The organism is Pseudomonas rosaeacicularis (assembly GCF_057128745.1).
Window position 1 is genome coordinate 1 of sequence record NZ_JBSKHT010000022.1, and the last position, 111,838, is coordinate 111,838.

Here is a 111,838-nt window from a genome sequence, read left to right on the forward strand (position 1 = left end):
TTGATATTCAAGAAGTTTTCCGTTTCGTCTGCGCCGGAAGTGGGGCGAATTATAGACAGATCCTCAGGGCCGTCAACACTTAATTCGAACTTTCTTCGAAACCCAGTGTAATGCGCCCAAACGCCTTCTTTCCAGCCTGACATACATGGGTAGCGCCCTGCTTGAACACGAATCCGCGATCAACCACGTCACCATCTATACGCACACTGCCCGACGCCAGCAGATCACGCGCAACGGCAGAGTTCTTGACCAGCCCTGCCTTATTAAGCACTGCTGCTATAGGCATATCATCAAATGCAGTCAGAGATATCTCAGGCAAATCCTCTGGCAACTCGCCATCCTTCATACGATTACCGGCAGCGCGATGGGCAGAAGCCGCAGCTTCGTCGCCATGGAAACGAGCCACGATCTCTTCAGCCAGCTTGATTTTGATATCTCGCGGATTCGCGCCTGCCTCACAATCAGCCTTGAAGCCGGCGATCTCTTCCATGGAACGGAAGCTGAGCAATTCAAAGTATCGCCACATCAAGACATCAGGGATAGAGACCAACTTGCTGTACATGATGCCCGGCGCTTCCTGAATCCCGACGTAGTTGCCCAACGACTTGGACATCTTCTTCACGCCATCCAAGCCTTCCAGCAGAGGCATGGTCAATACGCACTGTGCTTCCTGACCGTAAGCACGCTGAAGCTCACGACCCATCAGCAGATTGAATTTCTGATCCGTACCGCCCAGCTCGACGTCCGCACGCAGAGCGACGGAGTCGTACCCCTGAACCAGAGGGTAAAGGAACTCATGGATCGCGATGGACTGGTTCGACTTGTAACGCTTGTCGAAGTCATCGCGCTCAAGCATGCGCGCCACTGTGTATTGGGAAGACAGACGAATAAAGTCGGCGGGACTGAGCTGATCCATCCAGGTAGAGTTAAATGCCACCTCGGTTTTGGCGGGGTCGAGAATCTTGAACACCTGGGCCTTGTAAGTCTCGGCGTAGTCCAGCACCTGCTCACGGGTTAACGGAGGGCGCGTTGCGCTCTTGCCGCTTGGATCACCGATCATGCCGGTGAAGTCACCAATCAGAAAGATGACTTGGTGCCCCAACTCCTGAAACTGCCGCAGCTTATTAATAAGCACGGTATGACCCAGATGAAGGTCGGGGGCCGTTGGATCGAACCCAGCCTTGATGCGCAGTGGCTGACCGCGCTTGAGCTTCGTGACCAATTCGGACTCGACAAGGAGTTCATCCGCGCCACGCTTGATCAGCGCTAGCTGTTCTTCAACCGACTTCATAAAAGCCCCGCAATGCCTTAATTCAAAGGGGAGCAACCATACAAGATCAGCACCCAATTACAAGATCTGCCCACAGAACCACAGCGAATCGGAAACTGATCCATTCGCAGGGTTGCCTCGAGCAGGTTTTGGTTATATTTTATACAGTTATTTCATCTTCATCATGTCATTCATCTTTTCCATTTCATCTCTTCATCTATTTAAAGTCAAAAATAACCTATGAACGACACCCCGCCTAAAGCGCCCCCGCTTTATCCGAAGACCCACCTGCTGGCTGCGAGCGGCATCGCAGCTTTGCTGAGCCTGGCTCTTCTGGTCTTTCCTTCCAGCGATGTGGAAGCGAAGCGAACGAACATCAACCTCGACCTCGAGACACCGGTCGATCAGTTCAACTCAGAACAAGACGCTCAAGAACAGCCCCAAGCCACAGAACCGCCGCAGGCTTCACCTTTCGCTGAGATTGAAGAAAGCACGAGCGAACCAGAAGCGACTGCTACCGCCCAATCCGAGAAACCGAAAACCACCCCCGCTGTCGTGCAAAAAGCAGTCAGTCATAAAGAAGTCGTCGTTTCTAAAGGCGATACGCTTTCAACCCTCTTCAGCAAAGTAGGTTTGCCAGCCACTGCCGTTCACGAGGTCATGACCAGCGACAGGCAGGCCAAACAATTCAGCCAACTGAAGAACGGGCAGATCCTGCAGTTTGAACTGTCGCCAGATGGCAACCTCAAGCAACTGCATAGCAAGCTCAACGACATGGAAAGCATCAGCCTTTCCCGCACGGACAAGGGCTACACCTTCACCCGTGACGTCAGCAAACCGAACGTGCGCACCGCCTATGTTCACGGCGTGATCAACAGCTCGTTATCGTTGTCTGCCCAACGTGCTGGCCTGTCCCACAGCATGACCATGGACATGGCGAAAATCTTCGGTTACGACGTCGACTTTGCTCAGGATATCCGCAAGGGCGATGAGTTCGACGTTATCTATGAACAGAAAGTCGTCAACGGTAAAACCGTCAGCACCGGCAATATCCTGTCAGCGCGCTTCACCAACCGTGGCAAAACCTACTCCGCCGTCCGCTACACCAACAAACAGGGCAACACCAATTACTACACCGCTGACGGCAACAGCATGCGTAAGGCATTCATTCGCACCCCCGTGGATTTCGCGCGCATCAGCTCGATGTTTTCGATGGGCCGCAAGCACCCGATCCTGAACAAGATCCGCGCCCACAAAGGCGTCGACTATGCAGCGCCGCGTGGCACGCCAATCAAAGCAACCGGGGATGGCAAAGTCCTGCTGGCGGGCCGTCGCGGTGGCTACGGTAATACAGTGATCATTCAGCACGGCGACACCTATCGCACGCTTTACGGGCACATGCAGGGTTTCGCCAAAGGCGTACAAACCGGAAGTAGCGTCCGACAAGGTCAAGTCATCGGCTATATTGGAACAACCGGTCTGTCGACAGGCCCTCATTTACATTACGAATTCCAGGTAAACGGCGTGCACGTTGACCCTCTAGGTCAGAAGCTGCCAATGGCAGATCCTATAGCCAAATCCGAAAAACAGCGGTTCATGCAAGAGAGCCAACCTTTGATGGCCCGCATGGACCAGGAAAAGGCCACCATGCTGGCCTCGAGTAAGCGCTGACCTATGACTCTATATGTAGGTGTTATGTCTGGAAGCAGCCTTGACGGGCTGGACTTCGCTCTCGTAGAGCAGGATGACCGACCGCGTTTGCTCGGCACCTACTACATTCCCATGCCCGACGATTTACGCGCAGAGCTGCTTGGCCTGTGTGCCAGCGGTCCCGATGAACTGGCGCGGGCTGGCATCGCCGAGCAGAAGTGGGTGCATCTGGCCGCGCAAGGCGTTCTGGCCTTGTTGGATCAACAGAATGTCTCCGCAGGCGAGATTCGCGCCATCGGCAGCCACGGGCAAACGATTCGTCATGAGCCTGCACGCGGCTTTACCGTGCAGATCGGCAATCCGGCACTGTTGGCAGAATTGACGGGCATTACCGTGGTGAGTGATTTCCGCAAGCGTGATATCGCGGCGGGCGGACAAGGCGCTCCGTTGGTGCCGGCGTTTCACGAGGCCCTGTTCGACGACAACAAGGATTACCGTGCCGTCCTGAACATTGGCGGCTTCAGTAATCTCAGCCTGATTGAAATCGACAAGCCTGTCTCCGGATTCGATTCCGGCCCAGGCAACGTTTTGCTCGACGCCTGGATTCAGGCCCAACGCGGGCACAGTTACGACAAAGATGGCGCTTGGGCAGCCAGCGGACAAGTTGATGCGGCTCTGCTGAAATCATTGCTCAGCGATCAGTTCTTCCAGACCCGCGGCCCTAAAAGCACGGGCCGTGAAGTATTTAACCTGAACTGGGTTCGCCACCACCTGTTCCAGCTACCGACGCTCAAGCCAGAAGATGTTCAAGCTACGCTGCTGGAAGTGACAGCGTTAAGCATCACTGAGTCGCTCCAGTCAGCTCAGGCACAGACCAAAGAACTCCTTGTCTGTGGTGGCGGCGCCCACAATAAGGCGTTGATGGATCGCTTGGCCGCGCTCCTGCCTCAGACCAAGGTCACCAGCACCGCTGAGTTTGGTGTCGATCCCGACTGGGTCGAGGCGATGGCGTTTGCCTGGCTGGCGCATTGCGCGCTTGAAGGCGTACCGGCCAATCGCCCGAGTGTGACGGGCGCCAAAGGCTTGCGGGTGTTGGGCGCCATCTTTCCGGCCTAAAAATCGCGTACAGCAAAACGCCGCGCAATAGCGCGGCGTTTTCGTTTGCAGCTTTCGACGGTCAGATCGAGAAAGACGACCCACAACCGCAAGTAGTGGCAGCATTCGGGTTCTTGATGACAAATCGCGAACCTTCCAGCCCTTCCTGATAATCCACCTCAGCGCCAGCAAGGTACTGGAAGCTCATTGGATCGACTACCAGACTCACGCCTTCGCGTTCGACAATGGTGTCGTCGTCGGCTACGTCTTCATCGAACGTGAAACCGTATTGGAAACCAGAACAGCCGCCGCCTGTCACGAACACACGTAACTTGAGGCGATCATTGCCCTCTTCATCAACCAGAGTTTTCACCTTGTGCGCGGCACCGTGGGTGAATTCCAAAGCGGTAGGCGTGAAAGATTCGACGCTCATGCTAAATTTCTCCCGGCGTTAAGCCGTCATAATGCGTAATGACGCGCATTATCCGCTTCTCCTAGAAAATTGGTCAACTATTCCGACGGCAGCCACAAGCTTCAAGCGATAAGCTGCAAGCTAACTGCATACTCATTTGGCTTATAGCTTGCAGCTTCAAGCTAAGGCGTTCAGCCGCCGTTACGGCAACATCCCCGCGTGAGCCAGGCCCAGACGCTCATTCAGCTCAAACATGATGTTCATGTTCTGCACTGCCTGACCCGACGCGCCCTTCACCAGATTGTCGATGACCGACAAAACCACCACCAAATCACCATCCTGAGGACGGTGCACGGCAATGCGGCACACGTTCGCACCGCGCACGCTGCGGGTTTCCGGGTGACTGCCGGCTGGCATCACATCGACAAACGGCTCGTTGGCATAACGTTTTTCGAACAAGGCCTGCAGATCAACTGACTTGTCGACAACGGTGGAATACAACGTGGCGTGAATGCCACGAATCATCGGCACCAGATGGGGAACGAACGTCAACCCGACATCGCCACCCGCTGCGCGACGCAAGCCCTGACTGATTTCCGGCAAATGACGGTGACCTTTGACGGCGTAGGCCTTGAAGCTTTCACTGGCTTCGGCGAACAACGAACCGACGTTCAAGCCACGACCGGCGCCGCTCACACCGGACTTGCAGTCCGCGATCAAGCGCGCTGGGTCAGCCAGACCCGCTTCGAGCAATGGCAAGAAGCCGAGTTGCGCGGCGGTTGGATAGCAACCTGGTACGGCAATCAGACGGGCGCCGCGGATTTTTTCCCGATTAACTTCCGGCAGCCCGTAGACCGCTTCGTTCAGCAAGTCCGGTGCGCCATGGGGCTGGTTGTACCACTTGGCCCATTCGATTGGGTCCTGCAATCGGAAGTCAGCTGACAAGTCGATGACCTTGGTGCCTGCATCCAGCAACTCGCCGGCCAGTGCGTGCGCCACACCGTGCGGGGTGGCGAAAAACACCACGTCGCAGGCGCCAAGGACTTTCACGTCCGGCACGCTGAATGCCAAACCGTCGTAGTGGCCTCGCAGGTTGGGATACATGTCAGCGACAGGCAAGCCTGCCTCGGAGCGCGAAGTGATTGCGACCACTTCTGCCTCTGGGTGCTGCGCAAGAAGACGCAGCAACTCGACGCCGGTGTAACCCGTGCCGCCGACGATACCGACCTTGACCATGACCTGCCCCTTTACGATCCAACTGGAAAGCGGTCGATAATATGGGCGTAGCGCCTTCGGGACAACCGCGAACGTGACGTACGGGCGCTCAAGCCACTACTATTTGGCTTACCGTGAACCTGGATAACCAAAAAATGCTCTATCTGTGGATTAAAGCGCTGCACATTGTCTCGATGGTCTGCTGGTTTGCAGCCCTCTTCTACCTCCCCCGCCTGTTCGTATATCACTCAATGAGCGAAGACGCCGTTAGCCGTGAACGGTTTTGCACCATGGAGCGCAAGCTGTATCGGGGCATCATGGGCCCGGCAATGATTGCGACACTCATCTTCGGCATATGGCTGGTGATTCTGGCTCCGGGGTTCATGTCACAAGGCTGGCTACACGCCAAACTGACGCTGGTCGTCTTGCTGATCGGCTATCACCATGTCTGCGGCGCCCAGGTCAAACGCTTCGCTCGCGGCGAAAATGGTCGCAGCCATGTGTTCTATCGCTGGTTCAACGAAGTACCTGTTTTGATATTGCTGGCTATCGTCATCTTGGTGGTGGTCAAGCCGTTCTGATGTCGAGCGCACACCAGCGTCGTTAATCCCAGACAAGGAAGCCGAGTATGGCGGAACACTTCAAGATCGTATTCGAGGGCAGCTTGCGCAACGGGGTCGAACTCCAGACCGCGAAGCTCAATCTTGCCCAGTTATTCAAATCCGATGTTGCTGCGATCGAACGGCTTTTCAGCGGCAGGCCTGTGACCGTCAAGCGCGGCCTGACCCACGACGACGCCGAGCGATATTTGAAAGCTTTGAACGACGCGGGAGTAGACGCGCGAATCGAGCTTGAAGCTCCCGTTGCACTGAGCCTGGAGGAAATAGAAGAGCCACACGCTCCACGCCCGGCCTTGGAGTCAGTCGCAACTTCGCCCTATGCACCGCCCCGCTCCGCCGTTGCTCAGAAGTGGCCGGACGTTGGCGAGCTGAAAGTGTTCACCGTGCAAGGACGCATCGGACGTCTGCGTTACCTGGCGTGGAGCATGGTGCTGATGTTCGTAGCGCTGATCATGTTCGCGGTGTGTATGACGCTCATGAGCATGTCGCTGATCACTGGCGGACTGTTCGGGACCGTGGCCTTCGTGGTGTTTCTGGTTGTCAGCATTCAGATAGGTGCGCAACGCCTGCATGACGCCGGCTGGTCGGCCTGGTTGCTGCTCCTCAATCTGGTGCCATTCGTGGGCAGCGTCTTTCCGTTTCTAATGATGGCAGTACCAGGCAATACCGGGCCCAACCAGTATGGCGCGCCCCAACCGCCGAACAGCAAAGGAGTAAAGATTCTCGCGGCACTGTGGGTGCCTGCGATGATCATTATTGCTGTCGGTGTGCTCATGGGTGGACTTCAGACGTTCAAAGATGAAGTCGAGATAACCACCAGCGAATATGAACAGACACTGCCGTACGATGACGACACCAACACCACGCAACCCGCAGATCCTTCAAGCTCCGCTGATTCTTCCGACGACGACGATCAATAACGCCTTGGCGGCAAGGAAGTCGCCTGAATACGCGCAATACCCGTTTTGGAGAAATGCATGACCCGTTACGCCCTGATCACAGGTGCTTCCAGCGGCATTGGCCTGGCAATGGCCGAAGCACTGGCACGCCGGGGTCGCAGTCTGATTCTGGTAGCCCGCCAGCGCGATTTGCTTGAAACCATCGCACTTGAATTCAATCAGCGCTTTGGCGTCGAGGTCCTGATTCGTGCCTGTGACCTCGGCGAGCCGTTACGGCTCTCCGGCTTCCTGCTGGAACTGGAAGATGGCGAGCGCAAGATTGATCTGCTGGTCAACTGCGCCGGGATTGGCAACAGCGGGCCTTTTCTTGCCCAGGAATGGGCTCAGGAACAAGACCTGCTTGATCTCAACGTTCTGGCACTTACGCGTCTTTGTCACACCGTGGGCAATTTGATGGCGGTTCAGGGCGGTGGCCAGATCCTCAATGTGGCGTCGACCATGGCGTTTCTGCCCGGCCCCTGGATGAGCGTGTATGCAGCCAGCAAAGCTTATGTGTTGCACTTTTCCGAAGGGCTGCGCGAAGAGCTGAAAAAGACCGGCGTGAAGATTTCCGTGCTGTGCCCCGGCCCGACGCGCACAGGTTTTTTCCGCACAGCGCAGCTTGAAACTGACAAATTCACCAGCGACAAGACCATGACCGCCGAAGAGGTCGCGCTTTACACCGTGCGCGCACTCGATAAAAACCGGGCGGTAATTATTCCCGGTTGGCGCAACAAGCTGATCACCAGCGCCCCCAAATTCGGCACGCGCTGGATGAGCCGCAAAATCTGGGGCTCACTGATCAAATCCAGAATCACGCCCTGAGCCGTCGAGAAACGACTGGGCGCACTCCGATGCGCTCAGTACACTCGGCCCATCACCCAATGAGAAGGGAGCAAAACACTGTGGAGACGCTGTTCACCAAGATCATTAACCGAGAGATTCCAGCGAAGATCATCTACGAAGATGACCAAGTGCTGGCCTTTCACGACATTGCTCCGCAAGCGCCGGTTCATTTTCTGGTCATCCCGAAAAAACCCATCCGCACGCTTAACGATGTCACTGAAGAAGATAAACCCCTGCTGGGTCATATCCTCTTCACAGCACAACGCCTCGCCAAAGAGCTGGGTTGCGAAGACGGTTTTCGTGTCGCCATGAACACCAACGAGAAAGGTGGCCAGACCGTTTATCACATTCACATGCACGTGCTGGGCAAACGTCAGATGACCTGGCCGCCGGGCTGAGTCGCGATTTCAATGACTTAACAGCCGACGACGCTCTACACCCGCTTCGTCTGGCTGACACCGCTCAAGCCCTGCCCCCGCGATTGCGTTAGACTGGCCCCAAGATTTTCCGGAGGTGCCCATGGCTACCGAACGTCACTATTCCCCTATCGACCGCTTTCTGCTGCAGGCCGACGCTGCGATGAAAACGCTGCTGCCGTCCAGCGCCCACGCTCATCGTCCATCGCCAGCCATCGTCCAGCCTGATACCAAAATGAGTGATGTCGACACTAAACATGTTGCAGGCCTCATGCGGATCAACCACACCGGCGAAGTCTGTGCGCAGGCGCTTTACCAGGGCCAGGCGCTAACCGCCAAGCTCCCTCAAGTGCGCAAGGCAATGGAGCATGCGGCCGAAGAGGAGATTGATCATCTGGTCTGGTGCGAACAACGCATTCACCAGTTAAACAGCCAAACCAGCGTGCTGAATCCGCTGTTTTACGGCATGTCGTTTGGCATCGGCGCCGTGGCTGGATTGATCAGCGACAAAGTCAGCCTGGGTTTCGTGGCGGCTACCGAACATCAAGTGTGCAAACATCTGAATGAGCACTTGGTTGAGTTGCCCATTGAAGACAAGAAGTCTCGCGCGATTCTAGAACAGATGCATGCCGACGAGGCACAGCATGCAGAAAGCGCTCTGGACGCGGGTGGTTTTCGCTTCCCCGCGCCGGTCCGGTTTGGAATGAGTATTTTGGCCAAGGTCATGACCAAGAGCACGTATCGGATTTGATCCTGATACGCAAAAAAAGGCGCCTGGATAGGCGCCTTTTTTCGTCTTGCCGATTAACCCAACTCTACGATTTCGTAGTCATGGGTGATTTCGACGCCGGCATTACCCAGCATGATCGACGCTGAGCAGTACTTTTCTGCTGACAACTCGATCGCACGCTTGACCTGCGGCTCTTTCAAACCACGGCCCTTGACCACGAAATGCAGGTGAATCTTGGTGAACACCTTCGGGTCTTCGGTTGCGCGCTCAGCTTCCAGAAACGCCTCACAGCTCTCGATGGGCTGACGGGCTTTCTTTAAAATGCTCACAACATCAAAGTTACTGCAGCCGCCCAGTCCGATCAGCACCATCTCCATCGGCCGTGCGCCCAGATTTCGACCGCCGCTTTCCGGCGCCCCGTCCATCACTACCACATGACCGCTGCCGGATTCGCCGAGAAACATGGCTTCACCCGCCCATTGGATGCGTGCCTTCATCGCCACCACTCCACTGTTTGAAAAATGGCGGCCAGCTTAGCACAGGGCCTTGCTGACACTGGATGCGACTGAAATGTCGGTTAGCGACAAAAATGTAGGAAATATCCGAAAAAAACTTCAAATGCCGCCCTAGAGCTGTGGTAAATCAGAAATACTGCCGATACCACTAAGAATGCCTCAGGGCGCAGTTTTTTACGGGATGCAGCCATGGTTGCCGTGAGCCTCACAGCTAAACCGAAAATAACCGATAAGCTTCTCCCCTACTCGCAAAAACGCCGATGCCCAGCAAAAAGCACCATCATTGCTGCCGGTGAACACTCCGAATCGCTTTACCTGATCATAAAAGGCTCGGTGACGATTCTGATCGAGGACAACGAAGGCCGCGAGATGATCGTTGCCTACCTCAATACCGGAGATTTCTTCGGGGAATTAGGACTGTTCCAGGCACCTAGCACCGATCCCCAGCGCAGCGCGTGGGTTCGAGCCAAGACCGAGTGCGAAATTGCCGAGATCAGCTACACCAAATTCCGCGAACTAAGCCTGCACGATCCGGAACTGATGTACGCCATCGGCGGGCAAATGGCCGAGCGCTTGCGCAATACCACACGCAAAGTCGGTGATCTGGCATTCCTCGATGTAACGGGGCGAGTCGCTCGCAGCTTGCTGGAGCTGTGCAAACAACCCGACGCGATGACCCACCCGGACGGCATGCAGATCAAGATCACCCGTCAGGAAATCGGGCGCATCGTGGGTTGTTCTCGGGAGATGGTAGGACGGGTTCTGAAATCGCTGCAGGAACAGAACCTGGTACACGTCAGGGGAAAGACGATGGTGGTATTCGGGACGCGTTGAACAACAGCGTTAAGTACTCGCTTACAGCGCACAAAGCAGACGACCGTAACTCTCGCTCAACCGAGTCAGAAACTCTGGCGCGTCAAACAGCTCATGCAAGGCGATATGGCTTTGCGCACGGCAACGCTGTTCCAAGTCGCACATTTCATTGAAGCGGTTGACGGCGTTGACCATCTCCAGACGCTCGTCATCCAGCAGCATTGCGCCATGAGCCAGGACCACAGGGCGTTTGCCGCCCTGGCTCTGGCGCCAGCGTTGCGCGGTGCCGACCATTTTGCGGCCATCAAGATTGACGTTGAAACGACCGTCGCAAAAAGCGCCTTCGACTTCTCCCAGTGAAGCGTTGCCCCCAAGCGCCGTCAGGGCATCAAGGATCGGCTGACACAAACGCAGGTAGGCTTTTTCGATCCGATCTTTGTCCAGATCAGACGAGGGCTGCACATAGACGAGCGCGATATTCACTGTGGAGGGCGATTGCGGCACCGGTTCGCCACCGCTTTCGCGCAGCAGCACCGGCCAACCAAGCTCGGACAACGTCTCACCGGCTTCGACAAAACCGTCGAGACGGCTCAGACGACGCGGCATCACCAAGGACCGGTCATTGGGACGCCAGAACAGCAGGCCGTAGTCGGCATCGCCCGCGCAGACCGAAGCCAGTAAGTCCTGCTCGGCTTTGAGGCCTGCTTCTGTGCAAATGTCGATGATCTGAGCGGACATGGTGATTCCCTTATGGGAGCACGTCTGTAGGAGCCAGCTTGTTAGCGAAGCGATTATAGATACGTACCCGCTAAACGCTTCGCGAACAAGTTCGCTCCTACAGAAGATCGCGGCTATTCAATCCAGTGGTTGGGATTTAACCGGTACGCCTTTCTCGGGGAAGAACAATCGCTGTAATTCCACGCCCGGATGCTCGGCACGCATGAACGTCTCGCCGACCAGAAACGCGTAGACATCGCTGATTTCCATCAATTCGACATCCGCACGATTCAAAATGCCACTCTCGGTGACCACCAAGCGATCACGGGGAATACGCGGCAGCAGGTCAAGCGTGTTTTCCAGGCTGACTTCGAAGGTGTGCAAATTACGGTTATTGACGCCGATCAGTGGCGTGTCCAAGGTTTTGAGCGCGCGTTCGAGCTCATCGCCATCGTGGACTTCAACCAATACATCCAAACCGACTTCTTTAGCCACCGAAGCCAGTTCGGCCATTTTCACGTCATCCAGAGCGGAAACGATCAGCAGGATGCAGTCGGCGCCCAGCGCGCGGGACTCGATGATCTGATAAGGATCGATCATGAAGTCCTTGCGGATCACCGGCAGCGAACACGCCGAGCGAGCTTCCTTCAAGTAAGCGTCAGCGCCCTGAAAGAAATCGATGTCCGTCAGCACGGATAAACAGGTCGCCCCGCCCGCTTCGTAGCTCTTGGCAATTTCAGCAGGCTGAAAATGCTCGCGAATCACGCCTTTGCTCGGTGATGCCTTTTTGATCTCGGCGATGACTGCTGGCTGCCTGCGCTTGGCCTGCTCGATCAACGCATTGGCAAACCCGCGCGGCGCATCGGCCATTGAGATCAGGCTTTGCAGATCAGCCACGCTGACCCGGGCCCGGCGCTCGGCGATTTCTTCTGCCTTGCGAGCCAGGATCTTTTCCAGAACCGTTGGGACACTCATCCTTCATTCTCCTGCTTGAATACCGCGGTAAAGGCACCCAATTCTTCCAGTTTTTCCCGAGCCAGGCCTGTGTGCAAAGCATCGTGCGCCAACGCCACGCCTTCTTTGAGCGTATACGCATGATCGGCCGCGTAAAGCGCAGCGCCCGCATTGAGCACGATCATCTCGGCGGCTTTCTGGCCGTTTTCGGTTTTGCGACGACCCAAGGCGTCACGAATCAATTCCAAGGACTGCGCCGGGCTGTCGACCACCAGACCAAACAAGCTCTGGCTCTTGATGCCCAAGTCCTCGGGTTGCACCCAATATTCGGTCACTTCGCCATTTTTCAGTTCGGCAACGAAGGTCGGTGCGGCCAGACTGAACTCGTCCAGACCATCCTGAGAATGCACGACCAATACGTGTTTGCTGCCCATGCGCAACAGGACTTCGGCCAACGGACGGCAAAGTGCCTGGCTGAACACGCCGACCACCTGATGTTTGACGCCTGCGGGATTGGTCAGCGGGCCGAGCATGTTGAACAGCGTGCGCAGGCCCAGCTCTTTGCGAGGGCCGGCCGCGTGTTTCATGGCACCGTGATGGGACTGCGCGAACATGAATCCGATGCCAACGCTGTCGATGCAGCGCGCCACTTGTACAGGGGTCAGGTTCAAATACACGCCCGCAGCTTCCAGCAAGTCAGCGCTGCCGCTTTTACCCGAAACTGCCCGGTTGCCGTGCTTGGCAACAGTGCAACCGGCGGCTGCAATGACGAATGCAGAGGCCGTCGAAACGTTGAAAATATTCGCGCCGTCGCCGCCGGTGCCGACGATGTCGACCACGCCGTCGAGGGTTTTCAGTTCAACCTTGTCAGCCAGCTCACGCATGACCGACACCGCACCGACGATTTCGTCGATGCTTTCGCTCTTCATTCGCATGCCCATCAGGAACGCGCCGATCTGCGCCTGGGTACATTGGCCGGTCATGATTTCGCGCATGACGTCGCTCATTTCTTCCGTGCTCAGATCCAGTTGATTTACAACCCGGCCCAGCGCGGTTTTGATATCGATAGCCATCTGCGTGTCCTTAACCCTGACGGGTGCCGCCGGTTTGCTTGAGGAAGTTGGCGAACAGCTCATGGCCCTGCTCGGAAAGAATCGACTCGGGGTGAAACTGCACACCCTCGACGTTCAGCGTCTTGTGACGCAAGCCCATGATCTCATCGACCGAGCCGTCTTCAAGCTGAGTCCAGGCGGTCATTTCCAGGCAGTCAGGAAGTGTTTCGCGCTTGACCACAAGCGAGTGATATCGCGTGACGGTCAATGGATGTTTCAGGCCTTCGAATACGCCTTGGTCTTCGTGGATCAGGTCACTGGTCTTGCCGTGCATTACCTGACGAGCCCGGACTACATCACCGCCGAAAGCCTGGCCGATGGACTGATGGCCGAGGCAGACGCCGAGCACCGGGAGTTTGCCGGCAAAATGCTTGATGACATCGAGCGAAACGCCAGCTTCGTTCGGGGTGCAAGGGCCGGGGGATACGACTATGCGCTCAGGGTTCAGCGCTTCGATTTCGGCGAGGGTCAATTCGTCATTGCGGATCACTTTTACGTCGGCGCCCAGTTCGCCCAGGTACTGCACGACGTTATAGGTAAAAGAGTCGTAGTTATCGATCATCAGCAGCATGTGTGCTCAACCTTTTGAATGTCTGACTTCAAACGTTGCCTTCCGCGTTTTGTGCTCGCAGATGTGCCCGCCATTGTGGTCGCCAGAGTTTAGGGCGAGGCGGTCAAACCGGAGATTTCAGAAGGCAAATCAATACAGGTCCGGCATGGCCGGCAGGGAAATAGTCAGGCGCGCCAACGCCAACGGGCGTGAGCCTTGATAACGCGCATCAAGAGTTTGCTGACAATAGACACAGGAGAGGTCTCATTCGTACGTTGCGGCACAGTAGCGTACCGACGCATACCGTGCAATATCGCAGTGCCCGGACGGCGGGCAACACAGGGCATTTGACTGAATTTCATCTCATATGCGTTGCAGTTCGGCGTCTTTTATACCGCTCACAAGCATGTTCGAAAGGACGGGGCGACTGGCGCCCCCGGAGGTGGCTGCTACCTTGTCGTACGGACTCATAAAAAAAAGAAAGGACTGCCCGATGCTCAAGCCCAACCTGTCATTGCCGTTCGCGGCCTGTTTGCTCACGCTTGCCTGTTCCTCCGCAGTGGCAGCCTCCTCCCCTTACTCAACCATGGTCGTATTCGGCGACAGCCTCGCCGACGCCGGGCAATTCCCTGATGCGGGCGGTCCGCAAGGCGCGACGCTTCGCTTCAGCAATCGGACCGGTCCTACGTATCAAAATGGAAGCGGTGAAATCTACGGCCTGAATTCATCCACATTGCTGGGCGGCATGCTCGGCGTTGCGCCTGGTGATCTGGCTGCCTCCACATCACCCGTTCGGCAGGCGCTCGGTTTGGCCGATGGCAACAATTGGGCAGTCGGTGGCGACAGGACTGATCAGATCCTTGAGGCCATAACTACTCAATCCCAGATTGCCAACACCGACATCACGACTGGCGTCGAAACTGTGTTCCGGGAAAAACCGGGTTATCTGGTTGCCAATAACCTGAAAGCCGACCCGAACGCCCTGTATTACCTGACTGGCGGGGGTAACGATTTTCTCCAGGGCCGGGTGCTCAGCCCAAGCCAGGCAGTGGCCGCCGCAAACAATCTGGCCAATGGCGCCCAGGTTCTGCAGCAAGCTGGAGCCCGTTACATCATGGTCTGGATGCTGCCCGACATCGGCCAGACGCCAGCTGTGTTCGGCACGCCGCTGCAGGTGCCGTCCACTTTGCTCAGCGGCGTGTTCAATCAGCAGCTTATTGCGCGACTTAGCCGGATCGACGCCGAGATCATCCCGCTTAACGTACCTGGCCTGATTCGCGATGTACTGGCTGAACCTGCGCGCTACGGTCTGGCAGCCGATCAAAACCTGGTGAGTACCTGTTTCAGCGGCAATAGTTGTAGGCAGAACCAAGCCTTCGGTATCGACAGCGCGACACCCGATCCTACAAAACTACTGTTCAACGACGGCGTTCACCCGACTGTCGCCGGCCAGCGACTGATCGCTGACTACGGTTATTCGATTCTGTCGGCGCCGTGGGAAATCACCCTGCTCCCGGAAATGGCCACCGGCACGTTGCGCGCTCAACAGGATGAGTTGCGCAGCCAGTGGCTGGCGGATTGGGGCAATTGGCAGAACGTTGGAGAGTGGCGCGCCATCGTCGCCGGCGGCGGTCAGAAACTGGATTTCGATACTCAGAGCAATTCCGCCAAAGCCGACGGTCATGGCTACAACGTCACAGTGGGTAGCAGCTATCGTTTCGCCGAAGACTGGCGCGCGGGCCTGGTGGCAGGAGCCTATCGGCAAGCATTGGAAGCCGGCCCCAAGGATTCGGACTACAAACTCAACAGCTACATCGCCACTGCCTTTGTCCAGTTTCAAGCCAATCATTGGTGGGCAGACCTGGCAGCGTCGGGCGGCAAACAGGACTACGACAATCTGAAGCGCAAGTTCGCGCTGGGCGTCAGCGAGGGCGCCGAGAAAGGTGATACCGATGGCAATCTCTGGGCGCTGAGTGGGCGGCTCGGATTTGATATCGCACAACTCAGTAGCCGCTGGCATTTGTCGCCGTTCATCAGCGCCGATTACGCCCACGTCGATGTGGACGGCTATTCGGAGAGAAGCACGCGTTCGACGGCGTTGTCATTCGATGATCAGACACGTCGCTCAAAACGACTGGGTGCGGGCCTGCAGGGCAAGTTCGACGTTACGCCGAGCACTCAGGTGTTCGGCGAGTTTGCCCATGAGCGTGAGTTCGATAACGATCAGCAGGACGTGACGATTGCGCTGAACAGCGTGCCTGGGATTGATTTCAATCTGGAAGGATATGAACCGCAGCGCAGTTTGAATCGCGCAAGCCTTGGAGTGAGTCAGCGGTTGATGCAGGATTTAACCCTGCGTGCGGGATACAACTGGCGCAAGAATGATGATGTGACACAGCAGGGGGTCAATCTGGCGGTGAGTCTGGATTTTTGAAATCTACGAATACTGTGGGAGGGAGCTTGCTCGCGAAGAGGCCTTACGTTCGCTAGAAATTTAGCGACTGTTAGTCAGTCATCGCGAGCAAGCTCCTTCCCACAGGAAAATCAAGAACAGGTCAGCCTTCCGGAGTCTGCTCGGCCAGCGCCACCGCACGGAACATCGCGCGGCGTTTGTTCAGGGTTTCTTCCCACTCAAGTGCAGGCACCGAATCAGCGACGATGCCGCCACCGGCCTGAACGTGCAGCTCGCCGTCCTTGATCACCGCAGTACGAATCGCAATCGCCGTGTCCATGTTGCCATTCCACGCCAGATAACCCACCGCCCCGCCGTAAATACCGCGCTTGACCGGCTCCAGTTCGTCGATGATTTCCATCGCGCGAATCTTAGGTGCGCCGGACAATGTGCCCGCCGGCAGAATCGCACGCAGCGCATCCATTGCCGTCAACCCGCTTTTCAGCTGGCCGGTGACGTTGGACACGATATGCATGACGTTGGAATAACGCTCGATGACCATCTTCTCAGTGAGCTTCACCGAACCGATTTCAGACACCCGACCAGTGTCGTTTCGGCCCAGGTCGATCAGCATCAGGTGCTCGGCGATTTCCTTGTCGTCCGACAGCAAATCCACTTCCAGCGCGTAGTCCGCTTCTTCAGTTGCGCCGCGCGGGCGAGTGCCGGCAATCGGGCGAACCGTGATCAGATTGTCCTCGACGCGTACCAATACCTCTGGCGAACTGCCGACGACGTGGAAATCCCCGAAGTTGAAGAAGTACATGTAAGGCGTCGGATTGAAGCAACGCAGGGCGCGGTACAGGTCGATCGGAGCGGCTTTGAAGTCGATGGACATTCGCTGCGACGGCACGACCTGCATGCAGTCGCCAGCGAGGATGTATTCCTTGATCGTGTCGACGGCTTTTTCGTAGTCGTTCTGCGTGAAGCTCGAACGGAAAACAGGATCAGCCGCTTGCGGGCGAGTAAGGTCCAGGCCACGACGGGGCGTGATTGGCTGACGCAGTTTCTCCATCAGCGCTTCAAGCCGCGCCAGGCCACCTTCGTAGGCATCGGTTTGCGCGGGATCGACCAACACAATCGCATGCATCTTGCCGGCGAGGTTGTCGAACACCACCACGGCATCGGACACCATCAGCAGGATGTCCGGCACGCCCAGCGGATCAGGGTTGGGGCAGGCGCCGAGGCGTTTTTCCACATAACGCACGCAGTCGTAACCGAAGTAACCGACCAGCCCGCCATTAAAACGCGGCAGGCCGGGAATGGTCGGGACGTTGTAACGCGCCTTGAATTCCTCGACGAAGGCCAGCGGGTCTTCGGATTCCAGGCTTTCGATTTCAACGCCGTCGTGGGTCACGCTGATGTGGTGTTCGTGAGCGCGCATCACCGTGCGGCACGGCAAGCCGATCATCGAGTAACGGCCCCACTTTTCGCCGCCTTGCACCGACTCCAGCAGGTAGGAATTTGGCTCGTCGGCGAGTTTCAGATAGATCGACAACGGGGTGTCGAAGTCCGCCAGGGTTTCGTAGGCAAGCGGAATGCGGTTGTAGCCTTCAGCGGCCAAACGCAGGAATTCTTCACGGATCATGAGCAGCCTCGTGGTGTGAGGGTAAAACGGTCAGGTGTGCAAGCGTGCCGAACGAGCGGCGGATTTGAGTCAGGCGCGCCAACGCCAGCGGGCCAGGGCCTTCATGACTTTCATCCAGAGCTTACGAGTGACTACCACGATGGATTCTCTAAAGGAGGGAGATTGAACGTGGGGCAACGTTATCTCAGCGCCCGGCGCTAAGCAACTGGCAGACCATCCAGGGATCAGCTTGCGCAAATCGTCAATCACCAGCGCCGGCATTTCTTCGTCAATCGGGCGGCCGTGGTTGTAGCCATAGCTCAGCGCCACACACGCTACACCAGCGGCTTTGGCCGCCAGCACATCGTTGCGCGAGTCGCCCACGAACAGCGATTGCGAGCCCGGCGCGTTGGCCATTTTCATCACGAAAAACAGTGCGGCTGGATCAGGCTTCTGCTGTGGCAGCGTGTCGCCGCCAACGATCCAGCGGAAGAATCGCCCCAGCTTCATTTCGTCCAACAGCGGCGCGACAAAGCGCTCCGGCTTGTTGGTGATCAGGGCCATTTCCACGCCCCGCTTTTGCAGCCATTTCAGGGTTTCGCGCACGCCGGGGTAAACCTTGGTCAGCGCGTGACTCTCGCTGTAGGCCTCCATGAAAATTGCCAGCGCCTCGTCCGTAGCCGCTTCATCGACGCCCGAGTGATCCAGATCATTAGCCAGCGCGCGTCGTACCAGCACGCGCACGCCGTTGCCGATCCAGTCACGTACCCGCTCAATGCCGGCGGGCGGACGACCGAGTTCGAGCAGGGTTTTATCCACAGCCGCCGCCAGATCAGGCACCGAGTCGACCAATGTGCCATCCAGATCGAACATGATCAGTTTGGGCAGGCGACCCGGGAACAGCTGCTCGAAGCCACTCATGCGCGGGATAACGCCAGTTCTGCTCGCATTTTATCAATGACCTCTTTGTAGTCGGGCGCATTGAAGATAGCTGAGCCCGCCACAAAGGTATCGGCGCCAGCGGCGGCGATTTCACGGATGTTGTTGACGTTCACGCCGCCGTCGATTTCCAGACGGATGTCGTACCCGGAGCCATCAATCAGCGCGCGGGCTTCGCGCAGCTTGTTGATTGTGCCGGGGATAAATTTCTGACCGCCAAAACCCGGGTTGACGCTCATGAGCAGGATCATGTCGACCTTGTCCATCACGTACTCGAGCAGGTTTAGCGGGGTCGCGGGGTTGAAGACCAGCCCTGCCTTGCAACCGCCTTCGCGGATCAGTTGCAGGGAGCGGTCGATGTGCTGGGTCGCTTCCGGGTGGAAGGTGATGTAGGTGGCGCCTGCTTCGATGAAGTCGCCGATGACGCGGTCAACCGGACTGACCATCAAATGCACGTCAATGGGTGCGGTGATGCCGTATTTACGCAACGCCGAACAGACCATCGGACCAATGGTGAGGTTAGGTACGTAGTGGTTGTCCATTACGTCGAAATGGACATTGTCTGCGCCTGCGGCGAGGACGTTGTCGACTTCCTGGCCCAGACGGGCGAAGTCAGCGGAAAGAATCGACGGAGCAATAACGAAGGGCTGCATGACGCACCTTTTTTGAGCGAAATCACGGTGGCGCGCATTGTACTCCAAGGGATTGGAATGGGGTTGAGTGGCGGATGAATGCGGTTTTTGATCCTGAACCATCCGGACGGTCCAAGCCCCCTTCGCGGGCAAGCGCGCTCCTACAACAGAACGCGCTCATCTGTAGGAGCGAATTTATTCGCGAGACGTAAAACCGGACACACCCTGTCGGACGCCACGCCAACGAGTTGGCTCCCACAGATCAATCAACCAACGCCTCTTCCTCCACCCGCTTGGCCTTGACCAACGGCTTGACATCGCCCGCCTTCAAATCCTTGCTGAACGTCCCGTCGTTCTCGCCCTTGAAGAAATTCTTGCCGTAGATCAGCAGGCACAGCACCACGCCGATCGCGAAGGCCCAGCTCGCGCCCTTGATCGCCAGCACTGCACCGATCACGCCCGCGATGCCGAGGTCGCGCTGGCTGCGCGCTTCGAGAATCCCCAGCCGCACGCTGACATAGCCCTGAATCAACAACGTCAGCGACAGCGCCACGCCCAGAATCGGTTGCACCAGTGTCACCACCGGCAGCAACAGCAAACCGGTATTGGTGCCCCAGCGGAATGAGCCGACGCCGCCGATGATCGACTTCATCGCCTTTGGCCCGCCTTTGAAGCGCTCAATCACCACCACCAGCATTGCGGCCCATTTCGGGCCGCACATGGCGACGTCCGGACCGAAGATGCTCATGAAGGCATTTCGCGCGCCGAAGATCAGATGCGCGCGGTCCGGGTTGTAATCAACCATTTCGTCGGTGCGGACTTTTTCCGCTTCATCCAGCAGCGATTTCGCGCTCAACACGTCGCCAAAGACGATGATGTACACCGCCAGCATGGTCGGCAGCGCCGAGATGAACATCGACAACGGCGGCATGCCGAGACCGAACACCGTGTAGTTGCTCCACAGCCCGGCGAAGTCCGGTTTGCTGATGCCCCACTGAATGGTTGGCCATGGCGCTTCGCCAAACAAGGGCGCAATAACCACCGCCAGCAGGATGATCGGGAGAATTCCCAACTTCGCAAAATTCCACCAGAAGCGATTGCGCTGTTTGAGCTCATTGAAGTGCTGCGAGAAGATCAGATAGAACGCCAGCCCCACTGCAATCGAGATGGTCCACGGCAGCACGTTGAACTTGCCGCCGACCTGAAACACCGCGATCACCGCGCTCAGTCCAGCGCCGACAATGATCCCGGACTTGATCGCTGGCGGCACGTATTCGACCACCTTCTTCGCCATGCCGGTCGCCCCTAGCGCAATCGAGAACACCCCGAGCATCAGCTGAAAGGCAATCAAGGCATGGACACGCTCCGGCCCCATCGGGAACTGCGCGCAATAGGCCATCAACAGCGGCACCGCTGGCGTGATCCAGCCCGGTACTGTCGGGTCGCCCAGCAGATGGTGCGTGAGATACAGCAGACCGTTGAGCATCACCACCGCCAGCGCGACTTCAAACGGCATGCCCAGCAGTTCGGTCATCAACGGAATGGCGGCCAGATCCACAGCACACATCAGCAGGCCCTGAAGGTAGTCCGGCATCTCGAATTTGTAATGAATAAAGGGCAGTCGCACCTTGAACGGGCCGACAGGGATGTACGGGCTTTCGCGCCCTGCTTGTGGGAGGTCGGACATTGAATGCACCTGTTTTATTGGTTTTGTAATGGCAAACGCCCGGCCTCATGGACCGGGCGGCGTGGCATGTGGAATAAGTAATCAGTAAGCGGCGCGGTAGATCTTCTCGATGTCGGCGGCAGTTAACTTGCGCGGGTTGTTGCGCATCAAGCGGTCGATTTTGCTCGCCTCTTCGGCCATGGCCGGGATCGCATCTTCTGGCACGTTGAAGCTGCGCATGCCGGAGGGGATGTCCACGGCGACGCACAGATCCGTCATCGCCTGAACCGCTTGATCGGCAGCATCCTTGTCGCTCAAATGAGCCGTCCGCACGCCCATCGCTTCGGCGATATCACGGAAGCGCTCGACGCAGGCCATCTTGTTCCACGCCATGACATACGGCAGCAACAAGGCATTGCTGACACCGTGAGCAATGTTGAAGCGGCCGCCCAGCGGGTACGCCAGCGCGTGCACGGCGCCGACGCCGGCGTTACCAAATGCCATGCCTGCCATGAGGCTGGCCGTGGCCATGTCTTCGCGGGCTTGCAGGTTCGACGGGTTGGCGTAGGCCTTGGGCAGCGCTTTGGCGATCAGCTTGATGGCGCCCAGGGCGATGGCGTCGGTGATCGGCGAGGCGTTGACCGACAAGTAGGATTCGATGGCGTGCACCAGCGCATCGACACCGCTGGCAGCCGTCACGCTGCGCGGGCAGGTCAGGGTCATGAGCGGGCTGACCAGCGCGACGTCCGGCAGCAGGTAATCGCTGACGATGCCTTTCTTTAACTGCGCTTGCTTGTCGGAAAAGATCGCGACGTTGGTCACTTCCGAACCGGTGCCAGCCGTGGTCGGAATCGCGATCAGCGCAGGGCCTTTGCGCTTGACCAGATCGACGCCGAACAGCTCCGTCAGCGGGCCTTCGTGATTGGCAAAGGCCGCAACGCCCTTGGCGATGTCGATGGCGCTGCCGCCGCCCAGACCGATCAAACCATCGTGACCGCCTTCGCGATAGGCACGGGTGCAGTCCTCGACGATGGAGATCTCAGGCTCGGGTTTGACCTGGTCGAAGATCCCGTAGCGCCGACCACCCAACTGCGCAAGCGCAAGGTCCACGGTGCCGGACTTCACCAGAATGGCGTCGGTGACGATCAAGGGGTTCTGTACGTTGAGGCGGGTCAGTTCAGCGGCCAGTTGCTCAATGGCGCCAGCGCCGGTAATCAATTTGTTGGCGATTTTGAAGGCACTGATTTTGGAAGCAGAGAGGCTCATCGGGCTCGTCCTGTATTCGTTGTTTTTAAGAAGACGTAGCAGATGAGATAGCGAAAGCTGTGCCAGAACGCGCAAAGCCCCGAATGGCGGGGCTTTGGCTAAAATACTGAAGCTGGAACCGCGAGTCTTGAACAGCTTTCTGATCGATTTACCGAGCGTTGATTGAAATCCTAATCAGAGCGTTCCCAGCGTTTCATCTTCTGCACCACCGTTGCCTGACTGACGCCCAACGCCTTGGCAGCCAGGCGTGTGGTTTTGTGCAGTTGTAGCGCGGCGCGAATCGCCGAGCGCTCGGCGTTCTCCAGCACCTTGCGCAGCGGCAGGCGGCTGTCGTCGGTGTTCTGCGCGTTGAGGTTGAGGATTTCTTCGGGCATGTCGAGCGCTTCGATGGTGCCACTCTGGTTAGTCACCACCAGCCGCTCGACGATGTTAATCAGCTCACGAATGTTGCCGGGCCAGGCGTATTCGCACATCAGGTCCAGCGCTTCGAGGCTCCATTGCACCTGGCGCTGGTAACGGGTGTTGAAGCTGTCGAGGTAGTAATGCAGCAGCGGCGGGATTTCTTCGCTGCGTTCGCGCAAGGCGGGGATGTTGATCGGCACGACGTTGAGGCGGTAGAACAGATCGGCGCGAAAGAGCCCTTCTGCCACCCGCTGTTTGAGGTCGTGGTGGGTGGCGCTGATGATACGCACGTCAACTTCTTTGAGCTCCAGGCCTCCGACCGGGATGAAGCGGTTTTCCTCGATGACCTTTAACAGCTTGACCTGCACCGCCAGCGGAAGATCACCGATTTCATCGAGAAACAACGTGCCGTGGTGCGCCAACTCAAGCAGGCCGCGTTTGCCTTTAGGCCCCGCGCCGGTGAAAGCGCCGGGGGCGTAGCCGAACAGTTCGGCTTCAATCAGGTTCTCCGGCAGCGCGCCACAATTGAGCGCGAGAAACGGCTCTTTGGCGCGAGGGCTGGCGTTATGAATGAACTGCGCAACGAGGGTTTTGCCGACTCCGGTTTCGCCTTGCAGCAGGACTTTCACCGAGCTGGCGGCGACCTGACGTGCGAGGGCGAACACACGGCCAGTGACTTCCTGATCAGCCATCAACGGTGAGTGCAGCAGATTGTCACGCTGGCCGGCGTGCAGTTTGGCAGTGCTGTTGCGCAGTTGTTTGAGCTGCTGAAGTTCGTCACGTTCGTGCTTCATGCGCAGCAGTTCGGTCATGTCGCGCACGGTGCTGACGACGTAGCGAATACGGCGCTGCTCATCGAGAATCGGCGTTGCGCTGACCAGCAGTTTCTTGCCTTGGCTGAGGCTCTGCATCACCGAAACCGGCTGGCCTTCCTGCAGGACGCGCAGTGAAGCGGACTGAGAGATGACACCTTCTTTAACCAGTTCCTGCATCGGCCGACCGATCAAGTCATTGCCGCTTAGCCCGGTCAGCCGCTCGTAGGCGTGATTGACCTTCAGCGTTTTGCCGTCGCCATCGGTAATGTAGACGCCATCGTGCAAGGCGTTGAGCAGCTCTTCGAAACTGGCATCGTTGACGTTCACCGCAGGCTCCATGCGTGGGAAGGGTCGCAAAGGAGTGGAGTTTAAACGGTGTAGCCGGCGTTGGACCTTAGAACGACACAAAACCTGTGGGAGTGAGCTTGCTCGCGATAGCGGCAGATCAGGCGAAACATCGGCGCAGACAGACCATCATCGCGAGCAGGCTCCCTGCCACAAAGTAAATCGATGTGTCACTCCACCGCTGTGCGCAATTTCTCGCTGCGTCCGCGCAGCCATTCCAGGGTCAGCAGCAATACCACCGAGAACAGGATCAACAACGTCGCCGCGGCTGCAATCGTCGGGCTTAGGTTTTCGCGGATGCCGCTGAACATTTGGCGCGGCAGGGTCGCTTGCTCGGGACCGGCCAGGAACAGCGTCACCACCACTTCGTCGAACGAGGTCGCAAACGCAAACAGCGCTCCGGAGATCACCCCCGGGGCAATCAACGGCAGCGTCACCCGGCGAAAGGCTGTGACAGGCGAAGCGCCCAGACTCGCCGCCGCGCGCACCAGGTTGTAATTGAAGCCCTGCAACGTGGCCGACACCGTGATGATCACGAACGGCACGCCCAATACCGCGTGGACGAGAATCAGCGAAATGTAGCTGTTACCCAAACCCAGCGGCGCAAAGAACAGGTAACTGGAAACGCCGACGATCACCACCGGCACTACCATCGGTGAAATCACCAGCGCCATCACCAAAGACTTGCCAGGAAAATTGCTTCGTGTCAGACCAATCGCCGCCAGCGTGCCAAAACCCATCGCCAGCACGGTGGCGGCAGGCGCTACGATCAGGCTGTTTTTCAGCGCACGCATCCACTCCGCCGAGCCGAAAAAGTCCTGATACCAATGCAGCGAAAAACCTTGCAGCGGATAGACCAGAAAACTCCCGGAGTTGAACGACAGCGGAATGATCACCAGCACCGGCAGCACCAGAAACAACAGCACCAGGCCACAGAGAATGCGCAGCGCGTAATACCAGACCCGCTCGATGGGCGAGGTGTAAGGACTCAACATGATGACGCTCCTCAGCTCAATCGCAGGCGGCTGGCGCCGACCAACCAGCTATAAATCAGATACAGCACGACGGTGGCCAGCAGCAGCAAACCGCCCAGTGCCGTGGCCATGCCCCAGTTGATGCTGGTGTTGGTGTAGAACGCGACGAAGTAGCTGACCATTTGATCGTTCGGGCTGCCGAGCAACGCCGGGGTGATGTAGTAGCCGATCGACAGAATGAACACCAACAGACAGCCAGCACCAATACCGGCGTAGGTTTGCGGGAAGTACACGCGCCAGAAGCTGGCGAACGGATGACAGCCCAAAGAGATAGCCGCTCGCATGTAGGTTGGCGAGATGCCCTTCATGACGCTGTAGATCGGCAGGATCATGAACGGGAGCATGATGTGGACCATCGAGATGTACACACCGACCCGGTTGAACACCAGTTCCAGCGGTTTATCGATGATGCCCATCGCCATCAGCGCCCCGTTGATCAGACCACTCGATTGCAGCAGCACAATCCAGGCCGCAACGCGCACCAGAATCGACGTCCAAAACGGCAGCAACACCAGAATCATCAGCAGATTGCTCTGACGCGATGGCAGGTTCGCCAACAGATAAGCCAATGGATACGCCAGCAGCAGGCAGATCACGGTGATCACCAAGCCCATCCAGAAAGTACGGGCGAAGATGTCGACGTAGATCGCCTGATCCGGGGTTGCCGGAGCCAGTTCGCCGAGGTCATCAATCCGATGATCGACAGCGGCCAGCAGGTAATAGGGGGTGTAGCTTGATGTGTTGCGACGGATCGCTTGCCAGTACGCCGGATCTCCCCAGCGTTCATCGAGAGCTTCCAGCGCCTCTTTATAAGAAGAAGGCGCTTCCTTGAAGGGCAATGCGCGGGCAGTTTTCGACAACAGGCTGCGATAGCCCGCCAGTTCCATGTTCAGGCGCTTGGACAAATCGCCCAAGGTTGAATTCTTGCGGGTTTCCGCCAAGTCCAGGCTCAGCGCTTTGTACACCGATTCGCTGGGCAAGCCCTTGCCATCCCACTTCGCCACTTCCACCACGGTCAGCGGCATACCGCCCACCACTTCCGGGTTATTCACGCTCTTGTAGAGCAGCGCGGCGATGGGCACCAGAAACACCAGCAGCAGGAAAATCGCCAACGGCGCGATCAGCGCCTGCGCCTTCCAGCGATTGACGCGCTCGGCACGGGCCAGGCGTTGCTTCAAGGTAGGGCTGGCGCCTTCAGTCAGGGGCACGGCGATGGCCATAGCGAACTCCGAAATCTTTAACGAAGGGCGCATTCCCGACAGTAGGGAACGCGCCCGGATCTAACTCAGCCTGACGCGCTTACTTTGCAGCCCAGGAGTTGAAGCGCTGTTCCAGTGACTCACCAAAGTCAGCCCAGAATTTCACGTCGATCTGCACCTGATCCTTGATGTTCTCAGGAGTGGTCGGCATGTTTTTAAGGGTGTCCGGGCTCAGCAAGGCAACAGCCTGGGTGTTGGCAGGGCCGTAGGCGATGTTCTCGGAATAGGTCTTCTGCTGCTCAGGCGCCAGCGAGAAAGCGATGAATTTCTTGGCTTCTGCTGCGTTTTTTGCGCCTTTCGGAATGGCCCAAGCGTCGAAGTCATACACGCCGCCAGTCCACACCACTTTCAGGTTGCTTTCTTTCTGCACGGCTGCGATACGGCCGTTGTACGCGGAGCTCATGACCACGTCGCCAGACTGCAGATACTGTGGCGGCTGAGCGCCAGCTTCCCACCACTGAATGCTTGGCTTGAGCTTGTCGAGCATCTTGAAGGCGCGGTCCTGGCCTTCTTTGGTGCCCAGCACTTTGTAGACGTCTTTGGGCGCAACGCCGTCAGCCATCAGTGCGAATTCCAGGGTGTACTTGGCGCCCTTACGCAGGCCACGCTTGCCCGGGAATTTTTCGGTGTTCCAGAAATCAGCCCAACCGGTGGGTGCGGATTTCAGCTTGTCGGCGTTGTAAGCCAAGACGGTGGACCAAACGAAAAAGCCTACGCCGCAGGTCTGGATAGCGCCCGGAACATAGTTCGCCTTGTCGCCCAGCATGGCCGGATCGAGCTCTTCGAACATGTCTTCGTCGCAGCCGCGTGACAGTTCTGGCGATTCAACTTCCACCAGATCCCAGCTCACGCTCTTGGTGTCGACCATGGCTTTGACCTTGGCCATTTCGCCGTTGTATTCGCCAGCGATGATCTTGCCGCTGCCGGCTTTTTCCCACGGTGCGTAGAACGCCTTTTCCTGGGCAGTCTTGTTCGCGCCACCGAAGGAAATGACGGTCAGGTCAGCCGCCATGGCCTGCGCTGCGCACATCATGCCCAGCGTGAGGGCGGTGAGTTTCAATGTTTTCAACATGTGTTGTTCTCTCCACGAGCGGTGTTGGTCAAGCGTTAGGGGGCGATGATTTCGCCTCTGGGTGCTTCTTCTTTTTGCGGGCTGCTGCGGTAAATCAGTGCGCGTCCTGCAACGGATCAAGCGCGCGAGCGTGCTCGACCTGCCATCCGATAGGCACTACGTCGCCAACGCTCAGCGCCGGGTCGAGTTCTGCGATCGGCTGCTTGACGAAGAAATCAGTCTTGCCTGCAACCTCAAGCCGCACACGCACGTGGTCGCCCAGATAAATGAATTCAGCCACGCGCCCGGAGAAACGGTTCACGCAACTTTCGCTGCGGCCATTGAGATTCACGCGCTCGGGACGAATCGACAGCGTTACCGCATCACCGGTCTGACCGACGTTGACCGCCAGCGCTTCGACCTTCTCGCCGCGCGCCAGGCTGACCACGCAACGCTCGCCGTCCTGGCTGAGCAAGGTGCCGTTGATGCGATTGTTCTCGCCGATGAAGTTGGCGACGAAGGTGTTTTTCGGCTCTTCATACAGCGTGCGCGGGGGAGCGATCTGTTGGATTTCGCCCTGATGAAACACCGCCACGCGATCGGACATGGTCAGCGCTTCGCCCTGGTCGTGGGTCACGTAGACAACCGTCACGCCGAGGCGCTGATGGATGTGTTTGATCTCCATCTGCATGTGTTCGCGCAGTTGCTTGTCGAGGGCGCCGAGGGGTTCGTCCATCAGCACCAGCTGCGGCTCGAACACCAACGCTCGGGCCAGTGCCACACGTTGTTGCTGGCCACCGGAAAGTTGCGCCGGGTAGCGGTGAGCGAATGTGACGAGCTGCACCATGTCCAGCGCACGTTTCACCTTTTCGGTGACGTCGGTCTTGCTCATGCCGCGCACAGAAAGCGGAAACGCCAGGTTCTCGGCAACGGTCATGTGCGGGAACAGCGCGTAGTTCTGAAACACCATGCCGATGTCGCGCTTATGCGGCGGCACGTTGTTGATCGAACGACCGGCCAGCAGGATGTCGCCAGCGGTTGGCGTTTCGAAGCCTGCAAGCATCATCAGGCTGGTGGTCTTGCCGGAACCGGACGGCCCGAGCAGGGTGAGAAATTCGCCTTTGCGAATGTCCAGGTTGAGGTCTTTGACGATCAGGGATTCGCCGTCGTAGCTCTTTTGCACACCACGAAAGCTGACCAGAACATCGTTCGCCCCAGCGCTTGCATCGACATTGCTCATTTCCCACACCTTTGCTTAATCAACCGTGGGGTAGAGCCTAGATTAGCCTGAACACCGCGCAAATCGGGGCGCAGGAGAGATTCGGCTAAGGGCGGTGGAAGGTTGGGGGTAGGGATTGCCCTACAGGGATGGCGGGGATGGATATGGGATAAGTGAGGGTTTATCGGCGCCGGCGCCGGCCTCTTCGCGGACAGGTCCGCTCCCACGGGACGTGCAAGATTACTGTGGGAGCGGACCTGTCCGCGAAGGCGTCAGCGGCCAAGTCACAAAACGTCGTTTTCAGGCACGTCGACGATCACACTAACTTATGCTCCATCGCGTACTTCACCAGCTCGGCCAGTGACGTGACTTTTAGCTTTTGCATCAGCCGCGCCTTGTGAGTGCTGATGGTTTTACCGCTTAACGCCAACTGCTGGGCGATGTCGTTGACGTTCGCCCCTTGGGCCAGACGCTCGAACACCGAAAACTCGCGCTCGGACAACAGCGAGTGCAGCGGGCGGTTATCGGTCAGGCCGACCTCGAACACCATGCGATCGGCCAGGTCCGGGTCGATGTAACGCCCGCCCGCCGCCACTCTTCGGATGGCCGTCAGCAGCAATGCCGGGTCGCTGTCTTTGGTCGCGTAACCCGCCGCGCCGACCTTCAAGGCTCGGGCAGCCATTTGCGCTTCGTCATGCATCGACAGCACCAAGATCGCCGGCGGATTGTTCAAGGCGCGAATCCGTGGGATCGCCTCCAGCCCGTTGACGCCGGGCATCGAAATATCCAGCAGCACCACTTCGCATTCCACATGGCGCAGGGTTTCCAGCAATTGCTCGCCGTTGCTGGCTTCACCGACCACCAGCAGATCCTTGGCCAGACCGATCAACTGCTTGATGCCTTCACGGACGATGGTGTGATCTTCAGCGACCAATACACGAATCACTTCACTTGCTCCTGCTCAACCTGATCCAGCGGAATGTAGATGCGCAAGGTTGTGCCCTCCCCCAGCGTGCTGTCCAGTTGCAATCGTCCGCCCATGATCAGCACGCGTTCGCGCATGCCCACCAGACCGAAAGACACCGGCCGCTGCGCGCTCTGCTCGAAACCGCGACCGTCGTCGGCGATGGTCATGCACAACATGCCTTCATCTAGCCGTAGATCCAGCTCGACAGTGTGCGCCTCGGCATGGCGCATCACGTTGGTCAGCGCTTCCTGAAGAATCCGAAACAGCCCAATAGCCGTGGCGTCTGGCAACGCGGGCAGGTTATCCGGCACTTCCACCAAGCACGGAATCTGCGTGCGCGCTTCAAAGCGCCGCGCCTGCCACTCGATAGCCGACGCAATGCCGGCATCGAGGATCGGCGGACGCAACGCCGTCGCGACGTCGCGCACCAACTGAAACAACTGAGCGATCAAGCGCTTCATGCTGTTCAGCCGATCCCTCAGGCCGGGGTCCAGATCGGCGTAGGCCAGTTCGCACATGGAGGTTTCCAGCTTGAGCACAGTCAGCATCTGGCCCAGCTCGTCGTGAACTTCCCGTGCGATCCGAGCCTTTTCCTCTTCGCGGACGGTTTCCAGGTGAGCAGAGAGTTCGCGCAACTGCTCGGCCAGATTCTGTAGTCGCGACTCACTGTCTTGCAGCGCGGCCAGGGAGCGACGTCGCTCGGTGACATCGGTGATGAACACCACCAGGTATTCCGCCTCGCGAAAGCGCAGGAAGCTCAGGGAAACATCTGCGGGCAGAAGACTGCCGTCGGCGCGTACGCAATTGCTTTCGAAGGTCTGCGGCGCCTCATCGGTAGACCGCGCGCGCTTCCACAGGTTGAGCCAACGGTCCATGTTCAGGCCGGGCTCGAAGTCGATCAAAGGCCGATCGACTACTCCACCTCGCGCGTAGCCGAGCATGCTCTCGGCAGCCTGATTGGCGTAGCGCACATGGCTGTCCCAGTTGACCCACAAGATGCCGACAGTGCTTTGATCAATGGAAAACTGCGCCAATCGCAGGGCTTCTTCCCCCGCCTGCCGCTGTGTGATGTCTTCGCGAGCAGCCAGCAAGTCTCTTTCCAGTGTGTGCTGCTGACGGCGCTGACCCACGACGATGGCAATGCAGGCGGCCGATACCAGCAACAGCAGCAGCGTGAGGTTCTTCCACAGACCGGGAGACTCACTCAATTGCGGGTATTTGGGTTGCAACCACTGCGCGTGAACCTGCTCCAGATCCTTGGCCGCTATGGCGCCCAGGGCAACGCTGATGATTTCGGCCAGTTGCGGCAGATCGCGCCGGGAGGCGATGCGCAATAACTGCGGGAAGCCCACATCGCCGACCACGGCCAAGCCGGCGAACTCACCTTCGCGGGACAGGCGACTGAGCTGGGCTTCGTCGATCACCGCGTAGCGCGCTTGCTGGCTGAGCAACAGTTGTAAAGCCTGCCGTTCAAGGGGCACACCCTGCAGATTCAAGTGCGTGTAATTGGCCCTCAGGTAATCAGCGATCAGGCTCGGCATGCGTACCGCAACGCGAATACGCGGGTCTAGCTTTTCCAGGTCCACTGCTCCGGAGCCGTCCCGCTCACCCACCACCAACTGTGGCACGCGCATGTAGGGGTCGGAAAATAGCCATAACCGCAGGCTAGCGGGTGTTTGAGTCAGCCCCGGAGCGAAGTCGATTTCGCCTTTGACCAAAGCCTCTTCCAGTGCCGACTGGTCAGAATAATTACGCCACAGCAGCTCGGTCTGAAACGTCTTCGCCAGCAGGTTCACCACATCGACGTTGGCACCGGAGAGCTGTTGGGCGCGGCGGTCCAATTGGGCGTAAGGCGCCTGCAGAACAATCCCGACGCGCAATAAAGCACGTTGGTTGAGCCAATCGCGCTGGGCGCTGGACAATGGATCCGGCCCGGCGTCCGCGCTGCCGGCCATGACCGATAACGGCGCACCGATCAGTATCAGGAGCATCAAGAGCCATCCCGAACAGCCGATAAACCAAAGACGCACAGACCTGCTGATCAACGTGATACTTCCATTGCTCGAATCCTTCTACCGATCATTCGGCTTACTGCTTTTGTTGGATCATTGGGCGGTGAGTTGCGGCCCGTGCAAACCTGACAAACGCTCATCAACCCATTAGGCTGCCGGGATTGTTTCCGGCTTTGGAATATCCGATGTCCTACACCAAGCGCGCAATGTTTCCCGCGATCTGCCTGACACTGATACTACCGGTTACGTCGCCTCTTCTGGCAGCCGACGCAGCCCCGGGCAAAGATGCCACAGCCGCTGAGGCTCCGGTGGAGCGTGCGGCGTTTACCTCCCGCAGTCAGGAAGACGCGCTGGCACTGGAGCGCCAGATACCCATGGCCGAACAGCGACAACTTCAGGCCGGGGACGAAAGCTTTCTGGGGTTGTGGAAACCGGCGAACATTGATGACGCAAAGGGCGCGGTGATTGTAATTCCCGGGGCTGGCGAAACCGCTGACTGGCCCAACGCCGTAGGCCCCTTGCGACACAAGTTGCCCGATGTAGGCTGGGCCACTTTGAGCCTGACCATGCCGGACGTCCTTGAAGAGGGTGTTATCGCCCGCGCTGACGAACCTGCGCCGGTGGTGGCCGATGCCGCAGCCGATCCCGCTGCTGACAAAGCAAAACCCAAAGACGGCCCAGTCGATCCGACAGCCGCCGCCGAAGCCGAGGCTGCCGCGACGGCTGCGCGTGCTGCTGCCGACGCTGAACAGAGCAAGGCCAATACCGACCGCATTTTCGCTCGCATCGACAGTGCGATTGCCTTCGCTCAACAGAACAAGGCGCGCAACATCGTGTTGCTCGGCCACGGCAGCGGCGCCTATTGGGCAGCACGCTTCATGAGCGAAAAAGCATCGCCTGCCGTGCAAAAGCTGGTGATGGTCCAAGCGCAGGAAACCGGGCGGGACACGCCATCCTTGGTGGAGATTCTCCCGACGTTAAAGGTGGCGACGGCAGACTTCGTCGACAAGGATCGACCTATTTTGCGCCAGCAAGCGCAGGCGCGTCTGGATGCGAGCAAACGCGTGAAAAGCAGCAAATTTACCCAGGTTACGCTCAATGCGATTCCGGGTAATTCTGCGGCTGAGCAAGAACAACTGGCACGACGCGTACGCGGGTTTCTGGAAAGCCTGTAGGAGCCAACTTGTTGGCGAGCGGGGGAACGCGGTGTATCAGGCTCGCCGCTTCGCGAACAAGTTCGCTCCTACAGTTAATGTCGAGCCCGCCCTACCGAAACCCGCGCCGATCACGAATCAACGTGTAGGCATTGTGCAATTCACGCGTGCGCTCAGTTGCATCGCGCACCTGGCCCAGGCTCGCCCCGGTACCGGCGATCTTGTCGGGGTGGTGGCGGCTCAACAAGCGCCGATACGCGCGTTTGATCTGCGCAGGCTCTGAATCTGCCCTGACGCCGAGCAACCGCAACGCCTCTTGATAATCCCCGCCGCTGCTGGTCAATGGCCGTCGCGATTGCTGATCATCCTCGGCGGCCGACAGCGCTTCGACCTTCTCGGCCGACCAACCCAGCCATTTGCCCCACAGCACGATCAATTCGCGCTCGCCGCGGGACACCTTTCCATCGGCCCATGCCATGCGCCAACACGCACGCAACAGGCCCTCGGCGGCATGCGGCTGGGTTTTCAAACGACTCAAGAACACCCGCAGACGATCACGCCCATCCTTGCCGCGATTGAACGCTTGAATCGCTCGACGTTGCGCTGGCTCGCTCAAATCCAGCCGACGCATTTCAACCCGCGCCTGTTGGATATGCCCGTCCACGACCCGGCCATCACTTTTGGCCAGTCGTCCCAACAGGATGAAAATAAGCTCGTCATCGCGAGGCACTGTGCGCCCGCCCAGACGCTCACGCAGGTGCGCCCAACTGTGCAGCTCCAGACGCCGATCCAAAGCCTGTCCGAGCAAAGCGCCGAGCATCGCCCCGGGAATACTGGCGATGGCATAACCCAATCCACCGCCAATCAGCGTGCATGGCCACAGCATTTAGCGTGTCACCGCAAGCAACTGCTCGACTTCAGCGAGACGCTCATGGGTTCCGACATCCACCCAATGGCCGGTGAAATGCTCGCCAGTCACCTGCCCTTTGCCCATCGCGTCACGCAGTAACGGCGCCAACTTGAAAGCGCCGTCGACGCACTCGGCAAACAGTTGCGGATGCAGCACGGCAATGCCGCTGTAGGTCAGTCGTGGCAAGGTAGCATCGTCGTGGATTTGGCCACCCACCAACGCGAAATCGCCGCCCAGGTGATGCTCGGGGTTATCGACCAGAACCAGATGCGCCAAGCCGGAAATAGGCGCGCGCAGGGCGGTAAAGTCGCAATCGGTCCAGATGTCGCCATTGACCACCAGAAAAGGCTCGTCACCCAACAGCGGCAACGCACGAAAAATGCCGCCGCCTGTTTCCAACGGCTCGCCTTCGGGCGAGTAGCGAATATTCAGTCCCAGCTGTTTGCCGTCGCCCAGATAGTCCTCGATCTGCTGGCCGAGCCACGCATGGTTGATCACCACTTCTTCAAACCCTGCGCTGCGCAAAGCTCGCAGGTGATATTCAATCAACGGAACGCCGCCGGCGCGAATCAGCGGTTTGGGGGTGTGAAGGGTCAGTGGGCGCAAGCGCTCGCCTTTACCTGCCGCGAGAATCATCGCTTTCATGCGGCCCTCTTCAAAACAGTCCTGCTCTTGTTCAATTCGACGACCTCGTTGTGCTGCTTGTTATTTTGCCTGGCCAAGGCTGGTCAGCAGGTTGCTGAGCTCAATCAGTTCCGGTCGGCGTGCCAGTACAGCTTCTATATAGGAGAAGAAGCGTGGCACATCGGCCAGGTAGCGAGGCTTGCCATCACGGTGGCAAATGCGCGCGAAGATACCGATTACCTTCAGATGACGCTGCACGCCCATCAGATCACTGGCCCGCAGAAACTCATTAATGCTGGCCTGTACCGGAATCCCCAGCGTGCATGCTCTTTTCCAATAAGCTCTGAGCCAGGCGTCTACGCGCTCTTCGGGCCAACTCAAAAACGCATCCTTGAACAGACAGGTGATGTCGTAAGTGACCGGACCGTACACCGCATCCTGAAAATCCAGCACGCCGGGGTTAGGCTCGCTGAGCATCAGATTGCGCGGCATGAAGTCGCGATGCACCAACACCTTGGGCTGCGCCAGAGCGCTTTCGATCAACAGATCACTCACCTGCTGCCAGCTTGCTTGCTGCGCTTGATCAAACTCGATGCCCAGATGACGCTTCACGTACCACTCAGGGAAGAGCTCAAGTTCACGACGCAGCAAAGCGACGTCATAGCTCGGCAGCGGAGCGTCCATTGGCAGCTGCTGATAAGCCAGCAGCGCGTCGATGGCATCGGCAAACAATTGATCAGCATTTTGCCCATCAATCACATCGAGGTAAGTTTTCTGGCCCAGGTCGTTCAGCAAAAGAAAGCCTTGAGTCAGGTCTTCGGCATAAATTTTCGGAACATTAATTCCTGATTCGCTTAGCAAATGAGCGATATCAACGAACGGTTTGCAGTTTTCCTGCGGCGGTGGCGCGTCCATGACAATAAAAGTTCGGCCCTCGCCCTCCCAACGAAAGTAACGACGGAAGCTTGCGTCGCTGCTGGCCGCAGTCAACGTGGCCGGGGGTATCGAGCCCCAATTCTGAGCGGCAAAGAGGATTGGAAGTTGCTCATCGAGCCAAACTTTCAGGTGTTGCAGGCGTACATCTTGATCTGGCATTGCAAGGGTCTCCGACGGCGCTAGCCGTCAAGCGGGTCATGCTTTATTATCCGACATCTTTTTCAGCCCATCGAGAGGCGTGCGGCCCCCCCGCGGGCAGATGGCGCGCAGGAAGCCCGGATTAATAAGATGGCATTGAAATCCCCCGCGTTTCGTAAAAAATTTCCGTTGCTTGTAACCGGCAGTCTGCTGGCCATGCAACCTCTAGCCATCCAATATGCGGTGGCGGCAGAACAGTTTGACTGCTCGGTATCCGCCGCAGGCTCCTGGGATTGCGCACCAAAAGCAACTGCTGTGCAGTTGCCCCCACGGCCGGTACACAGTACGACCAGTGTCAGCTCCAATGGCACTGTGACTGAATCCGAGACCACTGCCGGCGGCGAAGTCGTACCCAAAACGACGCTGGTCACCGAGGCCAAGGGCCGTGGCCTGAGATCGCGAAGTGCTGACTACAGCCACCTCGATTGGGTTCCTCGCGAACGATTGACCGCTGCGCAACTGGCCGAAACCGGCCCGTATTGCTCAGGCGCGTACGTCGAGCCGATTCGTCCAGGCATGGATGACAAGACGCCGAAGAACGAGGCTCCGACTTTCATCGGTGCCAAGGCTTCGCGCTATGAGCAGGAAGAACAGACTGCAACCCTGGCCGGTGACGTTGTCATGCGCCAGGGCAGTATGCAGCTTCAAGCTCAGGAAGCTTCCCTGCATCAGGCTGAAAACCGTGGCGAGCTCAACGGCGATGTCCGTCTGCGCGACAACGGTGCCTTGATCGTCGGCGACCACGCCGAGGTGCAGCTCGACACGGGTGAAGCCCAGGTCGACAACGCCGAGTACGTGCTACACAAATCCAACGTGCGTGGTAACGCGCTGTACGCAAAACGTGCAGAGAACGCCATCATCCGCTTGAAGGACGGTACGTACACTACGTGCGAACCCAACAGCAATGCCTGGACCATCAAGGGCAACAACATCACGCTGAACCCGGCCACCGGTTTCGGTACGGCGACCAACGCTACGCTTCGGGTAAAAGACATCCCGATTCTGTACACGCCTTATATCTATTTCCCGATCGACGACCGTCGCCAGTCCGGCTTCCTGCCACCGACCATTGGTGCCAGCAGCGATACGGGCCTTTCGTTGCTCACGCCTTACTACTTCAACCTGGCGCCTAACTACGACGCCACGTTGTACCCCACCTACATGGCCAAACGCGGTCTGTTGATGGAAGGCGAATTCCGCTACCTGACCAAAAGCAGCGAAGGCCAGTTTGGCGGCGGTTACCTGAACGACGACGACGACGATCGCAAGCTGCAGTCTGATTACAAAGACACTCGCTGGATGATCAACTGGCAGCACAAAGGCGGTCTGGATTCGCGCTGGGCGACACATGTCGACTACACCGACATCAGCGATCCGTACTACTTCCAGGATCTGAAAACCGGCCAGGAAGGCATCGGCACCCACGATTACATCAATCAGCAAGCTGACTTGACGTACCGTGGTGACAGTTATGTTGCGCGCTTGAACGCACAGCGCTACGAACTGGCTAACGTAACGGACATCACGCCGTACGGCCGTCTGCCTCAGCTGACCCTGAACGGCACGCTTCCTTACAGTCCAGGCGGCCTCAAGTTCGACTACGAGACTGAAGCAGTCCGCTTTGATCGCGATCTTAGAACCGGTGATTTCACCGACGAAGACGGCATCTCCACCCCTCGACTGGACAGAAACGTTGCAGGCCTTGACCGTGCAAACGGTGATCGTCTGAACTTATCTCCATCGATCAGCCTACCGTTGACGGCGTCCTACGGCTTTGTGACTCCAAAACTCAAGTATGCATATACCAAATATGATCTTGATCTTGACGGCACAGGCAAGCAGCAAATTACTGCACAGGGCGGCGAATTCGATAGTTCGGTAGACCGCAGCATCCCGATCTTCAGCGTAGACAGCGGCCTGTACTTCGACCGAAATACCCAGTGGTTTGGCAAAAACTACCGTCAAACTCTTGAGCCGCGCCTGTACTACTTGTACGTCCCTGAAAAAAATCAGGATGACATCCCGATTTTCGATTCGGGCGAGACCACGTTCAACTACGCCTCGCTGTTCCGCGACAACCGCTTCGTTGGCTCCGACCGTATCGGCGACGAAAACAAGCTGTCTTTGGGTATCACCAACCGCTGGATCGAAGACGATGGCTTCGAGCGTCAACGCATCAGCGTTGGCCAGGCCCTGTACTTTAAGGACCGCAAGGTTCAGTTGCCGGGTATCAGCTTTGAAGATCGTCAGGACGCTCAGGCGAACGTATCCCCATATGCGCTGGAATACGAATATCGCTACAACCGCGACTGGCGCGTCAACTCCGACTTCAACTGGGATCCGGACAGCCACAGCACCCGCTCCGGCAGCGCGATGCTGCATTACCAGCCTGAAGACAACCCGGGCAAGATCATCAACGCTGGCTACCGCTACCGTAATGACCAGGTCCGTTACGACCAGACCACCGGTCGTTGGAGTGTGGGCGGCGGTGACTACGGCACCCCAGGTACACCGGGCTACGTGAAGGACTACTACAAGATTCAGCAGCATGACTTCTCGGTCATCTGGCCAATCGTTCCTCAATGGAGTGCGATCAGCCGCTGGCAGTACGACTACAACCGTAACCGTACGCTCGAAGCCTTTGGTGGTTTTGAATACGACAACTGCTGCTGGAAGCTGCGTCTGATCAACCGTTACTGGGTTGACTACGACGAGTACACCCAGGAAGCGCCTCAGAACGAAAAAGGCGACCGCGGCATTTTCCTACAAATTGTGTTGAAGGGACTTGGTGGCGTTGTTGGCCAGAAAGTAGAGAGCTTCCTCGACCAAGGCATCCAAGGTTATCGTGAACGTGAAGACCAAGCTTTCTGATTGTCTGCGCCCCCTGATGTTGGGCGCTTTACTCATCGGTTCCGTGGCGCACGCTGAAGTGCGCTCCATCGACAAAGTGGCGGCCATCGTCGACAACGACGTGGTCATGCAAAGCCAGCTCGACCAGCGTATCCGTGAAGTACAGCAAACCATCGCCAAACGTGGCCAGGGCGTACCGCCTCCCAGCGCCCTGCAGTCGCAGGTGCTGGACCGGTTGATTCTGGAAAACCTTCAACTGCAGATCGGCGAACGCTCAGGCATTCGCATTACAGACGAAGAGTTGAACCAGGCCATCGGCACCATCGCCCAGCGTAATCAGATGAGTGTGGAGCAGTTCAAGGCCGCTTTGACCCACGACGGTTTGTCGTACCAGAGCGCCCGCGAACAGGTTCGTCGGGAAATGATCATCAGCCGGGTGCGTCAGCGCCGAGTGGCTGAGCGCATTCAGGTGTCCGAGCAGGAAGTGAAGAACTTCCTCGCCTCCGACATGGCCAAGGCGCAGTTTTCCGAAGAGTTTCACCTGGCAAATATTCTGATCCCTACGCCTGATAGCGCCACGTCCGCGCAGATTCAGGCGGCAGCGACCAAGGCCAAGGACGTCTACGGCAAGCTGCAGCAAGGCGCTGACTTCGGTCAGCTTGCAATCGCTTCCTCTGCCAGCGAAAGCGCACTGGAAGGCGGCGACATGGGCTGGCGTAAAGCCGCTCAATTGCCACCTCCATTCGGTGACATGCTGGGCTCGATGCGCGCTGGTGAGGTCACGCCTCCTGCGCGGACACCTGGTGGTTTCATCATCATCAAGCTGCTGGAAAAACGCGGCGGCGAAGGCCAGACCCAGATGCGCGATGAAGTGCATGTGCGTCACATCCTGATCAAGCCAAGTGAAATCCGCACTGAGGCCGAAACCAAGCTTTTGGCTCAGAAGATCTACGATCGTATTCAAAACGGTGAAGACTTCGGCGATCTGGCAAAAAGCTTCTCCGAAGATCCGGGTTCGGCGCTCAACGGCGGCGACATGAACTGGGTCGACCCGAACACGTTGGTGCCTGAGTTCCGCGAAGTCATGGCTGAGACGCCACAGGGCACGGTGTCCAAGCCGTTCCAGACGCAATACGGCTGGCACGTCCTGGAAGTACTGGGTCGCCGCGCTACCGACAGCACCAATCAGGCGCGTGAACAACAAGCCCTGACGGTGTTGCGTAACCGCAAATACGATGAAGAGCTGCAAACCTGGCTGCGTCAGATCCGCGACGAAGCCTACGTAGAAATCAAAGTCCCTGGCGCTGACCAGGCTGCGCAGTGAAACCCAAGCGTTTCGCACTGACACCCGGCGAGCCGGCCGGCATTGGTCCTGACCTCTGCCTGTTGCTCGCCGCGCAGCCCCAGCCGCACCCCATGATTGCCATCACCAACCGCGACTTGCTCAGCGAGCGAGCCGCGCTGTTGGGTGTTGCCGTCAATTTGATAGCCGTTACCCCCGACAGTTGGCCCGAGATGCCCGCCCCTGCCGGCAACCTGTATGTTTGGGATACGCCGCTTCAGGCACCGGTCGTTGCAGGCCAACTGAACAAAGCCAATGGCGCATTCGTATTGCAAACCCTGACCCGTGCGGGCCAGGGCTGCATTGACGGCGACTTCGCCGGCATGATCACCGCCCCTGTTCATAAGGGCGTGATCAACGAAAGCGGCATCGCGTTTTCCGGTCACACTGAGTTTCTCGCTGAGCTGACTCAGACCGAGCAAGTGGTGATGATGCTTGCCACCAGTGATCTGCGCGTGGCGCTGGTCACGACTCATCTGCCGCTGCGCGATGTCGCTGATGCCATCACTGCTGATCGCCTGGAGCGCGTGACGCGCATCCTCCACGCTGATCTGGTGAGCAAGTTTGGTATCGCCAACCCACGCATTCTTGTCTGCGGCCTTAACCCGCACGCCGGCGAAAGCGGACATCTGGGGCGCGAAGAAATCGACATCATCGAACCCACATTGGAGCGCCTGCGCAGCGAGGGCCTGGATTTACGTGGCCCGCTGCCTGCCGACACTCTGTTTACCCCTAAATATCTGGAGCACTGCGACGCGGTGCTGGCGATGTACCACGACCAGGGTCTGCCCGTACTCAAATACAAAGGCTTCGGCGCAGCGGTCAACGTGACTCTCGGCTTGCCGATCATCCGCACCTCAGTCGATCACGGCACCGCGCTGGATCTGGCAGGCAGCGGCAAGATCGACACCGGCAGCCTGAAAGTCGCCCTGGAAACCGCCTATCAGATGGCCGAGACGCATTAATGAGTGAGCAATTTCAACACAAGGCGCGCAAGCGTTTTGGGCAAAACTTTCTGCATGACGCGGGCGTGATCGACAAGATCCTCCGTGCGATCCGTGCCAAACCTGAAGACCGCCTGCTGGAAATCGGACCGGGTCAGGGCGCTTTGACTGAAGGCCTGCTTAACAGCACTGCGCAACTGGATGTAGTTGAGCTGGACAAGGACTTGATCCCCATTCTCATGCATCAGTTTGGCAGTCTGCCTAACTTCAATCTGCACCAAGGGGATGCTCTGAAGTTCGATTTCACCAGCCTTGGCGCTGCCCCAAGTAGCCTGCGAGTAGTCGGTAACCTGCCGTACAACATCTCCACACCGCTGATTTTTCATCTGTTGCAGAACGCTGGTCTGATTCGCGACATGCACTTCATGCTGCAAAAAGAGGTGGTTCAGCGTCTGGCAGCCACCCCTGGCGGCGGTGACTATGGCCGTCTGTCGATTATGGTTCAGTACCATTGCCGCGTGGAGCATCTGTTCAACGTAGGTCCAGGTGCGTTCAACCCGCCACCGAAAGTCGACTCGGCAATCGTTCGTCTGGTCCCGCACGAGACGCTGCCGCACCCTGCCAAAGACCACCGGGTGCTGGAGCGCGTGGTGCGGGAAGCTTTCAACCAGCGCCGCAAAACGCTGCGTAATACGCTCAAAGCCCTGCTGACCAGCGAAGAGATCACCGAAGCCGGCGTCGATGGCGGATTGCGTCCAGAACAACTGGACCTTGCTGCCTTTGTGCGTCTGGCCGACAAACTTAGCGAGAAGCCTGCTGTCGAGTAATGGGTCGGGACATGTTTAGTGCCAGACACTCTTTGGTTATTTAACCGAGACATGTCCTAGACTGATTTTTCACCGGGCTTTTTCCGGCTTTTTCCGCTTTCGCTTTTAAGGCCTCTTGCATGTCCGATCCCCGATATCAGGTCGACGTCAGCGTCGTCACCCGCTTTCTCACAGAACAGTCGCAGCCTGAGCAGAATCGCTTTGCCTTCGCCTATACCGTGACCGTTCACAATACCGGTGAGCTACCTGCCAAATTGCTGTCCCGGCACTGGGTCATCACTGACGGCGACGGCAATGTCGAAGAAGTCAGAGGCGACGGCGTCGTCGGTCAGCAACCGCTGATCCAGTCGGGCCAAAGCCACACCTACAGCAGCGGCACTGTCATGACCACCAAGGTGGGCAACATGCAGGGCACTTATCAAATGCTGGCAGACGATGGCAAACGTTTCGATGCGGTCATCGCGCCCTTCCGGCTGGCGGTGCCGGGGGCTCTGCACTGATGGCGGTGTACGCAGTCGGCGATCTGCAAGGTTGCCTTGAACCGCTGAAATGCCTGCTTGACCACGTTGGGTTCGAACCTGGCAAAGACAAACTGTGGCTGGTGGGCGATTTAGTCAATCGCGGTCCGCAGTCGCTGGAAACCCTGCGGTTCATTTATGCGATGCGCGACTCCGTGGTGTGCGTGCTGGGCAACCATGACCTGCATTTGCTCGCCGCCGGATACAACATCGAGCGTCTGAAAAAAGGCGATACCCTGCGCGAGATACTGGAAGCCCCTGACGCCGACCAATTGCTGCAGTGGCTACGCCAGCAAAAACTCATGCATTACGACGCCGAGCGCGACATCGCGTTGGTGCACGCTGGCATCCCCCCGCAATGGACGCTGAAGAAAGCGTTGCGCTGCGCTGAAGAAGTCGAAGAAGTACTGCGCGACGACAATCGCTTAGAGCCCTTTCTCGATGGCATGTATGGCAATGAACCGGCGAAGTGGGACAAGGATCTGCAAGGCGTGACGCGACTTCGGGTCATTACCAACTACTTCACACGGATGCGCTTCTGCACCAGCGACGGCAAGCTCGACTTTAAAGCCAAAGAAGGCGTGGACGCTGCTCCGCCCGGCTATGCACCGTGGTTTCGCCATAAAAATCGCAAGACCAAAAGCCTCAGCATTATTTTCGGTCATTGGGCGGCGCTTGAAGGTCGATGCAACGAACCCGGAATTTATGCGCTCGACACCGGTTGTGTCTGGGGCGCAGCGCTTTCGATGCTTAACGTCGATACTTGCCAGATGCACCGCTGCGAATGCGACGACCACGGCAATGCCGAGCCTGGCAAAGTGCGCCTGCTGAGCGCAGATGAACAAAACGCGATCAGGCATTAGAATCGATTCTTTTACGGGTCCCGACTGCTCGGGAACTGTGCGGCCGAGGAGCCCAAGCCATGACCGACTTTAAACGCATACCGCCGCAAGAGGCCCACGCCCTGCGCGAACAAGGCGCCGTGCTGGTTGATGTGCGCGATCAACAAACGTTCGCCAGCAACCATATTCCTGAATCCCATCACCTGGACAACCACTCCATTGCGGACTTCATCCGCAACGCAGATCTGGATAAACCTCTGGTGGTGGTGTGCTACCACGGAAACTCTAGCCAAAGTGCTGCGGCCTATCTTATCGGTCAGGGTTTCTCGGACGTCTACAGCATGGACGGCGGTTTTGAACTCTGGAAAAACACGTTTCCAGCGGAAACTGCGCAAGGCTGATCAGAAAAAATATTTTTATCCCGCGATCCCGCGTCCTACGCGGGCTCGCGCATCCATCTGACGAACGGTTGCCGTTCGATTGCAAGCATTCCTTCTTTCTCTGTCCGATTCCGAACTATCCTAAGACGCAGGCCATCCGAATCAGGGGAGAGCCGGTACACCGGCGCGTGGGTCATCGGTAGCTATTTTTATGGTGTTCTGGGGGGTAATTAGCTGCTGAGTGATCAGTCGCTAACCAGCATCAACTGACGATCCGCCGCCGGCTCCACGTATCGAGCGAGGTGACGTCATGAGTATTTTTAGCCACTTCCAACAACGCTTTGAATCGACACGCCAGGAAGAGCTCTCGCTACAGGAGTACTTGGAGCTCTGCAAACAGGACCGCAGTGCTTACGCATCGGCCGCAGAACGTCTTCTGCTGGCGATCGGTGAGCCTGAGTTGTTCGACACCTCGACCAACTCGCGGCTATCGCGAATCTTCTCCAACAAGGTCATTCGGCGCTATCCCGCGTTCGAAGAATTTCACGGCATGGAAGACTGCATCGAGCAAATCGTCTCGTACTTCCGCCACGCCGCTCAGGGCCTCGAAGAGAAGAAACAGATCCTTTACCTGCTCGGCCCGGTAGGCGGTGGTAAATCGTCTCTGGCTGAAAAACTCAAATCGCTGGTCGAAAAAATACCTTTCTACGCCATCAAGGGCTCGCCGGTTTTCGAGTCGCCCTTGGGCCTCTTCAAACCCACCGAAGACGGGACGATCCTCGAAGAGGACTACGGCATCCCGCGCCGGTACTTGAACACCATCATGTCGCCTTGGGCGACCAAACGTCTGGCTGAGTTCGGGGGCGACATCAGCCAGTTCAAGGTGGTGAAGCTGTATCCATCGATCCTCAATCAGATCGCCGTTGCCAAAACCGAACCAGGCGATGAGAACAACCAGGATATTTCGGCGCTGGTGGGTAAAGTCGATATCCGCAAGCTCGAAGAATATCCACAGAACGATGCCGACGCTTACAGCTACTCGGGTGCGCTGTGCAGGGCCAACCAGGGCCTGATGGAATTCGTCGAAATGTTCAAGGCGCCTATCAAGGTGCTACACCCACTGCTCACCGCCACCCAGGAAGGCAACTACAACAGTACCGAAGGCCTGGGCGCGATTCCGTTCACCGGTATTCTGCTGGCCCACTCCAACGAATCGGAATGGCACAGCTTCCGCAACAACAAAAACAACGAAGCCTTCATCGACCGGATTTATATCGTGAAGGTGCCGTACTGCTTGCGCGTCAGTGACGAGATCAAGATTTACGACAAGCTGCTGTTCAACAGTTCGCTGGCCAAGGCCCACTGCGCGCCCGACACGCTGAAAATGCTCGCGCAGTTCACCGTACTGTCACGCTTGAAGGAGCCGGAAAACTCCAACATCTATTCCAAGATGAGGGTCTACGACGGCGAAAATCTGAAAGACACCGACCCTAAGGCCAAGTCGATTCAGGAGTACCGCGACAGCGCGGGCGTCGACGAAGGCATGAACGGTTTGTCCACGCGGTTCGCGTTCAAAATCCTGTCGAAGGTCTTCAACTTCGACCCCCACGAAATTGCCGCCAACCCGGTGCATTTGCTTTACGTGCTTGAGCAGCAAATCGAGCAGGAGCAATTCCAGGCTGAAACCCGCGAGCGCTATCTGCGGTTCATCAAGGAATACCTGGCACCGCGCTATATCGAGTTCATCGGTAAGGAAATCCAGACGGCCTATCTGGAATCGTACAGCGAGTACGGTCAGAACATTTTCGACCGTTACGTGCTTTATGCAGATTTCTGGATTCAGGATCAGGAGTATCGCGATCCTGAAACCGGCGAAATTCTCAACCGTGTGGCCCTCAACGAAGAACTGGAAAAAATCGAAAAACCGGCGGGTATCAGCAATCCGAAGGATTTCCGTAATGAGATCGTCAACTTTGTATTGCGTGCCCGCGCCAACAATAACGGCAAGAACCCGACCTGGCTCAGCTACGAGAAGCTTCGGGTGGTGATCGAGAAGAAAATGTTCTCCAACACCGAGGATCTGCTGCCGGTTATCAGCTTCAACGCCAAAGCCAGCAAAGACGATCAGCAAAAGCACAACGACTTCGTCACCCGGATGGTCGAGCGGGGTTACACCGACAAACAGGTACGGCTGCTCTCCGAGTGGTACCTGCGTGTCCGGAAGTCGCAGTAACGCAGCTGTAAGCTACAAGCTTCAAGCGGCAAGCTGGGCCGGTCAGCTTTTCGACTCCGACCAGTTTGAGCTTGACGCTTGCAGCTGTTTTCTACTTGCAGCTGCCCGGAGGGCTTCAGATGGGCTATGTGATCGACCGACGCCTAAATGGCAAAAACAAAAGCACGGTAAATCGGCAGCGTTTTCTGCGTCGTTACCGTGACCACATCAAAAAAGCGGTGGAAGAGGCGGTCAGCCGCCGCTCCATCACTGACATGGAACACGGCGAACAAATCAGCATTCCCGGGCGTGATATCGACGAGCCGGTGCTTCATCACGGCCGTGGCGGCAAACAAACCGTTGTGCATCCGGGCAACAAAGAATTCACGTCTGGGGAACACATCGCGCGACCACAAGGTGGCGGGGGCGGCAAAGGTCCTGGCAAGGCGAGCAACTCCGGCGAAGGCATGGATGAGTTTTCTTTCCAGATCACTCAGGAAGAATTTCTTGAATTCATGTTCGAAGACCTCGAACTGCCTAACCTGGTGAAACGTAACCTCAGCGGCACCGATACCTTCAAAACCGTGCGTGCCGGGATCAGCAACGAAGGCAACCCGTCGCGCATCAACATCATCCGCACGCTGCGTTCGGCACACGCCAGACGCATTGCGTTGTCCGGCAGCAGCCGCGCCAAGCTTCGAGAAGTAACTGCCGAACTTGAGCGCATGAAACGCGAAGAACCAGACAACTTCGGCGACATTCAAGAGTTGGAGGTTGAATCAGAACGCCTCAAGGCAAGGATTCGTCGCGTCCCGTTTCTAGACACTTTCGACCTCAAGTACAACCTTCTGGTCAAGCAGCCCAACCCCAGTTCCAAGGCGGTGATGTTCTGTTTGATGGACGTCTCGGGCTCCATGACCCAGGCGACCAAGGACATCGCCAAACGCTTTTTCATCCTGCTGTATCTGTTCCTCAAACGAAATTACGACAAGATCGAAGTCGTGTTCATTCGCCACCACACCAGTGCGCGCGAAGTGGACGAAGAAGAGTTTTTCTACTCCCGGGAAACCGGGGGCACCATCGTTTCCAGCGCTTTGAAACTGATGCAAGAAATCATGGCGGAGCGCTATCCCACTAACGAATGGAACATCTACGCAGCACAGGCTTCCGACGGCGACAACTGGAATGACGACTCCCCCATCTGCCGCGACATCTTGATCAAGCAGATCATGCCGTTCGTGCAGTACTACACTTACGTCGAAATCACCCCGCGTGAACATCAGGCGCTGTGGTTTGAATACGAGCGCATCGGCGAAGCGTTTGCCGACACGTTTGCCCAGCAGCAGCTGGTCTCTGCCGGTGATATCTATCCGGTTTTCCGTGAACTCTTCCAGCGCAGGTTAGTGACATGACCGGTAGAGAGCAGAAACGCCAACCCCTCTCCACGGGTTCCGAGTGGACATTTGAACTGATCCAGGCGTACGACCGGGAAATCAGCCGCATCGCCGAGCGTTATGCCCTGGACACCTATCCCAACCAGATCGAGGTGATTACCGCTGAACAGATGATGGACGCCTATGCGTCGGTCGGTATGCCGCTGGGCTATCACCATTGGTCCTACGGCAAACACTTCCTCAGCACTGAAAAATCCTACTCACGGGGCCAGATGGGTCTGGCGTACGAAATCGTCATTAACTCCGACCCGTGCATCGCTTATCTGATGGAAGAAAACACCATCTGCATGCAGGCGCTGGTAGTGGCACATGCGTGCTATGGCCATAACAGCTTCTTCAAAGGCAATTACCTGTTTCGCACCTGGACCGACGCCAGCTCAATCATCGATTACCTGGTGTTCGCCAAGCAGTACATCATGCAATGCGAAGAGCGCCACGGCATCGATGCGGTGGAAGACCTGCTCGATTCCTGCCATGCGCTGATGAATTACGGCGTGGACCGCTACAAACGCCCTTATCCGATTTCGGCAGAGGAAGAGCGCCGCCGACAAAAGGACCGTGAAGAGCACCTGCAAAAGCAGATCAACGACCTGTGGCGCACCATTCCGAAAAACGCTGATAAAAACAGCAAGGAGGACAACGCACGATTCCCGGCCGAGCCTCAGGAGAACATTCTCTATTTCATCGAGAAACACGCGCCGTTGCTGGAGCCATGGCAGCGTGAAATCGTAAGAATTGTGCGCAAGATCGCGCAGTATTTTTACCCTCAGCGCCAGACGCAGGTGATGAACGAAGGCTGGGCGACGTTCTGGCACTACACGCTGATGAATGACCTTTATGACGAAGGCCTTGTCACTGACGGCTTCATGATGGAGTTCCTGACATCGCACACCAGCGTTATCTATCAGCCGGGCTTTGATAGCCCTTACTACAGCGGCATTAACCCCTACACGTTGGGTTTTGCTATGTATCAAGACATCCGGCGGATGTGTGAAAAGCCTACCGATGAAGACCGTCATTGGTTCCCCGACATTGCCGGGACCGACTGGCTGACGGCCGTGAAGTTTGCTATGAGCAGCTTCAAGGATGAGAGCTTCATCCTGCAATACCTGTCGCCGAAGGTCATTCGGGATCTGAAATTGTTCAGCATCATGGACGACGATCAAAAGGAGGATCTGCTCGTTCCTGCAATTCACGACGAACCTGGCTACAAGATCATCAGAGAAACCCTCGCCGCTCAGTACAACTTGGGCAACCGTGAACCCAACGTGCAGATCTACAGCATCGATCGTCGCGGCGATCGCTCCTTGACGCTGCGCCACCAACAGCATGATCGCAAACCGCTCGGAGACTCCACCGACGAAGTGCTCAAACACTTGCATCGTCTATGGGGCTTCGACATTCACTTGGAATCCTTACAGGGAGATCAAATCATGAAGACCCTTCATGTGCCTCCCCGAAGTGAGCACTCCGAAAGTGAATACCCCCGGCTCGATCTGGCGGTCGTACATCTTTAACCAGTGACATCACCGTTTTAACCTCCGCGAGTGTGACGTTAGGTTTATCCTGTCGCGCTCACGGAGGTTTTTTCCATGCAATTTTATAAAGTCGGCGGCGCTGTTCGCGACCGCCTGCTCGGCAAACCGGTCGTTGATATCGACTGGGTCGTCGTCGGCGCCACCACCGATGAGATGCTCATCAAGGGTTATCGCCCTGTTGGCACTGACTTTCCGGTATTTCTGCATCCGCTGACTGGAGAGGAATACGCACTGGCCCGCACTGAGCGCAAAAGCGGGCATGGTTATGGCGGGTTCGTATTTCACGCAGCCCCTGATGTGACACTGGAAGAAGATCTGGTTCGCCGTGATCTCACAATCAACGCGATTGCTGAGGACAAAGACGGACATCTGACTGATCCGTATCATGGCCAACGAGATCTGCAATCTCGTATTTTGCGTCACGTTTCGCCTGCTTTCGCCGAGGATCCCCTCCGAGTATTACGCGTGGCCCGCTTCGCGGCTCGCTATGCGCCCGATGGTTTCACTATTGCGCCAGAGACCCTGGAGCTGATGCGTGAACTGAGCCACTCCGGCGAGCTGCAAGCGTTGACTCCAGAACGCAGCTGGAAGGAAATTTCCCGCGCATTGATGGAAACCCAGCCTCAGATATTTATTCGCGTGCTGCGTAATTGCGACGCTTTAGCCGTTCTAATACCGGAGGTCGACGGTCTGTTTGGCGTTCCACAGCCCGAAGCTCATCACCCCGAAGTCGATACGGGACTGCATGTATTGAGTGTGCTTGAGCAGTCCGCCATTCATCACCAGCCGCTGAGTGTTCGTTGGGCCTGCCTGCTACACGACTTGGGCAAAGGCCTGACGCCGCCAGCCGACTGGCCTCAGCACATTGCCCATGAGCACACGGGCCTCAAGCTGATCAAAGCGGTCAATAAGCGCTTCAAGGTGCCGAGAGACTGCCAGGAATTGGCCCTGCTGGTAGGCCAATATCATACCCACGGGCATCGGGCGCTGGAGCTCAAGCCTTCGACGTTGCTGGATCTGCTGCAGAGCTTCGACGTCTATCGCCGGCCACAGCGATTTGAAGAGTTTGTTGTCGCCTGCGAGATGGACGCGCGTGGTCGCAAAGGACTTGAAGATCGCACCTATCCCCAAGCCGAATACCTCAGGGGTGCAGCCGCAACGGCCCGCGAGGTGCAAGTGCAGCCTTTGCTGGAGCAGGGTTTTCAAGGGCAGGAACTGGGTGAAGCGCTTAAACGCGAGCGGCTTGATGCGCTGAAGGTTTACAAGGCGACGTATAACAACTGAGTCGAAACCTATCGCGGGCAAGCGCGCTCCTCCAGGAATCCGCAATCATTGTAGGAGCGCGCTTGCCCGCGATGATGTCTGCGTCGCTAGATATTAAACTCGGAAATCAGGTCTGAAGGCGTCAACTGTTCGCCCCGCCATTCGAATCCGACTGGCCATAATTTTTGATCTATTTGGGCGCTCGCCCACAGCTGACTAAAACTGATTCCCACGCCAGGATGCTTGCGCTCCGGAGCTATTAGCGATAACGGCCACAGCACAAAGGCATTTTTCAGGATTTCGGCACGGGGCAGGACCAAACCGTCGAAATTTCCCGCCTGCTCGCCATACAGCAGCACATCGATGTCCAGCGGCAGTCCTTTGCGGTCCGGGGCGTAGCGACCATTATCGGCTTCGATGAATTTCAGGCGGCGATCCAGCTCCATCAACGGCAATTCGGTATACCCCGACACCACCAGGTTGATGAATGGGCCACTCTTGATGCCCACAGGATGGCTTTCGAAAACCGGCGAACAGGTAAGCTCGGTCAAAAAACCGGTTAACGCCTCAAGCCCGGCGCACAGGTGCTTCTCGCGCTCGATGTTGCTGCCTAGACCTAAGTAAACCCGTGTCAGCGACATCCGCGCTCGATCTCCACGCCCACGCCTTTGGCTGCCGGAACAGCTCCGGGCTTGGTCAGTTTTAGGTGCAGCCAGGGGATATCGAATTCGCTCATCAAGACTTCGGCGAGTCGTTCGGCGAAGGTTTCGACCAGCTGAAATTGAGAGGCTTCAGCGAAGGCCTGAATGCGTGTCGAAACGCTGGCGTAATCGAGGGCCTTGCTCAGGTCATCGCCGGCGGCTGCAGGTCGATTATCCCAGGCAAAACTGAGGTCCAGACGCAGACACTGACGGATGCCGCGCTCCCAGTCATAGGCGCCGATCACTGTATCGACTTCCAGACCCTCAATGAACACTCTGTCCAAGCCTTAATCTCCGCTGCACGACAAGGGCGCGTTGCGCCGTTAGAATCAGGGCTTCCTCGCCCGGAATGGTTACCATGTTTTGGTTACTGGCGATTCTCGCCTACCTGCTCGGCTCACTGTCCTTTGCCATCCTGCTCAGCCGCCTCACTGGCAGCCCGGACCCGCGTGACAGCGGATCAGGCAACGCCGGCGCAACTAATATGCTGCGCCTGGCAGGCAAAAAACTCGCCGTTCTTACCCTCATCGGGGACCTGTGCAAAGGACTGATTCCCGTGCTGATCGCCGGATGGGTCGGGCTTGATCCTCGACAACAGGCCTGGATAGGACTGTGCGCCGTCATCGGTCATTTGTTTCCGTTGTACTTTCGTTTCCGCGGAGGTAAAGGCGTCGCCACCGCTGCTGGCGTATTGCTGGGCTTGTATCTACCCGCCGCCCTGCTCGCGCTCGCAGCCTGGTTGTTGACGTTTTACCTGACTCGAACCAGCTCACTTGCGGCGTTGATCGCAACACCGCTGACATTGCCGTTGCTGGCCTGGCAAGAGCCGCGAGCGCTGGTGCCCATGACCTTGCTCACGTTGCTGATTGTCTGGCGTCACCGAGGCAATCTACGCGACCTGTTCGCCGGGCGCGAACGGCATTTCTGAATCCTGCATTGAGCGCGATTCATCTTGCCACTCAAATGCCCTGCAATTGCTCCATAGGCCAGCGGGCCTGAACGCTGATGCTCAAGTCTGCTCGTTGGCCGGCCTGCAAACGCTGGCAGCCAGCGAAGGCAATCATTGCGCCGTTGTCCGTGCAAAACTCAGGTCGGGCGTAATAAACGTTGCCGTTCAGTGCGCCTAGCATCTGCTCCAGCGACACACGCAGCGCCTTGTTTGCGCTGACGCCACCGGCGATCACAAGTCGCTTCAAACCCGTCTGCTTCAATGCGCGCTTGCACTTGATGGTCAAAGTGTCCACCACGGCCTGCTGGAAGGCCAGCGAGATGTCGCAACGGGTTTGCTCGCCGTCGTCCCCAGTGCTTTGGCATTGCTGCCACGTCATAAGCGCGGAGGTTTTCAGACCACTGAAACTGAAATCCAGACCGGGACGATCGGTCATCGGCCGCGGGAACAGGAATCGCCCTGCCAGGCCCTTCATTGCCATGCGAGAAATTTCCGGACCGCCCGGGTAATGCATGCCCATCATCTTGGCGGTCTTGTCGAATGCTTCGCCTGCCGCGTCATCGAGCGTCTCGCCCAACAGCTCGTACTGACCGATGCCGTCGACTCGAACAAGCTGCGTATGACCGCCTGAAACCAACAAAGCGACGAACGGAAACTCGGGAGGGTGCTCTTCCAGCATCGGAGCCAGCAAATGGCCCTCCATGTGGTGGACACCCAGCGCCGGAATATCCCAGGCAAACGCCAGGGCCTGTGCGCATGAGGCACCTACCAGCAAGGCGCCGACCAGTCCTGGGCCTGCTGTGAAGGCGATGCCATCGATCTCGGTCACAGCGCAGTCGGCTTCGGCCAATACTTGGCGAATCAAAGGCAGCATGCGCTTGACGTGATCGCGCGAAGCAAGCTCCGGCACCACGCCACCAAAGACCCGGTGTTGATCGATCTGACTGAACAATGCATCGGCGAGAAGCCCGCGTTCGCTGTCGTACAGCGCTACGCCGGTCTCATCGCAGGAAGTTTCCAATCCCAGTACTAACATGGGTACGCCTTGTTGGGGCTTGATTCGAAGGCGCGCATAATAGTCGCCGCTCATGCCCTCGACCAGCGGTTTTCGATCAGAGGCTTTGCATTCCTCGCAATGAGGGGTTAACATCCGCAACCCTTAAAAACCGACGTACTTAGTGCAGTGTTTGCACCGAGCGTTGACCCCGGTAATGAATGAAGGTAGCTCTGGATGCCAGCCGTCAAAGTTAAAGAGAACGAACCCTTCGACGTAGCTCTGCGTCGTTTCAAGCGCTCCTGCGAAAAAGCCGGTGTTCTGGCTGAAGTTCGTAGCCGCGAATTTTACGAGAAGCCGACTTCGGAGCGTAAACGTAAGGCAGCTGCTGCTGTTAAGCGTCACGCCAAGAAAGTTCAGCGCGAACAGCGCCGCGCCGTTCGTCTGTACTAATACAGACGTCTGTCGCAAGCTTCTGCCTTGCCCGGCCTAAAAGCCGGGCTGTCGGCAGTTGCAGTTTTAGCCTCACGCACCACTGACAGAGGCTGTCGATGCCGCAGATGCGACTAAGACAAAATCCGTCAAGCCCGTCTAGCCTGATTCAGGCCGCGCTGACCACGTCTACACTGCTCAAGCAACCTTAAAGCAACGGTAGTTACGCTTTGGATTCGCCACGATTTCTCTGGCGAGGCGCCTGATGATGAGAACGCCATGGCCGGACTGATCCCTCAAGGTTTTATTGACGACTTACTGAATCGCACCGACATCGTCGATGTTGTCAGTTCGCGCGTTCAATTGAAGAAAACCGGCAAGAACTTCAGCGCCTGCTGTCCGTTCCACAAAGAAAAAACTCCATCGTTTAGCGTCAGCCCTGACAAGCAGTTTTACTATTGCTTCGGATGTGGCGCAGGCGGCAACGCGCTTGGCTTCATCATGGACCACGATAACCTGGATTTCCCCCAGGCAGTCGAGGACCTGGCCAAAGCTGCTGGCATGAAGGTCCCGCGCGAGCAAAGCGTCAAAGGCCAAAAGCCTCGGCAGCCGACGGATTCGCCGCTTTACCCTTTGCTCACCGCAGCCGCTGATTACTATCGCGCCGCGCTCAAAAACCACCCGACGCGCAAGTCGGCTGTGGATTATCTGAAGGGCCGCGGCCTTTCAGGTGAAATAGCGCGAGATTTCGGTTTGGGGTTCGCGCCGCCCGGCTGGGACAATCTCCACAAACATCTGAGCAGCGACACGCTCCAGCAAAAGGCAATGATCGACGCTGGCTTGCTGATTGAAAATGCCGAAACCGGAAAACGCTACGACCGGTTTCGCGATCGCGTGATGTTTCCTATCCGCGACAGCCGCGGCCGCGTCATCGCGTTCGGTGGTCGGGTTTTAGGTGACGACAAGCCAAAATACCTGAACTCTCCGGAGACTCCGGTGTTTCATAAAGGACAGGAACTGTACGGCCTGTTCGAAGCCAGAAAATTTAACCGCAGCCTCGATGAGATTATTGTCGTCGAAGGCTATATGGACGTCATCGCTCTGGCCCAACAAGGCTTGCGCAATGCGGTTGCAACGCTGGGTACTGCCACCAGCGAAGATCATTTGAAAAAGCTTTTCCGGGTCGTACCGAACGTGCTGTTTTGTTTCGATGGCGACCAGGCTGGCCGCAATGCCGCATGGCGCGCGCTGGAGGCAGCACTTTCGAGCCTGCAGGATGGTCGGCGAGCACGGTTTCTGTTTCTGCCGGAAGGCGAAGATCCGGATACGCTGGTGCGATCAGAAGGTACTGACGCGTTCAAAGCCAGGATCGCCCAGCACGCGCAACCGCTGGCCGATTATTTCTTTGAGCAGCTGACCAAAGAAGCCGATCCGCGCTCGCTTGAGGGCAAAGCGCACATGGCGACGCTGGCGGTGCCACTGATAGAAAAGGTTCCTGGCGCCAATCTGCGCGCACTGATGCGCCAGCGATTGAGCGAAATTACCGGGCTCAATCCGGCTGCAATGAGCCAACTGGTGCAAAACGCTCCTCAGGAACCGCAACCTGGTTACGATCCGGGAATCGATTACGAAGCAATCCCCGATTACAGCGACTTTCAGCCGCACGATGCGTACGAAGCACAGAATGAATGGGCGCCGAGCAAATCCGGCGGCCAGCAAAAAAAGTGGGAAAAGAAACCGTGGGATGGCAAAAAGTGGGACAAGAACGGCAAACGGCCTGACTTTGAACCGCGCGCGCCCCGCACGCCTGCATCGGTTGAACCACCTACGCTAACAGCACTCAGGACCTTGCTGCACCATCCTGAACTGTCGGGCAAGGTAGAAGATGCCAGCCACTTTGCCGCCGAAGACAATGTCTATTCGCAGTTATTGGTGGCATTGCTTGAAGCACTTCAAAAAAATCCCAAGCTGCGATCGTTGCAACTGATCGCAAGGTGGCACGGGACGGATCAAGGACGATTGCTACGACAACTGGCGGAAAAGGAATGGCTTATATCGGCCGATAACCTTGAACAACAGTTTTTCGACACTATAACTAGCTTGTCCGCCCGCCAACGCGAGCGAAGCCTGGATCAATTGATCAGGAAGGAACGGCAGACCGGGTTGTCCGCTGAGGAAAAAGTTCAGCTGCTCAATCTGTTAAATCGCAAAGTTCCTGCACAAACCCCGACCTCAACTGGCGCGTGAGGTCCTAGCTCGGGTATAATCCTCGGCTTGTTTTTTGCCCGCCAAGACCTTCAGTGGATAGGGTGTTATGTCCGGAAAAGCGCAACAGCAGTCTCGCCTCAAAGAGTTGATCAGCCGTGGTCGTGAGCAGGGTTACCTGACTTACGCGGAGGTCAACGACCACCTGCCGGAGGATATTTCAGATCCGGAACAGGTGGAAGACATCATCCGCATGATTAACGACATGGGGATCAACGTATTCGAGAGTGCCCCGGATGCGGACGCCCTTTTGTTGGCCGAAGCTGATACCGATGAGGCAGCTGCTGAGGAAGCAGCTGCAGCATTGGCGGCAGTCGAGACCGACATTGGTCGCACAACCGACCCGGTTCGCATGTACATGCGTGAAATGGGCACGGTTGAGCTTTTGACACGTGAAGGCGAAATTGAAATCGCCAAACGTATCGAAGAAGGCATCCGTGAAGTGATGGGCGCAATTGCGCACTTCCCTGGGACCGTCGATCACATTCTCTCCGAGTACACCCGCGTCACCACCGAAGGTGGCCGTCTGTCCGACGTGTTGAGCGGTTATATCGACCCGGACGACGGCATCGCGCCGCCGGCCGAAGTGCCGCCGCCAGTTGACCCCAAGGCCGAAAAGGTCGAAGGGGCTGACGAAGAGGAAGAAGAGTCGGACACCGACGACGAGGAAGAGACCGAAAGTGGTCCCGATCCGGTCATCGCTGCCCAGCGATTCGGCGCCGTCGCCGACCAGATGGCAATTGCAGTCAAGGCCCTGAAAAAACATGGTCGTGGCAGCAAACAGGCTTCTGCAGAACTGTTGGCCCTGGCCGAGCTGTTCATGCCGATCAAACTGGTTCCTAAACAGTTTGAAGGCTTGGTTGAACGTGTTCGTGGTGCTTTGGAGCGCCTCCGCGCTCAAGAACGCGCCATCATGCAGCTGTGCGTTCGTGACGCCCGTATGCCTCGTGCTGACTTCCTGCGCCAATTCCCGGGCAACGAAGTTGACCAGAGCTGGACCGACGCACTGGCCAAAGGCAAAGGTAAATATGCTGAAGCCATCGGCCGTTTGCAGGTTGATATCCAGCGTTGCCAGCAAAAGCTGACCACGCTGCAGGAAGAAACCGGTCTGACGATCGCCGAGATCAAAGACATCAACCGTCGCATGTCGATCGGTGAGGCCAAGGCCCGCCGCGCGAAGAAAGAGATGGTTGAAGCGAACCTTCGTCTGGTTATCTCCATCGCCAAGAAGTACACCAACCGTGGCTTGCAATTCCTCGATCTGATCCAGGAAGGCAACATCGGGTTGATGAAAGCGGTGGACAAGTTCGAATACCGTCGTGGTTACAAGTTCTCGACTTATGCCACCTGGTGGATCCGTCAAGCGATCACTCGCTCGATTGCCGACCAGGCTCGTACCATTCGTATTCCGGTACACATGATCGAGACGATCAACAAGCTCAACCGCATTTCCCGCCAGATGCTGCAGGAAATGGGTCGTGAACCGACCCCGGAAGAGCTGGGCGAACGCATGGAAATGCCTGAGGACAAAATCCGCAAGGTACTGAAGATCGCTAAAGAGCCGATCTCCATGGAAACCCCGATCGGTGACGACGAAGATTCGCACTTGGGAGACTTCATCGAAGACTCCACCATGCAGTCGCCAATCGATGTCGCTACAGTCGAAAGCTTGAAAGAAGCGACGCGTGAAGTCCTTTCGGGCCTTACAGCTCGCGAAGCCAAGGTTCTGCGTATGCGCTTCGGTATTGATATGAATACCGACCACACGCTGGAAGAAGTGGGTAAACAGTTTGACGTAACGCGTGAGCGTATTCGTCAGATCGAAGCCAAAGCCCTGCGCAAGCTTCGTCATCCGACGAGAAGCGAACACTTGCGGTCGTTCCTCGACGAGTAAGTGACACGCTGAAAACAAAACCCCCGGCATTGCTGGGGGTTTTTGCGTTTTAAAGAATAAATTTCCGGCACAGTGCCACTGTCACCCAGCCCGACTACACTCGACTCATTCTTAGCGCTGAATCTTGGGGCTGCCATGTTTCGGATGACGGCAGTAGCTTTCCTTTGCTTGATGGGGTCGACAGTGGTCGACGCTCGAGTTCTTTCCAAAACGGAAATCACCGAGCCTGTTGTTCATGAAGAACATACATATCGCACGGACGCTGTCTTACCCGCTCTTGAGCAAAGAACAGTGCTGCACCAAGACCTGTTGGCGGCGTCTGATGTCACGACACAGACAAACCCAACCTCTGAGCTGACAGGCCCCACCGACCAAGCGCGATGGCAGTCAGCTCAAACTGTGGACAACAGCAAGTTTTGGCGAGACTTCTTGATTTACGGTTTGCCCGGACTTTTGCTGCTCTGCACGGTATTGATCGTCGTCGTTCGCATCAATCGGCGGCTAAGCTCTGAAATTTCTCGTCGTGTAGCGCTCGAGCAGCAACTGCGCAGCAGCGAATACCACTATCGCGGCATGATCGAAAGCCTCTCGGCGATTGCGTGGGAGGCCAACATCAATGATTACTCCTACAACTACGTCTCTCCGCACGCCGAGAATCTCCTGGGTTATCCGCTTGAACAATGGCTTAGTGCTGGCTTCTGGCACAGCATCGTTCACCCGCACGATGTCCAAAGAGCCCAGGCCTTCTGCGATCAGCAATCTGCCCTCGGCCACGACCACAGCCTCGATTACCGCGTCATCCATGCTGATGGCAGGACGTTATGGGTGCGGGATATCGTCAGTCTGATTGGATATGGACGCGAACCTGTCATGCGCGGCCTGATGATCGACATCAGTGAAACCAAGCTAATAGAAGAAGCGCTGCGCCTTTCCGAGGGCAAATTTGCCTCGGTCTTTGCGCAGTGCCCCGACATCCTGGTCATCGCCAGACTCTCCGACGGATGCTTCCTTGAAGCCAATCAGGCGTTCGTAGAACAGATTGGTCTCACTGCTGCGGACGTCATCGGCAAGACGCCTTCGGACCTCAATATCTGGGGTATTCCGGACATCGGGCCGAGCCTGCTTCAGCGCCTGCAGAAAGGCAGTATCCGAAATCTTGAGATGCCCTTCCGGCGTATTGACGGCCGCTTGTTCACCGGGCTGCTGTCCGCTGAACCATTTGATCTGGACTCAACGCCTGCCGTCGTCGTTGTCGTGCGCGACATCACGCCACTCAAGGAAGCCCAGCAGCAACTGCAGCTATCGGAAGAGAAGTTCGCTAAAGCCTTCCACTCCTCGCCCGACGGACTGGTGATTTCGCGTCAAAGCGACGGACTGCTGGTTGAGGTCAACGACGGATTCAACCGCATTACCGGCTATCAAAGTTCAATGTCACTGGACCGCACGACGCTCGACCTCGGAATTTGGGTAGATCTGAATGAGCGCCAGCAGTTGCTTGAGCAACTGAGCAGAGACGGCTTCGTTCGCGACTTCACTAGCCATATTCGCCGTAAAGATGGTCAAGTCAGGCTGTGCGAGATTTCATCGCGGCCACTGCCGATCGGCGGTGAGGACTGCATGTTGACCATTGCCCGGGATATCACCGAACGCCATCAAATGCAGGAGAAATTGCAGCTGGCCGCAACGGTATTCGAAAGCACCGCCGAAGGGGTACTGATCACTGATACCCGCCAACGGATCAACGCAGTGAACCGCGCATTCAGCGAAATCACGGGGTACAGCGAGCACGAAGCGATTGGTGAAACCCCACGATTGCTGGCCTCAGGGCAACACGACAGCGCGTTTTATGCAGCCATGTGGTACCAGTTGACCGCCGAAGGTCACTGGCAGGGCGAGATCAGCAATCGTCGCAAGAACGGCGAGGTTTACCCCAGCTGGCTAACGATTAGCGCAGTCAGGAACCGCGATAAGTTCATCACCCACTTCGTCGCGGTATTCGCCGATATATCCAGCCTCAAACAGGCTCAGGCCCGTCTGGATTATCAGGCCCACCATGATCCATTGACCGGCCTGCCCAACCGCACGCTGTTCGAAAGCCGGCTGCACGCGGCGCTGTTACACAGCCAGCACGGCGATAGCCTTGGCGCCGTGCTGTTTCTGGATCTCGACCGCTTCAAGCACATCAACGACAGCCTGGGTCACCCTGTCGGGGACCTGTTGCTTAAAGGCATCGCGCAGCGCCTGAAGGAAAACCTGCGCGACATCGACACCGTCGCGAGGCTTGGGGGTGACGAATTCATCATCCTGCTGCCAGGACTGCAAAACGCAAGCGATGCCGAGGCCATCGCCACCAAACTGCTGAACAGTTTCAGTGCACCGTTCCAGGCGGGTGAGCACGAGTTTTTCATAAGCGCCAGCATTGGTAGCGCGCTGTTTCCTACAGATGGGCTGGATGTTGCGACGGTCATTAAGAACGCTGATGCGGCGATGTACCGCTCAAAAGCTAAAGGCCGAAATCGGGTCGAAAGTTACACCCGCGACCTGACTGCGCAAGCGAGTGAGCGGATTGCCCTGGAACACGAGCTGCGCCGAGCTATCGAGCGCAACGAGTTCACGCTCTCATACCAGCCCAAGCTCAGCCTGTTGACTCAACGGCTGGTCGGCGCTGAAGCATTGATTCGATGGCACCATCCAACCTTTGGCGACGTCCCGCCAGAGCGTTTCATCTCTCTGGCAGAAGAGAACGGCATGATCCTGCAGATCGGCGAATGGGTGCTGGAAAATGCTTGCCGCCAACTGTACGAATGGAACCAGCGCTACGACGTGTTCGGCCCGCTGTCGGTAAACCTCGCCGGGGCACAATTGCGCCAGCCCAATCTGGTCAATCGCATCGAACAGCTGCTGACCGAATACCGCTTGCAACCCGGCTGCCTGCAACTGGAAATCACCGAAAACTTCATCATGAGCCAAACCGAGGAAGCGCTTTCGGTGCTGCACAAGCTCAAGAAACTGGGGGTACAGCTTGCGATCGACGATTTCGGAACAGGCTATTCTTCTCTCAGTTATCTGAAGAAGCTGCCGTTGGACATATTGAAAATCGATCAGTCATTCGTCCGCGGCCTACCCGATGATCCCCACGATGCTGCAATTGTCCGCGCCATCATTGCCCTGGGTCGGAGCATGCAGCTCACGGTCATTGCCGAAGGTGTGGAAACCGTCGAACAGCAGCAATTTCTGGCCGACGAAGGCTGCGAACAGATCCAGGGCTACATCGTCAGCCTCCCCCTGCGACCAGAAGAATTCTGCAGGACGTTTCTTCGTATAACAGTTTCAGACTTTTCGGATAGCACAGCATGGAAACCGTCGTTATAATCCGCCGCCTACTGAGGGCCTATAGCTCAGTTGGTTAGAGCAGGGGACTCATAATCCCTTGGTCCACGGTTCGAGTCCGTGTGGGCCCACCACCTTTGAAAGCCGCGCATTGCGCGGCTTTCGTGTTTTTGGATTGGTCCCAGCTTTTACAGTCCTACGCTCCATAGGTACAAATTAGGTACAGTGCTGGTTCGCCAGCCGCCTAGGAGCACCCTCTCATGGCTACTCTCGTCAAAACCCCTTCCGGCACCTGGAAGGCACTCATTCGTAAAATTGCTGGCCCACTGTCGCCAAAACCTTCCGCACAAAGCGTGATGCGGAGGACTGGTCGAGGCGTACCGAAGAAGAAATGTTGCGTGGCGTGTACATCCGGCGTAGCGGCTCGGAGAAAATGACGCTAGAGGCTGCACTCAAGCGCTATCTGAGCGACATAACCCCCACCAAGAAGCCCACCACTCAGCGTGGCGAAACCTCGAAAGCTAAGAAGCTCATCGAGCACCTTGGCAAATACTCACTGGCCGCCCTCTCCGCTGAAATCATCGCCGGTTATCGTGATAAGCGTCTGAACGAACCCAGCCGTGGTGGGACCATCAGCAACAACACCGTGCGCCTCGAACTGGCTCCTACTGAGCCACCTGTACACGGTAGCGATTCAGGAGTGGGGTTTGGGTCTGACGTTCAACCCAGTGCTGAACATCCGTAAGCCAAGCCCTGGGGATGGTCGTGACCGAAGGTTATCACCGGAGGAAGAACGCCTTCTCCTCGCGGCCGTGAATCGACACAGCAACCCTATGCTGGGCTGGATTGTTTGCATCGCTCTGGAAACGGGTATGCGCTCGTCAGAGATCTCATCCCTACGGCGACCTCAAGTGGATTTGGCAAAGCGCGTCATTCGTCTCTCAGACACAAAGAACGACGGCTCGCGTACCGTTCCACTGAGCAAGCGCGCCACTGAAGTATTCAAAGCTGCGATGGATAATCCAGTGCGACCAATCGACTGCAATTTGGTGTTTTTCGGTGAGCCTGGAAAGGACGGTAAGCGTCGGCCGTATACCTTCACCAAGATTTGGGGACAGCTCAAAAAGAAACTCGATCTGTCTGATTTTAGGTTTCACGACCTGCGCCATGAAGCAGTAAGTCGGCTTGTCGAAGGTGGGTTATCGGATCAAGAGGTTTCGGCCATCAGTGGTCATAAGTTGATGCAGATGCTTAAGCGTTACACACACCTACGAGCCGAAGACCTCGTCAGTAAACTGGACAAAATAACGAGACCTGCCACTTAAGTTTATTAGTTTAAGACGGGGGATTCTTGCCCCCGCACCTTCGGAGCTTTTCCGTATGCGATATTGCCCCTCCACTCGACCACCTGATTGCATTTTGACCAGCACGCTTCGTGACCATGATCGGCAGAGAGCTGCGCATTGCCGCTGGTCGTGACCGGCAGCAATCGGCGCAAAAGCTGTCATTTAGAATCGATTAATAGCCCTCAATTGTATCGATTAGCAAAGCCCCCATACTTTGTAAATATCAATTCGCGACAAAGCCCCTCAAGATCTCCGTACACTGACTTTGCGCCAATATTAAGGGTTACAAGATTAGAGCGCATCTCTGCGATAGCACCTCTTTTGATAATAAGCTTATAGACCCTGTCATTAGGAAATTCACCTGAACATTTAACACTAAGAGTAAATACCCCGCTCTGGCATTTTATTCTATCATTTGTTACATCAGGATTAAAAAAACAGAAACCCATCTCTTTCGCATGCGGCACTTCGGCAAAAACATCTTCCGGAAGATCGCAAGCACGAAGCCACTCAGCGGACTTCGAGTTATGGGAAGCTGGGATCATATAAACAACTGCATCGTGATCCGCCAACCCAACATACTCGCCATCGATTGGAACTTCCCTGTTAAACTCCAATCGCTCCGAGTCAGACAAATCCTTTATCTTAACTCTTCTATACTTGACTCCATCAAGTGCGAAAAATAGCGCTACAGTGGGGGATAAACTCCAGTCCAAGAGCCTAGTAGGAAGCCCAAAGTGCTGAGCTAGTGTAAGCACATCCCAAGGGCTACTTGAATTTAGGTGGTGATAACCATGCCTCTCCGCATCGAATATTCGAAACGCCTGCTTTGCCATTGCTAGGGCACTGGCATTCTTACTCATACTGCAATATCGACTCAATCCAGAAGAAATACCCCAGCAACTATCTGACTGACCTCTATATACAGCCCCAGCTAGTGACCCAGTTTTATTATTGATCCTGAGGATTTCTTCTAGGTATTGCGATAAGCTATCTACTCTTATCTCTTCAATAAACATTCGCATCTCCGTAACCCTGCGTTCCCTCGCTACAACCATAGCAATGGGCCATTAAGATCTCTTATCTTTATCCATATCTGCAATCCATTGAGCGCGAGCGCATCGTTTTTGGCAGACGGCTTTATCCCGGAACGAATATTACCCGTTGGGTAGATTTATGCCGCTTCGATGGAGATTTGAGAGGCAAACATTTTAGAAATGGCACTTCGATACATGCCCTCGTAATCTTTATCAATGACTTCTGTGACTACAACATTGACATCAAATGATTCCAGCAGCCCTCTTTTTTGTTCATCAATGTAATCCACGTAGAAAAAGATATTGTTTTTGACAAGATTGTCAGCCGCAAATCTGGCGCGTTTATTCAAAACCCACCAAAGGTCTGTCTCGCTATAATCTAGGGAAAGACCAATTATATGGAGATTTGATGAAAAAAACAGGTCAACCCAAGACGTATAGCAAAAGCTACCGTTCTCCAGTTTCTTGTCCATTGACATAATGGGAATTGGCTCTCCGTCGACAAAATACTTGTAGTTACCTTTGACATAGGCATCTATCTTGCTTACTGAGCCGCAGTAGTGGTCCAATCCAAGCATTATAGATTTTGGACTGTCAATTTCCCCGTGAATATTCCACAAGTATTTTGTACCGATATTCGACTTGTATTTTCGCTTTCTTCTAAGGCTGTATATCTCTTCAGAACTTAACTTATCAGGAGTAATGGCAAGAGCCTTTTCAAATGCATAATCATAGTTTGTCGTAAGATAATGCTCAAAGTTCATATCTCCTAGCAACTTGAAGACTTGATTTGATTCTTGCTCTGCGAGGGAGCTAGCAATTTTACTCTTGATGACAAGCTCATCAATTCTTTGGCTTTCGCTAGCTTTGTGTTTCCCCATGAATATTCTTTCATACACCATCGTATTGGGCAGAGAGCCATTTGAAAATCTATTCTCACCTTTGATCTCATCAAGCAAGCCATCCCAACTTACCGCATTGGTCGAAAGCCTGTTTATTCCATTTCCAAAAAGGACTGTATTTTTCATTCTCGACCTTACCAAGAGTGTCTCTTTAACTCAGAGAAGCTTGCCCCTGAGGTGAATTGTTAGTTGCTCATCCGCTCAAAATATTTCGCAACGCGGGATACCACTCTTACCGCCGGAACAAGGCGTGTTGCCGGCGCATGTCGTTGCGATAACGCAGCAACGGCGGGGAGGAAAAAGAGGTGGGTCGGTCCGGACACGTCGAGCACCCTTGCAAGTGATGGCGTGATGCTATCCCTCATACCTGTCCTTGGACAAGCAATTTACTTGGAGCTCTTACCTTCGCTTTATACCCCCGCCAATGTCGCCATTGCAGCGTGCTCCGCTCGGAGGCGAGGTTTGCGCTCCTCAGATAAGTCGAGCTCGAAGTCGCTGCTCGCGAATGGTAGCTATTGGCCGAGGCTGTGTAAAAAACGCTTATGAGCGCTTCAGGTGCTCAAAACCGGACTGAAAATCGCGTTTCTACGCGAAATCCACATCTGCAAACGTGCCGATAAATTTCAGATTTAACGTAGACGCGGACACTTCAATTTTGGCGAAGCGTTTTTACACACTCTGGGCCGTTTCCTGCCGTTGACGAAGAGCTGAAATCGGCCAAAAACCAACTGTCGGAAGCGTTTAGATAATTCGGGGCTATTCTGTCACTGAAAGCTAGCTGGCTACGTTGATTTCCGCCGCCTCCACTCCATCAGCATTGGTGCGAATGCCATAGCGGAGGCTGCGCAAAATAATCCGATTGCAACCTCATCAACCCCGGAAAGCTCCAAACACACCGTCGACTAGCTTGGCAGCCAAACTCAGAGCCAACGGACCAACCGGCCATCGAGCATATCGGAGGGCTTCGAACCTCAGATTCTCCAGCATCAACAGGTTCAGACGGACGCTTTTACTCTCAGGTAATAGGTGCCAGAATCGTATCAGTAAGCTCACGTAGATCCAGAGATCTGAATCGCCCCGTGACGAACACCAATTCTGCAATGCCCGACTTTCTTTTTTAACTGCCTTCATCCCAAGAAAGCTTGTTCATGAACAAGAACTGAAGTGAGTGGAGATCTAGTGCAGGATAGGCGCTCGCCGGTAAACTGTGGTTCACTACGTATATAGTGAGCTGTTGATACCGAAAGAGGAATGCACATGCCGCGCAAAGCTAGCATCGGCGCCACGAGGGATAGCGCCGTTTACCGGGTACGCATACCGGATGATTTGAAATCAGAGTGGGAAGCCCACTGCGAGAAAAAAGGGAGCTCCCAACACGGCATGATCCGAGCGCTAATGCGCTACGTCATCCAAGATGAGATGCCCCAAGACGTTCATAGTTGGATATCAGGACAAATCGCAGGCGAGCCGGACGAAGGTCAGAAACAAAGGCTGGAGGTTCGCATGAGCTATCGGCACGCTCAGAGGCCGAGGGATGCTCTCCTCAACGGTGGGTAATCAATTGCGTTCGAGCAAGTTTAACCAACCAGCCCCAATTCACGATGGAGGCCACAAAGGCGCTTTGGGAGTCGTCAGGACAACTCCGATCAATCGGAAGAAACCTGAACCAGATAGCTAAAAAAATGAATGAGGGTGGAAGCCAAGAAGTGGCCATTAAAGAAATTCAGAAGCTTTCTACTTATATTTACTGCCACACAGAAATAGTTTCAGCGCTGCAAGATGCAAGTTTAAGCCGATGGAAGCTAAAGAGTAACCTAGTAGAAAACTCTTGACCTAGATTTGAGAAATAGATTTCGCGATGCCTACTAAGTGGAGATAGCTCTACCATTAATAGGCATCCAGGTTACGACAGTAGCTTATTTTCATTCATAAGCGCATCTATGAGACCTCACTCACTACTTTCGGCCTTAGAAGCAGACTCTCTGGGCATCGCATTAATTAGCACAATATGCCTCGTATCACCCAACCCATTTTTTGTCATTATCCTTTGAACTTTATCCCGCTCAGAAAAGTTAAAATACAAAATGACCATGATCGGAGGATTTGTAGCCCTGGATGCATCACTATAAATTTTAGCCTGATTCCTCAAATTTTTTTCCATATGAGAATTTTTCGCCAGCTTAAATTCAATTATAGATTTGTCTTGGCTACCATAAGAAACCAGAAAATCAGCGGGACCCCGACCGTTATTCACTTCAGCATCAGAACTAAACTTTGAAGCAAACCATGTCAGCTTAAACATGATCTGCAAATCACTTTCTCGAGAAATCGGTATGTTTTTTACGTAGAACAGACGATAACCATCTTGCTTCTCAATCACATGCTTAAGATATTGAACTCTTTGCATACCTGCTTCGTAACTGTTCGGCTCAGCATCATAAAACTTGGTTTTATCCAATAAGTCGACCAGCTTACGTAAGTGCTCTTCGAAAAGCTTTTGTGCAACAGAAACCTTCTCTAAACTAGAAGTGCTCGCCGCATCCCTATCCGCCTCTCTTAGTCCCACATAAACATCCATAAGTTTAGGGTACTTCAGTATCGTCTTTTCAAAAGCGAGTGCTTTTTCTTCTTTAGTAGGGTCAGCAGGCATAACCTTTGTGATATACAAATTTATTTGATCGCGTAATTGATCATTGGGCACACAATTCACAACCTGACTGAAATCCTCAATAAATCCCTTATGAGAGATCCAGGCTTCATCTTTAGTCAGAATCTCGATAGGGGTGAGCAATACGTACTCAGAACCATATCGTGGCAGAATATACTGCTTTGCCTTCCAAGTTTCAGTGACATAGTTGAACTCGGCTTTCTGTATAGAGAATTTTTGCAATTTATTAGGAGAAATATATTTTGATGCAAACTTCTCAGTATAGCTTGCCAAAAAACCGTGTATCAAATTACAGGTAAAGTCACTTATCTGATCCTTGCCAACACCATGCTTTACAAGCGTAAGCTTACCAAGATGAGTTGCCCCAGCTGTCTCACTACCAAAATCTGAAAAAACATCCTTAAAGTTTACTTGCAATGACTTTGCAAAAGAAGGGCCCAAACCCCGACCACTATTTCCAGACTTACTGAATCCAAACCAGTTCTCCTTAACCTCCGGAAACATATACCACGACTTCACTAAACCCGACGGTAAATCGAGAGCTGACTTACCCTTCAAAAACAACATATATTTAATAATTTCAGCATGAAGATTTTGAAAAACCTCTTCATCGCTATTAAATAGAAGAAAAGGGTCTACAAATAATGGTAGGTCATTAATTAAGGAGACGTTGAAGGCTCCGTAAGAATCAATTTGTTCACGTGTGACATCAAAAAAATCCGAGAAATAGATTCTAAGTTTACGTTTACCTGTATCCATACGCTGAAAGCTCCAAAAGTGATCGAATTATATTTTGTGAAGGCCCGAAGCAATCGCCACCACAAAAAGGAGTCACGGTCGTCTGCGTCAATCAGCTCGACAAACTAAACGACCGACCCGGGCATGACACAATGCCACTATAGGAGATAAAGCCCTCGACGCCAATGAGAATTGACGTATGACGTTTTCCCTCGGAGAAAGGGGACATACGGGGTCCAGACTTGAATAGTTTAAGAATGTTCGGCCCCTACGCAAGGGCACGAAAGCTCTGTCGTCCAGACTGAAACCACAGAAGCGCGCTTAACTAAAGGAGTGATTAAGAATCCTCCCTATTAAATTTTAGGTCCTACTTCACTTACAGCACTAATGATACACAGCGAAAACTGACTTTTTCTGTAAAAACAAGTTTGAATTACGAACAAACTGCTACTCAACAAATGCAATTTTTTTATATTCATAAAAAACTTTTCCTTGAGATCCTCAATACAGCCAGATTCATTTACGGCATAAATCACACCACGGATATTACACTTATAAAACATAATTAACTCACTACAAAAAACAAACAACCAGAATAAATGCAACATATATAATATAAAAACATAAATCCAACTCTATAGATCAAATTGGACGAAAAAACAATACTGTACTACCTTAACCCGGGCATCACGTAAAAAGACCGTTAGAGAAAAGATCAAAACGCCTAAACACCTGCCGACATTCACCGCACAATCAAACAATAAAAGGATATTTAGCGTGGCTGATGAGAGAAACCGATCCAAGCTGGTAAGGATGACCGTACGCAATATTGGGTGTATCGGAAATGATGGAGTAGAAATTGCACTGGACAATGTAGTATGCCTTGTAGGAAGAAACAACGCAGGAAAATCAACTATTCTTCGCGCTTATGAACTTGCAAAAGGCTCCGCCGCTTTTGAGATACAAAGAGACCGTCATCAACATGCTCAGGAGCTAGAATTCTCTGAGGTAATTCTTGATGTGCATATACCAGACGGAATCGGAAATATACATGAAGATTGGAAAATAGATGATGATGGACTAAGAATTGTTAGGAGCCGATGGCAATGGGCAGGCCCTACCTACCAAAAGACACGAACTACTTGGAACCCTAAAGCTGGAGCGGAAGGTACTGGCGACTGGGACCCAGATAAAAATGCGTCGGGCCTAGATAATGTCTTCACCGCAAGGTTACCTCGTCCATTAAGAATTGGGTCTCTTGATGACGCCGAGAAAACTGAAGAGATGTTGCTTACGCTTGCGTTAACCCCACTATTGACAAGATTAGAAAAAGAGCGACTAAACGCAGAGTCAGACCTGTCAAAAGCAATACAAAGCGTCTCTGCAAATATAGATCGCCTGAGCGAAGCACACAAAGAGGACTTTAACCAGATTGCAATGCAAGTAACAACCGGCTTTCAAAGTGTTTTCCCATCTCTTGGAGTGAGACTAAATATCGCAGCGGCCCCTCTCGCGCCTAAGATAGAAGATATTATAAAAAAAGGTTCAGGATTACGTATAGCAGATGGAAAAGCTGATACTTCACTTAGTCAGCAAGGCACTGGAGCTAGAAGGGCACTGTTCTGGTCCATGCTACAGGTTCACAATGAACTAACGCGGGAAAAGGAAATTCGTGGGGAATTTCAAAAGCGTCTCGAAAGAAATATAACTGAAGAAACAAAGAAAAAAGCAGCAAAGAAGATAACGCAAGAACAATCAGATGCAATCGATGAAGAGCTTTCAAAACTCAAAGCCCATTTAGCTGCTCACACTGCAGGAGCTCCAATTCCTGAAAGCCCAGATGATCCATCACTTCCGGGATATTTACTCCTAATCGACGAGCCGGAAAACGCTCTACATCCTATGGCGGCCCGCGCGGCACAGCGGCATCTTTACAAGCTTGCAGCCAGCCCTGACTGGCAAGTCTTGATGACAACCCATTCGCCCTACTTCGTGAATCCGTTTGAGGATCATACAACCGTTGTGAGGCTAGAACGTAAAGATCACAACGACGACTCACCAATCTCACCTAAAACATACCGTTCAGACAATGTCGTATTTGATGGAAATGAAAAACAAAGATTACAAGCATTGCAGCATATAGACCCAAGCTTTGCAGAAGTTTTCTTCGGGTCGTACCCTGTCCTCGTCGAAGGAGATACCGAGCATGCCGCTTTTATGGCTTCGATTATCGAGCGGCAACATGAGTTGATGGATAAAATCACAGTGATACGGGCTCGTGGAAAAGCTATACTCTTACCACTTATTAAGGTAATGAAGCACTTTAAGATAAGTTTCGGGATAGTTCACGACTGTGACCCACCGTTTAAAAGCAATGGTACGAAAAATGGCATGTGGACGGAAAACAAAAAAATTCGTGACGCTATTATAGACGCCAGAAAATCTGGAATAACGATCCGCCACAGGGTAAGCATTCCTGATTTCGAACGATTCCTTGGTGGTGAAGACGAGTCAAAGGACAAACCGCTTAACGCCTATATAAATATTACCGAAAACGCCGAACAAGGTTTAATAGTGCAAAAATTGCTCAACGATCTGATAGATGGGGACGAGCACGACCCCATATCAAGAGAAGCTCTTATCGCTAATCCTGACTATCTGGAAAACCTAAAAATTACAATTCTTAAATGGGCGAAAGAAAACGGTAAAAGTGAGAACGTGCGCTTTACGGGCGTAATTCCGACTTAAGACATGTTTACAGGTAAGCTAGCACGAACCCCTAAGCTCGTGCACTAGCTTACCTTACACCTGTAGGCAAGACCTACCGTAAATCATTTACCCAAAGATCTAAAGTTCCAGAGTTTATTAGATTCTTCGCTGTCCTTAAACCACTTGATGAAGACATCTTGGCATTCCCAATCCGCCGAACGATGAAAATCATCCTGCTTGTAATAAGTTCCCCGCCTCATTAGCTCCCAAGCACGGCTCGTAACCTTTAAAACTCTCACATCTTTATAAGAAGCGCCCCGCTCCAATAAAGCGTGAATCAGTATCTGGATATTCAGTTGCCCTCCCCCACTAGACGCGAAAGAGCACAACAAATCTCCAACTACAACTTTCAAAAATGCGCCATCATTCTTCTTAAACGCGACCCTACAAAATAGCTCACTTCTGTCGTTAGGACTGCATAGCATAATGGGTTCGTAACCTTGCGATAGGTAACGTTCAACCTCAAATTTACATAAATGAAAACTCGAAAATACCCCTTCGCTGACTCCATCCAAATACCCTGGATTTATAGAAAAATAGCTTTCGAATTTCTTCAAGACTAGAAGAGGGAATTCTTCAACGCCTAACTCATAGCTTTCAAGATTAGAAACCTTTTCAATCTCTAATATTTCACTTAACTGTCTCAAGCTCAAATTCAAAAGTTCGGTACGGATAAACCTTACTTTTTCGCCTATCGACAGTGCATACGATGAGTCCGTCAGTACATGCGGAGGTGTGTTTTGCGAGCAAGGTAGATTTTGCTTTCGACTTCGCCGCTCTTTTAACCAATCGGATACGAGAGTCGCCCCGATACCTGAAAATAGCCACTCGACCATAGGAATCTCCATCAGAACCTTTTCCTCTCACTGCCTTGACCGTATCACAATGCGCAAGGAAGATTGATAGAAAGGCATCCTATACCGTCCCCTTGGCAGGTACACTGGCAGTACACAGACTGGTTTTTGAGTATTACTAAAAAATACGCTAACCTACTGATATTATTGAATTTAACTATTCCTACTTTACGGTTAACTTCGGATGCTAACGTTGGGCTTATCGTATTACATCCAAACTCATAATCCCTTGGTCCACGGTTCGAGTCCGTGTGGGCCCACCACCTTTGAAAGCCGCGCATTGCGCGGCTTTTGTGTGTCTAGAGACTGAAGCCCCCTTTTGGCAACCCACCGGGATCAATTGGCGCCGCGCGCAATTGCGGGCATAGTTCCAAGCGCTCTTGCCCGCATTGGATACATTCGTCGTTCTGATGGTCTCTTACCCCATGAAAACCTCTCGCTCGTTCCCTCCGCTGTTGCTGATACGCCGCGTCCTGCGCCCGTTGCTGGACCCGTATCGCCGTTATCGCCATGCCCGTTACATTCATGCGGGGCGGATCGTGGTGGGGTTGTTGGCGACGATTCTGCTGACGACGGGGATTCATCTGCCCCATGGCGAGTGGGCGTCGGTAACGATGTTGATCGTGATCGGCGGTTTGCAGCATCACGGCAATATCGGCAAGAAGTCCGTTGAACGGGCGTACGGAACGCTGATCGGCGCTGCGCTCGGGCTGGCGGTGGTGACGCAACAGACTTATCTGGGCATGCCCCTGCTGACCTATCTGCTGATGTCATTGATCTGCGGATTCTTCGCGTATCACGCGATTGGCAAGGGTGGGTACACGGCGTTGCTTTCGGCGATCACCCTTTTCATTGTGGCGGGGCATGGGGACAACCCCGTGACGGACGGGCTGTGGCGCACGGTCGATATTCTGATAGGGATCGCCCTGGCTTTGGCGTTTTCCTTCGCGCTGCCTCTGTATGCGGTCTACTCGTGGCGTTACAACTTGGCGAGCGGTCTGCGCGATTGCGCCAAGGTTTACGAGCGAATCAACCGCGGGCAGTCGATTACGGCGGATGAGCACCTGAAGCTGACCGGAAAACTCAACGCGACCATGTTGCAACTGCGCTCACTGCTGCCGTCGGTTTCGAAAGAAGTGAAGATCCCCATAGTCGAGCTGGAGGCGATTCAGGGGCATTTCCGGATGTGCCTCAGCACACTTGAGATTCTGTCGAACATTCGCCCGACGGACATGGCGCAAGTCGCGCTGACCGTGGAGCAGCGCAGAATTCGCCGCCAGTTCATCGGGATGGCAAGAGCGCTGCGCAATGGCGTGACGGAAAGACTCGAGCGCAAGCCCGAAGCTTCGGAAGTCAGTTCGGATACCGAGCTCGCCATCCCTGGCGAACTGATCGGCTATCGCTTACTGACACTGCAACTGGGCAAGAACCTCGACGGCTTGCAACAACGGCTGGCCAAGACCGCCCGACGCTGGAAGATCTAATGCCGCACGCCGCCGATCAATAGATCGAAGGCACCACCATGTCTCGCGGCACCGGGGCTCTCAGGTAATTGGCGTTGTACTCGCGGGCAGGCAGATCGATCTGTGTGGACTCGGTTTCGCCACGGGGGATCTGCTCCAGCAGGTGATGAATGCAGTTGAGGCGGGCGCGTTTTTTGTCGTCCGCTTCGACGATCCACCACGGTGCGACGTCGGTGTGGGAGCGCGTCAGCATTTCCTCTTTGGCGCGTGTGTAATCTTCCCAGCGACGGCGGGATTCCAGATCCATCGGCGACAGCTTCCACTGCTTGAGCGGATCGTGGATGCGCATCAGGAAGCGGCGATACTGCTCATCGTCGGTGATGGAGAACCAGTATTTGATGAGGATGATGCCTGAGCGCACGAGCATCTTTTCGAACTCGGGCACGGTGCGGAAAAACTCCTCGTACTCCTCGTTATCGCAGAAGCCCATCACTCGCTCGACGCCGGCGCGGTTGTACCAGCTGCGGTCGAACAGCACCATTTCACCTGCCGCCGGCAAGTGCGAGACGTAGCGCTGGAAATACCATTGAGTGCGTTCACGTTCGCTCGGCGCGGTGAGTGCAGCAACGCGAACAACACGTGGATTGAGCCGTTGCGTGATGCGTTTGATCGCCCCACCCTTCCCGGCCGCATCGCGCCCTTCGAACAGCACGACAACTTTCAGCTTCTGACTGACGACCCAGTCCTGCAACTTGACCAGCTCACCTTGCAACCGCAGTAGCTCACGAAAGTACACGCGGCGATCAATGCCCTTGGGCACCTCTTCACCCAGGTCGGACAGTAAGGCGTCCAGACGTGCATCGTCGTATTCCATTTCCAGCTCTTCGTCGAAGCTGTCGAGGATATCGGCATGCATATAGCGGGCGGTTTCGGATAGATCCAGTTGCTGGCTATCGGTCATGGCTGGGCTCCGGGACGGATCAAAGGGTCTGAACGCGGATTTAGGCATGCCGGGAGTGACAGCAGGATGACAGAGCGGTTACAGCGGGGAATTTTCCTACAGAAACGACTGGTGCAGCGCGGTGCTGTAGGAGCGAATTCATTCCCGAGGGGTGGTCATGTCTGGCAAAGAACCTACCGGCCCATCGTGAGAAAGCGCCGTTAATAGGTAGGCGGCGTAATCACCCAAAGCACTACCGCGTCGGTTTGCCCGGGATTACCGTAGCGATGGGGCTCATCGCTGGCGAAGCGAAAGCTGTCCCCTTCACTCAGCAAAAAATGCTTTTCCCCGACCCATAACTCGAACGCGCCAGTGAGGACGTACCCGACCTCCTCGCCATCGTGGGTGTAACTGGTGTGGTTATACGCGCCTGGGGGGAAGCGTGAATGGACCATTTCGATCTGCCCGCTTGGACTGGGCGTGAGTAACTGGTCGTAGATGCCATCGTCATAATGGATGTTTTGCCGGCTCTCCTTGCGCACCACGTAACCGGCATCGGCGTCGGACACTTCGGTCTTGGTGGAGAAAAACCACTGGATATTCACACCCAGGCAACGACCGATCTTCAGTAACGTGTCCACTGAAGGACGCGACAGGTCACGCTCAAGCTGGCTGATGTAACCCACGGAAAGTTGACTGCGCCGGGCGAGTTCGGCAAGCGTCAGGCCCTGCCGCTTGCGCAGCCCGCGAATGCGCTCACCCAGAAAGCTTTCCTCGGCTGGCGTTTCGTTCGGCACAGGTTTCGCCTTCCTGGCGGTTTCACGGGGTTTTCCTGTTGTCATCGCTACCTCAGCGCCTATCGGGATACTCAGTCGAGCGTCGCCGAGTTTAAAGCGGCCAAGGCGAAAATGATCCCTAAGCAATAAGCCTTTTTTACTCTCAGTGAAATTATTGCAATTTTTTTCACTAAAACACTGTTTCTGTCTTTTTATTTCACAAGCACTGGATTAGGCTCTGAACGGCCCGCACTCACCGCGCGCAAGAAACAAGACCACAGCCGCTGCATGTTTCAAGCATCGCAGCGCAGTAACTCCAGCGTCCCATTATTCGTGTCATTGCCTGTTTATATCCGTTTACTCCTGTGTAGCCACGGGCGCTTCTGCGTGCCCTCTGGCTTCCCGAAGAAGGCCGTTTGGCCGTAAGGAAATGTCGATGAACAGTAGAAATCTGAAGATTGCGTGTGCGTTGTTGCTGCTTTCACCGTTGTCAGCCCTGGCAGCGGAAAACCTTGTGATCGTGGGCTTCGGCGGCGCGGCTCAGAAAATTCAGAACACCACTATTTTCGAGCCTTTCGCCAAACAGGCGGGGGTCAGCGTCGTGCAGACCGAATACAACGGGGAAATGGCGAAAATCAAAGTCATGGCTGAAACCGGTCATGCCGATTGGGACGTTGTGCAAGTCGAGGCCCCTGATCTGGAGCGCGGTTGCGCCGAAGGACTGTTCGAGAAGCTGGACTGGGCGAAGCTGGGCGGGAGCACGCAGCTAATAAAAGGCGCCGAACAGGAATGTGGCTCGGCAGCGCTGGTCTGGGGCATGCCGCTGGTCTACGCCACCGACAAGGTAAAAGCCGCTCCCACCAGTTGGGCCGATTTTTGGGACACCTCTAAATTCCCAGGCAAACGCGGCCTGCGCAAAGGCGCGATGTACACCCTCGAATACGCGCTGCTCGCCGATGGCGTGTCTACCGCAGACGTCTATAAAGTGCTGAACACCCCGGCCGGCGTTGATCGCGCGTTCGCCAAACTCGACAAGCTCAAGCCATATATTCAGTGGTGGGAAGCCGGCTCGCAGCCTATGCAATGGCTGGCGTCGGGCGACGTGGTCATGACTACGACGTTCAGTGGTCGCGGTGCCGTGGCGGCCAGTGAAGGGCTGAAAGTCGCGCCGATCTGGAATGGCTCCTTGTACAGCATGGATTACTGGACCATCGTCAAAGGTTCGAAGCACAAAGAAATGGCTAACAAATTCATCACCTATGCCAACCAGCAAGCGCCACAACAGGCGTTTTCCCAAGCCATCGCTTACGGCGTCACCAACACCGCGCTGAGCGACAAGCTCGACCCGGCCAAAGCACCCTGGATCGCGACATCTCCCCAGAACTTGGCCGTGGCATTGCCGCTTAATATTGAGTTTTGGGTCGATCATGGCGAAGAGCTTGAAGAACGCCTGAACGCTTGGCTGGCTCGCTGATTCAGCCGCCAATCACGGTTATCCGGAGGAACAATGACAGACCCGTACAATCAGGAAGAATGGCAACTGCGGCAGGAACTCGCCGCCTGTTATCGGCTGATCGCGCATTACAAAATGTCCGATCTGATTTCTACGCATATTTCGGTGCGCATTCCCGGCCCCGAGCATCACTTCCTGATCAACCCGTACGGGCTGTTTTTCGAGGAAATCACGGCATCGAACCTGGTGAAGATCGACCTCGAAGGCAACAAGGTCGAGGCATCTATTTACCCGGTCAATCCGGCCGGATTCGTTATTCATAGCGCCATCCATCGCGCCCGCGAAGATGCCCAGTGCGTGCTGCACACCCACACTAAAGCCGGTTGCGCCGTGGCCGCGCAGGAATGCGGCTTGTTACCGGTGAATCAGATCTCGCTGGAGTTCTATGGGCGAGTTGGCTATCACGACTACGAAGGCATCGCGCTGGATTTGGGCGAGCAGCAACGTCTGGTCGCGGACTTGGGCACCCACTCGGTCATGATCTTGCGCAACCACGGCTTGCTAACCATTGGCGACAGCGTGAAACAGGCCTTTCTGCGGATGTATTACCTGGAAAAGGCCTGCGAGATTCAGATTGCAGCCCAAGCCGGTGGCGCGCTGCGCTTTCCAGCGGATGAAGTGTGTCGGCGCACGGAAAGGCAGTTCAACGCACCCGGCCAGGATGTTGCCGAAGGTGAACTGAGTGATCCGGATGCGGTGCAGTTCGCATGGGACGCGCTGCTGCGCCTGCTGGATCGCGTGGCACCGGATTACAAACATTGAGGACCTGATACAAGCTGTAGGTGCCAGTGGATTCGCGCCTACAGGTTGTGTCTGCAACACCCTCCTTCAACAGGTAACATCCCCCACCTGCCCAAGGAGATTCACTTTGTCCGACACCCGTCCGCCCGCTCTCGATGACATCGACCGCCAACTGATCGCGGCCCTGCAGATCAATGCACGAGAACCTGTGGCCATGCTCGCTCGACAGCTGGGCATTGCGCGAACCACAGTCACTTCGCGCCTGGCTCGCCTGGAAAAAGCCAAGATCATCACGGGCTATGGCGTGCGTTTGAGCCAACGAGTAGTCGACGGTGGACTGCAGGCATATGTCGGAATCACCGTACAGCCGCGCTCAGGCAAGGAAGTGCTGAGACGCCTTGCGGTGCTGCCCCAAGTGCAACAACTGTGCGCGGTCAGCGGAGAATTCGATTACGTGGCGTGGCTGCGTACCGATTCACCGGAGCAGTTGGATCAACTGCTGGATTTGATCGGCAGCGTGGACGGCGTCGAGAAGACCACGACCTCAATCATTTTGAGCAGCAAGATCGATCGCGGGCAGCCGATATGACGCACGACGTCGTCATATCGCCAGATATCTCTACAAAACGACGACAATCTGCGTCTTATTAACGTCTCAACTGTTATCTAGACTTGTCACCTTTCGCGTCTCAGTCGAACAAGGTCAGTCATGAACAACAATCGCCACCCCGCCGACGAAAAGAAACCGATCACGATCTTCGGGCCGGACTTCCCGTTCGCCTTCGATGACTGGATTGAACACCCGGCAGGCCTGGGCAGCATCCCCACTGAAAACCATGGCGCGGAAGTTGCGATCGTCGGCGCAGGGATCGCAGGTCTGGTGGCCGCTTATGAGCTGATGAAGCTGGGTCTCAAACCGGTCGTCTACGAAGCCTCGAAAATGGGTGGCCGCCTGCGCTCGCAACAGTTCGAAGGCGCAGAAGGCATCATCGCCGAATTGGGCGGCATGCGCTTTCCAGTCTCCTCCACCGCGTTTTATCACTACGTCGACAAGCTCGGCCTGGAATCCAAGCCCTTCCCCAACCCGCTGACTGCCGCCTCTGGCAGCACGGTGATCGATCTGGAAGGCACCACTCATTACGCACAAAAACTGTCGGACTTGCCTGCGCTGTTTCAGGAAGTGGCTGACGCGTGGGCGGATGCTTTGGAAGCCGGCTCACAGTTCGCCGACATTCAGCAGGCGATTCGTGATCGAGACGTCCCACGCCTCAAACAGCTGTGGAATACGCTGGTGCCGTTGTGGGACGACCGCACGTTTTATGACTTCGTGGCCACTTCCAAGGCGTTCGCCAAACTGTCGTTCTACCACCGCGAAGTCTTCGGCCAAGTGGGTTTCGGCACCGGCGGCTGGGACTCTGATTTCCCTAACTCGATGCTCGAAATCTTCCGCGTGGTCATGACCAATTGCGACGATCATCAGCACCTTATCGTCGGGGGCGTCGAACAAGTGCCGCTGGGCATCTGGCGGCATGCGCCTGAGCGCTGCGCCCACTGGCCCGAAGGCACCACGCTGTCTTCGCTGCACCACGGCGCGCCGCGCGCGGGCGTCAAACGCATTGCTCGCGCGCCGGATGGCAGCTTCGCCGTCACCGATAACTGGGGCGATACCCGGCACTACGCTGCGGTGTTGACCACTTGCCAAAGCTGGTTGTTGACCACGCAGATCGAGTGCGAAGAAACATTGTTCTCCCAGAAGATGTGGATGGCGCTGGACCGAACGCGCTATATGCAAGCGTCGAAAACCTTCGTCATGGTGGACCGCCCGTTCTGGAAAGACAAAGACCCGGAAACTGGCCGGGACTTGATGAGCATGACCCTCACCGACCGCCTGACCCGTGGCACTTATCTGTTCGATAACGGCACGTATTCCAACGGCGACGAGAAGCCGGGGGTAATTTGCCTGTCGTATTCATGGATGAGTGATGCGTTGAAAATGCTGCCTCAACCCATCGAAAAGCGCGTGAAGCTGGCACTCGATGCGCTGAAGAAGATTTACCCGAAGGTTGATATTGCCGCGCGAATCATCGGCGACCCGATCACCGTTTCATGGGAGGCGGACCCGCACTTCCTCGGCGCGTTCAAAGGCGCGCTGCCTGGCCACTATCGCTACAACCAGCGCATGTATGCGCACTTCATGCAAAAGGACATGCCTGACGACCAGCGCGGCATTTTCATCGCCGGTGACGACGTGTCCTGGACTCCGGCCTGGGTCGAAGGCGCGGTTCAAACGTCATTGAACGCGGTCTGGGGGATCATGACTCACTTCGGGGGCAAGACTCACACTGATAACCCAGGGCCGGGCGACGTGTTCGATGAAATCGGGCCGATTGTGCTGCCAGAATAAGCCCGCGAATACTGATGAGGAATCCTACGATGCGCGTTGCTCTGTACCAATGCCCGCCGCTGCCGCTGGATGTGCCCGCTAACCTGCAGCGCCTGAAAGCACAAGCCGTTGAAGCGGCTGCTCAGGGTGCCGATATGCTGATTTGCCCGGAGATGTTCTTGACCGGTTACAACATCGGCGCACAGGCGGCGCGGACATTGGCTCAGTTGCGCAACGGCCCGGCCGCTAATGAGATTGCCGCCATTGCACAAGCGTCGGGTATCGCCATTCTGTATGGCTATCCCGAGCGCAGCGCTGATGAGCAGATCTACAACGCCGTGCAACTGATTGATGCGCATGGCACAAGTCTCTGCAATTACCGTAAGACTCATCTGTATGGTGAGCTGGACAAATCGATGTTCGCTGTAGCCGATGAGGACTTTCCCATCGTCGATTTCAAAGGTTGGAAATTGGGCTTTTTGATCTGCTACGACGTGGAGTTTCCCGAAAACACGCGGCGCCTGGCACTCGCGGGCGCCGAGCTGATTCTAGTGCCCACCGCGAACATGGCGCCATATGACTTCGTCGCCGAAGTCACCGTCCGCGCCCGTGCCTTCGAGAACCAGTGCTACCTGGTTTACGCCAATTATTGCGGGAGCGAGGGGGAGATTCATTACTGCGGGCTGAGCAGTATCTGCGCGCCGGACGGCAAGCAGATCGGCTTGGCCGGGCATGATGAAGCGCTGGTGGTGGCAACGCTGGATCGACAGGTGATGGAGGAGTCGCGGGCGATTAATACCTATTTCAATGATCGCAGGCCGGGGTTTTATTCAGGGTTGAGCAAGCTTCTGTAGGAGCGAATTTATTCGCGAGGTGTTATTGCGTGCGACAGATCTTCTGCGCTCAACACGACCTCTCGCCAACAAGTTGGCTCCTACGGAGCGTGTCCGCGCCAACCACTGTGTAATCCGCTAGCATGACCACTCACTTTCCCGAGCCCATCCGGAAACCGTCATGCCTGCCCCCACCTCACTCACAACCCAATCCCTGATTCTGCCGAACGGCCTGCGCGTTGTGTTGTGCCATGCGCCGCGCTTGAAGCGTTGCGCGGCGGCGTTGCGGGTGTCGGCGGGCAGTCATGATGTGCCGCAGGATTGGCCGGGCCTGGCGCATTTTCTGGAGCATCTGTTTTTTCTGGGCACCAGCCGCTTCCCCGCAGCGGACAATTTGATGGCGTTCGTGCAGCGTCATGGTGGTCAGGTCAACGCCAGCACCCGCGAGCGCGCGACTGATTTCTTCTTCGAGCTACCTCAGTCTGTGTTTGCCGATGGCCTTGAGCGGTTGTGCGACATGCTCGCTCATCCACGCATGGCGTTCGATGAGCAATTGCGCGAGCGAGAAGTGCTGCACGCGGAGTTCATTGCCTGGACGCGCGACGAAGCGGCGCGCAATCAGATGAAGCTGCTTGAGCCCGTTTCGGTGAATCACCCGCTGCGCTGGTTCCACGCGGGTAATCGCTACAGCCTTTTGGTGCCACGTCCGACGTTTCAGCAGGCGCTGCAGGATTTTTATCAGCGGTTTTATCAAGCGGGCCAAATGACGCTGAGCCTCGCTGGCCCCCAATCGCTCGCAGAATTGAAAGCGTTGGCTGAGCGCTTCGGCGGGATGTTCGCCGAGGGTGCGCAGGTTGATCAAGTAGCGCCGCCTCGATTGATGGAAGCATCGCCGCATGCTCATGCCATTACCGACTCAGGTCGGATGCATCTGATTTTCGCGTGTGAAGATTTGCCCGACGGCGCGACGGAGGCCGTCGGTTATTTCTGTTTTTGGTTGGGAAATTCGCAGGCGGGTGGATTGGTTGCAGAGCTAAAGGCGCGGGGACTGGCTGAATCGCTGAACACAGAAGTTTTGTATCAGTTTGGCGGGCAGGTTCTGATTGATATCGGGGTTGTTCTGAAGGCCGACTTCGCGGGCAAGCGCGCTCCTACAAATGAAGCGCGGTCGCCTGCAGGTAGGGATGAAGCGCGATCTCCTGTGGGAGCGCGCTTGCCTGCGATAGAGCCCGCACAGTCGGCACAGGATCAAATCACAGCACTGTTTTTCCACTGGCTCTCATTCTTCAAAACCAATTACCCCGCCCTGCGCAACGAATACGAACTGCTAAAACAAAAGCGTCTGGACGTAACCGGCGCGCTGACGCTCGCCCGGCATTACAGCGACGCCCATTCTTCATCCGGCTTGTCTGATAGTGGCGCCAGTGCACTTGACGTGCTGATCGGTCAGTTGCTTCGGGACGCCGAATTCCTGACGTCGCGGAAAACAGAAATTCGGCCCGAAGCAACCTGGCGCTTACCGCAGCCGAACGTATTCCTGCGAACTGCGCAGCTGCCTGCAAGCAACTGTCCCGCTCTGCCGGCGCTATCCTTGAGCGATGCGTTGCCGTCTTCAGCCGGTGAAGGCGCGGTGTACCTGCGCTGGACGTTGAAATGCCCGCACCCATTGCATTGGCAAATGCTGAACGACAGCCTTAAATCGCTCACTGAAGATGCGCAGCAGGCAGGGGTAAATCTCGCATTCAGCGCTATGGGTCGTTTCTGGCAGCTGAAGATTGCTGGATTGACTGATCCAGTGCCGGCGGTCCTCGAAGCTGCGCTGAAACTGTTGAGCGATCCTGACCTCGCCACGCGGGCGCGTTATGCAAAGCCGCCGAGTGAACCCAGCCTCATCCCGATTCGCCAGCTGCTCAAGGTTCTTCCTGATTACCTGTTGATGGACGGCACCTGCGGCTCCGATGCTCAAGAGTCTCTGCAATCTGTCTGGCAAACCGCGTCGTGGACCGGTCTGGCGCTGGGCTTTTCAACCAAACACCAGAACAGCCTGCGTCAAGTACTGCGCAACCTCCCCGGCATTCCGGATATCCACCCGCCCCAGCCGCCTGCCATCGCCAAAAGCAAAAGATGGGAAACTGAGCTGTCAGCGTCTTCTGAAGATGCTGTGCTCGTCTTCTGTCCTACACCGAGTGCTTCCATAGCCGATGAAGCCTACTGGCGACTGCTCGCACACCTTGCACAGACACCGTTTTACCAGCGCCTGCGCGTCGAGTTGCAACTGGGCTACGCGGTATTCAGCGGTTTCCGACAGATCGCAGGGCAGTCGGGAATACTGTTCGGCGTGCAGTCGCCTTCAGCACCGGCGGCCGAACTGGCTCGGCACATCGAGCACTTCATCGCCGGCATGCCGACGCTTATTGCTTCGGTAGACGTGCCGTTGCAGGGGCAAATCCTCGCCGCTCAACTGGATTTGCACGGGATGGAAACAGAAAAGGCGGCAGAGCTGCTGTGGCAAGCGCATCTGGCCGGTCACAACCAAGCCTCGCTGGAGCGCATGAAACACTATTTATCAAATCTTCACGAAACCGATTGGCTCCCCGCCATTGATCAGCTCACACGCCCCAAAACTGGCTGGCTGTACTTGGCTAATCGCTCTAGGTCAAATGCCTCATGGTCTTGAAGCGAGAGATAGTTACCCACGCTGTAACGACCTTTCTCCAATAATCCGGCATTAATGGCCGGTCGAATTTAGTAACATAGCTCCCTAAGCATTTGAACGTCTGCCCTAGAGGGTGTACTAAGGATGTATCCACCCACCGCTGCATTAACCCAAAAGGAGTCAATTATGTGGACTAAACCTGCTTACACTGATCTGCGTATCGGCTTTGAAGTCACCATGTACTTCGCAAGCCGTTGATTGCTGCGCACTGAAAAGCCTCGGTTCGCCGGGGCTTTTTTTGTGAAAGAAAATGTTTTCAGGCCCGCACAAAGGGCCGATTGGTACGGAGCAACAATGCACATCCAGATTCTCGGTTCCGCCGCTGGCGGTGGCTTCCCGCAGTGGAACTGCAACTGCGTCAACTGCGCGGGGTTTCGTGACGGCAGCCTGAACGCCAAGGCGCGTACTCAATCGTCCATCGCCCTGTCCGATGACGGCGTGAACTGGGTCTTGTGCAACGCGTCACCCGATATCCGTGCCCAACTGCAGAATTTTGCGCCCATGCAGCCCAACCGCGCGCTGCGTGATACGGGCATCAGCGCCATCGTTCTGATGGACAGCCAGATTGACCACACCACCGGCCTTTTGAGCCTGCGTGAAGGCTGTCCGCATCAGGTCTGGTGCACGGACATGGTCCACGAAGACCTGAGCACTGGTTTCCCGCTGTTTGAAATGCTCAAGCACTGGAACGGCGGCCTTCAGTGGAACCGTATTGAGCTGGAAGGCAGCTTCATCATTCCGGCCTGCCCGTACCTGCGCTTTACGCCGTTTCCGCTGCGCAGCGCCGCACCGCCCTACTCCCCACACAGATTCGACCCACACCCCGGCGACAATATTGGCCTGATGGTCGAAGACCTGAACACCGGCGGCAAATTGTTCTACGCACCGGGCCTTGGCAAAGTCGACGACGCGCTGATGGAAAAAATGAGCGCGGCCGATTGCCTGTTGGTGGACGGCACGATGTGGGACGACGATGAAATGAAGCGTCGCGGTGTGGGGACTCGCACCGGAACGGAAATGGGCCACTTGGCGCAAAACGGCCCTGGCGGCATGCTGGAAGTGCTGGAGCGCCTGCCCAAGCAACGCAAAGTGCTCATCCACATCAACAACACCAACCCGATCCTGGACGAAGATTCCGCCGAGCGCGCCGAGTTGGTCCGCCGCGACGTCGAAGTGGCGTATGACGGCATGAGTATTGAGCTCTAAATGGTTGCCGAACGCGTATTTGTAGGAGCGAGGCTTGCCCGCGAAGCTAACGCTGCGGTTTGCCTGACACTCCGCGTGTCGGACTTCGCGGGCAAGCCTCGCTCCAACAATGTCGCGTCATGCAGAAGGAAGATTGTCCAATGAGCGAACACGCTGCACTGTCCCCCGCTGAATTCGAAGCCGCCCTGCGCGCCAAGGGTGCCTATTACCACATCTATCATCCCTTCCACGTGGCGATGTACGAAGGCCGAGCGACCCGCGAGCAGATTCAGGGCTGGGTCGCCAACCGCTTCTATTACCAGGTCAACATCCCGCTTAAAGACGCAGCGATTCTCGCCAACTGCCCGGATCGGGAAATCCGTCGTGAGTGGATTCAGCGCCTGCTGGATCATGACGGTGCGCCGGGCGAAGACGGCGGCATCGAAGCCTGGCTGCGTTTGGGTCAGGCGGTGGGGCTGGACCCGGACCAACTGCGCTCGCAGGAGTTAGTACTGCCCGGCGTAAGATTTGCGGTAGACGCCTACGTGAACTTCGCTCGCCGCGCCAACTGGCAGGAAGCCGCCAGCAGCTCGCTCACCGAACTGTTCGCGCCACAGATTCACCAGTCGCGTCTGGACAGCTGGCCGGCGCACTATCCGTGGATCGACCCCGCCGGTTACGAGTATTTCCGCACCCGTCTGGGCCAGGCCCGTCGCGATGTCGAGCACGGTCTGGCGATCACACTGCAGCACTACACGACCTACGAAGGCCAGCAGCGCATGCTGGAAATCCTGCAGTTCAAACTGGACATTTTGTGGAGCATGCTGGACGCCATGAGCATGGCTTACGAGCTGAACCGCCCGCCCTACCACAGCGTGACCGACCAACGCGTCTGGCATAAAGGCATCGCCCTATGAACTTTGATCGACAACTCACGCCCCGCTGGCGCCAAGGCTATCGTTTCCAGTTCGAACCTGCGCAGAACGGCCATGTGCTGCTATACCCCGAAGGCATGATCAAGCTCAATGAAAGCGCGAGTGCCATTGGCGGTCTGATCGACGGCGACCGCTCCGTCGAAGCAATCATTGCCGTGCTTGATGAGAAATTTCCTGGCGTTCCCGAGCTCGGCGCAGATGTTGAGCAATTCATGGAGGTCGCTCGTGCAGAGCACTGGATTGAACTTGCCTGAATCGGCCCTGACTGAGTCCATCGTGACCGATCCTGGTTTGCGTATCCCGCCAAAACCCGAAGTCGGCCTGCCATTGTGGCTGCTCGCCGAGCTGACCTATCGCTGCCCGCTGCAATGCCCTTATTGCTCCAACCCGCTGGACTTTGCCAAGCAGGGCCAAGAACTGACTACCGAGCAGTGGTTCAAAGTCATGGCCGAGGCGCGGCAGATGGGCGCGGCGCAGATTGGTTTTTCAGGCGGCGAACCGTTGGTGCGTCAGGACCTGGCCGAACTGATCGCCGAAGCGCGGCGGTTGGGCTATTACACCAACCTGATCACCTCGGGCATCGGCCTGACCGAGCAAAAAATCATCGACTTCAAAAAAGCTGGTCTGGACCACATTCAGATCAGCTTCCAGGCGAGCGACGAGCAAGTGAACAACATGCTCGCCGGCTCGAAGAAGGCCTTCGCGCAGAAGTTGGAAATGGCCCGGGCCGTAAAGAAACACGGCTACCCGATGGTGCTGAATTTCGTCACGCACCGGCATAACATCGACAAGATCGACAAGATCATCGAGCTGTGTCTGGCGCTGGAAGCGGACTTCGTGGAGCTTGCGACCTGTCAGTTCTACGGCTGGGCACACTTGAATCGCGTCGGTCTGTTGCCGACCAAAGATCAGTTGGTCCGCGCTGAACGCATCACCAACGAGTACCGTGCGAAGCTCGCCATCGACGACAACCCGGTGAAGCTGATTTTCGTCACCCCGGATTACTACGAAGAGCGCCCGAAAGCCTGCATGAACGGCTGGGGCAATATCTTCCTGACAGTCACGCCGGACGGCACCGCATTGCCGTGTCATGGCGCGCGGCAGATGCCGATCCAGTTCCCCAATGTGCGCGATCACACGATGCAGCACATCTGGTACGACTCGTTCGGTTTCAACCGTTTTCGCGGCTATGACTGGATGCCGGAGCCTTGCCGCTCTTGCGACGAGAAGGAAAAAGACTTCGGCGGCTGTCGTTGCCAGGCGTTCATGCTGACAGGCGATGCGAGCAACGCTGATCCGGTGTGCAGCAAATCCGAGCATCACGGCCTGATCACCCAAGCCCGCGACGAAGCCGAGTATGCTAGCCAGACTATTGAGCAGCTGGCCTTCCGCAATGAACGAAACTCTCGCCTCATCGCCAAATCCTGATCTGTTTTCTGCCGCCCAGGCTGTGGCGGCAGGGACCGATTTTGCCGAACTGAGCCTCAGTCCTGCTGGACTGTTCTGGAACCAATACCGTCCCGAAGACGCAGCCTCTCGCGTGTGGCGCTGGCAAAACGGCGTCGCCCAGTGCCTGACCCCGACCGACTTCAGCGTGCAAAGCCGCGTATATGAATACGGCGGCGGTTCTTTTTGCCTGACTGACGACGCTGTGGCTTTCGTTAACGCCAGCGATCAGCAGATTTATCTCCAGCCGTTTGATGGCATTCCTACCTCGCTTACTCAGGGCGACAAACGCTATGGCGACGTCCGATTTGCCCGTGGGCAAATTCTCGCGGTAGAGGAAGACGGCGACACCCATCGGCTGGTTTCGATCGACATCGCCGAAGGTACGCGCCATGTACTGGCCGAAGGCGCCGACTTTTACGCCGCGCCCACGTTGAGCCCGGACGGCCAGCGACTGGCGTGGATCGAGTGGTGGCGGCCGCATCAGCCCTGGACGATGACGCGCCTGATGCAAAAAAAGCTTCAAACCGACGGCACATGGTCATCCGCCGAATGTCTGGCAGGCAATGAACCCGAATCGCTGCAGCAACCGCGCTTCGACACACAAGGCCGGCTGTATTGCCTGACCGATCGCGGCGGTTTTTGGCAGCCGTGGGTCGAAACGGCGGAAGGTCTGGAGCCCTTGCCGGCCGCCGATGCCGACCACGCACCTGCCCCATGGCAATTGGGCGGCAGCAGCTGGTCACCACTCAAGGATGGCGGCTATCTGGCCACTTGGTCCGAAGACGGATTCGGCGTGCTGGGGCTGCGTTCAGCTGACGGTACCGTGGAAGATTTCAGCGGCGACTACAGCCGTTTTCGCAGCCTGGCCATCGACAATCAGTTCATTTACTCCATAGCGGCTTCAGCGGTCAGCCCATCTGCGGTGCTGGCGATTCGTCGCGACGATCATAGCGTTCAAATACTGGCGGGCGGCGTTGCACCACTGCCTGCCGAACGTATCAGTCGTCCACAAACCTTGCGCTATCCCAGCGGCGCCAGCGAAGCCCACGGTTATTTCTATCCCGCGATGGACGGGACCGAGAAGCCGCCACTGGTGGTGTTCATACACGGCGGCCCGACATCCGCTTGCTATCCGGTGCTCGATCCGAAGATTCAATACTGGACCCAACGCGGCTTCGCCGTGGCAGACCTCAACTATCGCGGCAGCACCGGTTATGGCCGTGCGTATCGGCAGGCGTTGTTCCTCAATTGGGGCGTTGTGGATGTCGAAGATGCCTGCGCCGTGGTTGATCATTTGGCTGGGCGCGGACTGATCAACAGGGACCAAGCGTTCATTCGTGGCGGCAGCGCGGGTGGTTATACGACGCTGTGCGCGTTGGCGTTTTACAATGTCTTCCGCGCGGGTGCAAGCCTCTACGGCGTCAGCGATCCCATCGCTCTGGCGGCAGCCACGCACAAGTTCGAAGCCGACTACCTGGACTGGCTGATTGGCGAACCCGATATCGACATGGAGCGCTATCGCGCCCGTACGCCGCTGTTGCATGCCGATCAAATCAGCGTGCCGGTGATCTTTTTTCAGGGCGAACTCGACGCCGTGGTGGTCCCCGAACAGACCCGCGCCATGCTCAAGGCCCTGCAGGACAAAGGCCTGCCTGCTGAAGGGCATTTCTACGCCGACGAACGCCATGGCTTTCGCAAAGCGGCCAATCAGATCCACGCGCTGGAAACGGAGTGGGGGTTTTATAAGAAGGTCATCGACGGCGCGTCGTAGCAATCCGCAATCTATAGGCGCTAACCCGTCCGGGAGGCGGGCGGTTACATACACCGAACAAATGCCTCGCCAACAAGTTGGCTCCTACAGAATCGGTGGCAGCCGCTCAACAATAGATGTGCAGCACAGACGCGCCGAGCTTCGATTCGGGTTACTTGCGGCTAGCGATGATGTAGATCGCGTGGATGATGCCGGGGAAGTAGCCGAGCAAGGTCAGGAGGATGTTCAGCCAGAAGGCGCCGGCGAAGCCCACTTGCATGAAAACGCCCACGGGTGGCAGCAGGATAGCGAAGATGATGCGAATGATGTCCATGGGTGAAGCTCCTGATTAAAAGTCGACCTTTGTTGGCCATACAGCTAATCGACCCTGGACGATTACAGGGGTTCCACGACTGCGGCAACCTGCCACCATCAATCGAACTCGCTGAACAGGCGTTCATGCGACTGAGACAAAAAAAGCAGACAAAGAAAACCCCGCCGGAGCGGGGTTTTACAGACTGTTTCCCTGTGACTTCCTTTTCGTCCCACCTCCCTGGCAGGCATCCTACGTGTCCGTGTTATCTATTTGCGCGTCCTGCGCTACGTCCATGTGAGTAGATTAACTTTGGATCCATTCCAGGGATATGGCCAAACAGCACCACGCTGTGTAAGCAAAAGCTTACACAGCTCAGATGGGTCAGAATTGCGACGGCTTCAGCAGATAAAGGGACTCGCTACCGGCTTTGACCGACGCGACAAGTGACTGAATCCGTGGCAGTAAACGGGCGAAATAGAAACGTGCCGTGCCCAGTTTGCTGGCGTAAAAATCGTCCTGCGCTTCCTTGCCCAGCGCCGCTTTCGCCATCATTGCCCACATGTAGGCGTAGGCTGTGTATCCGAATACTTGCAGATACTCGACTGATGCGGCGCCGATTTCGTTAGGATTATTGCGCGCGCGATCCAACACCCAGTCAGTTAACTCATCGAGCGTGGTCAGTGCAGAGGCCAACGGCTTGGTGAATTCGCTTAGAGAGCTGTCGGAGGCTGCGATGAACTGGCGCACTTCATCAGAGAAAATTTTGTAGTACGCGCCGCTGTTGGCAACGACCTTGCGTCCCATGAGGTCCAGTGCCTGAATCCCGTTGGTGCCTTCGTAGATCTGGGTGATACGCACGTCGCGCACCAGTTGCTCTTGGCCCCATTCACGAATGTAGCCATGGCCACCGAAAACCTGCTGCCCATGAACCGTGGTGTCCAGGCCCATGTCGGTGAGGAAGGCTTTGGCGATAGGTGTTAGCAGCGCAACCATGGCATCTGCGCGCTGGCTGACGTCAGTGTCTTCGCTGTATTTGGCGGTATCGAGTTGCAACGCGACGTAGGTGGAGAAGGCCCGGCCACCCTCATTCAGCGCCTTCATGGTCAGCAGCATGCGGCGCACGTCGGGGTGAACGATGATCGGGTCGGCCGCCTTGTCTTTGGACTGAGCGCCGGTGGGCGCGCGGCTTTGCAGGCGATCACGGGCGTACTCGATAGCGTTCTGGTAGGAGCGTTCGCCGGACGCAAGGCCTTGAATCCCAACGCCCAGACGCTCGTAGTTCATCATGGTGAACATCGCCGCAAGGCCTTTGTTCGCTTCACCAATCAGATAGCCCTTTGCTGCGTCGAAGTTGATCACACAGGTTGCGGAGGCCTGAATGCCCATTTTGTGCTCGATAGAGCCGCAGGAGACGGTGTTGCGCTCGCCCAGGCTGCCATCGCCATTGACCATGAACTTGGGCACCAGAAACAGCGAAATACCCTTGGGTCCCGCTGGCGCATCCGGCAGTTTTGCCAACACCAGGTGGATGATGTTCTCGGTAAGGTCGTGCTCACCGCCGGTGATGAAAATCTTGGTGCCGCTGATCTTGTAGGCGCCGTCGGCCTGGGGTTCGGCCTTAGTGCGGATCATTCCCAGATCGGTACCGGCATGAGCTTCGGTCAGGCACATCGAGCCGCTCCAGAGACCGGCGTACATGTTCGGCAAATACGTTGATTTGAGTTCTTCGCTGGCGTGGGCATTGATCGAGACGCACGCGCCCGAGGTCAGCATCGGGTACAGACCAAACGCCAGGCTGGCAGAGTTGACCATCTCTTCAACCTGCGCCGACACAGCCTTGGGCATGCCCATGCCACCAAACTCAAGGTTGCCCCCTACGCCTACCCAGCCGCCTTCAGCGTAAGTTTTGTAAGCGGACACAAAGCCTGCCGGTGTCGTGACGACCGTGTCATGCCAGTGACAACCTTCTTCATCGGCGGCGCGGCTTAGCGGGGCGATGGCTTTGCCGATGACTTTGCCAGCCTCTTCGAGAATCGCTTCGACCGTTTCGGCGTCGACCGCTTCGGCCAGCTCAGGCAATGTTGCCCAGAGTTTGGAGACCTCGAACACTTCATTAAGGATGAAGCGCATATCGCGCAAAGGCGCTTTGTAGTCAGCCATGGCAAACCTCGCAAACTGCAGCAGTAACCCGGAAAGAGAGACGCCGTTGATAGGGTACGGCGCCAATGTGTCGATGATTCCGAGTGTAACCGAACACCATTTGCGACACATAGGGTCAGATCGTGACCATGCAGGCAATTATGGTCACATATTTATAGCGTGCATTTAGGAGCCGTCATATGCAGATGAAAGGCGTTTGATTACAAAGAAAAAAGAGACCTATGTCAGCTGGCCGCGGCCATTCGCACAGCCCCGCGTTTACTGGTCTGACTGTGAGAAATAACGCAATTGCGCCCGGCGGCCTTGGCGGCATACAGCGCCTGATCTGCAGATTTGAGGACTTCTTCGGGACTGCGATGCTCGGGCTGACGCTCGGCAACACCGATACTGATGGTCACGGCCACCGTAGACGCCAGATTACCCGTGCGCCGTTGACGGCCTTGCAGGTCGTCCTGCGGGCGGGCTTGCTGGTCACGCAGACGGATCTGGTAATTGGCGATGACTTCGCGAACGGCATCAAGGTACGGGATGCACTCCTCAAGGGTTTTGCCCGCGAACACGATGGCAAATTCCTCCCCCCCGTAGCGATAGGCCCGACCGCCACCGCCGCTGATTTTCGACAGTTTGCTCGCCACCAGGCGCAGCACCTGATCACCCACATCGTGGCCGTAGGTGTCATTGAATTTCTTGAAGTGATCAACATCGCCCATGGCCAACACGTAGCTGCGGCCCAACCGCTGCATCCGCTCATTAAGGGCGCGGCGACCCGGCAAACCGGTGAGCTCATCACGGAAGGCCATTTGATAGGCCTCATGGGCGACGGCTGCGGCGATCATCAGCATGACCTGGCTGCACATGACATTCAGGGTGAACGGCAGAATAAAGGTTTTCGGCAAAGCCCAGAAAAGACCGAGCAAACCCACGAGCTGCGCGGCATGCAGGGGCCTTGGCTTGCGCACGTATTGGGTGATCAACAGAGCGAAAGCAACGATGAACGCGGCGTAGGACAGTTGAATCAAGCTCATCCATTCGCCATGCAGCGCCGGCCAGCGAATGTCGGCCAGCCATGCCAGCAGTCCCTTGGGAAAGCTTTGCTCCAGCCCGAGTGCAACGCCGCCCACGGCCACCAGCACGGCAAGACGAGCGATCAGGTCCTGAAACAAATGCGTGCGTTCTTCCCAGATCGCGAAAAGCCCGAACAGCATCGGCAGCAACAGGCAACACAGATGAAAGACGACCGCCGCATCCTCACGGACCAGGCCGTTGTCACGGTAGTAATCGGTCTGGGTATCGAGCAGGAAATAGGCGATATACACCGTGATCATCAAGAACAACTCACGCTGGCGTTTGTAAACGCCGCAGTACGCGCCGCCCAGCAGCAGAACCAAGGTGGGGAGCACGTTGAACAATGAGGTGAAGAACACGTTCAGCTCTTTGACATATGCCGCTGCAAGCCCGGCGATCAACAAGGCCAGGGAGGGCAAAAAGTGACTGACACGTGCGGCTGATGGGCGGCGCAAAACAGGGTCCTCTCCTACCAGACGGCGTAAACGAATGAACGCGAGTGGGACAAATGGCATTGTGCCTGTATCGGCGCCGATACGCATTTGATTAGGGGAAGAACTGCGGATTTAAACCCGCGCGGATCGATGCTCGCTTGTAGGAGCGCGCTTGCCCGCGATGGCGTTGGGTCAAATATGGAAAAGTGAATGACACACTTTTGTTGAGAGCAAGCGCACTCCTACAAAAATCTGACACAAAAAAACCGCTTCCCCGGAAGGAGAAGCGGCTTTTTGTTTAGCTCAGCGGATGACTTAGTAAGCCAGGCCGAAGTGCTCTTCGTTCATGTCCATCAGGTTGCCTGCGCCCGACAGCATCGTCGCGACGCAGGTGCGAGTACGCGGCAAGATGCGCTGGAAGTAGAAGCGCGCGGTCTGCAGCTTGGCGGTGTAGAACGCTTCTTCGCTGGTGCCGGCCGCCAGTTTCTCAGCAGCGACGCGGGCCATGTCGGCCCAGAAGTAGGCCAGGCACACGTAACCGGAATACATCAGGTAATCCACCGATGCGGCACCGACTTCTTCACGGTCTTTCATCGCCGCCATGCCGATCTTCATGGTCAGTTCGCCCCACTCTTTGTTCAGAGCAGCCAGCGGCGTGACGAATTCGCTGACCGCTTCGTTGCCTTCCTGCGACTGGCAGAACTTGTGCACGATCTTGGTGAAGCTCTTGAGCGCCTCACCTTGGGTCATCAGCACTTTACGGCCCAGTAGGTCGAGTGCCTGAATACCAGTGGTGCCTTCGTACAGCATGGCAATACGGGCGTCGCGCACGTTCTGCTCCATGCCCCACTCAGCGATGAAGCCATGACCGCCGTAGATCTGCACGCCGTGGTTAGCGGACTCGAAACCGACTTCAGTCATGAACGCTTTGGCGATCGGGGTCATGAACGCCAACAGGGCGTCAGCTTGCTTTTTGGCTTCGGCGTCATCGCTGTATTTGGCGATGTCAACCTGCTTGGCGGTGAAGTACACCATCGCGCGGGTGCCTTCGGCGAATGCCTTCATGGTCAGCAGCATGCGACGCACGTCTGGATGAACAATGATCGGGTCAGCGGCTTTGTCTGGCGCCTTGGGGCCGGTCAATGAGCGCATTTGCAAACGATCGCGAGCGTATTTCAGACCACCCTGAAAACCGATTTCGGCATGAGCCAGACCTTGCAAAGCCGTACCCAACCGGGCGGTGTTCATAAAGGTGAACATGCAGTTCAGGCCTTTGTTCGGCGGGCCGATCAGAAAGCCAGTCGCCCCGTCGAAGTTCATGACGCAAGTCGCATTCCCGTGAATGCCCATCTTGTGTTCAAGCGAGCCACAGTTAACGGTGTTGCGATCGCCGATATTGCCGGAAGCATCCGGGACGAACTTGGGAACGATGAACAGCGAGATGCCTTTGGTCCCAGCAGGTGCGTCGGGCAGGCGCGCCAGCACGATATGGACGATGTTATCGGCCATGTCGTGTTCGCCAGCGGAAATGAAGATCTTGGTGCCGGAGATTTTGTACGAACCGTCAGCCTGAGGTTCAGCCTTGGTGCGCAGCATGCCCAAGTCGGTACCGCAGTGAGACTCGGTCAGGCACATGGTGCCGGTCCATTCGCCTGACACCAGTTTGGTCAGGTAAGCGTCCTGTTGCTCAGGCGTACCGTGCTCGGAGATCGTATTCATCGCGCCGTGCGACAGGCCCGGGTACATGCCCCACGACCAGTTTGCTTCGCCAACCATCTCGCTGACAGCCAGACCCAGCGATTCAGGCAGACCCTGACCACCGTGGGCGACGTCATGGGCAAGGCTCGGCCAGCCACCTTCGACGAACTGTTTGTAGGCTTCTTTGAAACCAGTAGGGGTTTTGACGCCTGACTCGCTCCAGGTGCAGCCTTCGGTGTCGCCTACGCGGTTCAGCGGGGCCAATACCTGTTCACAAAACTTGGCGCCTTCTTCAAGGATGGCGTCGACCATGTCAGGCGTAGCGTCGTGGCACGCTGGCAGGCTCTGATAGTGCGCTTCGTAGCCGAGCAGTTCGTCACGTACGAAGCGAATATCACGCAAGGGGGCCTTGTAGTCAGGCATAGCGATAAACCTCTGCTGATGAATCCTGGAATTGGATGACCGATCGGTCGCTGTAGGGACTGCCGCAACCACCGACAATCACGGATGCCTAGCGGTCAAACAGGTGTTTGAAACATACGTTTACGCCTATACCTTGTCAAGCGTGCTCCACCAACCATTCATCGTCGATCACCCGAACGCCATGCAGGGGAGGGCCGCAGCGCTTAAGGAGAAAACTGGTTAAAGCGAGTTTAGTTGAGTGAAACAAAAGGCGTGGCGGTTCCGAAGCCGTGATTCAGCCGGCTTATAGAGGGATATTCAAAGGAGGAAAACAGCTACAGCGGCGTGCGCCGAAGCGCACGTGGGGAAGGAATTCAGGCGTAGGTGTCGATCAGTGTGCCGAGCGCTTCATCGCTGGCTTTTGCAAGGGCGACACCGGCCTGCACTTGGACTTTGCCTTGCGTCAGCTCCACGACATTGGTCGCCAGATCAGAACGCTGGCTGCGATCAACCGAGCGCAGGTTCTCAAGCTGAAAATCCGAAGACTGGCTTCGCCCCGCCACTTCCGTCGCCGGGCTGGCGAGCTGGGTGGCAGCTTGATCGACGCGCGACTGCCCTACCTGAATAGCACCCAAGCCTGGGTACAGCGTGTTATTCATGGAAATCTGCATGGAAAACCCTCTGTTCATAAAACGAACAGCGGCCATTGAAACAGACCGCGATGATAAAGACCCGTCAAAAACACTAATGGCACAAGGCCTGCCAATAGAGTAAATGATTGTGCCCGAGAAAAGCGTTACCGCAGACGTGGCGGCAAGTGACACCAAGGGCCTTTCAATGCTTGAAAACGGTGCGCGGTGCCGCCATTGCTGCGCCCAAGATACTCGCTGTGATCAGCATCCATCTCGGCGTCATGATGAATTTGTGCGGTGGCGCACATCCTGCATCTACGCTGATCCCCCTCGTCGGATTGCATCTCGAGTCGTCATGCGCCCAAAGGAACTGAAACACTGGACCGCCGGAGTCGCCCACCTTCTCGCCCTGCCGAGTGGACCGGCACGTCTGGCGGGTCTGAGCCAATGGCTCAAACACATTTGCCCGGTGGATCATTTCGTCCTGTTCGTCTACGAAGGCAACCACCGCCCGCTGGCGCTGTTTGACACCTTCGCGCCGGACAAACGCAAAATCTACGTTGACGACTACCAGTGCGGGCCTTACTTGCTGGACCCGTTCTATCTGGCGTGCACCCGCAAACAGCAGCCAGGGCTATGGCGTCTGCGCCAATTCGCGCCCGATCACTTTTATCTCAGCGAATACTATCTGGCGTATTACCAACAGACCGGTCTGGCCGAAGAAGTGGCTTTTTTCGTTGATCTGGGCGGCGATGCGATGGCGGTGCTGTCACTGATGCGCTCCACAACTAGCTGCGCCTTTAGCCGCGACGAGCTGCAACTGATGGATTGCGCGCAACCAGTTGTCGATCAAGTCGTCACTCAGGCTTGGCGCCAGCATCGTGCTGAACAGCCGCGCACGCCGCAGGACCTGGACTTCAAGATTCACGCCGCTTTCGATCACTTCGGCGACCACATTCTTACCGGGCGCGAGCAGGAAATCGTACGCCTGCTGTTGCGCGGCCATTCCAGTGCCTCGGTGGCAGGGCAACTCTCTATCAGCCCCGGCACTGTGAAGATTCACCGCAAGAACATCTACGCCAAGCTAGGCATCGGCAGTCAGGCTGAGCTGCTGGGGCTGTTCATCCGCGAGCTGACGGGGCCGGATGTTGCAGCCGTTGGCTGATCGCTCAAAAGCGACCTCTATCCCCGGAGGGATATATACAGCGCAAAACCGTGGGCGTTAGTTTGCATCCATTGCAGCGAACGATGCACTGGGATGCGAGAGCCAATGACCGACAGCAACCACGTCAACGATATTGAGTTCTGTAACGTAGAAAAGCTCTACGGCAACCTCAAAGCCGTCAACAACCTGAGTTTTCAGGTCAGACGCGGCACGTTTCACTCCTTCCTCGGCGGCTCGGGCTGCGGCAAAACCACCACGTTGCGAATGATCGCAGGCTTCGATCAGCCAAGCTCCGGCGACGTCATGCTTGCTGGCAAAAACGTCGCAGGCGTGCCGGCTTATCAGCGCCCTGTGAACATGGTGTTCCAGCACTACGCGTTGTTTCCGCACATGAGCGTCTCGGAAAACATCGCCTACGGCCTGCGCTATCTCACCCCGCGACCCGACAAGAAAGAGCAGCGCCGTCGAGCCGATGAGGCTCTGGAGATGGTGCGCCTTTCAGGCCTGGGTCATCGCAAGCCGAGCGAGCTTTCCGGGGGGCAGCAACAGCGCGTCGCCCTCGCCCGCGCGCTGGTCAACAAACCGACGGTGTTGTTGCTGGACGAACCGCTGGCCGCGCTGGACCGCAAGCTGCGCAAAGAAATGCAATCAGAACTGCTGCGCCTGCAACGGGAAGTCGGCATCACGTTCGTTCTGGTCACCCATGACCAAGAAGAAGCGCTGTCGATGAGCGACAGCATCAGCGTCATGCACAGCGGCTCGATCATCCAGACCGCATCGCCGGAGCAACTCTATGAAGCGCCGGCCAGTCGTTATGTCGCCGACTTCATCGGCGAATCCAATCTGTTCAACGGCACCGTTCGCCACGTCCACGGCAATTCAGCGGTCCTGCGCACGCCTCAAGGCATCGAACTGAGCAGCCCGCTGACACCCAATGGCGCCAACTTGCGTGCAGAGTCCGAAGGCTGCATCGCTGTTCGTCCGGAACTGATCGACATCGCAGCCCAAGGTGCACTGCCGGGCCGCGACGTAACGCTGGACGGCCACGTCGAAGACCGCATCTATCTGGGCAACATCACCGAATACCGCGTGCGCACCCAGCCATTCGGCATCGTCTGCGTGCGCGTGCCACGCCAGCTCGGATTGGCTGGAGGCGGCAGCTCTGACAACACGGGGTTCGAGCACGGCGCAGCGGTGCAGGTCGGCTGGAACAACGTCAATGGCCTGGCGATGGGCCTTTGACCGCGCAAGAAAAAGCCACTCACTAACGATCAGATCATTTATCAGACGGGGAGCACGCCATGGACCAGAAGACCTTTATCAAGACGATGCGCAGTTGGCAGAACGGCTCGATCACACGCCGGGAGTTTCTGGGCCGTACAGGCTTAGGCGTCGCTGCTGCCGTGGTCGCGACGAATATGCCTGGCTTGTTGACCGGCAGCGCCAGCGCTTTTGCGGCGGAAAAAGGCTCGATTGGCGATCGTCTCGGCCTGGCCACCTGGCCCAATTATCACAGCCAGGAAAACCTCGATAACTTCGCCAAGACCACCGGCGCGCGCGTGTCCATGAGCGTTTTCGGCTCCAACGAAGAAATGCTCGCCAAACTGCAAGCGGGCGGCAGCGGTTGGGACGTGTTGGTGCCGACCAACTACACCATCAGCACCTACGTGAAGCTGGGGCTGATCGAGCCGCTGGACCTGGCGCGCATCCCCAACTTCGACCCCGCAGCGTTTCAGGAAAAATTCATGGCCCAAGGCACGGTCGACGGCAAGGTTTACGCCGTGCCGAAAAACTGGGGCACCACCGGCATGGCCTACGACAGCGCCAAGCTCAAGGCCAAGCCAACGTCGTGGAAAGAGTTCTGGGCCATCGCTCAGGATCAAGGCAGCGGCAGGACCATGGTCCACGACTACCAATTGACGGCCATCGGCAACGCCCTGAAATCCTTCGGCTACAGCTTCAACTCGCTGGACCCGAAAGAATTGGCCGATGCCGAAAAGCTGCTGATCGAAGTCAAGCCGCACCTGTTCGCGATCAATTCCGACATTCAGCCGTCGATGCGCAGTGGCGATGCGACGCTCGCAATGTCCTGGACCGGCGATGCTTCGCAACTGCACCGCGACATCCCGACCATGCAGTACGTGCTCGGCAAGGAAGGCGGCGAGTTGTGGAGCGATTTCTTCGCCATTCCAAAGGGCGCCGAACATAAAGACGCCGCCTACGCGTTCATCAATTACCTGCTCGATCCGCAGCACAACAAACTCGAAGTGCTGGCCCACGGTTACCCGAGCGGAGACAAGCGCGTCGACGCCCTACTGCCGCCAGAGATGCTAAACGACCCGATCATGTACCCGGCTGCCGAGCAATTGAGCCCGCTTGAGTTCGGGGCCGCCGCAACGCTCACCAGTCCGTTGCGCGCCGAACTCATGGCACGCTTCAAGTCCGCCTGACCCCACCATGAGCAGCAAGGAACCGTCCATGAACGCCGTCGCTTCAACTGACGCCCTTCACCCCGGCGCCAGCGCCGCTGCTGCGGATCTCGAGCGGTCGCAGCGCAAGCGGCGCAGCCTGACACGGCGTATCACGCTGTTAATGCTGCTGCCTTCGACGCTGTGGTTTTTGCTGCTGTTGGTCATGCCGCTGGTGATCATTCTGGTCTTCAGCTTTGGCGAGCGCAGCGCCGTCGGCGGCTATGCCGGCGGCCTGACGCTGGCTAACTATATGAACCTGGGCTCGCGAGCGGCCGCTTTCGGCAACACGCTGATGCTGGCGCCGTTAGGCACGTTGGTGTGTCTGCTGGCGGCTTATCCACTGGCGTACTTTCTAGCGGTCAAGGCGGGCAAGAATCGCTCGTTGCTGCTGACGCTGGTGATCGTGCCGTTCTGGACCAGTTTTCTGATTCGTACCTACGCCTGGATTTTCATCCTTAGCGGCAAGGGCATTCCGGCGCTGCTGGCAAGCATTGGTCTGGAAGATGTGCGACTGATCAATACGCCCTACGCCGTGCTGATCGGCATCGTCTACGGCTACCTGCCGCTGATGGTGTTTCCGATCTACGTCAGCCTGGAAAAACTCGACAAGCGCCTGCTGGAAGCGTCGTCTGACCTGGGCGCAAGCGCGCTGGAAAGCTTTCGGCGCATCACTCTTCCGTTGTCGGCACCGGGGATCATCACCGGCGTGATGCTGGTGTTCATTTTGCTGATGGGCGAATTCCTGATTCCGGCAGTCCTGGGCGGCGGCAAGGTGTTCTTCGTCGGCAACGCTTTAGTCGATCTGTTCCTGCAATCGCGCAACTGGCCGTTTGGCAGCGCCTTGGCCATGACGTTGGTCGCGATCATGCTGGTGATCATCGGCATTTATCTGAAACTGGTGGCCCGCTACGGCGGCAAGCCTGGCGAAGGAGCGCTCTGATATGTGGCTGCGCACTTATTCCACCTCGGTTTATCTATTCCTCTATTTACCCATCGCGCTGATCATGCTGTTCAGCTTTAACGCCGGACGTAGCGGCCTGGCGTTCGAATGCTGCTCAGTGCAGTGGTTCGGCCGCGCCTTCAGCAACCCGTTCATCATGGAAGCACTGGGTAACAGCGCCTTGATCGCCACTTGTTCTGCGGTGCTGGCGACGCTGTTTGGCACATTGGCGGTGTTCGGCCTGCAACGGGCAAGCCGTAAGGTGCAGCTGATGTTCGATGCGCTCACCTACTGCGCGATCATCATTCCCGGCATCGTCATCGGCATCTCGACGCTGATCGCGTTCATCAGCGTGTTCGACCTGCTTAACCCGGTCCTGGCGCAGTTGATACCGGGCATACCACGGCTGAACATGGGCTTCTTCACCGTGGTCGCTGCGCATTCACTGTTCACCATGGCGCTGGTGATGATCATCGTGCGCAGCCGCGTCGACTCGCTGGACAAGGCGCTGCAAGAGGCGTCCGCCGATTTGTACGCGCCTCCACTGGAAACCTTCTGGCGCGTGACGCTGCCGCAGATCACCCCGGCGATCATGGCCGGTTTCCTGCTGGCGTTCACGTTCAGCTTCGACGACTTCATCATCGCCTTCTTCGTCGCAGGCCCGGAAACCACTCTGCCGATCTATATCTTTTCATCGATCCGCCGCGGCGTAACGCCGGAAATCAACGCCGTGTCCACGGTGATCATCTGCGCCTCGCTGGCGCTGCTGTTCACGTCTCGCTACTTGCAAAATCGCCGGACAGGAGCATCACATGCGTGATCAGTTGTACATCAACGGCGAGTGGGTCGGCCCTGACCTGGGCGGCTACCTGGACGTTATCGACCCTGCCACCGAACGGGTTCTGCAAAAAGTCGCAGCCGGGACCGAGGAAGACATCGATCACGCCGTGCGAGCGGCCAGACGCGCGTTCGATGGCGGCTGGAGCCAGACCACCGGCGCAGAACGTGGCGCATGGCTGGACAAGCTGGCCGATGAACTGCAAACCGTTCAGGAAGATTTGGCAGTAATCGAAGTGCGCGACAACGGCAAACCGTTGCCCGAAGCGCAGTGGGACATTGGCGACGCGGTAGCGTGTTTTCGCTATTACGCCGGACTGGCCCGTGAACTCGATAGCCGTCAGGACCAACCGCTGGCGTTGCCCGATGAGCGTTTTCGTTGCCGTGTGAGGCTTGAACCGGTCGGGGTCGCCGGACAGATCATTCCGTGGAACTACCCACTGCTGATGGCCGCCTGGAAAGTCGCACCGGCTCTGGCAGCGGGCGCCACGGTGGTGTTGAAACCCTCGGAACTGACGCCCCTCACAGCCCTGGAACTGGCAGCCGCAGCAGACCGCATCGGCCTGCCCGCAGGCGTGCTCAACGTCGTTACCGGTCTGGGCGCAGAGGCTGGCAGCCCACTAACGTTGCACCCCGGCGTGGACAAACTGGCGTTCACCGGGAGCGTGCCCACGGGCTCCAAAATCATGTCGGCAGCTGCTGGAGATATCAAAAACATCAGCCTGGAGTTGGGCGGCAAGTCGGCTTTTATTGTGTTTGACGATGCCGATGTTGAAGCGGCGGTGGAGTGGATTCTGTTCGGGATTTTCTGGAATCAGGGCCAGGTGTGCAGCGCCACCTCACGGCTGTTAATCCAGGAAAGCATCGCGTCCCGGTTGCTTGAGCGGCTGGTCGAAGAAACACGCAAGATCACCATCGGCTCAGGCCTTGAGGCCGGCGTGCTGCTGGGGCCGCTGGTCAGTCAGGGGCAATATGAAAAGGTGTTGGCCCTGGTCGATGAAGGCAAGGCCAAGGGTGCGCGCTTGCTGACGGGAGGTAAACGCCCGACGCACCTGCCACAGGGCTATTTCATAGAGCCTGCGATTTTCGATGAGCCGGCGCTCGACAGCATCATCTGGCGCGAGGAAATCTTTGGGCCGGTGTTGTGCGTCAAGCGATTCAAGACCGAGAAGCAGGCGCTGGACATGGCCAACGCCAGCCGATTTGGCCTGGCAGCAGCGGTAATGAGTGCTGACCCGCAGCGCGCTACTCGTGTGGCCAATGGGCTGAGGGCGGGCATCGTCTGGATCAACTGCTCACAGCCCACCTTCGTCGAAGCACCATGGGGCGGCATGAAGCACAGCGGTATCGGGCGCGAACTTGGGCAATGGGGGCTGGACAACTATCTGGAGGTCAAGCAAGTGACCGAGTATGTCGGGGAGCAGCCTTGGGGGTGGTACTTGAAATAATCACGTCTGCGGCTCTGATTCTGCCCGGAGGGCGTAGGAGCCTTGCTTGCAGGCGATGGCTCTGGGGTCGCGTCCGACCGCAGCAGTCCTCAATCCTGATATCTGAGTTACAACTGGCACACCGCGCCCTGAGGTTTTACTGCCGGTGCCCGGCAGATCGTCGGCAAGCCGGACTCCTACGCCCTCCGGGCAGAAGCAGCGTCGCGACAATCCGGGGAATCAACCGGCCCTGTTTTGAGAACCCTGCGCGCCTGTCATGAGAAACACAGTTGCTACGCCTTCCGGGCGGAAGCAAACGTGCAATGACCTAATCCAGCAACTCCAGATGCAAATGCTCGGCGACCAGCTCTGGCGTGGATTTCTTCATGTAGGGCACGCGACCCAGGCAAGGCGCGGGCAAGCGCTCGGCCAGGGTGGCGAGGTTTTCTTCAAGCCGGGACGTCTTGGGATCAATGATATTGGCCACCCAGCCTGCCAATTGCAGGCCGTCAGCAGCGATGGCTTCGGCGCTCAACAGCGCATGGCTGATGCAACCGAGCCGTACGCCCACCACCAGAATGACCGGCAGGCCGAGCGCGATGGCGAGGTCCGACAGATTGGCTTGATCGGCCAAAGGCACGCGCCAGCCGCCAGCGCCTTCGATCAGGGTGAAATCGGCGCCTTTACTCAGGATATGGCGCATCGGTCCTAACAACGATTGCACTGTCAGCGCCACCCCCGCTTCACGTGCGGCGAGATGGGGCGCAATCGCGGGCTCGAATGCCACCGGGTTGACCTCGTTATAGGTCAGCGCAATGGAAGACTCAGCGCGCAATGCCACCGCATCCGCATTACGCAGGCCTTTTGGCTTCAAATCGCATCCGGAAGCCACGGGTTTGCCCGCCGCCGTGCTCAACCCCGACTGGCGCGCAGCGAACAGCAGCCCCGTGGCGATCGTGGTTTTGCCGACATCGGTATCGGTTCCGGCGATGAAATACGCATGACTCATCTGTGCGGCCGTCCGTTCAAGTGTTGCAACCTGTTGCCCATTAACTATAGCGCTCAATAGTGTCGTCGTTCAGGACGCTGCCAATGGCTTTTCCAGCACCGCATACACCACCTGATACGTTGCTGGCAGGCCAGTGGGCTGACGGAATTGCTCGTACGCAGCAATCAACGCCTGAATCCGCGCCCGCCCGGTCAAACCGCCAGGGCGTCCAGGGTTAATGTTGTGCGCACCCAGCGCCTTGAGTTCGTGAGTCAGGCTGCGTACATCGGGGTAATGCAGCACATGGGGTAACACATCCAGACTGCGAACGTTCAAGCCGCTCTGCGCACACAGGTGTTGATAGTCACTCAATTGCCGGAAACGATTGACGTGGATCATCCCGTCAACTGCCTGCCAGCTGTCGCGCAGCTCATACAACGTGCCGACGCACAAACTGGCGAACGCAAACACGCCGCCCGGTTGCAGCACACGTCGTGCTTCGCTCAATACCGCAGCGAAATCCGCGCACCACTGCACCGCCAGGCTGGAAAAAACCAGGCCGACGCACTCATCTTGCAGCGGCAGACGCTCGGCATCTCCAGCGACAAAATACTCAGCGCCGCCCGAAGGCCGCGCATGACGCAGCATGCCCTCGGCGATGTCCAGCGCGATGCCTTCGCTGCCAGACCATTGCCGGGCCAGCTCACGACTGAAATAACCAGTGCCGCTGCCAAGATCCAGCCAGCGCGAAGGATTGGCGCCGGTTACAGGCAAGCGCGACAAAAGCTCGCTGCCCACTGCTCGCTGCAGTTCAGCCACGCTGTCGTAACTGGACGCCGCCTTGGAAAAAGATGCCGCCACCTGACGCTTGTCGGGCAGGTTGTCCTGCTGCATCCCTTGTTGCTGAACGGCCTTCACGACCGCGCAATGAGAAAGATCAGTCATCACCGGACTCATGTAAAAAAGCCTGAATCGCCGCCGCCACACCGTGGGGGTTTTCCAGAATGAACGCGTGGCTGGCCTGTTCAATCAGGCCGACTTCGATATCGGGTAGCAGGTTCAGCAGATCGGTCGACGCCTCGGCCGGAACCAACGCGTCGAGCCCGCCGAACAGGTGCAATTGCGGGCCACGGTAACTTTGCAGCGCCGCGCGGGTGTCCATCTGCTCGAGCAGCTTGAGGCTCTCGATCAGCGCAGTCGGCGATCCATGAGGCGCGACGGCTTTCAACTGTCGGGCCAGTGCGCGCGCGTCATCGGCGCCCTGCACGCACAGCAGGCTGAAGCGCTTGAGAGTGCCTTGGGGGTCGGAGCTGCAACCCTCGATGAACGCGTCGAAATCGGTTTGTGCCATTGCCGAAGGCCATTCACTGCGCGCGACAAAACATAGGTTGCTGGCCAGGGTCACCAGGCCGCAGCAGCGTTCGCCACGTCGGGCAGCCAGCTCAGCGGCGAGCATTCCGCCCAAGGACCAACCGCCCAGCCAGACGTTGTCGGGCAGCGTCGCATCAAGCTCGTCGAGCCACTCGTTGAGGTCGTCGGTTTCAAGATCCGGCAGCGGCTCGATTTCGACCCGCAGGTGTTCATCCAGCCCACGCAATGCGGCAGCCAACGGCTCCAGCGGCGAAACGCCCAGCCCCCAACCCGGCAACAGAATCAAACGATCACGCATGCTCAGGCTCCACTGGCTCATGGGCGTCGAGCAGCGGATAACACTGCTCCAGTGCATTCAACAATAGCTGGACCTGAGCTTCGTTGTGGGCGGCGGACAAGGTCACACGTAATCGCGCACCGCCGGCAGGAACAGTCGGCGGACGAATCGCCGTGACCATCAACCCGCGCTCGCGCAGCAATTGCGAGAGGCGCAACGCACGACCACTGTCGCCGATCAGAATCGGCTGGATCGGCGTGAAGCTGTCCATCAATTGCAGGCCGAGGGCTTGAGCGCCGGTGCGAAACTGCTTGATCAACGCCGTCAGGTGCTCGCGACGCCAGTGCTCAGTGCGCAGCAGCTCGAGGCTTTTCAAAGTCGCGCAGGCCAGCGCCGGAGGCTGGCTGGTGGTGTAGATGTAAGGGCGCGCGAACTGGATCAGGGTTTCGATCAATTCTTCACTGCCAGCAACGAATGCACCGGCGGTGCCGAATGACTTGCCCAGCGTGCCCACCAACACCGGCACATCCTCCAGGCTCAAACCGAAATGCTCGACGATGCCTGCGCCATTGGCACCCAGCGGGCCGAAGCCGTGAGCATCGTCAACCATCAGCCACGCGCCTTTGGCTTTCGCGGTTTTTGCCAGCGCAGGCAGATCGGCGATGTCGCCGTCCATGCTGAACACGCCGTCTGTGACCACCAACGTATCGCCGACGGCCTTTTCCAGACGCGAGCCGAGGCTGTCAGGATCGTTGTGCAGATAGCGCGAAAAACGTGCGCCGCTGAGCAGGCCGGCATCCAGCAACGAGGCGTGGTTGAGGCGGTCTTCCAGGACTGTATCGCCCTGCCCCACCAGCGCAGTGACGGCGCCGAGATTGGCCATATAACCGTTGGAAAACAGCAACGCGCGCGGGCGTCCGGTGAGGTCGGCGAGGGCTTCTTCGAGTTCGTGGTGCGGCGTGCTGTGGCCGATCACCAGATGCGAAGCGCCGCCGCCCACGCCCCAGCGCTCGGCACCGGCTTTCCAGGCAGCGATCACTTCGGGATGGTTGGCCAGGCCCATGTAGTCGTTGTTGCAGAACGCCAGCAACGGCTGACCGTCGACGATTACTTCCGGGCCCTGCGGGCTTTGCAGCAAGGGTCGATGGCGGTAGAGATGTTCGGCGCGACGTGCAGCGAGACGCGCGCTCAGATCAAAAGACATGCAGGCCTCGTGGGTATTGGCGCGTTGAAGCGCGACTCATCTGTAGGAGCCAACTTGTTGGCGAGGCGGACGACAAGGTGTGTCCGGGAAAACGCCTCTCGAACAAGTTCGCTCCTACAGGGGCCGGCGTAAAAGTCAGACCGTCGCGTCGTAAAACAGCGCGCTGCTTTGCTGTTCGACCAGCGCCTGCTCGATCGCCGCCTGATGCACTTCATCGGAATGCTCTTCGCGCGCCTCCGGCTGAATGCCCAGACGCGAGAACAGCAGCATGTCCTTGTCCGATTGCGGGTTGGCGGTAGTCAGCAGTTTGTCGCCGTAGAAGATCGAATTGGCACCGGCGAAGAAGGCTAGGGCCTGCATCTGATCATTCATCGCCTCGCGACCGGCCGACAGACGTACGTGGGATTGCGGCATCAGGATGCGCGCCACGGCCAGCATGCGGATGAAATCGAACGGGTCGATGTCTTCGGCGTTTTCCAGCGGGGTACCTGCGACTTTCACCAACATGTTGATCGGCACCGATTCTGGATGCTCTGGCAGATTGGCCAGTTGAATCAGCAGATTGGCGCGGTCGTCCAGCGACTCGCCCATGCCCAGGATGCCACCGGAGCAAATCTTCATGCCCGAATCACGCACATACGCCAACGTCTGCAGGCGCTCGCTGTAGGTGCGAGTGGTGATGATGCTGGTGTAGAAATCCGGCGAGGTGTCGAGGTTGTGGTTGTAGTAATCGAGCCCGGCGTCGGCCAGCGCTTGGGTCTGGTCCATGTCGAGACGGCCAAGGGTCATGCAGGTTTCCAGGCCCATGGCCTTCACGCCTTTGACCATCTCAAGCACGTACGGCATGTCTTTGGCCGAAGGGTGTTTCCAGGCAGCGCCCATGCAGAAGCGCGTCGAGCCGATGGATTTGGCGCGCGCGGCTTCTTCCAGCACTTGCTGGACCTGCATCAGCTTTTCTTTTTCAAGGCCGGTGTTGTAGTGACCCGACTGCGGGCAGTACTTGCAGTCTTCCGGGCAAGCGCCAGTTTTGATCGACAGCAGGGTCGAGACTTGTACGCGGTTGGCGTCGAAATGAGCGCGGTGCACGGTTTGCGCCTGAAACAGCAGGTCATTGAAGGGCTGTGTGAACAGCGCCTTGACCTCGGATAAAGTCCAGTCGTGACGCAAAGTGGCGGTAATGCTGGCGCTCATGGGCGGCTCCTTGGTGTTTTTTAGCGAGTGCCGGGACGGTTCAGCAGGTTATCTGAAACCTAAAGTCCACAGGCGCCACACGGATGTTCGGCATATTTAAGGAAGAGGCATGCGCTGTCAACCACACGCCGCAAACCAGGTTTACATCTGGTTAAATAATGACCAAACATGTTTATTGTGCGATGAGAGAACGGGGTCAGAAAAGACGATCTGCGACCCATGTGAGGCTGATCTTCCATGGCTTAAAGACCAATGCGAACGCTGCGCACTGCCGATGCCAATGTCAGATCTCACCTGCGCCCAATGCACGATCAATCCGCCGGCTTTCGATGAGGTCATCGCCGCATGGCTTTACGACTTTCCCATCGACACGCTGGTCACACGATTCAAGCATCAGGGCAAGTGGCCGATGGGCCGGCTGATGGCGGAGTTGTTTGGCGAGTTTTTGCGCTACCGGTTCAACGAAGGTCTGGCGCGCCCTGATTTTTTACTGCCCGTGCCGATGGCGAATAAGCGAATGCGACAACGCGGCTATAACCAGGCGGCGATGCTGGCGGATTGGTTGGGGTCGTTACTGCAACTGCCGGTCAATGATCGACTACTGCGACGGGTGAAAGAAACGCCCGCGCAACAAGGGCTCGACGCCAGGGCGCGACGGCGCAATCTGCTCGATGCGTTTGAACTGTTGGAGCCACAGAATGTGGTTGGCAAACACATCGCCTTGGTCGATGACGTACTGACAACGGGTTCGACGGCGGATGTGATTGCCAAGCTGCTGCGCAAGGCCGGTGCGAGGCAAGTGGATGTTTATTGCCTGGCGCGAACGGCCAAGCCTGGGGGTTGATCAACCTATTTATCGCTCATGAGAGCCCTTTCGCGGACAGGTCCGCTCCCACAGATTTCCATCGTCCTCAAGAACATCCCAAATCCATATGTGGTAGCGGACTCCTCCGCGAAGGCGTCAGGCCAGGCAATAGTGATGTAAATTGTCACACCTGTTCGTGGGCAAGCGCGCTCCTACACTCAATTGGTATCCGCCATGTCTTTGCCACCCTCCCTCACCCAACACATGGTCCGCCGCCCGCAGCGCATGGCGTTGCTGGCGCACATTGCCGAGCAAGGCTCGATCACTCGCGCAGCAAAGAGCGCGGGGTTGAGTTACAAAGCGGCGTGGGACGCCATCGATGAGCTGAACAATCTCGCGGAAAAGCCCTTGGTCGAGCGCAGTGTCGGCGGACGTGGTGGCGGCGGCGCGAAGTTATCAGTGGAAGGTGATCGGGTCCTGCGTTTGTATCAACGCCTGCAAGCGCTGCAAGCAGAGCTGCTGAACAGTGCCGAAGAGTCCAGCGATCTGGCGCTGCTCAGTCGACTCATGCTGCGCACCAGCGCCCGTAATCAGTTGCATGGCCGCGTTGAGCGCATCACCCGTCATGGCCGTAACGACCTGATCGATCTGCAGCTGGCAGGCGAGCTGTCGGTGCAGGCGCAAATCACCCACGACAGCAGCGAACGCCTGGACCTGGACGTTGGCACCGACGTGTTCGCACTGATCAAGGCCGGCTGGCTGGAAGTGCTGGCACCTGGCGACGAAGTTACAAACGGACACAATTGCCTGACTGGCACTGTGGAGGAAATTCTCGACGCTGATGATGGCCCCAGCGAAGTCAGAATCATCCTTCCAAGCGGTCAGACATTGTGCGCACTGGCTGAGCCGGAACACTTGAAAGTATTAGGATTTTGCGTCCAAAGCCCGGTGAAGGTTCAGTTCTCTCCCGCTAACGTTCTGATCGGCACACCGCTTTGATATCAAGTCCTGACGCGCTCGCAGCCGCCGTCTCAGTCATCCGGCCGACACAATACCGTCATCAGCGATGAATAAGGTTCCTGCCAAAACCGCAGGAAGCCCGTGATGACACGCCTAAAAGACAATCAGTCCACAGACCTCGAAAACATGGTTGGCCTCACCCGCCGCAGCTTCATCAGCGCGGGCGCGTTGTGCGGCGCGGCGATGTTTCTGGGCGGCGACTTGCTGAGCCGCAGCGTGCTGGCCGCCAGCGTCAAAGCGGCCAACAGCAAATTGCTGGGTTTTGCCAGCATTCCCGCCGCCACGGCCGACAGCATCAGCCTGCCACCGGGCTACACCTCTTCAGTGCTGATCAGTTGGGGCCAGCCGTTACACGCAGACGGTCCCGCGTTCGACCCAAGCGGCAAAGGCAGCGCCGAGGCTCAGGAACTCCAGTTCGGCGACAACAACGATGGCATGAGCCTGTTCACCTTCCCCGGCGATAACGCCAACACCGCCAGCCGCGCGCTGATGGCAATCAATAACGAATACACCAACTACCGCTACCTGTTCGACCACGGCAAAGACCCACAATCGGCAGAAGAAGTGCGCAAAGCGCTGGCCAGCGAAGGCGTGTCGGTGATTGAGGTCAAGCGTGAGGGCGCTCAGTGGAAATTCGTGCAAGGCTCCAAATACAACCGGCGCGTGCACGGCAATACCCCGATTCAGTTGAGCGGGCCGGCTGCTGGTGACGATTTGCTGAAAACAGCCGCCGACCCAACAGGCAAGAGTGTGCTCGGTACCTTTCAAAACTGCGCCAACGGCAAGACACCGTGGGGCACCTATCTGACATGCGAAGAAAACTTCACTGACTGCTTTGGCAGCACCGATCCTACGCAGAAACTGGACGCGGCCACCAAGCGCTATGGCGTCGTCCCGACCAGTAAAGAGATCAACTGGCACCCCCATGATTCGCGCTTTGATATCGCGAAAAACCCCAACGAGTTCAACCGTCATGGCTGGGTGGTGGAGATCGATCCGTTCGATCCTAAATCAACGCCGATCAAACGTACGGCGCTGGGGCGTTTCAAGCATGAAAACGCAGCGCTGGCCGAGACCAAAGGCGGGCGTGTGGTGGTGTACATGGGCGACGATGAGCGCGGCGAGTTCATCTACAAATTCATCAGCCGCGACAAGATCGACCACCAGAACCCGAAAGCCAATCGCAACCTTCTCGATCACGGAACATTGTATGTGGCCCAGTTCGATAACGGCAACAGCAACCCCGATCACCCGAAGGGCAAGGGCACATGGATCGAGCTGACCCACGGCAAGAACGGCATCGACGCCAGCAGCGGTTTCGCCAGCCAGGCCGAGGTGTTGATTCATGCGCGGATGGCGGCGAGCGTGGTCAAGGCCACGCGCATGGACCGCCCGGAGTGGATCGTCGTCAGTCCCAAGGACGGCCAGGTGTATTGCACGCTGACCAACAATGCCAAGCGCGGCGAAGACGGTCAGCCGGTGGGCGGCCCCAATCCTCGGGCGAAGAACCAGTACGGGCAAATCCTGCGCTGGCGCGAAAGTGGCGATAACGCTTCGGCCATGGAATTCACATGGGATCTGTTTGTGGTGGCAGGCAATCCTGGCGTGCACAGCGGCACGCCTCAGGGCGGCTCCAGTAATATCAATCCGCAAAACATGTTCAACAGCCCCGACGGCCTAGGCTTCGACAAGGGCGGTCGGCTGTGGATTCTGACTGACGGGGACTCGACCAACCTTGGCGATTTCGCCGGAATGGGCAATAACCAGATGCTTTGTGCGGACCCGGCGAACGGTGAGATCAGGCGTTTCATGGTCGGCCCGGTCGGGTGCGAGGTGACGGGCATCAGCTTTGCGCCGGACCAGAAAGCCCTGTTCGTCGGCATTCAGCACCCTGGCGAAAACGGCGGTTCGACCTTCCCCGGGCACCTGCCTAATGGCAAGCCGAGGTCGTCGGTAATGGTGATTACGCGGGAGGACGGCGGAATAGTCGGCGCGTGATGCAGGTTAGTGATCGCACCCTGCGTGGGAACGATCTATTTCTGCAGGAGCCAACGTGTTGACGAGGCGGTGTGTCAGGCGAAACGCCTCGCGAACAAGTTCGCTCCTACAGGGTTTGCGTAACGCGTTGTGTCAGGGTTACACGCCTGAGTTAACATAACGGGCCCGACGCGGCAGCCTGCTGCGCGCAGGAGTAAGCATGGCCCACCCGTTTGCAACACTCACGCCTGATCTTGTGCTGGATGCCGTCGAAAGCATCGGTTTTGTCAGCGACGCCCGCATTCTTGCGCTCAACAGCTACGAGAACCGCGTCTATCAGGTGGGTATCGAAGACGATCAGCCGCTGATCGCCAAGTTCTACCGGCCCCAGCGCTGGACCACCGAAGCCATCCTCGAAGAACACAGCTTCACCGCCGAACTGGCTGGCGTCGACATCCCGGTGGTCGCCCCCATGACCCACAACGGCGCCACCCTGTTCGAGCACGCAGGCTTTCGCTTCACGCTGTTTCCACGTCGCGGCGGACGGGCGCCAGAGCCTGGGAATCTGGATCAGCTGTATCGTCTGGGCCAACTGCTCGGACGCATTCACGCCGTCGGCGCCATCAAGCCGTTCGAACACCGTGAAGCGCTTGGCGTGCAAAACTTCGGTCACAACTCGCTGGCTTATCTGCTGGAAAACAACTGCATCCCTCGTAGCCTTCTGCCTGCTTACGAGTCGGTAGCTCGTGATCTGCTCAAGCGCGTTGAAGACGTGTACGCCGCCACGCCGCACCAGAACATCCGCGTTCACGGCGATTGCCATCCTGGCAACATGATGACCCGCGATGACATCTTTCATATCGTCGATCTGGATGATTGCCGCATGGGGCCAGCAGTGCAGGACATCTGGATGATGCTCGCAGGCGATCGTCATGAGTGCCTGAGCCAGCTGTCGGAACTGATGGACGGCTACAACGAATTTCATGATTTCAACCCGCGCGAACTGGCGCTGATCGAGCCACTGCGCGCGCTGCGCCTGATGCACTACAGCGCTTGGCTGGCACGACGCTGGGACGATCCGGCGTTCCCTCACAGCTTTTCCTGGTTCGGCACCGAACGCTATTGGGGCGATCAAGTCCTGGCGTTGCGCGAGCAATTGTCGGCGCTGAATGAAGAGCCGTTGAAGTTGTTCTGACGCTTGCCACCACCAGTGGGAGGGAGCTTGCTCGCGAGGGGCCGGTGAGAGCAACGCATTCTCATCGGCAGAAAAGCATCGCGAGCAAGCTCCCTCCCACAGAATGAGTAGAGCTTGCCAAGTACTGAGTTGAACAAAAATAAAATCTGCCACAGGACACCTCATGCCAGCCGCCAACCCGCGTCGCGGGTACATTCTTGGCCTCAGCGCCTACATCATCTGGGGCATTTTCCCCATCTATTTCAAAGTCCTTTCCAGCGTTCCGTCGATCGAGATCATCGTCAATCGAGCGATCTGGTCGGCCGTGTTTGGGTTGGCGCTGTTAATGCTGGTATGGAAACACCCTGGCTGGTGGCAGGAGCTTTGCGATAACCCCCGGCGCTTTGCGATCCTCGCAGTCAGTGGTTCGTTGATCGCCAGTAACTGGCTGATCTACGTGTGGGCGGTGAACAACAACCACATGGTGGAGGCCAGCCTGGGTTATTTCATCAACCCGCTGATCAACGTAATGCTGGGTATGGTGCTGCTGCGTGAACGCTTGCGACCCCTGCAGTGGGTGGCGGTCATCCTTGCGCTGATCGGTGTCGGGCAACAGGTGTGGCAGGTAGGCAGCTTGCCGTGGGTTTCACTGGCGCTGGCGTTCACCTTTGGGTTTTACGGCCTGATCCGCAAGCAAGCACCGGTCGCCGCGCTGCCGGGGCTGGTGGTTGAAACCTGGATTTTGGTGCCCTTGGCGATTGGCTGGCTGCTGTTCAATCCGATGGCACACAGTGCGCAAAGTGAATTCTGGACCACCAAAGAAGCGATCTGGCTGGCAGCAGCAGGGCCGATAACGCTGGTGCCGTTGGTGTGTTTCAACGCGGCTGCGCGGGACTTGCCCTATGCCACGTTGGGCTTTTTGCAGTACATCGCGCCGATCTTAGTGCTAACCCTGGCGGTGCTGGTGTACGGAGAACACCTGGCCACCAGCACCGCAATAACGTTCGCCTTCATCTGGACAGGACTGGTGATCTATAGCGTCGATGCCTGGAGAAGCCTGCGCCGGCGCGCGTGACATACGCTTTTTTTGGGGCTTTTGTAGGAGCTGACGAGCACCGCGAGGCTGCGATTCGGTACATCTGACACACCGCAATCGCAGCCTCGCTCGGGCTCGTCAGCTCCTATGTATGGACTCGCCCCCACTGCCAACCCTTTTTTAACACTGCTACCCGGTTGCATCTATGTATCAGGCC

93 protein-coding genes, 1 tRNA gene and 2 pseudogenes are annotated in these 111,838 nt (G+C 56.7%); 54 read left to right on the top strand and 42 right to left on the bottom strand.

The window, feature by feature from the left end:
* Positions 1-79 precede the first annotated feature (79 nt).
* On the bottom strand, positions 80-1,291 hold the full coding sequence (gene tyrS, locus ACWKWM_RS24985; RefSeq protein WP_483848764.1) for a tyrosine--tRNA ligase: 1,212 nt from the start codon (positions 1,289-1,291) through the stop codon (positions 80-82).
* 219 nt (positions 1,292-1,510) lie between these two features.
* Here tyrS and ACWKWM_RS24990 point away from each other — a divergent pair, with 219 nt between their 5' ends.
* Both ACWKWM_RS24990 and ACWKWM_RS24995 read left to right on the top strand, forming a co-directional pair.
* On the top strand, positions 1,511-2,941 hold the full coding sequence (locus tag ACWKWM_RS24990) for a peptidoglycan DD-metalloendopeptidase family protein (RefSeq protein WP_483848684.1): 1,431 nt from the start codon (positions 1,511-1,513) through the stop codon (positions 2,939-2,941).
* A 3-nt stretch (positions 2,942-2,944) separates the two neighbouring features.
* Positions 2,945-4,036: an anhydro-N-acetylmuramic acid kinase gene (locus ACWKWM_RS24995; RefSeq protein ID WP_483848685.1), complete on the top strand. Its 1,092-nt coding sequence runs from the start codon at positions 2,945-2,947 to the stop codon at positions 4,034-4,036.
* Between the two features lie 61 nt (positions 4,037-4,097).
* Here ACWKWM_RS24995 and erpA read toward each other — a convergent pair whose 3' ends face one another.
* A complete protein-coding gene (erpA, locus tag ACWKWM_RS25000) occupies positions 4,098-4,448 on the bottom strand; it encodes an iron-sulfur cluster insertion protein ErpA (RefSeq protein ID WP_268798254.1) in 351 nt (116 codons plus the stop codon).
* A 180-nt stretch (positions 4,449-4,628) separates the two neighbouring features.
* Positions 4,629-5,663 carry an N-acetyl-gamma-glutamyl-phosphate reductase gene (gene argC, locus ACWKWM_RS25005; protein ID WP_483848686.1) on the bottom strand — a complete coding sequence of 345 codons (1,035 nt, stop codon included), beginning with the start codon at positions 5,661-5,663 and terminating at the stop codon, positions 4,629-4,631.
* 134 nt (positions 5,664-5,797) lie between these two features.
* Between argC and hemJ the strand changes: the two genes are divergently transcribed.
* From hemJ to coq7, 5 genes are all read left to right on the top strand, one after another.
* On the top strand, positions 5,798-6,223 hold the full coding sequence (hemJ, locus tag ACWKWM_RS25010) for a protoporphyrinogen oxidase HemJ (protein ID WP_483848687.1): 426 nt from the start codon (positions 5,798-5,800) through the stop codon (positions 6,221-6,223).
* A 47-nt stretch (positions 6,224-6,270) separates the two neighbouring features.
* A complete protein-coding gene (locus tag ACWKWM_RS25015) occupies positions 6,271-7,182 on the top strand; it encodes a DUF805 domain-containing protein (protein WP_483848688.1) in 912 nt (303 codons plus the stop codon).
* Between the two features lie 57 nt (positions 7,183-7,239).
* Entirely contained in the window at positions 7,240-8,025 is a 786-nt protein-coding gene (locus tag ACWKWM_RS25020; RefSeq protein WP_483848689.1) for an SDR family NAD(P)-dependent oxidoreductase, read from the top strand.
* Positions 8,026-8,105: 80 nt separating this feature from the next.
* Positions 8,106-8,444 carry a histidine triad nucleotide-binding protein gene (locus tag ACWKWM_RS25025; protein WP_483838945.1) on the top strand — a complete coding sequence of 113 codons (339 nt, stop codon included), beginning with the start codon at positions 8,106-8,108 and terminating at the stop codon, positions 8,442-8,444.
* A gap of 121 nt (positions 8,445-8,565) precedes the next feature.
* A complete protein-coding gene (gene coq7 / locus ACWKWM_RS25030) occupies positions 8,566-9,213 on the top strand; it encodes a 2-polyprenyl-3-methyl-6-methoxy-1,4-benzoquinone monooxygenase (protein WP_483848690.1) in 648 nt (215 codons plus the stop codon).
* Positions 9,214-9,266: 53 nt separating this feature from the next.
* Here coq7 and ACWKWM_RS25035 read toward each other — a convergent pair whose 3' ends face one another.
* Complete coding sequence (locus ACWKWM_RS25035; RefSeq protein WP_483838947.1) at positions 9,267-9,689, bottom strand: OsmC family protein; 423 nt, start codon at positions 9,687-9,689, stop codon at positions 9,267-9,269.
* 207 nt (positions 9,690-9,896) lie between these two features.
* On the opposite strand from ACWKWM_RS25035, the gene crp reads away from it, so the two are divergent.
* Positions 9,897-10,541: a cAMP-activated global transcriptional regulator CRP gene (gene crp / locus ACWKWM_RS25040; protein WP_483848691.1), complete on the top strand. Its 645-nt coding sequence runs from the start codon at positions 9,897-9,899 to the stop codon at positions 10,539-10,541.
* 21 nt (positions 10,542-10,562) lie between these two features.
* On the opposite strand, the gene ACWKWM_RS25045 is transcribed toward crp, so the two are convergent.
* The 4 genes from ACWKWM_RS25045 to ACWKWM_RS25060 all read right to left on the bottom strand — a co-directional run bounded on the left by ACWKWM_RS25045 (position 10,563) and on the right by ACWKWM_RS25060 (position 13,874).
* Positions 10,563-11,258, bottom strand: a complete 696-nt coding sequence (locus ACWKWM_RS25045; RefSeq protein ID WP_483848692.1) for a lipoate--protein ligase family protein — start codon at positions 11,256-11,258, stop codon at positions 10,563-10,565.
* 117 nt (positions 11,259-11,375) lie between these two features.
* Positions 11,376-12,212, bottom strand: a complete 837-nt coding sequence (gene trpC / locus ACWKWM_RS25050; protein WP_483848693.1) for an indole-3-glycerol phosphate synthase TrpC — start codon at positions 12,210-12,212, stop codon at positions 11,376-11,378.
* Complete coding sequence (gene trpD / locus ACWKWM_RS25055; protein ID WP_483848765.1) at positions 12,209-13,258, bottom strand: anthranilate phosphoribosyltransferase; 1,050 nt, start codon at positions 13,256-13,258, stop codon at positions 12,209-12,211. The genes trpC and trpD overlap by 4 nt, the downstream gene beginning before the upstream one ends.
* Positions 13,259-13,274: 16 nt before the next feature.
* Positions 13,275-13,874, bottom strand: a complete 600-nt coding sequence (locus ACWKWM_RS25060) for an aminodeoxychorismate/anthranilate synthase component II (RefSeq protein WP_483848694.1) — start codon at positions 13,872-13,874, stop codon at positions 13,275-13,277.
* Positions 13,875-14,346: 472 nt separating this feature from the next.
* On the opposite strand from ACWKWM_RS25060, the gene estP reads away from it, so the two are divergent.
* Positions 14,347-16,287, top strand: coding sequence for an esterase EstP (estP, locus tag ACWKWM_RS25065; protein WP_483848695.1), 1,941 nt, complete (start codon positions 14,347-14,349; stop codon positions 16,285-16,287).
* Positions 16,288-16,408: 121 nt separating this feature from the next.
* On the opposite strand, the gene trpE is transcribed toward estP, so the two are convergent.
* The 12 genes from trpE to ACWKWM_RS25125 all read right to left on the bottom strand — a co-directional run bounded on the left by trpE (position 16,409) and on the right by ACWKWM_RS25125 (position 31,455).
* Complete coding sequence (trpE, locus tag ACWKWM_RS25070) at positions 16,409-17,890, bottom strand: anthranilate synthase component I (protein WP_483848696.1); 1,482 nt, start codon at positions 17,888-17,890, stop codon at positions 16,409-16,411.
* Between the two features lie 69 nt (positions 17,891-17,959).
* Positions 17,960-18,790 (bottom strand): phosphoglycolate phosphatase, encoded by an 831-nt coding sequence (locus tag ACWKWM_RS25075; RefSeq protein ID WP_483848697.1) that lies wholly within the window; start codon positions 18,788-18,790, stop codon positions 17,960-17,962.
* Positions 18,787-19,461 carry a ribulose-phosphate 3-epimerase gene (rpe, locus tag ACWKWM_RS25080; RefSeq protein WP_483838955.1) on the bottom strand — a complete coding sequence of 225 codons (675 nt, stop codon included), beginning with the start codon at positions 19,459-19,461 and terminating at the stop codon, positions 18,787-18,789. Before rpe ends, ACWKWM_RS25075 begins: the two co-directional genes overlap by 4 nt.
* A gap of 241 nt (positions 19,462-19,702) precedes the next feature.
* Positions 19,703-21,127 (bottom strand): hypothetical protein, encoded by a 1,425-nt coding sequence (locus ACWKWM_RS25085; RefSeq protein ID WP_483848698.1) that lies wholly within the window; start codon positions 21,125-21,127, stop codon positions 19,703-19,705.
* 81 nt (positions 21,128-21,208) lie between these two features.
* Complete coding sequence (locus ACWKWM_RS25090) at positions 21,209-22,372, bottom strand: iron-containing alcohol dehydrogenase (protein ID WP_483848699.1); 1,164 nt, start codon at positions 22,370-22,372, stop codon at positions 21,209-21,211.
* A 170-nt stretch (positions 22,373-22,542) separates the two neighbouring features.
* Positions 22,543-23,916 (bottom strand): sigma-54 interaction domain-containing protein, encoded by a 1,374-nt coding sequence (locus tag ACWKWM_RS25095; protein WP_483848700.1) that lies wholly within the window; start codon positions 23,914-23,916, stop codon positions 22,543-22,545.
* Between the two features lie 188 nt (positions 23,917-24,104).
* Complete coding sequence (locus tag ACWKWM_RS25100; RefSeq protein ID WP_483838959.1) at positions 24,105-24,929, bottom strand: ABC transporter permease; 825 nt, start codon at positions 24,927-24,929, stop codon at positions 24,105-24,107.
* Positions 24,930-24,940: 11 nt separating this feature from the next.
* The gene (locus ACWKWM_RS25105; protein ID WP_483848701.1) at positions 24,941-26,188 is read right to left on the bottom strand and encodes an ABC transporter permease; all 1,248 of its coding nucleotides are present in this window, start codon (positions 26,186-26,188) and stop codon (positions 24,941-24,943) included.
* A 79-nt stretch (positions 26,189-26,267) separates the two neighbouring features.
* Positions 26,268-27,299, bottom strand: coding sequence for an ABC transporter substrate-binding protein (locus ACWKWM_RS25110; RefSeq protein WP_483848702.1), 1,032 nt, complete (start codon positions 27,297-27,299; stop codon positions 26,268-26,270).
* 94 nt (positions 27,300-27,393) lie between these two features.
* Complete coding sequence (locus ACWKWM_RS25115) at positions 27,394-28,518, bottom strand: ABC transporter ATP-binding protein (protein WP_483848703.1); 1,125 nt, start codon at positions 28,516-28,518, stop codon at positions 27,394-27,396.
* Positions 28,519-28,813: 295 nt separating this feature from the next.
* Positions 28,814-29,443 carry a response regulator gene (locus ACWKWM_RS25120; RefSeq protein ID WP_483838963.1) on the bottom strand — a complete coding sequence of 210 codons (630 nt, stop codon included), beginning with the start codon at positions 29,441-29,443 and terminating at the stop codon, positions 28,814-28,816.
* Positions 29,440-31,455 (bottom strand): PAS domain-containing sensor histidine kinase, encoded by a 2,016-nt coding sequence (locus ACWKWM_RS25125; RefSeq protein ID WP_483848704.1) that lies wholly within the window; start codon positions 31,453-31,455, stop codon positions 29,440-29,442. Before ACWKWM_RS25125 ends, ACWKWM_RS25120 begins: the two co-directional genes overlap by 4 nt.
* Positions 31,456-31,661: 206 nt before the next feature.
* On the opposite strand from ACWKWM_RS25125, the gene ACWKWM_RS25130 reads away from it, so the two are divergent.
* Positions 31,662-32,651: an alpha/beta hydrolase family protein gene (locus ACWKWM_RS25130; RefSeq protein ID WP_483848705.1), complete on the top strand. Its 990-nt coding sequence runs from the start codon at positions 31,662-31,664 to the stop codon at positions 32,649-32,651.
* A 91-nt stretch (positions 32,652-32,742) separates the two neighbouring features.
* Here the strand turns inward: ACWKWM_RS25130 and ACWKWM_RS25135 are convergent, their stop codons facing one another.
* From ACWKWM_RS25135 to ACWKWM_RS25145, 3 genes are read right to left on the bottom strand one after another with little or no spacing between them, the layout of a single operon-like run.
* Positions 32,743-33,516, bottom strand: coding sequence for a TerB family tellurite resistance protein (locus ACWKWM_RS25135; RefSeq protein ID WP_483848706.1), 774 nt, complete (start codon positions 33,514-33,516; stop codon positions 32,743-32,745).
* Positions 33,517-34,185 carry an N-acetylmuramate alpha-1-phosphate uridylyltransferase MurU gene (gene murU, locus ACWKWM_RS25140; RefSeq protein ID WP_483848707.1) on the bottom strand — a complete coding sequence of 223 codons (669 nt, stop codon included), beginning with the start codon at positions 34,183-34,185 and terminating at the stop codon, positions 33,517-33,519. It lies immediately after the preceding gene.
* A gap of 60 nt (positions 34,186-34,245) precedes the next feature.
* Complete coding sequence (locus ACWKWM_RS25145) at positions 34,246-35,259, bottom strand: aminoglycoside phosphotransferase family protein (protein WP_483848708.1); 1,014 nt, start codon at positions 35,257-35,259, stop codon at positions 34,246-34,248.
* 129 nt (positions 35,260-35,388) lie between these two features.
* Here ACWKWM_RS25145 and ACWKWM_RS25150 point away from each other — a divergent pair, with 129 nt between their 5' ends.
* The 11 genes from ACWKWM_RS25150 to ACWKWM_RS25200 all read left to right on the top strand — a co-directional run bounded on the left by ACWKWM_RS25150 (position 35,389) and on the right by ACWKWM_RS25200 (position 49,489).
* Complete coding sequence (locus ACWKWM_RS25150; protein WP_483848709.1) at positions 35,389-38,169, top strand: LPS-assembly protein LptD; 2,781 nt, start codon at positions 35,389-35,391, stop codon at positions 38,167-38,169.
* Positions 38,150-39,472 carry a peptidylprolyl isomerase gene (locus ACWKWM_RS25155; protein WP_483848710.1) on the top strand — a complete coding sequence of 441 codons (1,323 nt, stop codon included), beginning with the start codon at positions 38,150-38,152 and terminating at the stop codon, positions 39,470-39,472. Before ACWKWM_RS25150 ends, ACWKWM_RS25155 begins: the two co-directional genes overlap by 20 nt.
* Complete coding sequence (gene pdxA / locus ACWKWM_RS25160) at positions 39,469-40,455, top strand: 4-hydroxythreonine-4-phosphate dehydrogenase PdxA (RefSeq protein ID WP_483848711.1); 987 nt, start codon at positions 39,469-39,471, stop codon at positions 40,453-40,455. Before ACWKWM_RS25155 ends, pdxA begins: the two co-directional genes overlap by 4 nt.
* Positions 40,455-41,261: a 16S rRNA (adenine(1518)-N(6)/adenine(1519)-N(6))-dimethyltransferase RsmA gene (gene rsmA, locus ACWKWM_RS25165; RefSeq protein ID WP_483848712.1), complete on the top strand. Its 807-nt coding sequence runs from the start codon at positions 40,455-40,457 to the stop codon at positions 41,259-41,261. Before pdxA ends, rsmA begins: the two co-directional genes overlap by 1 nt.
* A 119-nt stretch (positions 41,262-41,380) precedes the next feature.
* On the top strand, positions 41,381-41,761 hold the full coding sequence (apaG, locus tag ACWKWM_RS25170; protein ID WP_483848713.1) for a Co2+/Mg2+ efflux protein ApaG: 381 nt from the start codon (positions 41,381-41,383) through the stop codon (positions 41,759-41,761).
* Positions 41,761-42,642: a symmetrical bis(5'-nucleosyl)-tetraphosphatase gene (locus ACWKWM_RS25175; protein WP_483848714.1), complete on the top strand. Its 882-nt coding sequence runs from the start codon at positions 41,761-41,763 to the stop codon at positions 42,640-42,642. The genes apaG and ACWKWM_RS25175 overlap by 1 nt, the downstream gene beginning before the upstream one ends.
* Positions 42,643-42,701: 59 nt before the next feature.
* Positions 42,702-43,022, top strand: coding sequence for a thiosulfate sulfurtransferase GlpE (gene glpE / locus ACWKWM_RS25180; RefSeq protein WP_483848715.1), 321 nt, complete (start codon positions 42,702-42,704; stop codon positions 43,020-43,022).
* A 289-nt stretch (positions 43,023-43,311) separates the two neighbouring features.
* Positions 43,312-45,234, top strand: coding sequence for a PrkA family serine protein kinase (locus tag ACWKWM_RS25185; protein ID WP_483838975.1), 1,923 nt, complete (start codon positions 43,312-43,314; stop codon positions 45,232-45,234).
* A 119-nt stretch (positions 45,235-45,353) separates the two neighbouring features.
* Positions 45,354-46,625, top strand: coding sequence for a YeaH/YhbH family protein (locus ACWKWM_RS25190; protein WP_483848716.1), 1,272 nt, complete (start codon positions 45,354-45,356; stop codon positions 46,623-46,625).
* Positions 46,622-48,184 carry a SpoVR family protein gene (locus ACWKWM_RS25195; protein ID WP_483848717.1) on the top strand — a complete coding sequence of 521 codons (1,563 nt, stop codon included), beginning with the start codon at positions 46,622-46,624 and terminating at the stop codon, positions 48,182-48,184. The genes ACWKWM_RS25190 and ACWKWM_RS25195 overlap by 4 nt, the downstream gene beginning before the upstream one ends.
* Positions 48,185-48,259: 75 nt before the next feature.
* Positions 48,260-49,489 carry a multifunctional CCA addition/repair protein gene (locus ACWKWM_RS25200; RefSeq protein ID WP_483848718.1) on the top strand — a complete coding sequence of 410 codons (1,230 nt, stop codon included), beginning with the start codon at positions 48,260-48,262 and terminating at the stop codon, positions 49,487-49,489.
* A gap of 86 nt (positions 49,490-49,575) precedes the next feature.
* Here ACWKWM_RS25200 and folK read toward each other — a convergent pair whose 3' ends face one another.
* Positions 49,576-50,109 carry a 2-amino-4-hydroxy-6-hydroxymethyldihydropteridine diphosphokinase gene (folK, locus tag ACWKWM_RS25205; protein WP_483848719.1) on the bottom strand — a complete coding sequence of 178 codons (534 nt, stop codon included), beginning with the start codon at positions 50,107-50,109 and terminating at the stop codon, positions 49,576-49,578.
* Positions 50,100-50,453, bottom strand: coding sequence for a dihydroneopterin aldolase (gene folB, locus ACWKWM_RS25210; protein ID WP_483848720.1), 354 nt, complete (start codon positions 50,451-50,453; stop codon positions 50,100-50,102). The genes folK and folB overlap by 10 nt, the downstream gene beginning before the upstream one ends.
* Before the next feature lie 74 nt (positions 50,454-50,527).
* Between folB and plsY the strand changes: the two genes are divergently transcribed.
* Positions 50,528-51,097 carry a glycerol-3-phosphate 1-O-acyltransferase PlsY gene (gene plsY / locus ACWKWM_RS25215; protein WP_483848721.1) on the top strand — a complete coding sequence of 190 codons (570 nt, stop codon included), beginning with the start codon at positions 50,528-50,530 and terminating at the stop codon, positions 51,095-51,097.
* Between the two features lie 31 nt (positions 51,098-51,128).
* Here plsY and tsaD read toward each other — a convergent pair whose 3' ends face one another.
* Positions 51,129-52,154, bottom strand: a complete 1,026-nt coding sequence (tsaD, locus tag ACWKWM_RS25220) for a tRNA (adenosine(37)-N6)-threonylcarbamoyltransferase complex transferase subunit TsaD (RefSeq protein WP_483848722.1) — start codon at positions 52,152-52,154, stop codon at positions 51,129-51,131.
* 195 nt (positions 52,155-52,349) lie between these two features.
* Between tsaD and rpsU the strand changes: the two genes are divergently transcribed.
* From rpsU to ACWKWM_RS25250, 6 genes and pseudogenes are all read left to right on the top strand, one after another.
* Positions 52,350-52,565 (top strand): 30S ribosomal protein S21, encoded by a 216-nt coding sequence (gene rpsU, locus ACWKWM_RS25225; protein WP_002551877.1) that lies wholly within the window; start codon positions 52,350-52,352, stop codon positions 52,563-52,565.
* A gap of 258 nt (positions 52,566-52,823) precedes the next feature.
* Entirely contained in the window at positions 52,824-54,791 is a 1,968-nt protein-coding gene (gene dnaG, locus ACWKWM_RS25230; protein WP_483848723.1) for a DNA primase, read from the top strand.
* 67 nt (positions 54,792-54,858) lie between these two features.
* Positions 54,859-56,703, top strand: coding sequence for an RNA polymerase sigma factor RpoD (rpoD, locus tag ACWKWM_RS25235; RefSeq protein ID WP_483848724.1), 1,845 nt, complete (start codon positions 54,859-54,861; stop codon positions 56,701-56,703).
* Positions 56,704-57,111: 408 nt separating this feature from the next.
* Positions 57,112-60,075, top strand: a pseudogene (locus ACWKWM_RS25240) (sensor domain-containing protein); the annotation flags it as partial.
* A gap of 15 nt (positions 60,076-60,090) precedes the next feature.
* Positions 60,091-60,167: transfer RNA gene (locus ACWKWM_RS25245), tRNA-Ile, on the top strand.
* A gap of 126 nt (positions 60,168-60,293) precedes the next feature.
* Positions 60,294-61,358, top strand: a pseudogene (locus tag ACWKWM_RS25250) (site-specific integrase).
* A 203-nt stretch (positions 61,359-61,561) separates the two neighbouring features.
* On the opposite strand, the gene ACWKWM_RS25255 reads toward ACWKWM_RS25250, so the two are convergent.
* The gene (locus ACWKWM_RS25255) at positions 61,562-62,398 is read right to left on the bottom strand and encodes an FRG domain-containing protein (RefSeq protein ID WP_483848725.1); all 837 of its coding nucleotides are present in this window, start codon (positions 62,396-62,398) and stop codon (positions 61,562-61,564) included.
* Between the two features lie 155 nt (positions 62,399-62,553).
* Complete coding sequence (locus tag ACWKWM_RS25260) at positions 62,554-63,444, bottom strand: SIR2 family protein (RefSeq protein ID WP_483848726.1); 891 nt, start codon at positions 63,442-63,444, stop codon at positions 62,554-62,556.
* A gap of 1,475 nt (positions 63,445-64,919) precedes the next feature.
* On the opposite strand from ACWKWM_RS25260, the gene mobC reads away from it, so the two are divergent.
* Positions 64,920-65,150, top strand: coding sequence for a plasmid mobilization relaxosome protein MobC (mobC, locus tag ACWKWM_RS25265; RefSeq protein ID WP_483848727.1), 231 nt, complete (start codon positions 64,920-64,922; stop codon positions 65,148-65,150).
* Between the two features lie 116 nt (positions 65,151-65,266).
* Here mobC and ACWKWM_RS25270 read toward each other — a convergent pair whose 3' ends face one another.
* A complete protein-coding gene (locus tag ACWKWM_RS25270; RefSeq protein ID WP_483848728.1) occupies positions 65,267-66,745 on the bottom strand; it encodes a hypothetical protein in 1,479 nt (492 codons plus the stop codon).
* A 756-nt stretch (positions 66,746-67,501) separates the two neighbouring features.
* Between ACWKWM_RS25270 and ACWKWM_RS25275 the strand changes: the two genes are divergently transcribed.
* Positions 67,502-69,472: an ATP-dependent nuclease gene (locus ACWKWM_RS25275; RefSeq protein WP_483848729.1), complete on the top strand. Its 1,971-nt coding sequence runs from the start codon at positions 67,502-67,504 to the stop codon at positions 69,470-69,472.
* 83 nt (positions 69,473-69,555) lie between these two features.
* Here the strand turns inward: ACWKWM_RS25275 and ACWKWM_RS25280 are convergent, their stop codons facing one another.
* The gene (locus tag ACWKWM_RS25280) at positions 69,556-70,341 is read right to left on the bottom strand and encodes a hypothetical protein (protein WP_483848730.1); all 786 of its coding nucleotides are present in this window, start codon (positions 70,339-70,341) and stop codon (positions 69,556-69,558) included.
* A 431-nt stretch (positions 70,342-70,772) separates the two neighbouring features.
* Between ACWKWM_RS25280 and ACWKWM_RS25285 the strand changes: the two genes are divergently transcribed.
* Positions 70,773-71,831: an FUSC family protein gene (locus tag ACWKWM_RS25285; protein ID WP_483848731.1), complete on the top strand. Its 1,059-nt coding sequence runs from the start codon at positions 70,773-70,775 to the stop codon at positions 71,829-71,831.
* Between the two features lie 16 nt (positions 71,832-71,847).
* Here ACWKWM_RS25285 and ppk2 read toward each other — a convergent pair whose 3' ends face one another.
* Both ppk2 and ACWKWM_RS25295 read right to left on the bottom strand, forming a co-directional pair.
* Positions 71,848-72,771: a polyphosphate kinase 2 gene (ppk2, locus tag ACWKWM_RS25290; protein ID WP_483848732.1), complete on the bottom strand. Its 924-nt coding sequence runs from the start codon at positions 72,769-72,771 to the stop codon at positions 71,848-71,850.
* Positions 72,772-72,971: 200 nt separating this feature from the next.
* Entirely contained in the window at positions 72,972-73,592 is a 621-nt protein-coding gene (locus tag ACWKWM_RS25295; RefSeq protein ID WP_483848733.1) for a helix-turn-helix domain-containing protein, read from the bottom strand.
* A 364-nt stretch (positions 73,593-73,956) separates the two neighbouring features.
* On the opposite strand from ACWKWM_RS25295, the gene ACWKWM_RS25300 reads away from it, so the two are divergent.
* From ACWKWM_RS25300 to ACWKWM_RS25355, 12 genes are all read left to right on the top strand, one after another.
* Positions 73,957-75,000 carry an ABC transporter substrate-binding protein gene (locus ACWKWM_RS25300; RefSeq protein ID WP_483848734.1) on the top strand — a complete coding sequence of 348 codons (1,044 nt, stop codon included), beginning with the start codon at positions 73,957-73,959 and terminating at the stop codon, positions 74,998-75,000.
* Positions 75,001-75,033: 33 nt separating this feature from the next.
* Positions 75,034-75,801 carry a class II aldolase/adducin family protein gene (locus ACWKWM_RS25305; protein WP_483848735.1) on the top strand — a complete coding sequence of 256 codons (768 nt, stop codon included), beginning with the start codon at positions 75,034-75,036 and terminating at the stop codon, positions 75,799-75,801.
* Positions 75,802-75,907: 106 nt separating this feature from the next.
* Positions 75,908-76,369 carry an Lrp/AsnC family transcriptional regulator gene (locus tag ACWKWM_RS25310; protein ID WP_483848736.1) on the top strand — a complete coding sequence of 154 codons (462 nt, stop codon included), beginning with the start codon at positions 75,908-75,910 and terminating at the stop codon, positions 76,367-76,369.
* Positions 76,370-76,489: 120 nt separating this feature from the next.
* A complete protein-coding gene (locus ACWKWM_RS25315; RefSeq protein ID WP_483848737.1) occupies positions 76,490-78,184 on the top strand; it encodes a flavin monoamine oxidase family protein in 1,695 nt (564 codons plus the stop codon).
* Between the two features lie 29 nt (positions 78,185-78,213).
* Positions 78,214-79,017, top strand: coding sequence for a carbon-nitrogen hydrolase family protein (locus tag ACWKWM_RS25320; protein ID WP_483848738.1), 804 nt, complete (start codon positions 78,214-78,216; stop codon positions 79,015-79,017).
* 160 nt (positions 79,018-79,177) lie between these two features.
* Positions 79,178-81,673: a pyrroloquinoline quinone biosynthesis protein PqqF gene (gene pqqF / locus ACWKWM_RS25325; RefSeq protein ID WP_483848739.1), complete on the top strand. Its 2,496-nt coding sequence runs from the start codon at positions 79,178-79,180 to the stop codon at positions 81,671-81,673.
* 165 nt (positions 81,674-81,838) lie between these two features.
* Entirely contained in the window at positions 81,839-81,910 is a 72-nt protein-coding gene (gene pqqA, locus ACWKWM_RS25330) for a pyrroloquinoline quinone precursor peptide PqqA (RefSeq protein ID WP_008365141.1), read from the top strand.
* A gap of 96 nt (positions 81,911-82,006) precedes the next feature.
* Positions 82,007-82,918 (top strand): pyrroloquinoline quinone biosynthesis protein PqqB, encoded by a 912-nt coding sequence (gene pqqB / locus ACWKWM_RS25335; protein ID WP_483848740.1) that lies wholly within the window; start codon positions 82,007-82,009, stop codon positions 82,916-82,918.
* 140 nt (positions 82,919-83,058) lie between these two features.
* On the top strand, positions 83,059-83,814 hold the full coding sequence (gene pqqC / locus ACWKWM_RS25340; RefSeq protein WP_483838993.1) for a pyrroloquinoline-quinone synthase PqqC: 756 nt from the start codon (positions 83,059-83,061) through the stop codon (positions 83,812-83,814).
* A complete protein-coding gene (gene pqqD / locus ACWKWM_RS25345; RefSeq protein WP_483848741.1) occupies positions 83,811-84,086 on the top strand; it encodes a pyrroloquinoline quinone biosynthesis peptide chaperone PqqD in 276 nt (91 codons plus the stop codon). The genes pqqC and pqqD overlap by 4 nt, the downstream gene beginning before the upstream one ends.
* Positions 84,058-85,260, top strand: coding sequence for a pyrroloquinoline quinone biosynthesis protein PqqE (pqqE, locus tag ACWKWM_RS25350; protein WP_483848742.1), 1,203 nt, complete (start codon positions 84,058-84,060; stop codon positions 85,258-85,260). Before pqqD ends, pqqE begins: the two co-directional genes overlap by 29 nt.
* Positions 85,226-87,052: a S9 family peptidase gene (locus ACWKWM_RS25355; RefSeq protein WP_483848743.1), complete on the top strand. Its 1,827-nt coding sequence runs from the start codon at positions 85,226-85,228 to the stop codon at positions 87,050-87,052. The genes pqqE and ACWKWM_RS25355 overlap by 35 nt, the downstream gene beginning before the upstream one ends.
* 151 nt (positions 87,053-87,203) lie before the next feature.
* On the opposite strand, the gene ACWKWM_RS25360 is transcribed toward ACWKWM_RS25355, so the two are convergent.
* From ACWKWM_RS25360 to ACWKWM_RS25380, 5 genes are all read right to left on the bottom strand, one after another.
* Positions 87,204-87,365, bottom strand: coding sequence for a YqaE/Pmp3 family membrane protein (locus ACWKWM_RS25360; protein ID WP_483838997.1), 162 nt, complete (start codon positions 87,363-87,365; stop codon positions 87,204-87,206).
* Positions 87,366-87,728: 363 nt separating this feature from the next.
* Positions 87,729-89,507 (bottom strand): acyl-CoA dehydrogenase C-terminal domain-containing protein, encoded by a 1,779-nt coding sequence (locus ACWKWM_RS25365; protein WP_483848744.1) that lies wholly within the window; start codon positions 89,505-89,507, stop codon positions 87,729-87,731.
* A gap of 224 nt (positions 89,508-89,731) precedes the next feature.
* The gene (locus ACWKWM_RS25370) at positions 89,732-91,027 is read right to left on the bottom strand and encodes a GGDEF domain-containing protein (protein ID WP_483848745.1); all 1,296 of its coding nucleotides are present in this window, start codon (positions 91,025-91,027) and stop codon (positions 89,732-89,734) included.
* A 294-nt stretch (positions 91,028-91,321) separates the two neighbouring features.
* Positions 91,322-93,127 (bottom strand): phenylacyl-CoA dehydrogenase, encoded by a 1,806-nt coding sequence (locus ACWKWM_RS25375; protein WP_483848746.1) that lies wholly within the window; start codon positions 93,125-93,127, stop codon positions 91,322-91,324.
* A 353-nt stretch (positions 93,128-93,480) separates the two neighbouring features.
* A complete protein-coding gene (locus ACWKWM_RS25380; RefSeq protein ID WP_483848747.1) occupies positions 93,481-93,777 on the bottom strand; it encodes a pyrroloquinoline quinone biosynthesis protein PqqE in 297 nt (98 codons plus the stop codon).
* Positions 93,778-94,093: 316 nt separating this feature from the next.
* On the opposite strand from ACWKWM_RS25380, the gene ACWKWM_RS25385 reads away from it, so the two are divergent.
* The 6 genes from ACWKWM_RS25385 (at position 94,094) to ACWKWM_RS25410 (ending at position 100,599) form a co-directional block, all read left to right on the top strand.
* Positions 94,094-94,903 (top strand): helix-turn-helix transcriptional regulator, encoded by an 810-nt coding sequence (locus ACWKWM_RS25385; protein WP_483848748.1) that lies wholly within the window; start codon positions 94,094-94,096, stop codon positions 94,901-94,903.
* 105 nt (positions 94,904-95,008) lie between these two features.
* On the top strand, positions 95,009-96,145 hold the full coding sequence (locus ACWKWM_RS25390; RefSeq protein WP_483848749.1) for an ABC transporter ATP-binding protein: 1,137 nt from the start codon (positions 95,009-95,011) through the stop codon (positions 96,143-96,145).
* Positions 96,146-96,204: 59 nt separating this feature from the next.
* Positions 96,205-97,353 carry an ABC transporter substrate-binding protein gene (locus ACWKWM_RS25395; RefSeq protein ID WP_483848750.1) on the top strand — a complete coding sequence of 383 codons (1,149 nt, stop codon included), beginning with the start codon at positions 96,205-96,207 and terminating at the stop codon, positions 97,351-97,353.
* A 28-nt stretch (positions 97,354-97,381) separates the two neighbouring features.
* Positions 97,382-98,314: an ABC transporter permease gene (locus ACWKWM_RS25400; RefSeq protein WP_483848751.1), complete on the top strand. Its 933-nt coding sequence runs from the start codon at positions 97,382-97,384 to the stop codon at positions 98,312-98,314.
* A 1-nt stretch (position 98,315) separates the two neighbouring features.
* Positions 98,316-99,134: an ABC transporter permease gene (locus tag ACWKWM_RS25405; RefSeq protein ID WP_483848752.1), complete on the top strand. Its 819-nt coding sequence runs from the start codon at positions 98,316-98,318 to the stop codon at positions 99,132-99,134.
* A complete protein-coding gene (locus ACWKWM_RS25410) occupies positions 99,127-100,599 on the top strand; it encodes an aldehyde dehydrogenase family protein (protein ID WP_483848753.1) in 1,473 nt (490 codons plus the stop codon). Before ACWKWM_RS25405 ends, ACWKWM_RS25410 begins: the two co-directional genes overlap by 8 nt.
* A 307-nt stretch (positions 100,600-100,906) precedes the next feature.
* Here ACWKWM_RS25410 and bioD read toward each other — a convergent pair whose 3' ends face one another.
* The 5 genes from bioD to bioB form a co-directional block, all read right to left on the bottom strand.
* Positions 100,907-101,587: a dethiobiotin synthase gene (gene bioD, locus ACWKWM_RS25415; RefSeq protein WP_483848754.1), complete on the bottom strand. Its 681-nt coding sequence runs from the start codon at positions 101,585-101,587 to the stop codon at positions 100,907-100,909.
* Positions 101,588-101,656: 69 nt separating this feature from the next.
* Positions 101,657-102,511 (bottom strand): malonyl-ACP O-methyltransferase BioC, encoded by an 855-nt coding sequence (gene bioC, locus ACWKWM_RS25420; protein WP_483848755.1) that lies wholly within the window; start codon positions 102,509-102,511, stop codon positions 101,657-101,659.
* Positions 102,504-103,235 carry an alpha/beta fold hydrolase gene (locus ACWKWM_RS25425; RefSeq protein ID WP_483848756.1) on the bottom strand — a complete coding sequence of 244 codons (732 nt, stop codon included), beginning with the start codon at positions 103,233-103,235 and terminating at the stop codon, positions 102,504-102,506. The genes bioC and ACWKWM_RS25425 overlap by 8 nt, the downstream gene beginning before the upstream one ends.
* The gene (gene bioF / locus ACWKWM_RS25430; protein ID WP_483848757.1) at positions 103,228-104,418 is read right to left on the bottom strand and encodes an 8-amino-7-oxononanoate synthase; all 1,191 of its coding nucleotides are present in this window, start codon (positions 104,416-104,418) and stop codon (positions 103,228-103,230) included. Before bioF ends, ACWKWM_RS25425 begins: the two co-directional genes overlap by 8 nt.
* 135 nt (positions 104,419-104,553) lie before the next feature.
* Positions 104,554-105,609: a biotin synthase BioB gene (gene bioB, locus ACWKWM_RS25435; protein ID WP_483848758.1), complete on the bottom strand. Its 1,056-nt coding sequence runs from the start codon at positions 105,607-105,609 to the stop codon at positions 104,554-104,556.
* Between the two features lie 109 nt (positions 105,610-105,718).
* Here bioB and ACWKWM_RS25440 point away from each other — a divergent pair, with 109 nt between their 5' ends.
* The 5 genes from ACWKWM_RS25440 to rarD all read left to right on the top strand — a co-directional run bounded on the left by ACWKWM_RS25440 (position 105,719) and on the right by rarD (position 111,660).
* Positions 105,719-106,453 (top strand): double zinc ribbon domain-containing protein, encoded by a 735-nt coding sequence (locus tag ACWKWM_RS25440; protein ID WP_483848759.1) that lies wholly within the window; start codon positions 105,719-105,721, stop codon positions 106,451-106,453.
* A 195-nt stretch (positions 106,454-106,648) separates the two neighbouring features.
* Positions 106,649-107,413, top strand: coding sequence for a TOBE domain-containing protein (locus tag ACWKWM_RS25445; RefSeq protein ID WP_483848760.1), 765 nt, complete (start codon positions 106,649-106,651; stop codon positions 107,411-107,413).
* A gap of 105 nt (positions 107,414-107,518) precedes the next feature.
* Complete coding sequence (locus ACWKWM_RS25450; RefSeq protein WP_483848761.1) at positions 107,519-109,432, top strand: PhoX family protein; 1,914 nt, start codon at positions 107,519-107,521, stop codon at positions 109,430-109,432.
* 199 nt (positions 109,433-109,631) lie between these two features.
* Positions 109,632-110,606, top strand: a complete 975-nt coding sequence (locus tag ACWKWM_RS25455; protein WP_483848762.1) for a serine/threonine protein kinase — start codon at positions 109,632-109,634, stop codon at positions 110,604-110,606.
* 163 nt (positions 110,607-110,769) lie between these two features.
* The gene (rarD, locus tag ACWKWM_RS25460; RefSeq protein WP_483848763.1) at positions 110,770-111,660 is read left to right on the top strand and encodes an EamA family transporter RarD; all 891 of its coding nucleotides are present in this window, start codon (positions 110,770-110,772) and stop codon (positions 111,658-111,660) included.
* Positions 111,661-111,838 lie beyond the last annotated feature (178 nt).

Coding starts and splice junctions, on each gene's coding strand:
- ACWKWM_RS25375 (WP_483848746.1), bottom strand. CDS start 93,127: ATGCCTGACTACAAGGCCCCCTTGCGTGATATTCGCTTCGTACGTGAC.
- pqqF (WP_483848739.1), top strand. CDS start 79,178: ATGCCTGCCCCCACCTCACTCACAACCCAATCCCTGATTCTGCCGAAC.
- ACWKWM_RS25115 (WP_483848703.1), bottom strand. CDS start 28,518: ATGAGCAATGTCGATGCAAGCGCTGGGGCGAACGATGTTCTGGTCAGC.
- rpsU (WP_002551877.1), top strand. CDS start 52,350: ATGCCAGCCGTCAAAGTTAAAGAGAACGAACCCTTCGACGTAGCTCTG.
- bioC (WP_483848755.1), bottom strand. CDS start 102,511: ATGACTGATCTTTCTCATTGCGCGGTCGTGAAGGCCGTTCAGCAACAA.
- ACWKWM_RS25320 (WP_483848738.1), top strand. CDS start 78,214: ATGCGCGTTGCTCTGTACCAATGCCCGCCGCTGCCGCTGGATGTGCCC.
- ACWKWM_RS25085 (WP_483848698.1), bottom strand. CDS start 21,127: ATGTCCGACCTCCCACAAGCAGGGCGCGAAAGCCCGTACATCCCTGTC.
- ACWKWM_RS25045 (WP_483848692.1), bottom strand. CDS start 11,258: ATGTCCGCTCAGATCATCGACATTTGCACAGAAGCAGGCCTCAAAGCC.
- ACWKWM_RS25390 (WP_483848749.1), top strand. CDS start 95,009: ATGACCGACAGCAACCACGTCAACGATATTGAGTTCTGTAACGTAGAA.
- ACWKWM_RS25395 (WP_483848750.1), top strand. CDS start 96,205: ATGGACCAGAAGACCTTTATCAAGACGATGCGCAGTTGGCAGAACGGC.
- coq7 (WP_483848690.1), top strand. CDS start 8,566: ATGGCTACCGAACGTCACTATTCCCCTATCGACCGCTTTCTGCTGCAG.
- ACWKWM_RS25285 (WP_483848731.1), top strand. CDS start 70,773: ATGAAAACCTCTCGCTCGTTCCCTCCGCTGTTGCTGATACGCCGCGTC.
- ACWKWM_RS25125 (WP_483848704.1), bottom strand. CDS start 31,455: ATGCTCCTGATACTGATCGGTGCGCCGTTATCGGTCATGGCCGGCAGC.
- ACWKWM_RS25300 (WP_483848734.1), top strand. CDS start 73,957: ATGTCGATGAACAGTAGAAATCTGAAGATTGCGTGTGCGTTGTTGCTG.
- erpA (WP_268798254.1), bottom strand. CDS start 4,448: ATGAGCGTCGAATCTTTCACGCCTACCGCTTTGGAATTCACCCACGGT.
- ACWKWM_RS25455 (WP_483848762.1), top strand. CDS start 109,632: ATGGCCCACCCGTTTGCAACACTCACGCCTGATCTTGTGCTGGATGCC.
- ACWKWM_RS25200 (WP_483848718.1), top strand. CDS start 48,260: ATGCAATTTTATAAAGTCGGCGGCGCTGTTCGCGACCGCCTGCTCGGC.
- glpE (WP_483848715.1), top strand. CDS start 42,702: ATGACCGACTTTAAACGCATACCGCCGCAAGAGGCCCACGCCCTGCGC.
- ACWKWM_RS25110 (WP_483848702.1), bottom strand. CDS start 27,299: ATGTTGAAAACATTGAAACTCACCGCCCTCACGCTGGGCATGATGTGC.
- ACWKWM_RS25450 (WP_483848761.1), top strand. CDS start 107,519: ATGACACGCCTAAAAGACAATCAGTCCACAGACCTCGAAAACATGGTT.
- tsaD (WP_483848722.1), bottom strand. CDS start 52,154: ATGTTAGTACTGGGATTGGAAACTTCCTGCGATGAGACCGGCGTAGCG.
- crp (WP_483848691.1), top strand. CDS start 9,897: ATGGTTGCCGTGAGCCTCACAGCTAAACCGAAAATAACCGATAAGCTT.
- rsmA (WP_483848712.1), top strand. CDS start 40,455: ATGAGTGAGCAATTTCAACACAAGGCGCGCAAGCGTTTTGGGCAAAAC.
- murU (WP_483848707.1), bottom strand. CDS start 34,185: ATGAAAGCGATGATTCTCGCGGCAGGTAAAGGCGAGCGCTTGCGCCCA.
- ACWKWM_RS25280 (WP_483848730.1), bottom strand. CDS start 70,341: ATGGAGATTCCTATGGTCGAGTGGCTATTTTCAGGTATCGGGGCGACT.
- rpe (WP_483838955.1), bottom strand. CDS start 19,461: ATGCAGCCCTTCGTTATTGCTCCGTCGATTCTTTCCGCTGACTTCGCC.
- ACWKWM_RS25105 (WP_483848701.1), bottom strand. CDS start 26,188: ATGGCCATCGCCGTGCCCCTGACTGAAGGCGCCAGCCCTACCTTGAAG.
- pqqB (WP_483848740.1), top strand. CDS start 82,007: ATGCACATCCAGATTCTCGGTTCCGCCGCTGGCGGTGGCTTCCCGCAG.
- ppk2 (WP_483848732.1), bottom strand. CDS start 72,771: ATGACCGATAGCCAGCAACTGGATCTATCCGAAACCGCCCGCTATATG.
- ACWKWM_RS25410 (WP_483848753.1), top strand. CDS start 99,127: ATGCGTGATCAGTTGTACATCAACGGCGAGTGGGTCGGCCCTGACCTG.
- argC (WP_483848686.1), bottom strand. CDS start 5,663: ATGGTCAAGGTCGGTATCGTCGGCGGCACGGGTTACACCGGCGTCGAG.
- ACWKWM_RS25295 (WP_483848733.1), bottom strand. CDS start 73,592: ATGACAACAGGAAAACCCCGTGAAACCGCCAGGAAGGCGAAACCTGTG.
- ACWKWM_RS25400 (WP_483848751.1), top strand. CDS start 97,382: ATGAACGCCGTCGCTTCAACTGACGCCCTTCACCCCGGCGCCAGCGCC.
- ACWKWM_RS25365 (WP_483848744.1), bottom strand. CDS start 89,507: ATGGCTGACTACAAAGCGCCTTTGCGCGATATGCGCTTCATCCTTAAT.
- bioD (WP_483848754.1), bottom strand. CDS start 101,587: ATGAGTCATGCGTATTTCATCGCCGGAACCGATACCGATGTCGGCAAA.
- rarD (WP_483848763.1), top strand. CDS start 110,770: ATGCCAGCCGCCAACCCGCGTCGCGGGTACATTCTTGGCCTCAGCGCC.
- ACWKWM_RS25255 (WP_483848725.1), bottom strand. CDS start 62,398: ATGTTTATTGAAGAGATAAGAGTAGATAGCTTATCGCAATACCTAGAA.
- ACWKWM_RS25195 (WP_483848717.1), top strand. CDS start 46,622: ATGACCGGTAGAGAGCAGAAACGCCAACCCCTCTCCACGGGTTCCGAG.
- ACWKWM_RS25185 (WP_483838975.1), top strand. CDS start 43,312: ATGAGTATTTTTAGCCACTTCCAACAACGCTTTGAATCGACACGCCAG.
- folK (WP_483848719.1), bottom strand. CDS start 50,109: ATGTCGCTGACACGGGTTTACTTAGGTCTAGGCAGCAACATCGAGCGC.
- plsY (WP_483848721.1), top strand. CDS start 50,528: ATGTTTTGGTTACTGGCGATTCTCGCCTACCTGCTCGGCTCACTGTCC.
- estP (WP_483848695.1), top strand. CDS start 14,347: ATGCTCAAGCCCAACCTGTCATTGCCGTTCGCGGCCTGTTTGCTCACG.
- ACWKWM_RS24995 (WP_483848685.1), top strand. CDS start 2,945: ATGACTCTATATGTAGGTGTTATGTCTGGAAGCAGCCTTGACGGGCTG.
- tyrS (WP_483848764.1), bottom strand. CDS start 1,291: ATGAAGTCGGTTGAAGAACAGCTAGCGCTGATCAAGCGTGGCGCGGAT.
- pqqD (WP_483848741.1), top strand. CDS start 83,811: ATGAACTTTGATCGACAACTCACGCCCCGCTGGCGCCAAGGCTATCGT.
- trpE (WP_483848696.1), bottom strand. CDS start 17,890: ATGATCCGTGAAGAATTCCTGCGTTTGGCCGCTGAAGGCTACAACCGC.
- mobC (WP_483848727.1), top strand. CDS start 64,920: ATGGAGGCCACAAAGGCGCTTTGGGAGTCGTCAGGACAACTCCGATCA.
- ACWKWM_RS25260 (WP_483848726.1), bottom strand. CDS start 63,444: ATGAAAAATACAGTCCTTTTTGGAAATGGAATAAACAGGCTTTCGACC.
- ACWKWM_RS25270 (WP_483848728.1), bottom strand. CDS start 66,745: ATGGATACAGGTAAACGTAAACTTAGAATCTATTTCTCGGATTTTTTT.
- ACWKWM_RS25020 (WP_483848689.1), top strand. CDS start 7,240: ATGACCCGTTACGCCCTGATCACAGGTGCTTCCAGCGGCATTGGCCTG.
- ACWKWM_RS25075 (WP_483848697.1), bottom strand. CDS start 18,790: ATGAGTGGCTTCGAGCAGCTGTTCCCGGGTCGCCTGCCCAAACTGATC.
- ACWKWM_RS25360 (WP_483838997.1), bottom strand. CDS start 87,365: ATGGACATCATTCGCATCATCTTCGCTATCCTGCTGCCACCCGTGGGC.
- ACWKWM_RS25305 (WP_483848735.1), top strand. CDS start 75,034: ATGACAGACCCGTACAATCAGGAAGAATGGCAACTGCGGCAGGAACTC.
- ACWKWM_RS25175 (WP_483848714.1), top strand. CDS start 41,761: ATGGCGGTGTACGCAGTCGGCGATCTGCAAGGTTGCCTTGAACCGCTG.
- ACWKWM_RS25190 (WP_483848716.1), top strand. CDS start 45,354: ATGGGCTATGTGATCGACCGACGCCTAAATGGCAAAAACAAAAGCACG.
- ACWKWM_RS25090 (WP_483848699.1), bottom strand. CDS start 22,372: ATGAGCCTCTCTGCTTCCAAAATCAGTGCCTTCAAAATCGCCAACAAA.
- bioB (WP_483848758.1), bottom strand. CDS start 105,609: ATGAGCGCCAGCATTACCGCCACTTTGCGTCACGACTGGACTTTATCC.
- bioF (WP_483848757.1), bottom strand. CDS start 104,418: ATGTCTTTTGATCTGAGCGCGCGTCTCGCTGCACGTCGCGCCGAACAT.
- ACWKWM_RS25440 (WP_483848759.1), top strand. CDS start 105,719: ATGCGCTGTCAACCACACGCCGCAAACCAGGTTTACATCTGGTTAAAT.
- hemJ (WP_483848687.1), top strand. CDS start 5,798: ATGCTCTATCTGTGGATTAAAGCGCTGCACATTGTCTCGATGGTCTGC.
- ACWKWM_RS25385 (WP_483848748.1), top strand. CDS start 94,094: ATGCGCCCAAAGGAACTGAAACACTGGACCGCCGGAGTCGCCCACCTT.
- ACWKWM_RS25060 (WP_483848694.1), bottom strand. CDS start 13,874: ATGCTGCTGATGATCGATAACTACGACTCTTTTACCTATAACGTCGTG.
- ACWKWM_RS25405 (WP_483848752.1), top strand. CDS start 98,316: ATGTGGCTGCGCACTTATTCCACCTCGGTTTATCTATTCCTCTATTTA.
- ACWKWM_RS25425 (WP_483848756.1), bottom strand. CDS start 103,235: ATGCGTGATCGTTTGATTCTGTTGCCGGGTTGGGGGCTGGGCGTTTCG.
- ACWKWM_RS24990 (WP_483848684.1), top strand. CDS start 1,511: ATGAACGACACCCCGCCTAAAGCGCCCCCGCTTTATCCGAAGACCCAC.
- apaG (WP_483848713.1), top strand. CDS start 41,381: ATGTCCGATCCCCGATATCAGGTCGACGTCAGCGTCGTCACCCGCTTT.
- rpoD (WP_483848724.1), top strand. CDS start 54,859: ATGTCCGGAAAAGCGCAACAGCAGTCTCGCCTCAAAGAGTTGATCAGC.
- trpC (WP_483848693.1), bottom strand. CDS start 12,212: ATGAGTGTCCCAACGGTTCTGGAAAAGATCCTGGCTCGCAAGGCAGAA.
- ACWKWM_RS25100 (WP_483838959.1), bottom strand. CDS start 24,929: ATGTTGAGTCCTTACACCTCGCCCATCGAGCGGGTCTGGTATTACGCG.
- ACWKWM_RS25150 (WP_483848709.1), top strand. CDS start 35,389: ATGGCATTGAAATCCCCCGCGTTTCGTAAAAAATTTCCGTTGCTTGTA.
- ACWKWM_RS25035 (WP_483838947.1), bottom strand. CDS start 9,689: ATGAAGGCACGCATCCAATGGGCGGGTGAAGCCATGTTTCTCGGCGAA.
- ACWKWM_RS25315 (WP_483848737.1), top strand. CDS start 76,490: ATGAACAACAATCGCCACCCCGCCGACGAAAAGAAACCGATCACGATC.
- ACWKWM_RS25355 (WP_483848743.1), top strand. CDS start 85,226: ATGAACGAAACTCTCGCCTCATCGCCAAATCCTGATCTGTTTTCTGCC.
- dnaG (WP_483848723.1), top strand. CDS start 52,824: ATGGCCGGACTGATCCCTCAAGGTTTTATTGACGACTTACTGAATCGC.
- pqqC (WP_483838993.1), top strand. CDS start 83,059: ATGAGCGAACACGCTGCACTGTCCCCCGCTGAATTCGAAGCCGCCCTG.
- ACWKWM_RS25130 (WP_483848705.1), top strand. CDS start 31,662: ATGTCCTACACCAAGCGCGCAATGTTTCCCGCGATCTGCCTGACACTG.
- ACWKWM_RS25145 (WP_483848708.1), bottom strand. CDS start 35,259: ATGCCAGATCAAGATGTACGCCTGCAACACCTGAAAGTTTGGCTCGAT.
- ACWKWM_RS25135 (WP_483848706.1), bottom strand. CDS start 33,516: ATGCTGTGGCCATGCACGCTGATTGGCGGTGGATTGGGTTATGCCATC.
- ACWKWM_RS25015 (WP_483848688.1), top strand. CDS start 6,271: ATGGCGGAACACTTCAAGATCGTATTCGAGGGCAGCTTGCGCAACGGG.
- ACWKWM_RS25380 (WP_483848747.1), bottom strand. CDS start 93,777: ATGCAGATTTCCATGAATAACACGCTGTACCCAGGCTTGGGTGCTATT.
- ACWKWM_RS25445 (WP_483848760.1), top strand. CDS start 106,649: ATGTCTTTGCCACCCTCCCTCACCCAACACATGGTCCGCCGCCCGCAG.